Source organism: Ideonella sp., from assembly GCF_041287625.1.
Lineage (GTDB): Bacteria > Pseudomonadota > Gammaproteobacteria > Burkholderiales > Burkholderiaceae_C > Ideonella.
The window spans coordinates 166532-256653 of sequence record NZ_JBGGNH010000031.1; the positions used below are offsets into that span (position 1 = coordinate 166532).

87 protein-coding genes and 1 pseudogene (1 of these 88 cut by a window edge) are annotated in these 90122 nt (G+C 68.1%); 49 read left to right on the forward strand and 39 right to left on the reverse strand.

All coding sequences use genetic code 11. The features are described from left to right. The 12 genes and pseudogenes from ACAH41_RS12735 to ACAH41_RS12790 form a co-directional block, all read right to left on the reverse strand. Positions 1-468: the beginning of a TRAP transporter large permease subunit gene (locus tag ACAH41_RS12735; protein WP_325651238.1), read on the reverse strand. It extends 813 nt beyond the left edge of the window; only the first 468 of its 1281 coding nucleotides appear in the window; the start codon lies at positions 466-468; the stop codon falls past the left edge of the window. 11 nt (positions 469-479) lie between these two features. Then, on the reverse strand, positions 480-1064 hold the full coding sequence (locus ACAH41_RS12740) for a TRAP transporter small permease (RefSeq protein ID WP_325651241.1): 585 nt from the start codon (positions 1062-1064) through the stop codon (positions 480-482). A gap of 447 nt (positions 1065-1511) precedes the next feature. Further along, entirely contained in the window at positions 1512-2159 is a 648-nt protein-coding gene (locus tag ACAH41_RS12745; RefSeq protein ID WP_370538318.1) for a TetR family transcriptional regulator, read from the reverse strand. Positions 2160-2346: 187 nt separating this feature from the next. After that, positions 2347-4557, reverse strand: coding sequence for an S-layer homology domain-containing protein (locus ACAH41_RS12750; RefSeq protein WP_325651245.1), 2211 nt, complete (start codon positions 4555-4557; stop codon positions 2347-2349). 198 nt (positions 4558-4755) lie between these two features. Beyond that, positions 4756-6042 carry an MSMEG_0569 family flavin-dependent oxidoreductase gene (locus ACAH41_RS12755; RefSeq protein ID WP_325651248.1) on the reverse strand — a complete coding sequence of 429 codons (1287 nt, stop codon included), beginning with the start codon at positions 6040-6042 and terminating at the stop codon, positions 4756-4758. Positions 6043-6091: 49 nt separating this feature from the next. Next, entirely contained in the window at positions 6092-6385 is a 294-nt protein-coding gene (locus ACAH41_RS12760) for an MSMEG_0570 family nitrogen starvation response protein (protein WP_325651406.1), read from the reverse strand. A 121-nt stretch (positions 6386-6506) separates the two neighbouring features. Next, positions 6507-7643: pseudogene (locus ACAH41_RS12765) on the reverse strand (MSMEG_0565 family glycosyltransferase); the annotation flags it as partial. After that, positions 7640-8647 (reverse strand): sll0787 family AIR synthase-like protein, encoded by a 1008-nt coding sequence (locus ACAH41_RS12770; protein ID WP_325651250.1) that lies wholly within the window; start codon positions 8645-8647, stop codon positions 7640-7642. The gene ACAH41_RS12770 and the pseudogene ACAH41_RS12765, both read right to left, overlap by 4 nt. After that, entirely contained in the window at positions 8640-9236 is a 597-nt protein-coding gene (locus ACAH41_RS12775; RefSeq protein ID WP_325651252.1) for an MSMEG_0567/Sll0786 family nitrogen starvation N-acetyltransferase, read from the reverse strand. Before ACAH41_RS12775 ends, ACAH41_RS12770 begins: the two co-directional genes overlap by 8 nt. A 10-nt stretch (positions 9237-9246) precedes the next feature. After that, a complete protein-coding gene (locus tag ACAH41_RS12780) occupies positions 9247-10329 on the reverse strand; it encodes an MSMEG_0568 family radical SAM protein (protein WP_325651408.1) in 1083 nt (360 codons plus the stop codon). Between the two features lie 19 nt (positions 10330-10348). Beyond that, entirely contained in the window at positions 10349-11341 is a 993-nt protein-coding gene (locus tag ACAH41_RS12785; protein WP_325651254.1) for a Nit6803 family nitrilase, read from the reverse strand. 9 nt (positions 11342-11350) lie between these two features. After that, positions 11351-11833, reverse strand: coding sequence for an MSMEG_0572/Sll0783 family nitrogen starvation response protein (locus ACAH41_RS12790; protein WP_141290016.1), 483 nt, complete (start codon positions 11831-11833; stop codon positions 11351-11353). Positions 11834-12146: 313 nt separating this feature from the next. On the opposite strand from ACAH41_RS12790, the gene ACAH41_RS12795 reads away from it, so the two are divergent. Genes ACAH41_RS12795 through ACAH41_RS12805 form a run of 3 tightly spaced genes read left to right on the forward strand, consistent with a single transcriptional unit; the run spans position 12147 to position 16844 of the window. Further along, entirely contained in the window at positions 12147-13526 is a 1380-nt protein-coding gene (locus ACAH41_RS12795) for a PLP-dependent aminotransferase family protein (protein ID WP_325651257.1), read from the forward strand. Positions 13527-13578: 52 nt separating this feature from the next. Further along, positions 13579-14676 (forward strand): proline iminopeptidase-family hydrolase, encoded by a 1098-nt coding sequence (locus ACAH41_RS12800; protein ID WP_325651258.1) that lies wholly within the window; start codon positions 13579-13581, stop codon positions 14674-14676. Between the two features lie 47 nt (positions 14677-14723). Beyond that, positions 14724-16844: a beta-galactosidase gene (locus ACAH41_RS12805; protein ID WP_325651259.1), complete on the forward strand. Its 2121-nt coding sequence runs from the start codon at positions 14724-14726 to the stop codon at positions 16842-16844. 350 nt (positions 16845-17194) lie between these two features. On the opposite strand, the gene ACAH41_RS12810 is transcribed toward ACAH41_RS12805, so the two are convergent. The 3 genes from ACAH41_RS12810 to ACAH41_RS12820 are packed head-to-tail and all read right to left on the reverse strand — an operon-like array spanning position 17195 to position 19897. Then, positions 17195-18580 (reverse strand): FUSC family protein, encoded by a 1386-nt coding sequence (locus ACAH41_RS12810; RefSeq protein ID WP_325651260.1) that lies wholly within the window; start codon positions 18578-18580, stop codon positions 17195-17197. Positions 18581-18605: 25 nt separating this feature from the next. Continuing rightward, positions 18606-19253, reverse strand: a complete 648-nt coding sequence (locus ACAH41_RS12815; protein ID WP_325651262.1) for an RES family NAD+ phosphorylase — start codon at positions 19251-19253, stop codon at positions 18606-18608. Further along, positions 19253-19897 carry a hypothetical protein gene (locus ACAH41_RS12820; RefSeq protein ID WP_325651263.1) on the reverse strand — a complete coding sequence of 215 codons (645 nt, stop codon included), beginning with the start codon at positions 19895-19897 and terminating at the stop codon, positions 19253-19255. Before ACAH41_RS12820 ends, ACAH41_RS12815 begins: the two co-directional genes overlap by 1 nt. A 662-nt stretch (positions 19898-20559) precedes the next feature. Here ACAH41_RS12820 and ACAH41_RS12825 point away from each other — a divergent pair. Together ACAH41_RS12825 and ACAH41_RS12830 are read left to right on the forward strand one after the other, a co-directional pair. Further along, the gene (locus ACAH41_RS12825) at positions 20560-22980 is read left to right on the forward strand and encodes an SIR2 family protein (RefSeq protein ID WP_325651264.1); all 2421 of its coding nucleotides are present in this window, start codon (positions 20560-20562) and stop codon (positions 22978-22980) included. Between the two features lie 350 nt (positions 22981-23330). Continuing rightward, entirely contained in the window at positions 23331-23792 is a 462-nt protein-coding gene (locus ACAH41_RS12830; RefSeq protein WP_325651266.1) for a TspO/MBR family protein, read from the forward strand. A gap of 145 nt (positions 23793-23937) precedes the next feature. On the opposite strand, the gene ACAH41_RS12835 is transcribed toward ACAH41_RS12830, so the two are convergent. After that, positions 23938-24825: an AraC family transcriptional regulator gene (locus ACAH41_RS12835; RefSeq protein WP_325651268.1), complete on the reverse strand. Its 888-nt coding sequence runs from the start codon at positions 24823-24825 to the stop codon at positions 23938-23940. A gap of 328 nt (positions 24826-25153) precedes the next feature. On the opposite strand from ACAH41_RS12835, the gene ACAH41_RS12840 reads away from it, so the two are divergent. The 3 genes from ACAH41_RS12840 to ACAH41_RS12850 are packed head-to-tail and all read left to right on the forward strand — an operon-like array spanning position 25154 to position 29008. After that, the gene (locus ACAH41_RS12840) at positions 25154-25627 is read left to right on the forward strand and encodes a (2Fe-2S)-binding protein (RefSeq protein WP_325651270.1); all 474 of its coding nucleotides are present in this window, start codon (positions 25154-25156) and stop codon (positions 25625-25627) included. Between the two features lie 13 nt (positions 25628-25640). Beyond that, positions 25641-27881 carry a xanthine dehydrogenase family protein molybdopterin-binding subunit gene (locus ACAH41_RS12845; protein ID WP_325651272.1) on the forward strand — a complete coding sequence of 747 codons (2241 nt, stop codon included), beginning with the start codon at positions 25641-25643 and terminating at the stop codon, positions 27879-27881. An 8-nt stretch (positions 27882-27889) separates the two neighbouring features. Next, positions 27890-29008 (forward strand): XdhC family protein, encoded by a 1119-nt coding sequence (locus ACAH41_RS12850; protein ID WP_325651274.1) that lies wholly within the window; start codon positions 27890-27892, stop codon positions 29006-29008. 137 nt (positions 29009-29145) lie between these two features. Here the strand turns inward: ACAH41_RS12850 and ACAH41_RS12855 are convergent, their stop codons facing one another. The 10 genes from ACAH41_RS12855 to ACAH41_RS12900 form a co-directional block, all read right to left on the reverse strand. Continuing rightward, positions 29146-30144, reverse strand: coding sequence for a branched-chain amino acid ABC transporter permease (locus ACAH41_RS12855; protein ID WP_370538319.1), 999 nt, complete (start codon positions 30142-30144; stop codon positions 29146-29148). Positions 30145-30155: 11 nt separating this feature from the next. Beyond that, positions 30156-31040 carry a branched-chain amino acid ABC transporter permease gene (locus tag ACAH41_RS12860; RefSeq protein WP_325651278.1) on the reverse strand — a complete coding sequence of 295 codons (885 nt, stop codon included), beginning with the start codon at positions 31038-31040 and terminating at the stop codon, positions 30156-30158. A 114-nt stretch (positions 31041-31154) separates the two neighbouring features. Continuing rightward, positions 31155-32357, reverse strand: a complete 1203-nt coding sequence (locus ACAH41_RS12865; protein WP_325651280.1) for an ABC transporter substrate-binding protein — start codon at positions 32355-32357, stop codon at positions 31155-31157. A 47-nt stretch (positions 32358-32404) separates the two neighbouring features. Then, the gene (locus tag ACAH41_RS12870; RefSeq protein WP_370538320.1) at positions 32405-33112 is read right to left on the reverse strand and encodes an ABC transporter ATP-binding protein; all 708 of its coding nucleotides are present in this window, start codon (positions 33110-33112) and stop codon (positions 32405-32407) included. A gap of 1 nt (position 33113) precedes the next feature. Then, complete coding sequence (locus tag ACAH41_RS12875) at positions 33114-33881, reverse strand: ABC transporter ATP-binding protein (protein ID WP_325651283.1); 768 nt, start codon at positions 33879-33881, stop codon at positions 33114-33116. A 130-nt stretch (positions 33882-34011) separates the two neighbouring features. After that, positions 34012-34341 (reverse strand): type II toxin-antitoxin system RelE/ParE family toxin, encoded by a 330-nt coding sequence (locus tag ACAH41_RS12880; RefSeq protein ID WP_325651285.1) that lies wholly within the window; start codon positions 34339-34341, stop codon positions 34012-34014. Then, positions 34338-34625: a YlcI/YnfO family protein gene (locus tag ACAH41_RS12885; RefSeq protein WP_325651287.1), complete on the reverse strand. Its 288-nt coding sequence runs from the start codon at positions 34623-34625 to the stop codon at positions 34338-34340. The genes ACAH41_RS12880 and ACAH41_RS12885 overlap by 4 nt, the downstream gene beginning before the upstream one ends. A 40-nt stretch (positions 34626-34665) precedes the next feature. Next, on the reverse strand, positions 34666-35106 hold the full coding sequence (locus ACAH41_RS12890) for a YeeE/YedE family protein (protein ID WP_325651289.1): 441 nt from the start codon (positions 35104-35106) through the stop codon (positions 34666-34668). Beyond that, positions 35103-35537 (reverse strand): YeeE/YedE family protein, encoded by a 435-nt coding sequence (locus ACAH41_RS12895; RefSeq protein WP_325651291.1) that lies wholly within the window; start codon positions 35535-35537, stop codon positions 35103-35105. The genes ACAH41_RS12890 and ACAH41_RS12895 overlap by 4 nt, the downstream gene beginning before the upstream one ends. A 5-nt stretch (positions 35538-35542) precedes the next feature. Then, on the reverse strand, positions 35543-35860 hold the full coding sequence (locus ACAH41_RS12900) for a metalloregulator ArsR/SmtB family transcription factor (RefSeq protein WP_325651293.1): 318 nt from the start codon (positions 35858-35860) through the stop codon (positions 35543-35545). A 100-nt stretch (positions 35861-35960) separates the two neighbouring features. On the opposite strand from ACAH41_RS12900, the gene ACAH41_RS12905 reads away from it, so the two are divergent. After that, complete coding sequence (locus ACAH41_RS12905; protein WP_325651295.1) at positions 35961-36839, forward strand: MBL fold metallo-hydrolase; 879 nt, start codon at positions 35961-35963, stop codon at positions 36837-36839. Positions 36840-36855: 16 nt separating this feature from the next. On the opposite strand, the gene ACAH41_RS12910 is transcribed toward ACAH41_RS12905, so the two are convergent. Beyond that, a complete protein-coding gene (locus ACAH41_RS12910) occupies positions 36856-37578 on the reverse strand; it encodes an RES family NAD+ phosphorylase (RefSeq protein WP_325651297.1) in 723 nt (240 codons plus the stop codon). Next, positions 37575-38009: an MbcA/ParS/Xre antitoxin family protein gene (locus ACAH41_RS12915; protein ID WP_325651299.1), complete on the reverse strand. Its 435-nt coding sequence runs from the start codon at positions 38007-38009 to the stop codon at positions 37575-37577. Before ACAH41_RS12915 ends, ACAH41_RS12910 begins: the two co-directional genes overlap by 4 nt. A gap of 263 nt (positions 38010-38272) precedes the next feature. On the opposite strand from ACAH41_RS12915, the gene ACAH41_RS12920 reads away from it, so the two are divergent. Further along, complete coding sequence (locus ACAH41_RS12920; protein WP_325651301.1) at positions 38273-38956, forward strand: hypothetical protein; 684 nt, start codon at positions 38273-38275, stop codon at positions 38954-38956. Positions 38957-38964: 8 nt separating this feature from the next. Here the strand turns inward: ACAH41_RS12920 and ACAH41_RS12925 are convergent, their stop codons facing one another. Then, positions 38965-39312, reverse strand: coding sequence for a darcynin family protein (locus ACAH41_RS12925; RefSeq protein WP_325651303.1), 348 nt, complete (start codon positions 39310-39312; stop codon positions 38965-38967). Between the two features lie 134 nt (positions 39313-39446). On the opposite strand from ACAH41_RS12925, the gene ACAH41_RS12930 reads away from it, so the two are divergent. The 7 genes from ACAH41_RS12930 (at position 39447) to ACAH41_RS12960 (ending at position 47162) form a co-directional block, all read left to right on the forward strand. Then, positions 39447-40079, forward strand: coding sequence for a TetR/AcrR family transcriptional regulator (locus ACAH41_RS12930; protein WP_325651305.1), 633 nt, complete (start codon positions 39447-39449; stop codon positions 40077-40079). A 29-nt stretch (positions 40080-40108) separates the two neighbouring features. Continuing rightward, on the forward strand, positions 40109-41302 hold the full coding sequence (locus ACAH41_RS12935; protein WP_325651307.1) for an ROK family protein: 1194 nt from the start codon (positions 40109-40111) through the stop codon (positions 41300-41302). A 120-nt stretch (positions 41303-41422) separates the two neighbouring features. Next, the gene (locus ACAH41_RS12940) at positions 41423-42910 is read left to right on the forward strand and encodes a sugar ABC transporter ATP-binding protein (RefSeq protein ID WP_325651309.1); all 1488 of its coding nucleotides are present in this window, start codon (positions 41423-41425) and stop codon (positions 42908-42910) included. A gap of 1 nt (position 42911) precedes the next feature. Further along, positions 42912-43904 carry an ABC transporter permease gene (locus ACAH41_RS12945; protein ID WP_325651311.1) on the forward strand — a complete coding sequence of 331 codons (993 nt, stop codon included), beginning with the start codon at positions 42912-42914 and terminating at the stop codon, positions 43902-43904. A gap of 81 nt (positions 43905-43985) precedes the next feature. Continuing rightward, positions 43986-44951: a substrate-binding domain-containing protein gene (locus ACAH41_RS12950; protein ID WP_325651313.1), complete on the forward strand. Its 966-nt coding sequence runs from the start codon at positions 43986-43988 to the stop codon at positions 44949-44951. A gap of 22 nt (positions 44952-44973) precedes the next feature. Next, entirely contained in the window at positions 44974-45996 is a 1023-nt protein-coding gene (locus ACAH41_RS12955; protein ID WP_325651314.1) for a sugar phosphate isomerase/epimerase family protein, read from the forward strand. After that, on the forward strand, positions 45996-47162 hold the full coding sequence (locus ACAH41_RS12960) for a Gfo/Idh/MocA family oxidoreductase (RefSeq protein ID WP_325651316.1): 1167 nt from the start codon (positions 45996-45998) through the stop codon (positions 47160-47162). Before ACAH41_RS12955 ends, ACAH41_RS12960 begins: the two co-directional genes overlap by 1 nt. Before the next feature lie 110 nt (positions 47163-47272). Here ACAH41_RS12960 and ACAH41_RS12965 read toward each other — a convergent pair whose 3' ends face one another. Together ACAH41_RS12965 and ACAH41_RS12970 are read right to left on the reverse strand one after the other, a co-directional pair. Continuing rightward, on the reverse strand, positions 47273-47674 hold the full coding sequence (locus tag ACAH41_RS12965; protein WP_325651318.1) for a hypothetical protein: 402 nt from the start codon (positions 47672-47674) through the stop codon (positions 47273-47275). A 312-nt stretch (positions 47675-47986) separates the two neighbouring features. After that, on the reverse strand, positions 47987-48583 hold the full coding sequence (locus tag ACAH41_RS12970; protein WP_325651320.1) for a helix-turn-helix domain-containing protein: 597 nt from the start codon (positions 48581-48583) through the stop codon (positions 47987-47989). Positions 48584-48630: 47 nt separating this feature from the next. Here ACAH41_RS12970 and ACAH41_RS12975 point away from each other — a divergent pair, with 47 nt between their 5' ends. Both ACAH41_RS12975 and ACAH41_RS12980 read left to right on the forward strand, forming a co-directional pair. Next, complete coding sequence (locus ACAH41_RS12975; RefSeq protein ID WP_325651323.1) at positions 48631-49524, forward strand: SDR family oxidoreductase; 894 nt, start codon at positions 48631-48633, stop codon at positions 49522-49524. Between the two features lie 7 nt (positions 49525-49531). After that, positions 49532-49732 carry an isochorismatase family protein gene (locus tag ACAH41_RS12980; protein ID WP_325651325.1) on the forward strand — a complete coding sequence of 67 codons (201 nt, stop codon included), beginning with the start codon at positions 49532-49534 and terminating at the stop codon, positions 49730-49732. A gap of 19 nt (positions 49733-49751) precedes the next feature. Here the strand turns inward: ACAH41_RS12980 and ACAH41_RS12985 are convergent, their stop codons facing one another. Next, complete coding sequence (locus ACAH41_RS12985) at positions 49752-50543, reverse strand: class I SAM-dependent methyltransferase (RefSeq protein ID WP_325651326.1); 792 nt, start codon at positions 50541-50543, stop codon at positions 49752-49754. Positions 50544-50557: 14 nt separating this feature from the next. After that, positions 50558-51097: a peptide deformylase gene (gene def, locus ACAH41_RS12990; protein WP_325651328.1), complete on the reverse strand. Its 540-nt coding sequence runs from the start codon at positions 51095-51097 to the stop codon at positions 50558-50560. A gap of 145 nt (positions 51098-51242) precedes the next feature. Between def and czcI the strand changes: the two genes are divergently transcribed. The 4 genes from czcI to ACAH41_RS13010 all read left to right on the forward strand — a co-directional run bounded on the left by czcI (position 51243) and on the right by ACAH41_RS13010 (position 57356). Continuing rightward, complete coding sequence (czcI, locus tag ACAH41_RS12995; RefSeq protein ID WP_325651330.1) at positions 51243-51587, forward strand: cation efflux protein, CzcI family; 345 nt, start codon at positions 51243-51245, stop codon at positions 51585-51587. 69 nt (positions 51588-51656) lie between these two features. Further along, on the forward strand, positions 51657-52871 hold the full coding sequence (locus tag ACAH41_RS13000) for a TolC family protein (protein ID WP_325651332.1): 1215 nt from the start codon (positions 51657-51659) through the stop codon (positions 52869-52871). A 17-nt stretch (positions 52872-52888) separates the two neighbouring features. Next, positions 52889-54178: an efflux RND transporter periplasmic adaptor subunit gene (locus ACAH41_RS13005; protein ID WP_325651334.1), complete on the forward strand. Its 1290-nt coding sequence runs from the start codon at positions 52889-52891 to the stop codon at positions 54176-54178. A gap of 13 nt (positions 54179-54191) precedes the next feature. Further along, positions 54192-57356, forward strand: coding sequence for a CusA/CzcA family heavy metal efflux RND transporter (locus ACAH41_RS13010; protein WP_325651336.1), 3165 nt, complete (start codon positions 54192-54194; stop codon positions 57354-57356). 31 nt (positions 57357-57387) lie between these two features. Here ACAH41_RS13010 and arsH read toward each other — a convergent pair whose 3' ends face one another. The 4 genes from arsH to ACAH41_RS13030 are packed head-to-tail and all read right to left on the reverse strand — an operon-like array spanning position 57388 to position 59696. Continuing rightward, positions 57388-58119 carry an arsenical resistance protein ArsH gene (gene arsH / locus ACAH41_RS13015; RefSeq protein ID WP_325651337.1) on the reverse strand — a complete coding sequence of 244 codons (732 nt, stop codon included), beginning with the start codon at positions 58117-58119 and terminating at the stop codon, positions 57388-57390. Beyond that, entirely contained in the window at positions 58112-58807 is a 696-nt protein-coding gene (locus ACAH41_RS13020) for an MIP/aquaporin family protein (RefSeq protein WP_325651338.1), read from the reverse strand. Before ACAH41_RS13020 ends, arsH begins: the two co-directional genes overlap by 8 nt. Positions 58808-58821: 14 nt before the next feature. Then, the gene (locus ACAH41_RS13025; protein WP_325651340.1) at positions 58822-59334 is read right to left on the reverse strand and encodes an arsenate reductase ArsC; all 513 of its coding nucleotides are present in this window, start codon (positions 59332-59334) and stop codon (positions 58822-58824) included. Positions 59335-59357: 23 nt separating this feature from the next. Further along, positions 59358-59696 carry a metalloregulator ArsR/SmtB family transcription factor gene (locus ACAH41_RS13030; RefSeq protein WP_325651341.1) on the reverse strand — a complete coding sequence of 113 codons (339 nt, stop codon included), beginning with the start codon at positions 59694-59696 and terminating at the stop codon, positions 59358-59360. A 161-nt stretch (positions 59697-59857) separates the two neighbouring features. On the opposite strand from ACAH41_RS13030, the gene ACAH41_RS13035 reads away from it, so the two are divergent. The 7 genes from ACAH41_RS13035 to ACAH41_RS13065 all read left to right on the forward strand — a co-directional run bounded on the left by ACAH41_RS13035 (position 59858) and on the right by ACAH41_RS13065 (position 67699). After that, positions 59858-62176, forward strand: coding sequence for a bifunctional salicylyl-CoA 5-hydroxylase/oxidoreductase (locus ACAH41_RS13035; protein WP_325651342.1), 2319 nt, complete (start codon positions 59858-59860; stop codon positions 62174-62176). Further along, on the forward strand, positions 62173-62931 hold the full coding sequence (locus ACAH41_RS13040; RefSeq protein ID WP_325651344.1) for an SDR family NAD(P)-dependent oxidoreductase: 759 nt from the start codon (positions 62173-62175) through the stop codon (positions 62929-62931). Before ACAH41_RS13035 ends, ACAH41_RS13040 begins: the two co-directional genes overlap by 4 nt. Before the next feature lie 4 nt (positions 62932-62935). Then, positions 62936-63493, forward strand: a complete 558-nt coding sequence (locus ACAH41_RS13045) for a MarR family transcriptional regulator (protein WP_325651346.1) — start codon at positions 62936-62938, stop codon at positions 63491-63493. A gap of 6 nt (positions 63494-63499) precedes the next feature. Continuing rightward, positions 63500-64351: an enoyl-CoA hydratase family protein gene (locus tag ACAH41_RS13050; protein ID WP_325651348.1), complete on the forward strand. Its 852-nt coding sequence runs from the start codon at positions 63500-63502 to the stop codon at positions 64349-64351. Positions 64352-64432: 81 nt separating this feature from the next. After that, positions 64433-65635 (forward strand): acyl-CoA dehydrogenase family protein, encoded by a 1203-nt coding sequence (locus ACAH41_RS13055; RefSeq protein ID WP_325651349.1) that lies wholly within the window; start codon positions 64433-64435, stop codon positions 65633-65635. A 19-nt stretch (positions 65636-65654) separates the two neighbouring features. Further along, positions 65655-67298, forward strand: coding sequence for an AMP-binding protein (locus ACAH41_RS13060; protein ID WP_325651351.1), 1644 nt, complete (start codon positions 65655-65657; stop codon positions 67296-67298). After that, on the forward strand, positions 67295-67699 hold the full coding sequence (locus ACAH41_RS13065) for a RidA family protein (RefSeq protein WP_325651353.1): 405 nt from the start codon (positions 67295-67297) through the stop codon (positions 67697-67699). Before ACAH41_RS13060 ends, ACAH41_RS13065 begins: the two co-directional genes overlap by 4 nt. 52 nt (positions 67700-67751) lie before the next feature. On the opposite strand, the gene ACAH41_RS13070 is transcribed toward ACAH41_RS13065, so the two are convergent. Continuing rightward, positions 67752-69167 carry a CapA family protein gene (locus ACAH41_RS13070; protein ID WP_325651354.1) on the reverse strand — a complete coding sequence of 472 codons (1416 nt, stop codon included), beginning with the start codon at positions 69165-69167 and terminating at the stop codon, positions 67752-67754. Positions 69168-69339: 172 nt separating this feature from the next. On the opposite strand from ACAH41_RS13070, the gene ACAH41_RS13075 reads away from it, so the two are divergent. The 8 genes from ACAH41_RS13075 (at position 69340) to ACAH41_RS13110 (ending at position 78268) form a co-directional block, all read left to right on the forward strand. Beyond that, on the forward strand, positions 69340-69603 hold the full coding sequence (locus ACAH41_RS13075; RefSeq protein WP_325651356.1) for a ParD-like family protein: 264 nt from the start codon (positions 69340-69342) through the stop codon (positions 69601-69603). Continuing rightward, the gene (map, locus tag ACAH41_RS13080; protein ID WP_325651358.1) at positions 69600-70406 is read left to right on the forward strand and encodes a type I methionyl aminopeptidase; all 807 of its coding nucleotides are present in this window, start codon (positions 69600-69602) and stop codon (positions 70404-70406) included. The genes ACAH41_RS13075 and map overlap by 4 nt, the downstream gene beginning before the upstream one ends. Positions 70407-70531: 125 nt before the next feature. Next, the gene (locus ACAH41_RS13085; protein ID WP_325651360.1) at positions 70532-72157 is read left to right on the forward strand and encodes a B12-binding domain-containing radical SAM protein; all 1626 of its coding nucleotides are present in this window, start codon (positions 70532-70534) and stop codon (positions 72155-72157) included. Further along, positions 72141-74576: a radical SAM protein gene (locus tag ACAH41_RS13090; protein WP_370538321.1), complete on the forward strand. Its 2436-nt coding sequence runs from the start codon at positions 72141-72143 to the stop codon at positions 74574-74576. The genes ACAH41_RS13085 and ACAH41_RS13090 overlap by 17 nt, the downstream gene beginning before the upstream one ends. Next, on the forward strand, positions 74573-75397 hold the full coding sequence (locus tag ACAH41_RS13095) for a methyltransferase domain-containing protein (protein ID WP_325651363.1): 825 nt from the start codon (positions 74573-74575) through the stop codon (positions 75395-75397). Before ACAH41_RS13090 ends, ACAH41_RS13095 begins: the two co-directional genes overlap by 4 nt. Before the next feature lie 2 nt (positions 75398-75399). Next, positions 75400-76812, forward strand: a complete 1413-nt coding sequence (locus ACAH41_RS13100; RefSeq protein WP_325651365.1) for a B12-binding domain-containing radical SAM protein — start codon at positions 75400-75402, stop codon at positions 76810-76812. A gap of 23 nt (positions 76813-76835) precedes the next feature. Further along, the gene (locus tag ACAH41_RS13105) at positions 76836-77612 is read left to right on the forward strand and encodes a methyltransferase (RefSeq protein WP_370538322.1); all 777 of its coding nucleotides are present in this window, start codon (positions 76836-76838) and stop codon (positions 77610-77612) included. After that, complete coding sequence (locus tag ACAH41_RS13110; protein ID WP_325651369.1) at positions 77609-78268, forward strand: hypothetical protein; 660 nt, start codon at positions 77609-77611, stop codon at positions 78266-78268. The genes ACAH41_RS13105 and ACAH41_RS13110 overlap by 4 nt, the downstream gene beginning before the upstream one ends. Here ACAH41_RS13110 and ACAH41_RS13115 read toward each other — a convergent pair. Then, entirely contained in the window at positions 78240-79391 is a 1152-nt protein-coding gene (locus ACAH41_RS13115) for a glycosyltransferase (protein WP_325651370.1), read from the reverse strand. The two genes, ACAH41_RS13110 and ACAH41_RS13115, sit on opposite strands and share 29 nt — an antisense overlap. Positions 79392-79500: 109 nt before the next feature. Here ACAH41_RS13115 and ACAH41_RS13120 point away from each other — a divergent pair, with 109 nt between their 5' ends. The 11 genes from ACAH41_RS13120 to ACAH41_RS13170 form a co-directional block, all read left to right on the forward strand. After that, positions 79501-81258: an ATP-binding cassette domain-containing protein gene (locus ACAH41_RS13120; protein ID WP_325651372.1), complete on the forward strand. Its 1758-nt coding sequence runs from the start codon at positions 79501-79503 to the stop codon at positions 81256-81258. Between the two features lie 57 nt (positions 81259-81315). After that, positions 81316-82053 carry a hypothetical protein gene (locus tag ACAH41_RS13125; protein ID WP_325651374.1) on the forward strand — a complete coding sequence of 246 codons (738 nt, stop codon included), beginning with the start codon at positions 81316-81318 and terminating at the stop codon, positions 82051-82053. Between the two features lie 85 nt (positions 82054-82138). Next, positions 82139-82768 (forward strand): sigma-70 family RNA polymerase sigma factor, encoded by a 630-nt coding sequence (locus tag ACAH41_RS13130; RefSeq protein WP_325651376.1) that lies wholly within the window; start codon positions 82139-82141, stop codon positions 82766-82768. After that, positions 82755-83459 carry a zf-HC2 domain-containing protein gene (locus ACAH41_RS13135; protein WP_325651378.1) on the forward strand — a complete coding sequence of 235 codons (705 nt, stop codon included), beginning with the start codon at positions 82755-82757 and terminating at the stop codon, positions 83457-83459. Before ACAH41_RS13130 ends, ACAH41_RS13135 begins: the two co-directional genes overlap by 14 nt. A gap of 13 nt (positions 83460-83472) precedes the next feature. Continuing rightward, positions 83473-84825 (forward strand): S8 family serine peptidase, encoded by a 1353-nt coding sequence (locus ACAH41_RS13140; protein ID WP_325651380.1) that lies wholly within the window; start codon positions 83473-83475, stop codon positions 84823-84825. Between the two features lie 162 nt (positions 84826-84987). After that, positions 84988-85536, forward strand: coding sequence for a TlpA disulfide reductase family protein (locus tag ACAH41_RS13145; RefSeq protein ID WP_325651381.1), 549 nt, complete (start codon positions 84988-84990; stop codon positions 85534-85536). Positions 85537-85573: 37 nt separating this feature from the next. Further along, positions 85574-85810: a DUF4266 domain-containing protein gene (locus tag ACAH41_RS13150; protein ID WP_325651382.1), complete on the forward strand. Its 237-nt coding sequence runs from the start codon at positions 85574-85576 to the stop codon at positions 85808-85810. 34 nt (positions 85811-85844) lie between these two features. After that, complete coding sequence (locus tag ACAH41_RS13155; RefSeq protein ID WP_325651384.1) at positions 85845-86957, forward strand: DUF3570 domain-containing protein; 1113 nt, start codon at positions 85845-85847, stop codon at positions 86955-86957. A gap of 21 nt (positions 86958-86978) precedes the next feature. Continuing rightward, entirely contained in the window at positions 86979-87992 is a 1014-nt protein-coding gene (locus tag ACAH41_RS13160) for an FAD:protein FMN transferase (RefSeq protein ID WP_325651385.1), read from the forward strand. Then, positions 87989-89887 carry a protein-disulfide reductase DsbD gene (gene dsbD / locus ACAH41_RS13165; RefSeq protein ID WP_325651387.1) on the forward strand — a complete coding sequence of 633 codons (1899 nt, stop codon included), beginning with the start codon at positions 87989-87991 and terminating at the stop codon, positions 89885-89887. Before ACAH41_RS13160 ends, dsbD begins: the two co-directional genes overlap by 4 nt. 25 nt (positions 89888-89912) lie before the next feature. After that, on the forward strand, positions 89913-90122 hold a 210-nt coding region (locus ACAH41_RS13170; protein ID WP_370538323.1), incomplete at its 3' end, for an NAD(P)/FAD-dependent oxidoreductase.

Consider the following 90122-nt stretch of genomic DNA (forward strand, 5'->3'; position numbering starts at 1 on the left):
GAAGCCGATGGACGGCGGGATCACCGGCGCGATGATGCCGGCCGAGGCGATCAGGCCGCCGGCACGCGCCTTGTCATGGCCGGCGCGCACCATCATCGGCAGCAGCAGTGAGGCCAGCGCCGCGGTGTCGGCCACGGCCGAGCCGGACAGCGCCGCCAGCATGCAGGCCGCGACGATGGCCACGAAGCCCAGCCCGCCGCGGCGGTGGCCCACCAGCGTCAGCGCCAGCTTGACGATGCGGCGCGACAGCCCGCCCACGTTCATCACCTCGCCGGCCAGCATGAAAAACGGCACCGCCAGCAGCGGGAAACTGTCGGCCCCGTTGATCACGTTCTGCGCCAGGATCTGCGCGTCGAACATGTCCAGGTGCCACATCAGCGCCACACCCGATAGCAGCAGTGAATAGGCGATGGGCACGCCCAGCGCCATCACGGCGAGCAGCGAACCGAGGAAGATGAAAACGGTCATGCGAGGCTTCTTTAACGCGGGAAGGTCATCGAGTTCGGGCCCTGCCCGATGGGCGGCGCCTTGCCGTGGCCCAGCGCTTCCATGGCCGCCAGGTCCTCCGACTCCTGCACCATCACCAGCTCGTCGTCGGCCAGCTGGCCGCTGAGCGTGCGCACCAGGTCGCGCAGCAGCAGCACCGCGGAAGACACCGCGAACAGCACGCCCGAGCCATAGAAGATCGCCATCGAAGCCCCGGTCACCGGCGCCTGCACGTCCCAGTTGATGCGGGCCTGCGCCAGGCTGCCGGAGAACAGCAGCCAGGTGGCGTACAGCATCAGCAGCTGGCCCAGCGCCAGGCAGACCTTCTTGCCTGTCGGACCCAGGCGCGAGACCAGCATGTCCGAGCCCAGGTGGCCGTGATCGCGCAGCGCGACGATGGCGCCCAGGAAGGTCATCCACACGAACAGCCAGCGGCTGAGTTCCTCGCTGACGGCAATGCCCGAATTGAAGCCGTAGCGCAGCAGCACATTGCCGAACACCAGCAGCACCATCAGCGCCAGCATCAGCGCAATCGTGTACTCCAGCAGGCGGCAGTAGCCGTCGATCAGTTTCTTCACCGTGTCTCCTTGGGGCGCCGCGCGCCGGCCCTGGCGAGTCGCGCCTGTCCCGGCGCGATCTCCATGACACACAATGTACGAACTAGTTCGTTTTTAACAAACGGGGTTTTCCCCTGCGGCGCAACACACTCCCGGCAAGTTTTGACGTCAACGCCGCACCATCTCCGCAGTGCGACATGCCAGCGTCAGGCCGGCGTTTGCGTCTTCAACCTGGCAAGCATGTCCTTGAGCGTGATGTGTCCGATGACTCGCAGAAGACGACCCTCCAGTGCATAGTGGGCTGCTCGCGCCGGCGGGCACTCCGGGGCGAAGTCCTCGTGCTCGTTGTTGATGACAACAAACTCGCGCTCGACTCAGGTCGCCACATCATTGACGATGCCTTGGGCAACTTTCGTAAGTCGTTGCGAGGTCCAGCCAGCAAAGCGCATGGAAGCCCGCTGTCCTGCGCTACTTCAGCACGTAGCGCACGACCATCTCGGTGACGTTGCTGCGGCGCGCCGCGAGGTTCCCGGCTGCCTGCATGTCGCGCTTGAAGATCAGCCCGAAGGTGTGCTGGTTCGAGACATTGAAGAAGCTCAATGCGGAGATCGACGCATGGATGTCGATCGCGTCCAGCCCGGCGCGGAACACGCCCTCGGCCACACCGCGCTCGTAGAGCTGGCGGATCGCGTCGATGGCCGGCACGTTGAGTTGCTGGATGTTGCTGCTCTGGGCAATGAACTGCCCGCGGTTCATGTTCTCGGACATCACCAGCCGGATGTACTGCGGGTGGCCCTGGTGGTGGTCGAAGGTGAACTCCACCAGCCGGCGCAGCGCCTGCTCCGGCGGCAGGTCTTCGAGCTGCTGCTGCGACTCGATGGCACGCATGCGCCGGTAGGCCTCCTCCAGCACGGCCAGGTACAGCCCGTCCTTGCTGCCGAAGTAGTAGTAGATCATCCGCTTGCTGGTGTGCGTGGCGTCGGCGATCTCATCGATGCGCGCCCCCGCCCAACCCTTCTCGGCGAACTCCCGGTAGGCCACCTCCAGGATGCCGGCCATCGTGCGCTCCGGGTCGTTGGTGCGGCTGGGGGCCTTTGCGCCGGCCGCAGCCGTCACGGGTCTTGCCGGTGCGGGCTTGGCGGCCTTGCTGGCTGCCTTCACCCGCTGCCTGACCGCCCCTTTGGCAGCAGTGCCCGCCCCGCCAGCGTCATGCTCAACCGCGGCCACTGGCATCTTCGCAAGATGTACCCTTTGGTTCATTTGACGAGTATAGGTGGGGGGCCAGGGTCACGCCCCCCCGGCGTCAGGCCAGCATTTGCACCGTGAAGGTGTAGGTGCTGCTGACGCTTGCGTCGGCAGAGACCAGCTCGACGGTAAAGGTGCTGCCGGCGGACACGGCCACCGAGGCACTCGCGCCCACCGCAAGCGCCGCACCGTCGAGCTTCATGGCGCTGACCTTGCTGGACAGTGGTGTGGGCGTGACCACGATGCTGCTGCTGCCGCGAGGCACCAGGACGGTGTAGGCGTAGGTCCAGGGGTCGAACTTGTCGGGCAGCGTGTTGGGTGTCCCGTTGACGGGCGCGGCCCACGAGACATCCACCCCCACCAGCGTGCCGCCAATGAAGGCAATGTGGCTCAACACCGCGTATTGCCGGTAGCCCTGCGCGGTGTTGTAGTCGACCGTCACGTTGCAGGGGTAGGCGGTGGTGGGCTTGCTGAAGTAGTCCACCGGGGCGGCATATTTGCCGATCGGGCCGATCGCGAGCCAGTTCTTGTCCCGCCACATGTCGCCCACGATGCTCATGCGGTCGCCCACCTTGGTCCCGCCGCGAATGGAGGGCAGCGCAACCGCATTGCCACCATCGATCAGTTGCTGAAAGCAGGTCACGAAGTTGTTGATGCAGGCCATGCCGACCGAGACCTCCTGATGCGCATTGGTCACCTCGACGATCTCGCCCGAGGTGCTGCTGCGCCGGTAGTTGGCGATCAACTGCCGGGTGAGCGACAGGAACAAGTCGACCTTGACACTCTGGTACTGCGTCGTGTCTGCGGTGTGCGGGCGGTTGCAACCCCACATGTCCGAGCCGAAGACCCAGCCGGTCTGATTGACGATGAAGGTCAGCGTGCCATTGGTATGGCCCGGCTGAACCCAGGCCGTGCCTTGCACGTTGCCCAGGTCCAGGACCTGCCCGTCGGCAATGGCCACCGCCGCGGTGCCGGCGGCCTGGAAGTCCGGCCGGCTCGATGCCATGAAGGCCGCCTTCTCGATGGCCGAGGCATACAGCGTCACGCCAGCGGAGGTGAAGTTGTAGATCTGCTCGGCGTGGTCCGGGTGGTTGTGGCCCACCATCACGTCGTAGGGCTTGGTGGCAAGGGTGTCGATGAAGGCCTTCAGGTTGGCCTTCTGGTAGCCATACTCGCCGCAATCGAAGACCAGCCCCCGGCTGCTGCCTTCGATGTAGAAGACAAAGGCCTGGTAGTACTCGGCCGGGTTGTTGATCTTCCACACCGTGGGCGTGGTGGCGGTACCGGCATGCATCAGCCGCGCCTGGAAGTTGCCCACCTGCGGGCGCACGATGTTCCACATGAATTCACGCACGGCGCTGGTCGCAAGCCCGTCCTTCTTGGCCACAGCCTTGAGGCGATAGAGCCGGGAATCCGTGGTGGAACTCAGCGGGTTGACGAACTGCAACACGCCATCGACGGTGAAGTCGTACACCGCGCCGGCCGTGAGCGGGTCTGGCGGCTCGCTGCCGTCGTAGGTGAAGGTGTAGTAGATCGTCGCGCCCTCGGTGGGCGTGGAGATGCGCACGTAGCGGCGCGGGGCGGTGGTACCCGCCTTGCACATCACCTGCGGCGGGGACACCTGCTTGGCCTGGATGGCGGCCAGAATGGCTGCAGCCTCAGCAGCCGTGAGCGTGCCCGCGGGCTGGAAGGTGGTGGCAGTTGTACCCGCCATGTAGCCCGCCGCCAGCATCGCATTCACGCTGGCCCGGCGGGAAGCGCTGACGCTGCTGGCGTCGCCGAAAGCGGCCAGCGCGTCGGTGGTGGCCGCGGGAACCTTGAAGGCCAGGGCGTACATCTCCGCTGCGTCCTCGCGGGTCACCGCCGCTTCGGGCCGGAAGTCGCCCTGGGCGTTGCTGACCACGCCCTCCTCCAGCGCCGTCTCGATCTGCCTCGCATACGGCGTCACGCCCAGCAGGACATCGGCAAAGGTCGGCTGAACGGCCTTGTACTGGTCGTTGTACTGGGAGGAGTGCACCCAATCGAAGCTGTCGGCAATCGTGGCCACAAACGCGGCCCGGCTCAGCGCTGCCGGCGCGGGCGGCGGGGCGGGTGCGGGCGCCGGGTCATTGCCGTCGTCGCATGCAGACAGCGTCACCGTCGAGCCCAGGATGGCCGGCGCGCCCAGCAACTTGCCAAAGAAGCGCCGCGTCATGCGCTGGGGAACAGCAGCATCGGGGCTGGGCAGCGTGGCGGTGTCGAGCGGAACAGGAACGCGGCGTTGGGTCATGCGATGTCTCCAAATGTCTGGGATTTGGCAAAAATGAACTATTCAGTTCGTTCATTACAGGCCTCAAAAAAATGCCGGCATTCGGTGCGGGCATTCAAATCAAACGGCAGGGGAGGCATCTTCTGCATCGTCGCGGCGTCCTGCCATAGTGGAATACGCGCACCCGGCTGGAAACCCCGCCGGGCATGCGGGTCCGTCTCAGGCTGGGCACCCGAGCTGTTGCGCAGGCCTGGCCGCGGCGAGCAGCGCGCTGCGCCGCTCAGTGATGCAGGCCGCGAGAAAGGCGGCGTCGCGGTCCACTCCCGAAAATCGCCCAGAGCCCCAGGTGTGCAGCCACGGCAGGCCCAGCACGTAGAGGCCTGGCACGGCGGTCACACCGCGTTCATGCACCGGGTGACCACGGCCGTTGAAGATCGGCGCGTCCAGCCATCGGAAGTCCGGTGAGAAGCCGATGCACCAGATGACCGAGGTGATGCCGGACGCCGCCAGCGAGAGCGTCTCGCGCTCGCCCTCCGGCTGCCACACCGGCGTGTAGACGCTGGGCGGCGGCGCGTCGAGGCCCTGCCGCGCGATGTGCTGGTCGATGCTGGCGTTGATGCTGTTGTAGGTGCGGTCAGCGCCGTCCAGCGCGGCCCGCAGCGTGGGCGCAAAGCGCAGCGTGTCGCCGTCCAGTGCCTGCAGCGAGCCGTAAAGCTGCATGCCTTCAAGGGCGAAACGGCGCAGGTCAATGTCGCGCCCGCCGTCGCGGCCGGTCACGTAGTGGTTGGTGTTGTCGCGCACGCCTTCGCGCAGCGGGTGGGCGGTGACCGGCATGTCGTAGTAACCCATGTCGGCCAGCCAGTCGACCACGTCGCGCCCGCGGTAGAAGCGCGCGCAGCGCGGCGCGTCGCCCACCGCCAGCACCACCTCGCGACCGGCAAGGTGCAGGTCCTCGGCGATCTGCGCGCCGCTCTGCCCGGCGCCGACGACCAGCACCTTGCCCGGCGGCAACTGCGCCGGGTTGCGGTAGTCGGCCGAATGCAGCTGCGTGACCGAGGCCGGCAAGCGCTCGGCCAGGCGCGGCACGATGGGCTGGTGATAGCCGCCGGATGCGACCACAACTTGATCGGCGGTGCATTCGCCATCGCTGCTCTTCACCAGGAAGCGCCCATCCGGCAGCGGCTTCACCGACTCGACCGACACACCCTCGCGCAGCGGCGGCTGCAACTTGGCCCGGAACCCGTCCAGGTAAGCCGCGATCTCGCTTTTGTTCATGAAGCCATGCGGGTCGGGCCCGTCGTACGGGTGCCCTGGCAGCGCGCACTGCCAGTTCGGCGTGACCAGCGTGAAACTGTCCCAGCGCTGCGTGCGCCAGGTGTGCATGGCCTTGTGCTTTTCCAGCACCAGGTGGTCCACGCCGGCCGACTGAAGGTGATGGCTCAGCGACAAGCCCGCCTGCCCTCCGCCGACGATGAGCACACTGTGATGAGCAAGCGAAGCAGACATGGCGTGTTGCCTTTCTCTAAATGGGGTCAGAGTCGATTAAAAAGGCGCCTCAATCGGCCGGGCCGAAAGCCAGCAGTCGAACGCTGGCTTCCGGCGTTTGCGCGAAGGCCGCGGCGCGGCGCTCGGTGGCGCCGAGCTGGTCGCTGGCACGCGAGCAGGTGAAGCCGAACTTGGCCTGCACGCGCTCGTTGGCAATGGCCGTGGCTTCGCGCAGGCGGCGCAGGAACTCGGGCAGCGGGTAGTCCTGCTGCAGCGCAAAGAAGTCCTGGATCACCAGCGAAGGCGAGTAGCAGGTGGTCTCGCTGGCGTCGGGCCAGCGGACGGTGTAGTGCATGGCGGGCATGGTGGCTCCGGTGAGTTCGAGTTCGGGAAGGGATGTCGCAGGACAACGCGTCGCGCTCGGCTTGGTCGGCGCGGCTCACGCCCGTGCGCAACACGCGCCGTTGCAGCACACGCTGGTACCAGCCTTCGTGCAGCGCCGCGCTGCGGGCCCAGCTGTGCGCCACGCAGACTGGCGGCGGTTGGTGCAGGCGTTGTGCCAGGGCGGCCTGCTGCAGGCCACGCGCGATGGAGCTGACATCCTCGGGCTCGCACCAGGCCACGGCAGGTGTGCCGGCCAGGTGCTCGGTGAACGGCGCCCGGCGCGAGACCAGCACCGGCGTGCCGCAGGCCAGCGCTTCGAGCGCCACCAGCCCGAAGCCTTCGACCAGCGAGGGCATGGCCAGCAGGCGCGCGCGCCGCATCAGCGCCGGCAGCGCAGCATCTTCGACGGCCCCCAGGCGCAGCACCGGCGCACCCGGTCCTTCGGTGAGGCCCAGTGCCGCCAAAGCCGCCTGCCAGCCGCGCAACGCGCTGCTGTGGTCCAGCAGGCTGGCGCCGCCGGCAATGACGAGGCGCGCATCGGCCCAGGCCGGATCGTTCGCGCGCAAAGCCCCGAAGGCCTGCAACAGGCGCACGCTGTTCTTGCGCTGCTCCACGCCGCCAACGGCCAGGCAGATGGGTGCGTCGTCCAACAGCCCCAGCGCCGCGAGTTGCCCAGCGTCGCCGGCCACTGCGCCGGACTGGAAGCGCTCAAGGTTCACGCCGTTGAACATGCGGGCCGCGCGTTGTCCGTGTTCGCGCAGCAGGCGCTCGCACCAGGTGTCGCTGACGCAGGCGACCGCGTCGGCCGCCTGCCAGGCGCGCTGCTGCCATTGCGCCAGTTGCGGCTGGGCGAAGCTGTCCAGGTGATGCACCGTGCGCACCCATGCCGGCAGGTCCGGGCAGCGGCGGCGCAGCGTGGCCAGCGCGTTGCCGCTGAGGCTGTCCTGCGCATGCAGCAGATCGAAGCGGCCACGCAACAGCGCCGGCAGGCCGCGTTCCAGGCCGGCAATGCGCTGGCCGACTTGCTGCACCAGGTCGCCCGTGACCTCGGGCAGCGGCAGCAGCGCAACCTCGCAGCTGGTCGTGCGGAACAACTGCTGCCCCGGCTCGGCGGGCGCCAGCACCGTCACCGCATGACCACGCGCATGCAGCGCCTCGGCCAGCTCCAGCGTGTGCACCACGCCACCACGCGGCAGCACGGAATGCGTGAGCAGGGCGATGCGCAGCTTCTCGGTCATTTCGAGCTCCCGCTGCCGATGAACGGCGTTTCGCTCAGGTCCCACAGCGTGGCCGCCGCGTCACCCAGGCTGAGCTGCAGCTGGGTGCCCGCAGTGACTTCGCCCACATCGGCGCAGGCAATGCCATGCGCGGCAAATCGCGCCATGACCTCGGCCACATGCGCCGGCCGCACGCTGAGCACAAAGCCGAAGCTGGGGAACGCGCCCAGCCAGCGAAGCCGTGCGGCCTCTGCAGCGTCGCCCTCCTCCGCCCAATCCGGCGTGCAGGGCGGCAGTGGCAAGCGGTCCAACGCGATGCGCGCGCCGACGCCCGAACTCTCCAGCAGCATCAGCGTGGTGCCCAGCACGCCCGCCATGCTGATGTCCTTGCCGGCATCGCACAGCCCGGCTTCGGCAAGCGCGGGCAACAGCGCGAGGTCGGCGCGCAGCCGCGCCGCAGGCGCCGAGGTGGAGGCGTTCCAGAACGGGTGCGCGCCCTGCCATTCACCACGCAGGTCCACCGCCATCAGCAGCCGGTCGCCCGGCTTTGCGGCGAAGCTGCTGATCAAGCGCTGCGCTCGGCCCAGCACTGCGACCGCCAACTGCGCGCTGCTGCTGCGCAGATTGGTGTGGCCGCCCACCAGCGGCACGCCGTAGCGCTCGCAGGCGGCGCGCATGCCGGCCAGCACTTCGGCCGCGTCCGCCTCGCTGGCACTCCACAGCGCGTCCACCACCGCCAGCGGCCGGCCGCCCATCGCGGCAATGTCGCTGAGGTTGACCATCACGGCGCTGTACCCCGCAAACCAGGGCATCGCCTGCACGAAGTCGGCCATCAGGCCTTCGATGGCGAACAGCAGGTGGCCGTCGCCCGCTGCATCGGGCAGCACCGCGCAGTCGTCGCCGTTCGGCACGGCGGTGTGGCCGGTGGTGGAGTGCAGGCGGCTCAGCACGGCGGCGATGTCGCGCTTGTGCACGAAGCCGCGGCTGGTACGCAGCGATGCAACCAGGCTCGATAGCTCAGTCATGACGGCGCCCCTGAGCAAGCACGTAACCCGCATATGGCGTCTCGCACGGCGGGTAGAACGCCAGGTCCGCGCGCATCAGCGCATGCGGCCTGCCGTGCAGCAGTTGCTCGTCCAGCACCTGCCAGTTCAGGCGCTGGAACAGCGGCACGTTCTGCGCCTGCACCTGGGCCAGGAACTCGCGGCAGCCCAGCGCATGGGCGCTGCTCACGGCCAGGCGGATCAGCGTGCTGCCCAGGCGACCATGCTGGCGCCAGCCGCGCTGCACCGCCAGCCGCGAGCCCCACCACAGGCCGGGCGCCGCCTCGTGGATGCGCACGGTGCCCAGCAGTTCGTCTGGCTGGCCGCCCCAGCAGGACAGCGCGACCAGCAGCCGCGTGCTGGGGTTGTGGCGGTCAATGGCGTCGAGGTCGTCGCCGTCGAACAGGCCTTGCTCTTCGCAGAACACCTGGCGGCGCAAGGCCAGCGCCTGGACCTGCATCCACGGGTTGCTGGCCCACTGGATGCGGAATTCTTGTGGCTCGAAGCTCGTTGGCAGCTCGCACCATTTGGGGAGCGGTGGACGGGCAGCCAGATGGGTCGCGAGGTTCATCGTCGTCTCCTCAGCTGGCGAGCGGAGCTTCGTAGCGGGACAGCGTGGAGCAGGCCGCGCAACGGCCGCAGCCGGCCTTGATGTCGCCCGCCCGCATGCCAGCCGCATCCACCAGCGCGCCCAGCGGCGCCAGCACCTCGCGCATGAACTCGGCAGAAGGCGCGGAATGGTCTTCCAGCGGCGTGCCGCTGATGGGCACAAAGGGCACGACAAAGGGGTAGACGCCCAGGGCCAGCAGGCGTTCGCTGGTGGCCAGCAAGGCCTCTGCGCTGTCGCCCAGGCCGGCCAGCAGATAGGTGCTGACCTGGCCGCGGCCGAAGACCTCGACCGCCGCCTCGAAGGCATCCCAATAACGCGCCATCGGCACCTCGGCCTTGCCGGGCAGCAGGCGCTGGCGCAGGTCTTCGCCGATGACTTCCAGGTGCATGCCCAGCGTGTCCACGCCGCTGTCCTTCAGGCGCTGGAACCAGGTGTTGGTGTCCGGCGGTTCGCACTGGGCCTGCAGCGGCAGGTCCACCGCGGCGCGGATGGCGGCGGCGCTTTCGCAGAGGATGGCCGCACCGCGGTCCGGGGTGGGCGGCGTGCCGGTGGTCATCACCATGTGCTTCACGCCATCCAGCTCCACGGCGGCCTTGGCCACTTCGGCCAGTTGTGCCGGCGTCTTGCGGGCAATGGTGCGGCCTGCCGCCAGCGACTGACCAATCGCGCAGAACTTGCAGGCCTTGCGCCGGCTCTCGTAGCGGATGCAGGTCTGCAGCACCGTGGTGGCCAGCACGTCGCTGCCGTGCAGCGTGGCAATGTGCGAATACGGCACGCCTTCGGCCGTCTGCCGGCTGTAGAACTTCGGCTGGCGCGGGAACTGGATCTGCGCGATGGGGATGGCGCCGCGGCGCAGCGTGCTGATGCCGTCTGCCCCTGGCGCGTCGGCCACAAACGGCGAGCTGAACGCGGTGGCGGTGTGCACCGGCACCATCAGCGTCACGCCGTCCACCGTCACGGCCTTGTGGTCCGACGGGCCGGCGCCGCCACGGCGGCTGGCAGCACCCGCGCTCGGGTCCACCAGACGCAGGCCCTGGGACTGCAGCTCGGTCATCAGGTCGCGGGTGGCGAGTTCAAGCATCGAAGGCTCCCGTCAGAGGTTCAGTGAAAGAGGGAGAAGCGCCGGCCGGCAGCGCCAGCGTGGTGGCGGCCGGTTCGCGGCGGATGGCCAGGCTCAGCAGCTCGGGCCGGGCGTAGTGGCCGACCGAATCCATCATGCGTTTGCGCTTGGCGATCAGCGCCATGTCCAGGTCGGCGATCACCAAGCCTTCGCCTTCGGTCAGCGGCTCGGCCAGGTACTTGCCTTCGGGCGAGACGATGGCCGTGTGGCAGCCGCCGCGCAAAGCGCCCTGCAGCTTCTCGTCCGGCGTGATGCTGCGGATCTGCTCCGGGTGCAGCCAGCCGGTGGCGTTGACCACGAAGCAGCCGGCTTCCAGCGCGTGGTGGCGGATGGTCACGCCCATCTGGTCCGCGAAGATGGGGCCCACCAGCGAACCGGGAAACTGCGCGCAGTGGATCTCTTCATGCTCGGCCATCAGCGCGTAACGGGCCAGCGGGTTGTAGTGCTCCCAGCAGGCCAGCGCACCGACACGGCCCACGCGCGTGTCCACCGCCGTCAGCCCCGCGCCGTCGCCCTGGCCCCAGACCATGCGCTCGTGGTAGGTCGGCGTGATTTTGCGGCGCTTGAGCAGCAAGCGGCCATCGGCGTCGAAGATCAGCTGGGTGTTGTAGAGGCTGCCGTGGTCGCGCTCGTTCAGGCCCAGCACCACGACCATGCCCAGCTCGCGCGCCGCGGCGCTCACCGCGTCCGTCACCGGGCCGGGCACGGTCGGCGCGCGGTCCATCAGCAGCAAATGCGGCGGGCCTTGCAGCACCGGTGGCAGCACGAAGGAGAAGTACGGGTAGTAGGGCAGGAAGGTCTCGGGGAAGACGATCAGCTCCACGCCCTGGCGCGCGGCGTCGCGCATGGTTTCGAGCACGCGGGCCAGCGTGCCGTCGGCGCTGTCCAGGTCCGGCGCGATCTGCGCGGCAGCGGCGCGCACGGTCTTCTGCTTCGTGTCAGCCATGGCGTCAGCTCACAGCGTCCAGGTGTCCAAAATGAACGCGCCGGCCTTGCGGTGAAGGAGCACGATGTCCAGCACATCCAGCGGGTTGATCGGGCGCACGCCTTCGATCAGCGCGCCTTCGCCATGGCCGTACAGCGCCTGCAGCGCAAAACGGCAGGCGTAGACCTTGCCGCCTTCGGCGATGAACTTGGTGATCTGGTTGTTGAAGTTCTGGTGGCCTGGGAAGGCCTCGTCGCCCAGCTTCGGAAAACCACGCTTGACGCCCAGCGTCACGCCCGGGCCGTAGAGCAGCACGGAGGTCTCGAAACCCTTGCGCTGCAGCCGTGTGGCCTGCAGCAGGTTGACCAGCCCGATGGAGCCTTCGAAGGCCACGGTGTGGAAGGTCACCAGGGCCTTCTCGCCCGGCTCGGCCTTCACGTCCTCGAAGACTTTCTCTTCGTAGTCGACCAGGAAATCGCCCTTGTGGGCGACGGGGTGCGTGACTTTCGGCATGACAGTGTTCCTCGTGTGGTGGAAGGTGGCCAGCCAACTGCTGGTCACGCCTTTCCTCTTGCGACGGATGTGCCACGGCACCGCGGCGGCGGCCGATCAAGGTGCGATCAACGGGGCGTCGCTGCGCCGCCCGCGTCGCGGCCGTGCCGGACCAGGTTTGCCGGCCTGCACCAAAGCGCATCGCCGGCCATGCAATCAAGGCACCCGATCAATGGCGCGCATGCACCGCGATGCGACGGGCTTTTCGATGCGCGGCGCATGCAATCAGCCCATGCGGCAGGCACACTTGCAGCAGCTCATCCAGCCAAAGCCGATGTCGTTCACGCACTGGGTCCACCGCCTCAAGGGCAGCGCACTGCCGGCCTATCAGCTCATCCCCGAGCTGATCGCCGAGGACTTGCAGCAAGGCAGGCTCGCCCCGCGCGAACGCCTGCCGCCGCTGCGCGACCTGGCGGGCGTGCTGCAGCTGAACTACACCACCGTCGTGCGCGGCTTCGCGGCGGCGCGCGAGCGCGGGTTGATCGCCTCGCGGCCCGGCCTGGGCTCCTACGTGCGCGGCTCCTTCATCGGCCTGCCGCTGCGCGCGGGCACCGGCGCCGAGATGACGATGAACTTGCCGCCGGAGATCGAGGACCACCCCGCGATGCAGGCGCTGCAGGAGCGCGCCGCAGCGCTGGTGACAGCCACGCCGCTGCACGACCTGATGCGCTACCAGGACTTCGGCGGCACCGCACGCGACCGCGAGCTGGGCGCGCAGTGGCTGGCGCCGATGGTGCCGGACGCGACGGCCGAGCGCGTGCTGGTCGCCCCGGGCATCCACAGCGTGCTGCTGGCGCTGGTCTCGCTGCTGGTCAAGCCGGGGCAAAGCCTGTGCGTGGAGGCCATGGTCTATCCCGGTCTGAAGGCGATTGCCGCGCAGCTGAACATCCAGCTGCACCCGCTGGCGATGGACGCCAACGGCCTGCTGCCGGACGAGTTCGAGGCCGCCTGCAAGAGCACGCACGTGGCCGCGCTGTACCTCTGCCCCAACCTGCACAACCCGACCACCGCGACGCTGCCCATCGCCCGCCGCGAGCGCCTGGCCGACATCGCGCTGCGCTACAGCATTCCCATCATCGAGGACGACGCCTACGGCATGCTGCCGGCCGCAGCGCCGCCCGCGCTGGCGGACTACGCGCCCGGCCTCACCTACTACGTCAGCGGCATGTCCAAGTGGCTGGGCGCCGGCGTGCGCACCGCCTACGTGCTGTCGCCCAGCGCCACCGCCACGCAGCGCCTGGCCGGCGCATTGCGCGCCACCACCGTGATGGCCTCACCCTTCATTGCTGCCATCGTCTCCGGCTGGCTGGAGCAAGGTTTGGGTGCAGACGTGCTGGCCGCCGTGCGCAGCGAATGCGCCTGGCGCAGCACGCTGATCCGCGAGCGCCTGGGCCCGCTGGGCGTGCGCACCCACCCGCATGGCTTCCACGCCTGGCTGCCGCTGCCGGTGCCCGAAGACGGCCGCGCACTGGCGCATGACCTCGCGGTCGACCTGCAGGCACTGGGCGTGGCCGCGGTGGCCGGCAGCGCGTTTTCGACGGACCGCCAGCCGCCGGAAGGGCTGCGGCTGTGCCTGGGTGGCGGCTTGACACGGGACGACTGCGGCCGCGCCCTGCAGGCGGTGGCCGAGGCGGTCAACGCGAGCACGGCGTAAGGCCTGTGCTGGGCTAGCATGCGACGCACCTTGGCCCCCATGTCGTTCCGTCATGCCACAACACCTGCCCACCGCCACCGAACCCTCGTCCGAAACGCAAGCCCCTGATCCGCTCCGCCGCCTGTGTGTGACCGCGCTGCCGGCCGCAGCGCTGGCAGGCCTGAGCTTGCCGATGGCCGCCAGCGCGGCCACCGCATCCAGCAAGCCCGCAGCACCAGCGGTGAAGACCGGCGGCGTGCAGATGGTGCCGATCCAGACGCCCAAGGGCACGTTCCGCGTCTGGACCAAGCGCGTGGGTCCCAGCACGGGCCATGCCCCGCGCATCCGCCTGCTGCTGCTGCACGGCGGCCCGGGCGCCACGCATGAATACTTCGAGGCCTTCGAAAGCTTCCTGCCTCAGGCCGGCGTCGAATTCATCTACTACGACCAGCTCGGCTCGGCCTACAGCGACCAGCCAGACGACCCTTCGCTGGTGGACCTGCCGCGCTATGTGGACGAGGTTGAGCAGGTGCGGCAGGCGCTGGGCCTGGGGCCCAAGGACTTCTACCTGCTGGGCCACTCCTGGGGCGGCCTGCTGGCGGTGGAGTACGCACTGCAGCACCAGCAGCACCTGAAGGGCCTGGTGATCTCCAACATGGTCGCCAGCATCCCCGAGTACAACCGCTACGCCCATGACGTGCTGATGCCCGCGATGGACCAGGGCGCGCTCAAGCAGATCCTGGCGCTGGAAAAGGAAGGCCGCTTCGAAGACCCGCAGTACGAAGCCCTGCTGATGAAGCACTTCTACGTGCAGCACGTGCTGCGCATGCCCGAAGACCAGTGGCCCGAGCCGGTGCTGCGCAGCTTCTCGCGCCTGAACCGCAAGATCTACGTGCCGATGCAAGGCCCCAGCGAAATGGGCGCCAGCGGCAAGCTCGAACGCTGGGACCGCATTGCGGACCTGCCGAAGATCCAGGTGCCCACGCTGGCCATCGGCGCCCAGCACGACACGATGGAGCCCGCGCAGATGCAGCTGATTGCCAAGCGCGTGCGCCGCGGCCACTACCTGCACTGCCCGAACGGCGCGCACATGGCCCTCTACGACGACCAGGCCAACTACATGACCGGGCTGATCCGCTTCCTGAAGGACGTGGACGCGGGACGCGCCTGAGCATCAGCCGTCCAAAACACCGTCACCTCCCGGACCAGGAACGCCCCATGCCGCGACGTGCCGCCGCCAGCCCCCGCTTGTCAAAGATCGCCTGGCTGCTGGCAGCGAGCCTGGCCTTGTCCCTGGCGCCGATCCCGCAAGCGCAGGCCCAGGCGACCCGCTACGCAGAAGCGCCGCCGCTGCTGCTCGGCGCGGCCTGGTACCCGGAGCAATGGCCCGAGGCGCAATGGGAGCATGACCTCGCGCTGATGGAGGCTGCGCACATCCAGCTGGTGCGCATCGGCGAGTTCGCCTGGAGCCGGATGGCGCCGCGCGAGGGCGAATACGACTTCGCCTGGCTGGACCACGCCATCGCCGCCGCCGCGCGCCACCACATGGTCGTGGTGCTGGGCACGCCCACCGCCGCGCCGCCTGCGTGGCTCACCCAGAAATACCCCGACACGCTGCGCATGACCGCAGACGGCGTGCGCGACGAGCACGGCAACCGCCAGCAGTTCTCGTTCGCCAGCCGCCGCTACCGCAGCTTCGCCCATGCCATTGCCGAACAGATGGCGCGGCGCTATGGGCACAACCCGAATGTCGTCGGCTGGCAGCTGGACAACGAATACGCCGAAGACTCGTTCGACCCCGAGGCCAAGCAGCAATTCCACGCCTGGCTGGCACGCAAATACGGCAGCATCGCCGCGCTCAACGAACGCTGGGCGACGGCCTACTGGAGCCAGACCTACAACGACTTCGCGCAGATCCCCGTGCGCGCGGCCGATGAGAACCCTGCCCTGTTGCTGGATTGGAAGCGCTTCGTCAGCCAGACCTGGCAGGACTACTCGATCAACCAGGTCCAGGCGATCCGCCCGCACGCCGACCCGCGCCAGTTCATCACCACCAACACCATGGGCTGGTTCGCCGGCTTCGACGCCTACACCGTGCACCAGGCGCTGGACATGGCCGCCTGGGACGACTACGTGGCCGGCGAGCACTACGACTGGGCGGACAACGCGGCGCGCCACGACCTCACCCGCGGCTACAAGCAGCGCAACTTCTGGGTGATGGAAACCCAGCCCGGCTTCGTCAACTGGCGCGCCACCAACGTGGCGCTGCACAAGGGCGAGGTGCGCGCCATGGCCTGGCAGGCGGTTGGCCACGGCGCGGACGCGGTCGCCTACTGGCAGTGGCGCGCGGCACCGAACGGCCAGGAGGAGTACCACGGCACGCTGGTGGGCGCCGACGGCGAGCCCGTGCCGGTGTACAGCGAGATCCAGCAGGTCGGCGCCGAATTCGCCCAGGCTGGCAAAGCCCTGGCCGGCACCACGCCGCAGGCCGACGTGGCACTGATCAACGACTTCGACAGCCGCTGGGCGCTCGGTTTCCAGAAGCACTCGGCCGAGTTCGATCCGGTGGCCGAGATGAAGGCCTTCTACAGGCCGCTGCGCGCGCAGGCGCAGGTCGTTGACGTGATCTCGGCGCTGGCGCCGCTGGCGGGCTACAAGCTGGTGGTTGCGCCTTCGCTCAACGTCCTCACTGAAGCGCAGGCCGCCGCGCTGAAGGCCTATGTGGCGCAAGGCGGCCACCTGGTGCTCGGCCCGCGCAGCGCGATGAAGAATGCCGACAACGGACTGCACCCGCAGCGCCAGCCAGGCCCCCTGGCCGAGCTGCTGGGCGGCAAGGTGGCGCAGTTCTATGCGCTGGACAAGCCGGTGCCAGTGGTCGGCGGCGAGGGTGCCGGCGACATGGCGGCCGGCAGCGCCAGCATCTGGGCCGAGCAACTCCAGGCCAACGACGCGCAAACCGAAGTGCCGCTGCGCTACGGCAAGTCCAACGGCTGGCTGGACGGCCAGCCCGCCGTCCTGACCCGCCGCGTCGGCCAGGGCCGCATCACCTACGTGGGCGCCTGGCTGGACGAGGCCCTGCTCCACCGCCTCACGGCCGGATGGCTGCGCGAGGCCGCCGTCTCCGCGCCGATGCCCGACGTGCCGGCCGAGGTCGAAGTCTGCGTTCGGGGCGACGCGACGCACCTCGTGGTCGTGCTGATCAACCATGGCCAGCAGCCGCAAAAGGTGAAGCTGCCGGCGGCGATGAGCTCGTTGCTGGACCCACACGAGGACGGCGCCACCACCAGCGAGGTGAACCTGGACGCCGAGGGCGTAGCGGTGCTGCAGGGCCAACGCTGAATCGGGCCATGCGTCCATTGAGGCACCCTTATTCGAGACAGTTCTGAATCAGTTCCCAGTGAGACAGTTTTGAATCCGTTCGCACTGAGCCCGTCGAAGTGCCTCTCGCCAGTTCGCCCTGAGGGCCCCTTGCCCGTTCATCCTGAGTGCCCTTGCCCGTTCATCCTGAGCTTGTCGAAGGACAGCTGGCTTCGACAAGCTCAGCCCGAACGGGAGGGGGCTCAGCCCGAACGGGGCTTGTGCCCCGAATTTTGAAGGCATCAATTGGCGCGGCTGTACGACAACCAGGCCTGCATGGCCGACATGCGTCCGCTGCCTGAAGGACGTGGGCGCGGATCGCGCCTGATGGTTCAGGCCTGTAACTTGACGGCCGAGGCGCTGTCCAGTGCCTGCCGCAGCACCAGCAGCGCCGGGCCGATCTCCGCCGGCTCGCGCATGGCCTTGCGGGCCGCAGCCAGGGCCTTGCGCACCTGGCCGGGCGCCTCGCCCTGGGCCAGCATCCGGCAAGCGGGCGCCTGGCAGGCGGCCAGTGTGTCGACCCAGTCGGCAGGCTGCAGCGGGTGCCAGCGCCGCGTCAGCCGCCTCGCCGCACGGAAGGCCGGCGCCACCTTTTCCGCGTTGGCGAGCTGGGCGAGGAAGGGCTGGGCTGAGCGCTCGGTTGCCGCCGGATCACCGGCCTCGGCCAGCGCGGCCAGGGCATCCGCGATGCGTCGCCTCAGCACATCGGTCGAACGCACCGGCAACACGAACCAGGCCGCCGCCACGCCAATCAACGCGCCGATGATGATCTCCGCCAGCCGCAGCCCCAGCACCTCCTGCGCTGGCAGCCCTTCGAAGCCTTGCAGCAGCGCCAGCGCCAGCGTGACGAACAACGCCCACCACGCATAGCCCAACGGCCGCAGCCACAGGCCGAGGAAAACGGCCAGCAGGATCAGCGCCACCGTGCCGCGGTCATGCCCGCCCAGGCCACCGCTCGCGGCCAGCGCGATGACCGTGCCGGCTGCCGCGCCGAGCACGCGCAGCCCGCTCTTGTGGACCACGTCCAGCCGCCCCTGGTTGCCACTGCCGACGATGAACGCCGTCAACACGACCCAGGCCCAGTGCGGCCCGAAAAACAGATGCCCCACCGCGAAGCCCGCCGCCAGCGCCAGCCCCATCTGGATCGCCATCCTGCTGCTGGCAACCGGCCGCAGCCCGCCTGCCTGTGGTGCTGCAGGCAGCATGGGCTCGGGCGGCATGCCGGGCAGGAAGCGCAGCCGCCGCGCCAGCGCGTGCAGCAGGCTGACCCAGAACAGCGCCAGCAGCGCAACGACCACCGTGAGCAACCAGGCCGGCAGTGAGCCGCCCGGCGATGCGGGCAGGTGCGGCGTGATCAGCAGCACCACGAATGGCAGCGCGATCAGCCTTCCCGCCTTGCGCCCGGCATCGCCGAAGCGACGCAGCCAGATGGACGCAGAGAGGACCAGCACAAAAGCGGCTGCCCCCCACCAGGGCCATTCATGCAGCAGCATGGCCACGCCAAATGCTGCCAGGCTGACCAGCGGCAAGGCAATGGCGGCTTCGATCCGGCCACGCCGGTCGCGGTCCAGTTGGCTGCGCGAGAGCGACAGGCACAGCACCACGCCAAGCACCGCCGTGCCAGCCGCCGGCGCAAGGACCAGCGCACAGCCCAAAGTGGCCAGCGCCGCCAGCATGGTGACGATGGCTTCCTTCAGCGAACGCAAGAGCAGGGTCATGGCGGTTTGCCGGTGTTTTGGCGTTTCACACCTCGTGCAGCTTGAGCGCCCGCACCAGCGCCAGCAATCCGGCGCGGCGCGGTCCCACCGCCAAAGGTTCCTCATTCAGCACCTCGAACGGCGGTTCGGGCAGGCGCTGCTTGAACAGCATCAGGCAACGGCCTGCATCATGCCGGCGCGAGCCGTAGGCAATCGCCTGGGCTTGCGGGCATTGGCTGTAGGCGGCCTGGGCCCAGGCGCGGGTCTCGGGGTATTGCGCGGGCAGGCTGTCCACCAGTTGTGCGCGGCTGAGGCCCAGTGCGGGCAGGAATGGGGTGTGGAACTGCACGCAGGCGACCGAGGGCGGCAGCCGCAGCGTCACCAGGTGCAGGTGGCGCAGTTGGTCCACCTCGAACATGCCGGGCGGCTGCAGCACCACGTCATGCAGCACCGATTCCATGTAGCAGGCCAGCGGGTGGCTGGCCGCGTAGTAGGTGTGCACCGGCTCGCCCGGCGCGTGCGCCAGCGGCGCAAAACGCGTGTCTCCCCAGCCTTCGGCGAAGCTGCGGGCGTGGGTTTGAGGAAAGCGCTGGGTGCTGTAGACGTGGTACCAAAGCGGCACCTCTTGCTGCGTGACCGGCAGCACGGTGAAAGCAGCCTCTGCAGGTGGCGCCGGCAATGGCAGGGCCGGCATCAAGCGTGGTAGGTCGCTTGACGCTTCGCGGCTGCGGCCAGTACCGCCTGGCCATGGTCCAGCGAGTCCTTGGGCGCTTCGGCATTCAGCCAGCCGTTCGGGAAGTGGAACCAGCTGGCCAGCACCCACGGGTCCGCCGCCTCGCCCAGGGCCTTCAGCACTTCCTTGACGATGGGCAGCGGCTGGTAAAGCACGTCGAACTGGTAGCGGGCGAAGTACTCTTTGCCGCCGTAGTTGACGCTGAAGATGCGCCCACGCCGCTTCCAGTCGCTGGCAGGGTGGGCCTTGTTGGCAGGCGGGTCGGGCTGCAGCGCATTGATCTGCTCGGCCGTCAGCCAGTCACCCTGGCCAAACACCTCGTTGACCGTCTTCATGCGATGAACCCGGTCCTCCACCAACTCCAGCTGCGGCTCCAGCAGCCCGGTGGCCAACTCGGCCAGCCGGTCCGCACGGCTGAGCACCGTGATCTGCTGGCCGGTGTCCACCATCAAATGCAAGGCCTTCTCCAGCGCAGTCGTGAGCGAAGCCGCCATGGCCGGGTCCAACTCCGCCGGCAAGGCCAACGGCCAAGTCAGCGCCGGCTGCACGCCCAGGTGCGCGCCCTTGTCGCCCGCCGCCTCAGGGGATGTAGAACCGATCGCCATGTGCCGCACTCCTTGGGTTGCCAACATTGCCAGCATCATAGCCTTCATGAGCAAAATTGGCAAAATCAACCAACCGCAACTCCGCACCGTTGCTGGCCGGGTCTGATGCCCGCAAAGTGCCAACTATTTCACGCTCCACCCTTGCTTGCAGTCCAAAGTGAATTTGTCACAGAACCGAGAGCGTTCAAGGCCAAAGAATGGATCGGAGAACGCTGCAGTTGATGGAAATGAGGCGAGCTGGGCCGAAAGGAGTTGAAATGCAAAACGTAGCCAACCATCCTCAGCGAAGCGACGCATCTCGCAAACAATTTGCGGCGGAAAAAAAGACGATACCAATACTGATTCATTGAGAACCGACAAGGACGCACACCTGTAACCAGGCGCCGGGTTTTTGCAGGGATTTTATTGCCGTATGCGCAAACGGACGACGAGGTGGGAACCATGACACATCAAGGCCTTAGTCGGCAAACGGCATCTCATTTTGGGCGCGGCCCTCGCTGGTAGGAAGCAACATCTGTCTCCCATTACACGTAGACGGCATAATATTTCATATTATATGCGCATCTTAACTGCTGCCACCACAGCGCCACCACAGCGCATACACTAATCTCCTAGGTATCCCACAGGACGAGTTGGGACATCGCCGCAACGCAGGAATAAAAATGATCACACCAGATACGATTCCCGTCCTTCGATTGTCCGATACCAACGGAAAGGACTTTCTGCGGGGACTTCTCTTAACCGGCCGCTGCATTCCATTTATAGGTGCCGGCTTCACGGCGGGCGATAGTTCTCTTCGAGGCACTGTACCTGGAGGGAGCCAGTTCTTGTCGATGATGCGAAAAGCCATTAACGCAACCGTCACAGCGAACAAACCAAGTCCCGAATCGCTTGAGTACTACACATTTCAACAAGTCGCAGACGAATACTTTCGGGAGCCAATAGTACCTCTTGATAAAATAAAGACTACGTTACGAGATAGTTTCACAGGTGTGTCAATTGCCTCCGAAGCGAAGAAGGCATTCCTTCGTTGGGAGTGGGAGTATTTCTATACGCTAAATATTGATGATGCTATCGAACGAGAGCTCGGCGCAATTAAGGTTCTTCCATTTACAGAATTCGCGCAGCACAAGACCACCCAGTTTGTGTACAAACTCCACGGAGACGCTGCGGATGCCATTACTGCTGGAACAGCCGAGGCAATGAGGCTCGTCTTCGGAAGCGCAGATTATGTAGCAAGTCTCATAAAGAATCGCGCCCTAATAAGCACACTGACCAACGATCTTGCTGAACGCCACCTAATCTTCGTCGGTTGCAGCCTTACAGATGAACTCGATATTCTTTTTGCGCTGTCGAATGCGAAGACAAAGGGGGGCCCGCTTCCGAGCACGAATCGCGTCTACGTCACCGCCAACGAGCCGCTTGACTACGAATCCCGCAAGAAACTTCGCCAGTATGGGATAACGAACATTCTTGTGGTCGACTATGCGGACTTCTACGCATTTGTCGCTAGCGTCGGAAGCCCCGCGTCCGCACTCAATTCGCCACTCGATCCATATCGATATGACGCAAGAAAACCACCGAATCAGTCACCCGAAATATTCCTAAAATATCTTCTCCAAATCGCCTGGAACACGCACCAGGACTCCACCGAACTTGCCATAACTCGCGACGGTATAAGGCAAGCGAGTCAACTGCTTTCGGAACCCATGGCAGTTCTCTGGGGTCGAAGGTTCTCGGGTCGTACGACGCTGCTGTTCGCCATCCTCGCTCACCACTCTAATCGAAAGCGATTCTTTGTCCCTACAAGTGCTGCAACATCAGACCGTGTACTAAATGCCATTCTTCGAACCAAGGATGCACTGATTGCTGTTGATGCCGGTGCCGTCTCATATCGGCAGCTTCAACTGATAGTCCGGAAACTCGATCAAATTCAAGAAAACAACACGACAGTCGTAATTTCAACGAATCGCGCCTGGCTCTCAGCACTGGGACCACTGCTCGCTGAATCTGCGTTTGAAGTAAAAGACAAAATGTCTCAACTTGAGAGCAAGCAAATTAACGCCAAACTAGAACCATTTGGACTCAGCAAGTCGTGGAGATCTTCAGTACAACACTTAGAAAATATATTCTCCCTTTCCGAGTCCCCGGTTGTCAGCAGCCTACTTAACCAGAAATCTCGCCTCACCCAAAACATAAGCCGCCTGCACGAGAAATGGTCAATTTCGGAGGTGGGCAAACTGGAGTTCTCTGTTTTATTTTATCTTGGAACTCGTCAACGAATTTACTCAAGGTACTTTAGAGAATTCGCTACCGACGCGGGCCTGTCACATATTTCCAGCACTCACTTTGCCGACTTCGCTCAACAGTGGGAACCATTCATTGAGCTCGAAGATTCCGACCCTAGCTCCCGGCGCGCTGAACGATCGATGCAAGTAATGGTGGCAAACGCAAGCGCCTGGATTCACTACTCAATACAGAAGCTTTCTCTACGACTCGGCGCTAAAGAAGCGGCATCGCAAATTGTGCGTACCTTCGAGGTAATGAATAAGATCGAGGACAAAGCGTTCGAACTTCTGCTATTTGACAATCTAAACGCAATATATGCAGAAGGTCTGTCTGATCTCAGAGCCTCAGTCATTCGAGAAGTCTACGAACGCCTTGCTCCGCTACTATCTGGCGACCCAGACTACTGGTTGCAGCGCGCCAAAAGTTTTTACTATCTATCCAACCAAATACACGATCTGATAGTGGGAGTCGAGTACTGCGAAAAGTCGATCGTAAAGAAGGGCGCGAAGACAAGCACTAACGCAAAACTTACGAAATCAAACCTACTTGGGAAGATATGTAAATTGAAGCGTAACGTGGAGGATTCTGATATTATCAGTGCGGTCGGAGCCTATGTCGAGGCAATCGAGAGTCGTGCTGACAATCCACTCTACATTGATGAACTCTTGCGAAAGAGCAAGACTGGTAAGAGTTACATGAGCCTAGTTTGCCGGCTAGCCAGCAGGCGAGCAACGCTGCTCCCGCATAAGCACGAGATCGAACTAATACAGTCTTACATTTCGGGACGGTTCTAACAGTTTGTCGATGTGGCCTAAAGGCTACAGGGACTTCGACGCGCGTCAATGCCCACATTCTTCCTCAAAAGCGAATTGCGCCCGCGTGGATGACTCACTAAGAGTGGAGGGTCGGGTCTCTCATTTCCCATCCACCTGGATTTGAGGTGCAGAGCCCTCCATCTCGAAAACCGCGCACGTCAGGCAGCCGCTGTCTCCTTTCGGCTCCTGGTCCGCATTGACCAAGCGCCGGTGCGGGGCGAAAGGGGAAATGCACCGGGGACTGAACGAGATCGCCATGTTCAATCGCCGGGGCCTCAGAATGTACGCTGCTCGAACATCCGACACTGAAGCGGAAGTCACTGGGGCTGGTGGGCTGGCTCCTGGCCACTTTCGCCGCTGGCAGCGTAGGCGCTATGGCGTCTGCCCGTGCGGCCGCCTTCTACGGGCAACTTTCCCAGCCGGTCTGGGCGCCACCCGCGTGGTTGTTTGGCCCGGTTTGGTCGGTGCTTTACCTGCTCATGGCGGTGGCCGCCTGGCTGGTCTGGCGACAGCACCGCTTCAGCGGCGCCCGCACCGCGCTTGGCCTGTTCGTCATTCAACTCTTCGCCAACGCGCTTTGGACCTGGTTGTTCTTCGGGATGCATCTCGGCGCAGTCTCGCTGGCCGAGATCGCCGTCCTCTGGCTGCTCATTGCCGCCACCATCTCCGCGTTCTGGCCACTCCATAGGCTCGCGGCACTTTTGCTGGTGCCTTATCTCGCCTGGGTGAGCCTGGCGACCGCGCTGACCTTCGCCTTGTGGCGCTTGAATCCTGCGGCTCTGGGCGGCTGAATGCTGAAGAAGGGCCATCCACGGCCCGCCAACGACCAGCACGCATCCACCGCCCACGCCTTCGCTGCGGGTGACGCCACCCGGACGTGCTGGGCGCGCTGCAGCGGGTGGCACTGCGGGGTGGCGCGGGCTTGCCCGACGCTTCTCACCCCACCGGCTGCTCGCGCATGCGCTTGATGTCGCGCTGCGGTGGGGCGCCAAAAAGGCGGCTGTAGTCGCGGCTGAACTGCGAGGCGCTTTCGTAGCCGACGCGCACTGCCGTGCTGCTGGCGTCCAGATCGTGGTTCAGCATCAGCTGCCGCGCCTCCTGCAGGCGCAACTGTTTCTGGTACTGCACCGGGCTCATGCCGGTCAGGCCGCGAAAGTGCTGGCGGAAGGTTGAGGTGCTCATGTGCGCGCGGGCAGCGAGCTCGTCGACCAGCACGTCGCGGGTGAAGTTCTGCTTGAGCCAGGCCAGTGCGCGGGCGACCTGGTGGCTGGGCGAGCCGGCCGCCACCAGCTGCCGCAACAAGGGGCCATGCGGGCCGCACAGCAAGCGCACCATGATTTCCTGCTGGACCAGCGGCGCCAGCGCTGCCAGCAGCGCGGGCTCGTGCAGCAGCCGCACCAGGCGGATCAAGGCCTCCAGCAGCGGCGCCTCCAGCGCACAGCGAGAGATGGCCAGCGGCGAGTGCTCGCGGGCCACCGGCGGCAGGTCCAGTTCGGCCGCGACCTGCACCAGCGCGCGTGCGTCCAGCGCCAGCCAAAGGCCCAGATAGGGCTCGGCAGCGCCGGCCCGGGTGATGTGCGCCACCACGGGCAAGTCAACCGTGGTCAGCAGCGAATGGCCAGGCCCGTAGGCGATCACTTCCTCGCCCAGCGCCACCTGCTTGGCACCCTGCGCCACCACACCCAGCCCCAGCCCGTAGATGCACGGCATGGGCTCGGAGTGGAGACTGCGTCGGTACAGCGTCAGCCAGGGCAGCTCTGTCGCGCGCTCGCCGTCATTTTGGGCAATCCGCCCGATCTCATGGGCCAGGGTATCGGTGGACATCGATCAATCGGCACGGCGATGTGCCGGGGTAGAACAGAATGACCACGTCGCGAACCTGCCGTTCGGGCAAGGCGGACGACGGGGCGGCCAGCGCGCACTCTAATGCGGGCCAGGCGCGGCCTCCCATTCTTGACGACGATGTGTCGGATCAGGCAACACAAGCGTCGAAAACGGCAATTGCCATCCCGGCCAAACAGCGACACTGTGTTGCGCCGACCCTGGGGCACCACCGTCTTCAGCATGAAGCGGCGGGGATGCTGCGCCCCTCACGCGGCTACGGCCCCTACCGCCCCAGGCCTCGCCCCCTATACCTCTTGGAGAACCGCTCATGAACACGCTCAACGTCAACGGCCGGGAGCACACGGTCGAGGTCGACCCCAGCACCCCCATCCTCTGGACACTGCGTGACACGCTGGGCATGACCGGCACCAAGTTCGGCTGCGGCGCGGCGCTGTGCGGCGCCTGCACGGTGCACCTGGACGGCAACGCCATCCGTTCCTGCATCACGCCGATCTCGGCCGCTGCCAGCGGCAAGATCACCACCATCGAGGCCATCACCGACGGCAGCGACAAGGTCGGCGCCGCCGTGCACGCAGCCTGGGTCAAGCACGACGTGGCCCAGTGCGGCTACTGCCAGAGCGGCCAGATCATGAGCGCCACGGCCTTCCTGAAGTCACTGCCCAAGGGCAAGCAGCCCACGGCCGCCGAAATCGACGCCGCCATGGCCGGCAACATCTGCCGCTGTGGCACCTACGCGCGCATCCGTTCGGCCGTGGCCGATGCGGCCAAGCACATCGCCTGAAAGAGGATTCAACATGCTGACCGAAGCCCATCGCCATGAACTGCCGCGTGCGCTGCAGGCCATCCTCGACCGCCAGCAGGCCGACGCCCCCACCACGCTGCCGCGCCGCAGCTTCCTGAAGCTGGCAGGCGCCAGCGGCTTTGCGCTGGGCGCCTTTCCCACCCTGGGACTGGCGCAGGCCGACGCCGCAGCCGCCAAGCCGCTGTCGCCGACCCAGCAGCCTTCGGCGTTTGTCGAGATCGCCACCGACGGCACCGTCACCGTGATCATCAACCGGCTCGATTTCGGCCAGGGCGTGCAGACGGCGCTGCCGATGATCCTGGCCGAGGAACTGGACGCCGACTGGGCCAAGGTGAGCAGCCGCCACGGCAGCAACAACGGCGCCTACGTCGACCCGGTGATGGGCCTGCACCTGACCGGCGGCTCGAACTCGATCAAGAACAGCTTCACGCAATACCGCGAACTCGGCGCGCGTGCCCGGGCCATGCTGGTGGCCGCGGCCGCCGCGCGCTGGCAGCTGGACCCGGCCAGCCTGCGCACGGCCGCGGGTGAAGTCATTGCGCCGGACGGGCGCAAGCTGGGCTACGGCGAGCTGGCCCAGGTGGCCATGGCGCAGCCGGTGCCCGAGAAGGTCACGCTGAAGGACCCGAAAAATTTCCGCCTGATCGGCCAAGCCACCACCCGCCTGGACGCCAAGGCCAAGAGCAGCGGCCACCAGGACTACGGCATTGACATGCACCTGCCCGGCCAGCTCACGGCCGTGGTGCAGCGCCCGCCGGTGTTCGGCGCCAAGATCGCCACGCTGGACGACAGCGCCGCGCGCGCCATCAAGGGCGTGAAGGCGGTGCTGCGGGTACCGCTGGACCGCGGCGCCGAGGGCGTGGCCATCGTGGCCGACGGCTACTGGCCGGCCAAGCAGGGCCGGGACGCCCTGAAGGTGACCTGGAACACCGATGGCGTGGAGAAGGTCGACAGCACCAAGCTGCTGGCGCAGTACCGCGAGCTGGCAAACCAGCCCGGCCCGCACTTCTACGAAGCGGACATGGCGCCGCTGGCCGGCGCGGCCAGGAAGATCGAGGCCGAGTTCTCGTTTCCGTATCTCGCCCATGCGCCGATGGAACCGCTGAACTGCACCGTGCGCATTGGCGCGGACGGCGCGGAGCTGTGGGTGGGCAGCCAGATGCCCGGCCTGGACGGCATGAAGGCCGCCAGCGTGCTGGGCTTCAAGCCCGAGCAGATCAAAGTCAACGTGCAGATGGCCGGCGGCGGCTTCGGCCGGCGCGCGATTGCGACCAGCGACTACGTCTACGAGGCCTGCGTGATCGCCAAGGCCGCTCGCGGCGCGGGGCTGGACGCACCGGTGCGCACGCTGTGGAGCCGCGAGGACGACATCCGCGGTGGCTACTATCGGCCGGCGCAGTTGCACCGCGCGAGCATCGGCCTGGATGCGCAGGGCAAGGTGCTGGCCTGGGACCATGTGATCGTCGGCCAGTCCATCGTCACCGGCACGCCGTTTGAAGCTTTCATGGTGAAGAACGGCATTGACGCGACCGGCGTGGAGGGCATGCGCGAGCCCTACGACCTGCCCATGCGCCTCACCGCGCACCATCCCAAGGTCAACGTGCCCATCCTCTGGTGGCGCAGCGTGGGTTCAACCCACACGGCGTTCGTGATGGAGACCCTGATCGACGAGATTGCACGCGCGAACAAGCAGGATCCTGTCGCCTACCGCATGCAGCAATTTGGCGACAAGCACCCGCGCTACCGGGCCGCCTTGCAGCTCGCGGTGGACAAGAGCGGCTACGGCAAGAAGAAGCTCGCCGCCGGCCGCGCCTGGGGCGTGGCGGTGCATGAGTCGTTTCAGACCGTGGTGGCCTACGTCGTCGAGGCCTCGGTCAAGGACGGGCAGGCGGTGCTGCACCGGGCCACGGCCGGCGTGCACTGCAACCTGGCGGTGAACCCGCGCACCATCGAAACCCAGGTCCAGGGCGCCGCGCTGATGGGCCTGTCCATGTGCCTGCCCGGTGCGGCCATCACGCTGAAGGACGGCGTGGTCGAGCAAAGCAACTTCGGGGACTATGTCGTCCCGCGCATCACGCAGATGCCCGAGATCGCCGTGCACATCGTGCCCAGCGCCGAGCCGCCCACCGGCATGGGCGAACCCGGCCTGCCGCCGCTGGCCCCGGCGTTTGCCAATGCCGTGGCAAAGCTGACCGGCAAGCCGATTCGCGAACTGCCCTTCAAGCTGGCCTGAGCCCTCCGGTGGAACCACAGCACACAACCGACGACCTCGACACGCTGGTGCTGCGCAGCGCGCTGGGCTGGCAGTCCGCCGGGCTGGCCGTGGTGCTGGTCACCGTGGCCAGGACCTGGGGTTCCTCTCCCAGGCCGCCGGGCTCGCTGATGGCCATCAACGCGCGTGGCGAAACCGTCGGTTCGGTGTCTGGCGGCTGCATCGAGGACGACCTGGTCCAGCGCATTCGCGAGGGCGGCGTGCAGGCCGCATGCGCCAGCGACGTGCCCGCCGTGCTGCGCTACGGCATCTCGGCCGACCAGGCGCACCGCTTCGGCCTGCCCTGCGGCGGCACCGTGGAGCTGGTGCTGGAGCCGGTCACCGCGCGCAGCCGGCTGGCCGAGTTGCTGCTCGCCTGCGAGCAGCGCCAGGGCACAGAGCGCGTGCTGGACCTGCAGACCGGCGAGGTGACGCTGCGCGAAGGCCTGCGCGACAGCCTGCCCCGGCTGGACGCACAGCAGCTCATCACCTGCTTTGGCCCGAAAGCGCGGCTCATCCTGATCGGCGCAGGCGACCTGTCCCGCTACATGAGCCAGATCGCCTTGACCGTGGGCTTCGAGGTCATCGTCTGCGACCCGCGCGAAGAGCAGCGCGCCAGTTGGCACCTGAGTGGCATGACAAGCGGCGTGACCCTCAGCCACGAAATGCCGGACGACCTGGTGCTGCGCCTCAAGCCCGACGCCCGCACCGCCGTCGTCGCCCTCACCCACGACCCCAAGCTCGACGACCTGGCCCTCATCGACGCGCTGCAGTCCGAAGCCTTCTACGTCGGCGCCATCGGCTCCCGCCGCAACAGCACCCAGCGCCGCGATCGCCTGCGCGAACACTTCGACCTGCCAGACACCGCCCTCGCCCACCTGCACGGCCCCGCCGGCCTCTACATCGGCAGCAAAACCCCCGCCGAAATCGCCCTGTCCATCATGGCCGAGGTAGTAGCCGCCAAGAACGGCGTGCTGCTGCCGAAGGCGCCTGTCGAAGAGCAACAGGCAGCGCTGCCGGTGGCCCAGGGCAAGCTGCAGCAGGAAGGCTCGGCGCAGGCCGCACTTCTCGATGAAGCGGCCTCAACCGCAGTTCAGGATCGAGCCTGAAGACCATTGAGGTTTCTCTTATTCGAGACGCTTCTAGGTCCGTTCGCACTGAGCCTGTCGAAGTGCTTGCGTCGAGTGCCGCGCTGGCTTCGACAGGCTCAGCCCGAACGGGGGCGATGTCACGAATTTTGAAAACCTCAATCGCCACCCTTGGCCTTTCGCCGCTGCTGCCACGCCAGCAACTCCCCCACGAAGCCGCGGCGGAAGGCCACGACGCAGACGACGAAGGTGGCGCCGATGATGACGGTGACCCAGGAGCCGACGCGGTCGGCGAGCATGTCCTGCAAGCCGATGACGGTGATGGCGCCGACGACGGGGCCGGCGAAGGTGCCCATGCCGCCGAGCAAGGTCATCAGGATGACTTCGCCGGACAGGCTCCAGTGCACATCGGACAAGGTGGCGAAGCCCAGCACCAGGGTCTTGAGTGAGCCGGCCAGGCCGGCCAGGGTGCTGGACAGCACGAAGGCGAGCAGCTTGTAGCGGTCCACGTCGTAGCCCAGCGAGATGGCGCGGGGTTCGTTCTCGCGGATGGCCTTGAGCACCTGGCCGTAGGGCGAGTGCACCACGCGCAGCACGAACAGGAAGACGGCGATGAAAACGGCCAGCACGAAGAAGTACATCACCAGGTCGTTGCCCAGCGGCAGCAGGCCCAGCAGCTTGCCGCGTGGCACGCCTTGCAGCCCGTCTTCGCCGCCGGTGAACGGGGCCTGCGGGCAGATGTAATACATCATCTGCGCAATGGCCAGCGTGATCATCGCGAAGTAGATGCCTTGGCGGCGGATCGCGATCAGGCCGACCAGCAGGCCGATGCCGGCGCCCACCGCCATGCCGGCGAGGATGCCCAGCTCCGGCGGCCAGCCGGCACTGGTTACCAGCCAGCCGGTGGCATAGGCCGCGCTGCCCAGGTAGGCGGCGTGGCCGAAGGACAGCAGGCCGGTGAAACCCAGCAGCAGGTTGAAGGCGCAGGCAAAGATCGCGAAGCACATGGCCTTCATCATGAAGACCGGGTACAGGCCGATGAACGGGGCGATGGCCAGCAACAGCAGGCCCAGGCCCCAGGCCAGGCGCGCGGGCGTCCAGCGCGAGACCTCGTGCGAGAAGGTCCTGCTGCGGGTCGTAGGAATTTTGGCTTGCATCAGCGGCACACTCACTTCTCTTTCCCGAACAGGCCGGCCGGGCGGATCATCAGCATGATGGCCATGATGACGAACACGACGATGTTCGAGGCCTCGGGATAGAACACCTTGGTCAGGCCTTCCACCAGGCCCAGCATCAGGCCGGTGAGGATGGCGCCCATGATCGAGCCCATGCCGCCAATCACCACCACCGCGAAGACGACGATGATCAGGTTGCTGCCCATCAGCGGCGTGATCTGGATCACCGGCGCGGCCAGCACGCCGGCCACGGCCGCGAGGCCTGCGCCCGCGGCGTAGGTCAGCGCCACCATCATCGGCACGTTGACGCCGAAGGCCTGCACCAGCGCCGGGTTCTCGGTGCCGGCGCGCAGGTAGGCGCCGAGCCGGGTGCGCTCGATGATGAACCAGGTGCCCAGGCAGATGATGAGTGAGGCCAGCACCACGAAGGCGCGGTAGTTCGGCAGCACCATGAAGCCGAGATTGGTCGCGCCGCGCAGCAATTCAGGTACCGCATATTGCTGGCCCGAAACGCCGAACTGGTCGCGGAACACGCCTTCGGCGATCAGTGCCAGGCCGAAGGTGAGCAGCAGGCCGTAGATCGGGTCGATCTTGTAGAGCCGCTTGAGCAGCGTGCGCTCGATCACCAGGCCGATGGCGCCAACGACGATGGGCGCCAGGATCAACGCCCACCAGAAGCCGATCTGGAATTTCTCCATCAACAGCCACGCCATATACGCGCCCATCATGTAGAGCGCGCCATGGGCGAAGTTGACGATGCCCAGCAGGCCGAAGATGACCGCCAGGCCCAGGCTGAGCACGGCGTAGAACGAGCCGTTGACCAGCCCGAGCAGCAACTGCCCTAAAAAGGCCTGAAGAGGAACGCCAAAGATTTCCATCGACTTCTCGTGCGGATCAGACGTCGTTAACCAAGCGGGCGCCGCGGATCCGGCTCTGCCGGTCCGCTGGTGCCGCCCCCTTGAGGGGGAGCGGCGTAGCCGCTCGGGGGTGGGTCACTTCCACAGTGCGCACTTGGATTCGGCCTTGGTGGTGAAGGCCTGGTCGCCCTTGATGGTCTCGACCACGTTGTAGTAGTCCCAGGGCTCGACCGACTTGTCCGGCGTCTTGACCTGCATCAGGTACATGTCGTGCACCATGCGGCCGTCCGGGCGGATGGTGCCGCCCTTGGCAAACATGTCGTTGATGGGGCTCTTGCGCAGCTGGGCCAGCACCTTGTCGCCATCGTCCGAGCCGGTGGCCTTGACGGCAGCCAGGTAGTTGGCCACGACCGAGTAGTCGGCCGCCTGCAGCGACGAAGGCATGCGCTTGATCTTCTCGAAGAACTTGCGGCTCCAGGCCCGGGTTTCGGCGTCCTTGTTCCAGTACCAGCTGTCGGTCAGGTACATGCCCTGGGTCATCTTCAGGCCCAGCGAATGGATGTCGTTGATGAAGACCAGCAGGCCGGCCAGCTTCATCGTGCTGGTGACGCCAAATTCATTCGCCGCCTTGATCGCGTTGATGGTGTCGCCACCGGCATTGGCCAGGCCGAGGATCTGCGCCTTGCTGCCTTGGGCTTGCAGGAGGAAGGATGAGAAGTCACTGGCCGACAGCGGGTGCTTGACGGAGCCGACGACCGAGCCGCCTGCGGCCTTCACGACGTTGCTGGTGTCGTTCTGCAGCGCGGCGCCAAAGGCATAGTCGGCCGTGAGGAAGTACCAGCTCTTGCCGCCGGCGCGCACCACGGCGCCGCCGGTACCCTTGGCCAGCGCCATCGTGTCGTAGGCCCAGTGCACGGTGTAAGGCGTGCACTGTTCGTTGGTCAGCGCCGAGGAGCCAGCGCCCACGGCGATGAACGGCTTCTTCTTCTCGGCCGCGACCTTGGCCATCGCCAGGCTGGTGCCGGAATTGGTGCCACCGATCAGCATGTCCACGCCCTGCTGGTCGAACCACTCGCGGGCCTTGGCGCCGGCCACGTCGGCCTTGTTCTGATGGTCGGCCACCAGCAGCTCAATCTTCTTGCCGGCCACCATGCCGCCCGCGTCGGCGATCGCCATGCGAATGGCTTCCGCACCTGCCGGGCCGTCGATGTCGGAGTACAGGCCCGACATGTCGGTGATGAAGCCGATCTTGATCACGTCGCCCGACACCTGGGCCTGTGCGGCGCCCAGTGCAAAGAGCGAAGCGGCTGCGGCAGTGATGGTTTTGATCTTCTTCATCTTGGTCTCCTGTGACTCCGTGAGAAATGGATGGAACATGTGCTGGGTCAGACGCCCAGGTATTCGTGCAAACGTTCGAGGCGCGAGGGCAGCTCGGCCTGCGTGAAGGACTGGATCACCTGGCCGTGCTCCATGACCATGAAGCGGTCGGCCAGCGGCGCGGCGAAGCGGAAGTTCTGTTCCACCATCACGATGGTGTAGCCCTGGCGGCGCAGCGAGGTGACCATCTCGGCCAGCTTCTGCACGATGACCGGCGCCAGGCCTTCGGAGATCTCGTCGAGCAGCAGCAGCTTGGCGCCGGTGCGCAGGATGCGCGCGACCGCCAGCATCTGCTGTTCGCCGCCCGAGAGCCGCGTGCCCTGGCTGCCGGCGCGCTCCTTCAGGTTCGGGAACATCTCGTAGATCTGCGGCACGCTCATGCCGCCCTCTGCCAATGTGGGCGGCAGCATCAGGTTCTCTTCGGTCGACAGGCTGGAGAAGATGCCGCGCTCCTCCGGGCAATAGCCCACGCCCAGCCGCGCAATGCGGTGCGTGGCCATGCCCATGGTCTCGATGCCCTTGACCTTGATCGAGCCCTTGCGGCTACCCATCAAACCCATGATGGCGCGCAGCGTGCTCGTACGGCCGGCGCCGTTGCGGCCCAGCAAGGTGACGACCTCGCCCTCGTCGACATGGAAGTCCACGCCATGCAGCACATGCGACTCGCCGTACCAGCCCTGCAGGCCGCGAATTTCAAGGAAAGGCGTCGTGCTCATCTCAGTGCGCGCCCACAAGTTCGGTCTGGGTCGAGCCCATGTACGCCTCGATCACGGCCGGATTCTTCGAGACGACCTCGTATGGGCCCTCGGCCAGCGTGGCACCCCGCTGCAGCACCGTGATGGTGTCGGCGATGCTGGAGACCACGCTCATGTTGTGCTCCACCATCAGCACCGTGCGGTCCGCCGCGACCTTCTTGATCAACGCGCGGATGCGGTCCACATCTTCCAGGCCCATGCCCTGCGTGGGCTCGTCCAGCAGCATCAGCTTGGGCGCCATGGCCAGCGTGGTGGCAATCTCCAGCGCCCGCTTGCGGCCGTAGCTCAGTTCCACCGCTTCCAGCGCGGCAAAGCGCTCCAGGTCGACCTCGCGCAGCAGGTGCATCGCGCGGTCATTGAGGTCGGAGAGCGAGCTTTCAGAGCGCCAGAAGTGGTATGAGCTGGACAGCTGGCGCTGCAGCGCCACGCGCACGTTTTCCAGCACGGTGAGGTGCGGGAACACGGCAGAGATCTGGAACGAACGGATCACGCCGCGGCGCGCGATGCGCACCGGGCTCTCCCTGGTGATGTCCTCGCCATCGAACAGGATCGTGCCCGAGGTGGGCGCGAGGAACTTGGTCAGCAGGTTGAAGCAGGTGGTCTTGCCGGCGCCATTGGGGCCGATCAGCGCATGGATGCTGCCGCGGCGGACCTTCAGGTCCACCTTGTTGACGGCGACAAAGCCTTTGAATTCTTTGGTGAGCTGGCGCGTTTCCAGAATGCAATCCACGGATGCCTCTCTCCTGCGGTTGTGTCTCTTGTAGAGCAGCCCGGAGGTTATGCAACTTGGATGCAAGTTGTAAGACGCGAGATTACGCAAGGGTTGCCACGGATCGGGACAACCCGCGCGACCCGTTGGGTCAGTGGTAGTCGTCTTCGAGTTGGTGGCGCACCGCCACCACCACGACGCTCACCGCGTCTTCGATGTCGAAGAGCACCACGTAGCCGGTGTGCGCGAACGAGACCACCAGTTCCCGCAAGAACGGGTCGCGGCCCGCCTTGCGGCAGGTGAACGGAGAGGATTTCAGCGTTTCAATCCCCGCACTGATGGCCGACAGTGCGCGCTCAGCCAGTGCAAGGTCGCCGCCCTCCCCTGCCAGCTCGCGCGCCAGTTCACGCTCAAGCACAAAATCGAACAGGCGCCCGAGGTCCGCCTCGGCCTCGCGCGTCAGGCGGACGGAAAAACTCACTTGCTGGTCTTGGCAGCCTTGGCCTTGGCGCGTGCCGCGTCGAGCTTGCGTTGCAGCCCGTCCAGCACCACCTCGGCGGAGACATAGTCGCCGGTGCGGCGCGCTTCGTCGCGCGAGCGCAGGCCACGGGCGATGAACTCGGATTGCAGGCGGCGGCGCTCCACGCTGGCGCGCAGCGCCGCTTCGACAAACTCGGTCAAGGTCTCACCCTTTCCCAGCACCGCCTCGACTTCGGCGCGGAATTCGGGCTCGACGCGGACAGAGGGAATGGTGGCGGTCTTCATGATTCGCACTGTATCGCAAATGCGCGACACGCCACACACCTCAAGGACGCCGCATTTCCAGCCACTCGAAAAGCCCCATCCCCGCCAGCATCGCCAGCACGAACAGCGCCGCAGGCCCGCTGCCCGCGCCCAGCGCCACCAGTGCCGGCCCCGGGCACAGGCCTGCCAGGCCCCAGCCGACGCCGAACAGCAGGCTGCCCAGCACCAGGCGACGGTCGATCTGGCGCGCCTCGGGCAGGCGCATCGGCTCGCCCAGCAGGCTGGCCTGTTGCCTGCCCTGGCGGCGCCTGGCCCAGGCAAAGGTGGGCAGGCCCACTGCGATGGCACCGCCCATCACCAGCGCCAGCGAAGGGTCCCAGGCGCCCAGCAGGTCCAGGAAACCCAGCACCTTGGCCGGCTGCACCATGCCGGAGAGGATCAGGCCCAGGCCAAAGACCAGGCCGGATGCCAGCGCTGCCAGCAGGATGCGGAGGCGGTTCACAGCACACCCCCGTGCCGCATCAGCGCGACGGTGACGAAACCCGCGGCCATGAAGACCAGCGTGGCCACCAGCGAACGGCCCGAGAGCCGCGACAGCCCGCAGACCCCGTGGCCACTGGTGCAGCCCGCACCGTAGCGCGTGCCCACGCCCACCAGCAGGCCGGCCACGATCAGCAGCCCGCTGGAGGCTTCAATCTTCAGCGCCGGCATTTCGCCAGCCCAGCGCGCCAGCCAGGGCGCAAGCAACAGCCCGATCAGGAAGGCCAGCCGCCAGCGGCTCTCGCCCGGCGCCGGGCGCAGCAGGCCGCCGAGGATGCCGCTGATGCCGGCCACGCGGCCCAGCAGCAAGGCCATGGCAGCAGCGGCCAGGCCGATCAAGGCGCCTCCGGCCAGCGCGGACCAGGGCGTGAAGGCGGACCAGTCGATGTGCATGAGGCTCACTCCTTGGGACAGTAGAGGCGGTACAGCACCGCCAGGATTTCCAGCAGCCGCGCATCGGCCACCTGGTAGTGGATGCGCTTGCCATCGCGCCGCGTGCTGACCACGCCTTCAGCCCGCAGCACGCCCAGTTGCTGCGACAGCGTGGGCTGGCGAATGCCCAGCCGCGCCTCCAGTTCGCTGACGCTGCGCTCGCCCTGCGACAGCTCGCACAGCAGCAGCAGCCGGTCTTCGTTGCCCAGCACCTTCAGGGCGGCCACGGCTTCGGCCGCGGCACCGCGCAGGCGCTGGGGATCGATGCGGGACACGACGGACATCACGAATTCACCCGGGTTTGAGCCAGCGCAAACCACTGCGTCGGCACTCATTATTCTTTTCAATATATCATTTCTTTGTAAATTATTCAGGAGCCGCCGCATGTCCAATTCCGCATCGCCCGTCGTGCAAGCCTTCTTCGATCCGGCCACTGCCACCGTCTCGTACGTGGTGCACGACCCGGCCACCCGCCGCGCGGCCGTGGTGGACCCGGTGCTGGATTTCGACGCCAAGTCCGGCCGCACCGGCACGCGCTCGGCCCAGGCGCTGGTGGACTGGGTGCAGGCGCAGGCGCTGCAGGTGGACTGGGTCTTGGAAACCCACGCCCATGCCGACCATCTATCGGCCGCGCCCTGGGTGCGGGCGCAAGTGGGCGGGCGCATTGCCATTGGCGCGGCCATCCGCCAGGTGCAGGCCGCTTTTGCGCCGCTGTTCAATCTGGGGCCGGACTTCCAGCCCGACGGCCTCGACTTCGACCACCTGTTCGAGGACGACGAAGCTTTCGCGGTGGGCGAGATGGCCGCCCGCGCGCTGGCCGTGCCGGGCCACACGCCGGCTGACATCGCCTTCCAGATCGACGATGCGGTGTTCGTCGGCGACACCTTGTTCATGCCCGACGTCGGCACCGCGCGGGCCGACTTCCCCGGCGGCGATGCGACCCAGCTCTACCGTTCCATCCAGCGCTTGCTCGCGCTGCCGGCCCAGACCCGGCTGTTCGTCTGCCACGATTACCCACCGACCAACCGCGAACCGCGCTGGCAGACCAGCGTCGCCGAGCAGCGGGCGCACAACCTGCACGTGGGCGGCGGCCGCAGCGAGGCGGAGTTCGTTGCGCTGCGCCAGGCCCGGGACGCCACGCTGGAGGTGCCGGTGCTGATCCTGCCGTCCCTGCAAGTCAACATCCGCGCTGGCCAACTGCCCGCACCGGCAGCCAACGGCCTGCGCTACCTGCAACTGCCGCTGGACGCATTGGGCGCTTGACCGGCCCAGTCCTCGCTCAATCCTCCGGCAACACCGGTACCGGCGCCAGGCTGCGCAGCTCGGACTTGCGGTACCAGTTCGCAATGCGCTCGCCGTCCCACTGCAGCGCAATGTGCGGCCCTTGCCGCACCGGCAGCGCCAGCGCCTTGGGACGCAGCAGCGCCACGCAAGCGCCGCCCTCGAAGCGCACGCTGCGGTAGGCGAGGCCCCAGCTGCCTTCGGCGCGCAGCCGCCGCGCCAAGGCCTGCGAAGCGGTGTAGCTGTCGGGGTCGTGCACGGCATCAAAGGCGACGGTGCGCAGGTCGTGCAGCGGCTGCACCACATCGGCCACGTAGCAGCGCAGGTCCAGCTCCACGGCCGGCTCCTGCGTGGCCTGCAGGAAACGCGTGCGGTGGTGGCAGACCTCGGCGACGGCGGCGTCCAGCGAATCGGCCGCGTAGTAGGCGCCCCAGCTGCCGTCGGAGAAGCGGCTGCCTCCCGGGTTCAGGTGGCAGAACGCGGCCATCACCGGCGTGCTGCCGTCGCCGCTCACGCGGTCTTCTGGCGCCACCAGCTGGATGTCGCCCACTTCCTGCCGCAGCCGCGGGTTGGTCAGCGCCTGCACCGCAAACACGGCGTCCAGCTCCTCGGGCCGGGCCACGCGGTCGAACAGGCTGACCGGCGGGAAGCGGCTGGGGATCAGCCGGTAGCAGGGGTTCCAGCCCAGCGCGGCCAGCGCCGGATGGCTGGCGTCGATCACGAGAAGTCTCCGCCGCGTTGCGCGTCCAGGTACTGCGCCACCAGCATCAAGTCCCCCACCTGGCCAGCCAGCAAGCGCTGCAAGGCCGTGCCGCCGCCAAACAGCGGCGCGCTGTTGGGCTTCTTCAGCCAGGCCCTTGCCCGCTCGGGCACCGGCAGCAGGATTTCCAGCGCCGAGTAGATGCGCAGCAGATAGCTCAGCCGCTCCAGCACCACCGCGTCCAGCCCGGCCTTGACGCGGCCGGCCTTCCAGGCGAACAGCGTCGTCTTGCCCACGCCCAGCAGCACCTGCTCCTCGGCCGGGCTCAGGCCCCATTCGGCCGAGATGCGGAAGAACACCGCCAGCACCGCGGCCGCGGTGGCGGGTGAATCGACAGCCGGCAAAGCAGCGGGGGATTGGGCGATCGAAGCGACGGTGTTCTTGGCAGGCATGGGCGCTCAATGCAAAGGCAATGAGCGCAGCATAGTTCATCAATGAACCATAATGCAACTGTGGTTCATTTATGAACCTATTCCCCGCCTCCGTCAGCGGCTGAATCGTCGGAGGTCGGCCAGACACAGGCGGGCATTTGGCCGGAACGCGCAGCGACGCGCCGGATTGTTGACCGGCCGCAGCCGGGGCCACGCCAAGCCAGAGCCGCGCCGTTTTGCTCTGGTACGCTTTTGGCGCCCCCCGCACGCAGGAGACCGCCTCGATGTACCCGACCCGCAGACGCCTGACCCTGGGCGCCGCCGCCTGCCTGGGCACCACCCTCGCCGGCTGCGCAGGCGATCCGCCCAAGCCAGCAGCTGCCACCCCGGCACCACCGCCCGACAGCGGCGCCAGCGTCGTGCGCTACACCGAAACCATCTCCTCGCTGCTGATCTCGCAAGACCGCAGGAACATCGTCGTCATCGGCAGCGGCTACCACTACATCTTCGACGCCCCGCCCGGCCTGCAGGCCCTGCTGGCCTCGCCGCTGCACGCGCGCAGCAAGGGCAATTTGTCCAGCTTCCGCGTGGACGCCAAGGGCAAGATCCGCGGCCACTACACGCTGCAGATCGACAACCTGATCACCCCTGCCGAGCAGGACGCTGCGCGCAACATGGGCTTCATCCGCGGCGTGGACCCGGCGAACCCCGAAGCCCATGTGCTGCGCGGCGAGCTGGTCGGCCAGCGCTACCTGCAAAGCACGCTGGTCAGCGCCCGCGCCACCGCGAAGCTGAACCAGCGCTACGTGATCGAGGTGACGGCCGAGCAATCCACCGGTGACCGCGTGGCCGGCACCCTGTCCACCCCGGTCACCGTGGCGACCGACGGCGTGCTGCTGCTCTACACCGTCGTGCTGTCGCCCATCGTCGTGCCGCTGGTGGTGCTGACGCGCGAGAAGAAGAACTGAGGCGCCGATCAGGCCCAGGCCTGGCCGCCGTCCCACTCGTATTCGCGCCAGTCGTCCGGCACGCTGGGGATCACGTCCAGCACGTCGAAATGCTGTTCGGAAAGAAAAGGATTGGCGCGCAGCGTGTCGGCCGCGGCGCGGTACTCCGGCAGGTCGGTGGTGTGCCAGACCAGCACGTCCGAGCAGCGCCCATGGAAGGCGCCGGCATTGAAGAAGCGCAGCCGCACCGAAGGGAAGCGGTTGTAGATCTCGGCCATCGCGTCGTCGGCCAGGGCATGCCGCTCTTCGGCCTCCAGCGCCAGCCAACGGGCCGAGGCCTTCAGCAGCATGAACAAGGTGTAGGGGCGGGCAGGCATGTCGGGTCCGGGTGCGGGTTGGTTCATGTTCGAGGCCGGCACGGCCGCCAATCGTGTTGACGCCGGCTCGGCCCAGCCCCACACTATGCGAGTTCCTGCTCGCTTTTCCAACTCGCATTTTCCGCCCGCCGTGCATGCCGATGAAAACCGCCGTTTCCCCGCGCAAAGCACCGCGCCAGGCGCGCTCGCAGGCCACCGTCGAAGCCATCCTGGACGCTGCGGCTCGCGTTTTGATCGAGCGCGGTTATGCCGCCGCCAACACCAACCTGGTGGCTGAGCGGGCTGGCGTCAGCGTCGGCTCGCTGTACCAGTACTTCCCGAACAAGGACGCACTGATCACCGCACTGCACGACCGCCATTCGCGCCAGATGGACGAGGTGATGGACCGCGCTTTCGCCGCGTCCGAACACCTGCCGTTCGACGCCGCGCTGCAGCACATCATCGAGGGCGTGGTCGAGGCCCATCGCGTGGAAGCCGGGCTGCACCGCGTGCTGGAAACCCAGCTCGCCGGGCTGGACATGCTCAGCAGCCACGAGGAAACCGAGGCCCGCATCGCCGAGCAGATGGGCCGCCTGCTCGAGCGCTACCCGGACCAGGTGCGCGTGCCGAACCTGCGCCTGGCGGTCTACATGCTGATGCACGCGCTGCACGCGCTGGTGCACGCCGTGGTCGCCACCCGGCCCAGCGGCGTGTCGCTGAAAACCGCGACCCACGAAATCGTGCGCATGACGCGGCTCTACCTCAGCTCGCCACCCACCACCGGCTGAACCGGGCCGCTGGCTATCATCGGCGCCCGATGCAACGCTGGCAGCTCTCCCGCAACGAAACCGCCCTGCTCGACCACATCTTCTGGTCGAGCGGGCTGTCGCGTGACGCGCTGTCCGGCCAGGCGGCGTTCTCGAAAAGCCGCACCAATGCGGCAGTCGCCGGGCTGCTGGCGCAGGGCGTGATCGAGACGACCGAAGAGCAGGTCGCCACCGGTGGCCGGCGCGCCCAGACGCTGCGGCTGAGCCGTCGGCTGGGTGTGTTGATCTCGGTCGCGATGGGCGCCACCGGCGTGGAAGTCGGCGTGCTGGCGCCGGACCTGACGCTGCTGGCACACCACAGCGAACCGGCCAATGTGCGCGACGGCCCGGCACTGCTGCTGGCCCGCATCCGCACGCTGATGAAGCAGCTGCTGCAGCAGTGCGGCGCCAAGGCGGCGGACGTGATCGCCATCGGCATCGGCGTGCCGGGGCCGGTGGACTTCGGGCTGGGGCAGCTGGTCAATGCACCGCTGATGCCCGAGTGGGACGGCTATCCGATCCGCGAGGACCTGAAGGCCGACTTCAGCGCGCCGGTGTTCGTCGACAACGACGTCAACGTGATGGCGCTGGGCGAGCTGTGGCGGCTGGGCCGCTCGCTGCCGAATTTCCTGGTGGTGAAGGTCGGCACCGGCGTGGGCTGCGGCATCGTCTGCCACGGCCAGGTCTACCGCGGCGCCAACGGCTCGGCCGGCGACGTGGGCCACATCTGCGTGGACCCGAACGGCCCGCGCTGCCACTGCGGCAACCTGGGCTGCGTCGAAACCATGGCCGCCGGCCCGGCGATGGTGCGTGCCGCCACCGAAGCGGCGCAAGCCGGCAAGAGTCCAGCGCTCGCCAAGGCCCTGGAAAGCGGCAAGCCGCTGCGGCTGCAGGACGTGGCGCTGGCCAGCCGCGCGGGTGACGCTGCGGCGCACGCCATCGTGCAGCGCTCCGGCGCGCTGATCGGCCAGATGCTGGCTTCGGTGGTCAATTTCTACAACCCATCCCACGTCTTCATCGGCGGCGGCATCCAGCGCATCGGCCCGCTGTTCCTCGCCGCCGTGCGCCAAAGTGTCTACCACCGCTCGCTGGCGCTCTCCACGCGCCACCTGGAGATCCAGTACACGCCACTGGGCGAGCGCGCCGGGCTGATCGGCGCGGCGGCGCTGGCGATGCAGGAACGCCTGCGTCCCCTGCTGGCCTGAACCTGGCTCCGGCCAACTTCGACCCGAATTTGGTCTAACTTCGGTCTTGCTGGGCCGAAGCTGGGCTCCTAGCATCGGCCGCATCAAAAGCGCTGGCTTCAGACCGGTGCGAGGAGACCCATGCTGGCGCTTTCGTTTCAGGACGTCGTGAAGGCGTTTGGCCCGGTGCAGGTGCTGCACGGGGTCAGCTTTTCGCTGGACGCGGGGCGCATCTACGGCCTGCTGGGCGAAAACGGCGCGGGCAAGTCGACGCTGATGAAGATTGCCGCCGGCTACGAGACGGCCACGTCCGGCCAGCTGTGCCTGGACGGGCAGCCGGTGCGCTTTGCCAACTCGCGGGACGCGGAAGCGGCCGGCATCGTGCTGATCCACCAGGAATTCAACCTGGCCGAGGACCTGACGATTGCACAGAACATCTTCCTCGGCCACGAGAAGAAAAAGCGCGGCGGCTGGCTGGACGACGCGGCGATGCGGCGCGAAGCCGCGGCCGTGCTGCAGCGCGTGGGCCTGGACCGCGACCCGGACACCCGGCTGCGCCAGCTGATCGTCGCCGAGAAGCAGCTGGTCGAGATTGCCAAGGCACTGGCGCGCAACGCCCGCCTGCTGATCATGGATGAGCCGACCGCCACGCTGACGCCTGGCGAGACCGAGCGGCTGTTCGCGCTGATGGCCCAGCTCAAGGCTGGCGGGACCACCATTCTCTACATCTCGCACAAGCTCGACGAGGTCGAGCGCATCACCGACGACGTGATCGTGATGCGTGACGGGCGCTTCATCACCCGCGCGGCGACCCACACGCTGAGCCGCGCGCAAATGGCCAACCTGATGGTCGGCCGCGAACTGTCGGACCTGTTCCCGGCCAAGCAGCTGCCGCCGGCCGATGCGCCAGTGCGGCTGCGCGTGCAGGACCTCACGGTGCCCGGCTGGGCAGAGCAGGCCAGCTTCGAGGTACGCGCGGGCGAGATCCTGGGTTTCGCCGGGCTGGTGGGCGCCGGCCGCACCGAGCTGTTCGAAGGACTGCTGGGCCTGCGCAGCAGCAGCACCGGACGCATCGAGATCGACGGCAAAACCGTGACCGTCCGCAATCCACGCGAAGCCGCCGACCTGGGCCTCACCTACCTCAGCGAAGACCGCAAGGGCAAGGGCCTGCACGTGGCCATGGGCTTGGCCGAGAACCTGACGCTGATGAACCTGCGCCAGTACGCCAAACCCTGGCTGCGCAAGGACCAGGAGCGCCAGGCACTGGCCGAGGCAGTGCGCGCCTTTGGCATCCGCACCGGCTCGCTGTCGCTGCGCGCCTCGTCGCTGTCCGGCGGCAACCAGCAGAAGCTGGCACTGGCCAAGGTGCTGCAGCCCGGCCCGAAGGTCGTCGTGCTGGACGAGCCGACGCGCGGCGTGGACGTGGGCGCCAAGCGCGACCTGTACCTGCTGATCCATCAGCTCGCCGCGCAGGGCTGCGGCGTGATCGTCATCTCGTCCGAACTGATCGAGTTGATCGGCCTGTGCCACCGCGTGGCGGTGATGCGCGCCGGCCGGCTCACCACCACCTTGCAGGCCGAGCGCCTGAGCGAAGAGGCCTTGATCGCCCATGCAACCGGCACGCACTGAAATGACCGCAGCCAGCAACCCGGCGAACGACTGGCGCACCCACTGGCACACCTTGCGCAGCATCGGCCCGGTGCTGGGCCTGGTGCTGCTGTGCATTGCCGGCACGCTGTTGAACAGCGATTTCGCCTCGCTGGACAACGCGATGAACGTGCTGACCCGCACCGCCTTCATCGGCATCATCGCGGTGGGCATGTGCTTTGTCATCATCTCGGGCGGCATCGACCTGTCGGTCGGCTCGATGGCCGCGCTGATCGCCGGCTGCATGATCCTGCTGATGAACGCGCTGGCCGCCAGGGGCTGGTCGCCGCTGGCCAGCGTGGGCGCGGGCATGGTGTTCGCGGTCGTGCTGGGCGCGGGCTTCGGGCTGGCGCACGGGCTGCTCATCACGCGCGGCCGCATCGAGCCCTTCATCGTCACGCTGGGCACGCTGGGCATCTTCCGCGCCTACCTCACCTACTTCGCCGACGGCGGCGCCATCACGCTGGACAACGCGCTGTCCGATGTCTACAGCCCCGTCTACTACGCCAGCGTGCTGGGCGTGCCGATTCCGGTCTGGGTCTTCGGCGTGGTCGCGCTCATCGGCAGCCTGATCCTGAACCACAGCGCCTTCGGCCGCTACGTGCAGGCCATCGGCTCGAACGAACAGGTGGCCCGCTACGCCGCGGTGAACGTGGACCGCATCAAGGTGTTGACCTACATGCTGCTGGGCGTGTGTGTGGGCATGGCCACGCTGCTGTACGTGCCGCGCCTGGGTTCGGCCTCGCCCACCACCGGGCTGCTGTGGGAGCTGGAAGCCATTGCCGCGGTCATCGTTGGCGGCACCGCGCTGCGTGGCGGCGCGGGCAGCGTGGCCGGCACCGTGATTGGTGCGGTGCTGCTCTCGGTGATCGGCAACATCCTGAACCTGACCAACATCATCAGTGTGTACCTGAACGCCGCCGTGCAGGGCTTCGTGATCATCGCGGTCGCGTTCACGCAGCGGCGCCGGCCGTAGACACACAGGCACCTCTTTCGTCGTTCCCTTCGGCGGCCACTAGAAGGCCGCCTTGCACCCAACCACAACAGGAGACATGAGATGAAATTCCGCACCCGCCTGCTGGGCCTGGCCGCCGCTGCCAGCCTGGCCTTCGTCGGCCAAGCCGCATTGGCGCAAGCCGCACCGGTGAACCTCGGCGTCGTGATCCCGTCGGCCACGCACAGCTTCACCGCCGGCATCGTGTTCTGGGCCAACCAGGCCAAGAAGGACCTGGAAGCCGCGCACCCGGGCCTGAAGGTCACCGTGAAGACGGCCGGCGGCGCGCCCGAGCAGGCCAACCAGCTGCAGGACCTGGTCACCGTCACCAAGATCAACACGCTGGTGATCTTCCCGTTCGAATCGGCGGCGCTGACCAAGCCTGTCGCCCAGGTCAAGGCCAAGGGTGTTTACGTCACCGTGGTCGACCGCGGGCTGACCGACACCTCGGCGCAGGACGCCTATGTGGCCGGCGACAACACCGCCTTCGGCCGCATCCCCGGTGAATACCTGGGCAAGGCGCTGGGCGGCAAGGGCAACATCGTCGCGCTGCGCGGCATCCCGACCACCATCGACAACGAGCGCATGGACGCCTTCAATGCCGCGCTGAAGGCCTACCCCGGCATCAAGCTGCTGGACGCCAAGCCCGGCAACTGGAACCGCGACGATGCCTTCAAGGTGATGCAGGACTTCCTGACCCGCTTCAAGCAGATCGACGCCGTCTGGGCGGCCGACGACGACATGGCCATCGGCGTGCTGAAAGCCATCGAGCAGGCCAAGCGCAGCGACATCAAGATCGTCTTCGGTGGCGCTGGCGCCAAGGGCATGGTCAAGACGCTGATGGACAACAGCAACCCGCTGATCCAGGCCAACGTCTCGTACTCGCCAAAGTTCATCTACGACGCGATCAAGCTCACCGCCGAAGCGCGGCTGAAGGGCGAGAAGCTGCCGCCCAACACCATCATTCCTTCGGTGCTGATCACCAAGGACAACGCCAAGCAGTTCTATTTTCCGGACTCGCCTTTCTAAGCTGACCCGCAGGAGCGCCCACATGGCCAGACCCATCACCTTGTTCACCGGCCAGTGGGCCGACCTGCCCCTTGCCGAACTCGCCCCTTTGGCCAAGCGCATGGGCTACGACGGCCTGGAGCTGGCCTGCTGGGGCGACCACTTCAACGTGCAGGCCGCCCTGGAGTCGCCGCGCTACGTCGAGCGCAAGCGCGAGCTGCTGGCCGACCACGGCCTGCAGTGCTTCGCCATCGGCAACCACCTGACCGGCCAGGCGGTGTGCGACCGCATCGACGAGCGGCACCAGGCCATCCTGCCCCCGCATGTGTGGGGCGATGGCGACCCCGAAGGCGTGCGCCAGCGCGCCGCGCGGGAGATGCAGGACACCGCGCGCGCGGCGGCCAACTTCGGCGTCAAGACCGTCACCGGCTTCACCGGCTCGGCCATCTGGCATGCGGTGTACGCCTTCCCGCCCACCTCGCAGGCCTACATCGAACGCGGCTTCAGCGACTTCGCCACCCGCTGGACGCCCATCCTCGACGCCTTCGAAAAACACGACGTGGACTTCGCGCTGGAAGTGCATCCAACCGAGATTGCCTTCGACACCGCGTCGGCCCAGCGTGCGCTGGACGCCGTCAAGCAGCACCGCCGCTTCGGCTTCAACTTCGACCCCAGCCACCTGGCCTACCAGGGCGTGGACTACATCGGTTTCATCCGCCGCTTCGGCAAGCGCATCTTCAATGCCCACATGAAAGACGTGTGGTGGGACAAAGGCGATGGCACCGTGGGCACCTTCGGCGGCCACACTGCCTTTGGCGACGCGCGCCGCAACTGGGACTTCCGCAGCGTGGGCCGCGGCATGATCGACTTCGAGTCATTGATCGTCGCGCTCAACGACCTGGGCTACGCCGGCCCGCTCAGCGTTGAGTGGGAAGACAGCCGCATGGACCGCGTGCATGGCGCAACCGAGAGCGCCGCGTTCTGCCGCCGGCTGGACTTCGCGCCTGCCGGTGGCGACTTCGACGCTGCCTTCGCCCGCGACGCCCAAGGCGGAATGGCCGGCTGATGACACAAGCTTCTCCCCGCAAGCTGCGCTACGCCATGGTCGGTGGCGGGCGCGACGCCTTCATTGGCAAAGTACACCGCGCCGCGATGGCGCTGGACGGCCGCTTCGAACTGGTCGCCGGCGCCTTGTCGTCGCAACCGGACAAAGCCATCGCCTCCGGCCGCGACCTGGGCCTGGCGCCCGCACGCAACCACGGCAGCTGGCAGGACCTGCTGGCGCACGAGCTGAGCCTGCCGCCGGAGCAGCGCGTGGACCTGGTCAGCATCGTCACGCCCAACCATGTGCACCACGAGGTCGCCCGGGCGTTTGCCGCCGCCGGCCTGCACGTGGTCTGCGACAAGCCGCTGGTGCACACCAGCGCGCAGGCGGAAGACCTGGTGCGCGTGGTCGCCGAGCGCGGCACCGTCTTTGGCGTGACCTACAACTACACCGGCTACCCGATGGTCCGCCAGGCACGCGAAATGGTGCGCCAGGGCGTGATCGGCGAGGTCCGCAAGGTCGTTGTCGAATACCACCAGGGCTGGCTGGCGAGGCACGTGGAGCAAGCGAGCAACAAGCAGGCCGAATGGCGCACCGACCCCGCGCGCAGCGGCATTGCCGGCGCGATGGGCGACATCGGCTCGCATGCCGAAAACCTGGTCGCCACCGTCACCGGCCTGGCGGTCGACCGCATCTGCGCCGACCTCACCGCGTTTGTGCCCGGCCGCCGGCTGGACGACGACGCCAGCCTGCTGCTGCGCTTCCACGGCGGCGCCCGCGGCGTGCTGCTGGCCTCGCAAATCGCAGCCGGCTTCGAGAACGACCTGCGACTGCGCGTGTTCGGCAGCGAAGGCAGCCTGGACTGGCGGCAGGAAGACCCGAACCAGCTCGCGCACACCCCGCTGGACGCGCCACGCCGCGTGCTGACACGCGGTTCACCGTGGCTTTGCGATGCCGCCCGCCGCGCCGGCCGCCTGCCGACTGGCCACCCCGAGGCTTTCCTCGAAGCGTTCGCCAACGTCTACCTCGGCGTGGCCGAGGACATCCACGCGCGGCTCGGCGGCGCGCCGTTGGACGCGCTGGCTGCGGACTATCCGCGGGTGGAGGATGGCGCGCGCGGGGTGAGGTTCATCGAGACAACCGTGGCCTCGGCCGCCAGCGACACCAAGTGGACGGTGTTCGGCTGACTGCGCCGATCCGGCGCGCGCGCAAGCCCGAGGAAAGCTCAGGCCCAGCACCAGGGCATTGAGCCCGCCCATGGGCTGGCCGGCCCACCGCAAGCGCCCATTTCCCGTCTTCAGTCGCTCCCGAAGCACCGCGCCGCCGCGTCCGCCGTGTCTTGCGGCGTCGTGTTGAAGGCGATGGCTGCACCCGGCGCGGCCCGGTGCACGGCGTTCACCAACTGCTCGAACAGCAGCAGGCTCTTCGGTGGGATGCGAATGCCGCCGCCGATCACGACGCAATCGAAGGCCTTGCCGGCGAGCTGCTTCGTCACCCTCTCGGTTGCCGACGCGTCGGGCGGCACCAGACACAGTTCGGCGGCCCAACCGCGATCGGCCATCAGCTGCATGCCGATGGCGATGCCGGCATGGATCTTCGCGGCGTCGAAGCCGGGCGGCAGCGCGGGGTCCGAAAAGTCGACGGTCTCGGGCTGTTGGCCGATGAAGAGCACGCGCTTGGGGGCGTTGGATGAAGTCATGACGATCTCCAGGGTTCGTGGTGGAAATGAATGTTCCCGTGACTGAAGATTAGGTCGTCTCGCACGCGGCGCATAGACTCCAGATTTGGACTGTCCGTCTCAATTTCGGAACAGTGAGCTTGGGGCACGGCTGACGGTGCGGGGCTCGCGCACACCACCGCCACGACCGAATGCCCCTTCGCGATGGCTCGCTTGACGATCTCGCGACCCGTGCTCCCGGTCGCGCCCAGGAGCAGGAGCTTCATGTGGCAACCTTTTGCTTCGTGATGTCTGAACTGCGAAGCTGGATCACACAGCTCATCGTCGGCTGGCTCAATGGGCCGTCAGCGCTTTCAGTCGCGCGAGGGACCGGGTCAGGATCTCTTCATACCCGCGCACTTCGGATTCGGCGACCCATTGCGCGAACGCAATGCGAAATACCGCGATGCCCGCCTCGGCTGCCAGACTCGCATCCGGCTCTTCGACACCCCGCGTGCGCAACGCCGCCGCAAGCGCGCCGGACAGCCTCGCCAACTTGATCAACTCGCGCTCGTGCAGATCCGGGTGGGCTGCGATGACCACAGCGCGCAGACGCGAAAAAGGGCGGCGCTCATCATCGAAGAAGTCGCCCGCTTTCCTGATGGCCGCAGCAACGGCGTCGAGCGGTGATGCCTCCGCCGGCGCCTGGGAGAGGCTGTCGACCATCAGCTGCTGCAGCCGCTCGGTGCCATCGAAGAGGACTTCGCGCTTGTCGGCGAAGTGGCGGAAAAACGTGCGTGCGGTCAGCCCGGCGCGCTCCGCGATGGCAGAGACAGTGGTCTGCTCGTAGCCAATCTCACTGAACAGTTCCATGGCCGCTGCGCGAAAGCGCCCCGCGGCATCGGCTTCCCAGCGACCCATGTTGATCCAGGTGTTGACACAGAGTGACATCATAGGCCTATACTGATGTCACTCAATGACATCAAAGGTGGACCTTCATGCGAATTCTCGTCACCGGCGCTTCCGGCTGGATCGGCTCGGCCAGCGTCAAGGAACTCCTCTCGGCAGGCCATCACGTGCTCGGCCTGGCTCGCAGCGACGAGTCGGCAGCCCGTCTTGCCAAGCAGGGCGTCCAAGTCGTTCGTGGCAGCCTGGATGACCTCGCCAGCCTGCGCGCCGCGGCGGCGTTGGCGGAAGGCGTGGTGCACCTCGGCTACAACCACGATTTCACGCAGATGGCCGCCGCGGCCCGGACCGATCGTGCGGCGATCGATGCATTCGCGGACGTGCTGCAAGGAACCGGCGGTCCGCTGCTGATCGCCTCGGGCACGCTGGGGCTGGCTCCCGGCCACGTGGGCACAGAAGACAGCATGCCCAGCGCCGATGTGCACCCCAGGATCGCCAACGCGGCCTACACCTTGGGCCTGGCCGAGCGCGGCATCCGATCGATGGTCGTGCGATTTCCACCGACGGTACACGGGGCGGGCGGTGATCACGGGTTCGTGGCAGTGCTTGCGCGCATCGCCCGCGAGAAGGGCGTTTCCGGCTACATCGGCGACGGCCGCAACCGCTGGCCTGCGGTGAACCGCCTCGATGCCGGCAAACTGGTGCAACTGGCCATCGACAGCGCGACGCCTGGCAGCGTGCTGCACGCCGTCGCCGAGGAAGGAATCGCTGCACACGACATTGCAGCCGCGTTGGGCGAGTTCATTGGCGTGCCAGTGGAATCGATTCCGGCGGATCAAGCACGGGCCCACTTCGACTGGCTTGGCATGTTCTTCGCGGCCGACGCTCCGGCTTCCAGCGTGCGAACGCGCGCGCTGCTGGGCTGGGAGCCAACGCACGAAACCCTGATGGAAGACATCGCCGCAGGGGAATATCCCGGTCGTTGATCGCCGCATGCTCGACGCATTGCCACGCCATTTGGCATTTGGCGCGGCAGGCACCGCCCGCGCGGCGTGGGAGCCGGGCTACGAGCCGGTGATCGTTGACGACGCCTGCGGCGCGCCGGTCGAAGCGGCGCACCAGGGTTCCATGGCCCATGTGCTGCCGCGGCTGGGTGAGCTGCGGTCGACAGCCCAGGTGCAGGCAGCCCACTGAGCGGATCGCCCGCCCACGGTCACGCCGCCGGACGCAAGCCCCGAATGGCGTTCGCCGTGGCGCTGCAGCGGATGCGGCCATCTGCGTCCGGACGCAAGCGCTCGTGCAGCCGCGCAGTCAACCGTTCGACATCGGCAGGCATCATCGTCGTCAGCCGAGGCGCCAGCCGCGGCCCGCTTTGGGCCACGCGCCAGAAGCTGTCGAAGTCATCAAAGCTGCGCTGGACCTGGATTTGCATTGTCTCGACCGACACCAGGCCCGCCTCGGTCCACAGCGTGCGCATCGCGTCCATGCGCGAAGCATCCGCGCGCGGTGGCCACAGCGGCGGCACGCCGAGCGCGGCCATTTCCTCCTGCAGCACGGCAAAAGGAAAACCGCCGCCAAGGATGTCCCAGGCATAGGCCGACACGCTGCCGCCCGGCTTGACCACACGCGCCATCTCGGCCACGCCCCTGGCCGGCTCGGGTACGAAGAAGATGACCAGGGCCATCACCGCGGCGTCGAAGGCCGCGTCAGCAAAAGGCAGCGCCATCGCGTTGCCCTGCTGCAGCTGGACTGGCTGGCCGGCGAGCCGGCCGCGGGCATACAGCAGCTGTTCTTCCGATGGATCGAGGCCTTCGACCGCACTCGGCGCGCAGCGCTGCAACAGCAGCTCGGTGAACGCGCCGTTGCCGCAGCCCACATCGAGCCAGCGCCGGCCCGGCACCGGCGCCAGCCACTGCAGGAACTGCTCGCCTGCCAGCCAGCTCCATTTGCCCATGAAGTCCTCGTAGGCGGCGCCGTCGTCAAAGCGGATCTGCTGCTCGTCCATGGGTTGCTCCCGTCTCAGTCGTCCACGTTCGGATCCAGTTCCGGAAACAGCACTTCGGTGAAGCCGAGCTTGCGCAGGTCGGCCATGCGGGTCGGGTACAGCCGGCCGATCAGGTGGTCAACCTCGTGCTGCACCACGCGGGCGTGGAAGCCCTCGGCCTCGCGGTCGATGGGCCGGCCCTGTGGGTCCAGGCCCTGGTAGCGGATGCGGCTGTGGCGAGGCACCAGGCCGCGCAGCCCGGGCACCGACAGGCAGCCCTCCCAGCCTTCCTCCAGTTCGTTGGACAGCGGCGTGATGACCGGATTGATCAGCACCGTTTGCGGTACCACGGGCGCTTCGGGATAGCGCGGGTTGTGCTGGCCGGAGCCGAAGATCACCAGCTGCAGGTCCACGCCGATCTGCGGCGCGGCCAGGCCGGCGCCGTTGGCCGCGGCCATGGTGTCGAACATGTCGGCGATCAGCGCGTGCAGTTCAGGCGTGTCAAATGCGGTGACGGGTTGGGCGACGCGCAGCAGACGCGCGTCGCCCATCTTCAGGATGGGGTGGACAGCCATGGCAGGGATTCGGAAAGAAAGAAGCCGGGGTGCCAAGCTTAAGGCCGAAAATGACGGCAACAGAATCGTTGACCCCTTGACTCTCTACCCGCTTCAGGGTTTCCAATCGCGCCTGCCTTGTTGCCCCGCTGAATCCGCGCCCTTCGTGACCAAGCTCATCGCCTTGCTGCTTGCCTTGCTGGTACCGCTCCAGTTCGCCTGGGGCGCAGCCGCGACCTATTGCGAGCACGAAAGAGCGCCGCAATCGGGTGCGCACTTTGGGCACCATGCGCATGAGCACCAGGGCAGCACCGATTCCTCGGCGCAAGGCAAGCTCAGCGTCGACAACGATTGCAGCTTCTGCCATGCCGGCGCACCCGCGCTGGTGACACCGGCCCTGCATGCGCTGGGCAGCGTGCCCCGCGAACGCCTGCAAGAGGCCCTCGCCACCGCCTGCTCCTCTGCCCTCGCAGAAGGGCCAGACCGGCCACAGTGGCCCCGTCTCGCCTAGCCGGCGGGACGAAAGGACTCACCCCAAGCCATCCGTCTCGCCGAATCCCTGGAACCACCATGAGATTCGATGAGAACACTTCTATTGCCGCTCGGGCTGGCGGCGACTTTGCTCAGCCCCTTCCTGGCGCAGGCCCAGCCTGCGTCGCCCCTGACCCTTGAAAAAGCGCTGCAGCTTGCGAGCACGGGCAGCCCTGTCCTGTCCGCAGCGCGGCGCGAACTCGAAGCCTCGGACGGTGCGCTGCAGCAGGCTGGCACCTTTCCCAACCCCGCGCTGAACGCCTCTGTCGAGGACACCCGGCGCGCCACGCGCACCACCACGGCCACGCTGGACTTTCCCATCGAGCTGGGCGGCAAGCGCCAGGCGCGGGTCACCGCGGCCGAGCGCGGCCAGGACCTGGCGCGGGCCGAACTCGGCAACGCCCAGGCGCAACTGCGCGCCACCGTCGTTGCCAGCTACTTCTCGGTGCTGCTGGCCCAGGCACGCGTGCAGCTGGCCGACGACTCGGCCGCGCTGGCCACCCGGGCCGCGGACGCGATTGCCAAGCGCGTCGCTGCCGGCAAGGTCTCGCCGGTGGACGAAACCCGGGCGCGTGTCGACCAGGCGAATGCGCAGCTGGAAGCCGCGGAGGCGGTTGCCGAACTGCAGGCCGCGCGCCACGGCCTGGCAGCGCTGTGGGGCGACGAGCAGCCCGGTTTTTCCGAAGTGACCGGCGATGCAAGCCAGTTGCCCAGCCCGGCGGCGCTGCCCGAGCTGCGGCAACAGCTCGACGCCTCGCCGGCGCTGCAGGCCAGCCGCATCGAGGCCAGCCGAAGGCAGGCGATGGTGGAAGTCGAGCGCAGCAAGGCCGTGCCCGACATCACGCTCAGCCTGGGCGCCAAGCGCGACAACGAACTCGGCCGCACGCAGGCGGTCATCGGCGTGTCGATTCCGCTGCCGCTGTTCGACCGCAACCAGGGCAGCGTGCTCGAAGCCGGCAGGCGCGCGCTGCAGGCCGAAGATGCGCACCGCGCAACCCGCCTGCGGCTGCTGGGCGAGTTGCAACAAGCCACCGGCCAACTCGCGCTGGCCCGCAGCTCGGTGCAGACGCTGCAGGACACCGTGCTGCCGGCCGCGCAACGCGCCTTCGACGCGGCAAGCCAGGGCTTCGAAGCCGGCAAGTTCGGCTTCATCGACGTGATCGATGCCCAGCGCGCGCTGCTGCAGGCCCGCAGCCGCTACCTGAACACGCTGTCCGGCGCCCACCAGGCCGCCGCGACCATCGACCGCCTGCTCGGTCGCTGAACACATTCATTCCCATCATGGCAATCACTTCCAGACAACGCGTCGCGATGGCGCTCCTCATCGTGCTGGGCCTGCTCGGCACCGGCGCGGTGCTGATGACGGCACGGCACAACGGCGGCGAAGAAGCCGAGCACGCCGCCGAATCGAAAGGCGAGCATGCCGACCCACACGAGGGTCAACAACATGCTCAGCACGAGGACACACACGAAGACAAGCAGGGTGACAAGGACAGCCACGCACCGGGCGCCGAAGCGCACGGCGCGCATGAAACGCACGAGGACTCGCGCATCGCCCTGAGTGCCGAGCAGATCAAGGCCGCAGGCATCACGCTGCAGGCCGCCGGGCCGGGCCAGTTGCAGGCCAGCGCGCAGTTCCAGGGCGAGATCCGCTTCAACGACGACCGCACCTCCCACGTCGTGCCGCGCTTGGCCGGCGTGGTCGAGGCGGTGCATGCGGACCTCGGGCAGCAGGTGAAAAAAGGCGAGCTGCTGGCCACCGTTGCCAGCACCGCGCTGGCCGAGCAGCGCAGCGAATGGCTGACCGCGCAAAAGCGCCGTGACGCCGCACGCGTGAGCTTCGAGCGCGAGAAAAAGCTGTGGGAGGACAGGATCTCCGCCCAGCAGGATTTCCTGCAGGCGCAAAGCGCCTTGCAGGAGGCCGACATCGCCTTGCAGAACGCCGCGCAGAAGCTGGCGGCGGTCGGCGCCACAGGCGCGTCAGCCGTGCTGAACCGCTTCGAGATCCGCGCGCCGTTTGCCGGCACGGTGGTGGAGAAGCACCTGAGCCTGGGCGAGGCCGTCAAGGAAGACGCCAGCATCTTCACCGTGTCCGACCTGAGCACCGTGTGGGCCGACTTCGCGGTGGCGCCCAAGGACTTGGGCACGGTGCGGGTGGGACAGCGGGTCATCGTCTCCTCGACCGCATTCGACAGCAAGACCGAAGGCGTGATCGCCTATGTCGGCGCCCTGCTGGGCGAGCAGACCCGCACCGCCCGCGCCCGCGTGGCGCTGCGCAACCCCGGCGGCGCGTGGCGACCGGGCCTGTTCGTCACCGTGGCGGTGCTGGGTGAGCAGCAGGCGCTGCCGCTGGTGGTGAGCGCCGATGCGGTGCAGTCGGTCGAAGGGCAGAGCATGGTGTTCAAGGCAGTCGATGGCGGCTTCGCGGGCCAGCCGGTGAAGCTGGGCCGGTCGGATGGCCGCAGCGTCGAGGTGCTGGGCGGGCTGAAAGCCGGTGAACAGATCGCCTCGTCCAACACCTTTGTGTTGAAGGCCGAGCTGGGCAAGGGCTCGGCGGAACACGAACACTGAAGGAAGCGCATCCATGTTTGAACGCATCATCCGCTTCTGCATCGAGCAGCGCTGGCTGGTCATGCTGGCCGTGCTGGGCATGGCCGGGCTGGGCCTCTACAACTACACGCGATTGCCGATCGACGCCGTGGTGGACATCTCCAACGTCCAGGTCGTCGTCAACACCGAGGCACCCGGCTACTCGCCGCTGGAGGCCGAGCAGCGCATCACCTATGCCATCGAGACGGTGATGGCCGGCCTGCCCGGGCTGGCGCAGACCCGCTCGCTGTCGCGCTATGGCCTGTCCCAGGTCACGGTGATCTTCCAGGACGGCACCGACATCTACTTCGCCCGCCAGTTGGTCAACCAGCGGCTGCAGGAGGCCCGGGAGCGCCTGCCGGCCGGCATCACGCCCAGCATGGGCCCGATCTCCACCGGCCTGGGCGAGATCTACCTGTGGACCGTCGAAGCAGCACCCGGCGCCAAGAAACCCGACGGCAGCGCCTACACGCCGACCGACCTGCGCGAGATCCAGGACTGGGTGGTCAAGCCGCAGCTGCGCAACGTGCCGGGTGTCACCGAGATCAACTCGATCGGCGGCTTCGAGAAGCAGTATGTGGTGGCACCGAACCTGGAGCGGCTGGGCGCCCATGGCCTGAGCCTGGCCGACGTGGTGACGGCGCTGGAGAAGAACAATGCCAACGAGGGCGCGGGCTACATCGAGCGGCGCGGCGAGCAGTACCTGGTGCGCGCGCCGGGCCAGGTCGCGTCGATGCAGGACATCCGCGACATCATCGTCGGCAGCGCGCAGGGCCAGCCGGTTCGCGTAGGTGACGTGGCCGAGGTCGAAATCGGGCGCGAGCTGCGCACCGGCGCAGCCACCGAGAACGGCCAGGAGGTCGTGCTGGGCACCGTCTTCATGCTGATGGGCGAGAACAGCCGCAGCGTCTCGCGGGCGGTCGACAAGCAGATGACGGCGATCAACCAGTCGCTGCCGGCCGGCGTGCGGGCAGTCACGGTGTATGACCGCACGGTGCTGGTCGACAAGGCCATCGGCACGGTGCAGAAGAACCTGCTCGAAGGCGCGGTGCTGGTGATCGCGGTGCTGTTCGTCTTCCTCGGCAACATGCGCGCCGCGCTGATCACGGCGATGGTGATCCCGCTGTCCATGCTGTTCACCTTCAGCGGCATGGTCTCGTACCGCATCAGCGCCAACCTGATGAGCCTGGGCGCGCTGGACTTCGGCATCATCGTCGACGGGGCCGTGGTCATCATCGAAAACGCGGTGCGCCGGCTGGCCCATGCGCAGGCCCACCGAGGCCGGCCACTGACACGCTCGGAGCGCTTCCACGAGGTGTTCGCCGCGGCCAGGGAGGCCAGGCGGCCGCTGCTGTTCGGGCAGCTCATCATCATGGTGGTCTACGTGCCCATCCTGGCGCTCACCGGCGTGGAGGGCAAGATGTTCCACCCGATGGCCTTCACCGTGCTGCTGGCCTTGCTGGGCGCGATGCTGCTGTCCATCACCTTCGTGCCTGCGGCCATTGCGCTGTTCATCGGCCAGCGCGTGGCGGAGAAGGAGAACCGGCTGATGCTGTGGGCCAGGCGGCGCTACGAGCCTGCCCTGAAGGCGTCGCTGGCCAACGCGCCGGTGGTGGCCACGTTCGCCGCGGTCGCGGTGCTGTTCTCGGTGGCGGTGGGCACCCGGCTGGGCAGCGAGTTCGTGCCCAACCTGAACGAGGGCGACTTCGCGATCCAGGCGCTGCGCATCCCCGGCACCAGCCTGACGCAATCGGTCGCCATGCAGCAGCAGCTGGAGCGCCGCCTGAAAGCGCGCTTCCCGGAGATCGAGCGCATCTTCGCGCGCACCGGCACCGCAGAGATTGCCGCCGACCCGATGCCGCCCAACATCTCCGACGGCTACATCATGCTCAAGCCCATGGACCAGTGGCCCGCACCGCGCAAGACACGCGACGAGCTGCTGGCCGCGATCCGCGACGAAGCGGCGCTGGTGCCGGGCAACGCCTACGAGTTCTCGCAGCCCATCCAGCTGCGCTTCAACGAGCTGATCTCCGGCGTGCGCTCGGACGTGGCAGTGAAGCTGTTCGGCGACGACAACGAGGTGCTGAACACCACCGCCGCCCAGATCGCCGAGCGCCTGGGCCAGGTGCCCGGCGCCACCGAGGTCAAGGTCGAGCAGACCAGTGGCCTGCCGATGCTTTCGGTCAACATCGACCGGGCCAAGGCGACCCGCTACGGGCTGAACATGAACGAGGTGCAGGCCACTGTGGCCACCGCCATCGGCGGCCGCGAGGCCGGCACCTTCTTCCAGGGCGACCGGCGCTTCGACATCCTGGTCCGCCTGCCCGAGGCCGTGCGGCAGGACATCGACGCGCTGCGCCGGCTGCCGATTGCCTTGCCCAGGGGCAGCGGGCCGACGGCCTATGTGCCACTGGGAGAACTCGCCACGCTGGAGCTCACGCCAGGCCCGAACCAGATCTCCCGCGAAGACGGCAAGCGCCGCGTGGTCGTCAGCGCCAACGTCACCGGGCGCGACCTCGGCTCCTTCGTCAGCGACGCGCAGGCCGCCATCGCCACCGTCAAGGTGCCAGCCGGCTACTGGACCGCCTGGGGCGGCACCTTCGAGCAACTGGCCTCTGCCACCCAGCGGCTGCAGCTGGTGGTGCCGCTGGCCTTGCTGATGGTGTTCGTGCTGCTGTTCACGATGTTCGGCAACCTCAAGGACGGCCTGCTGGTGTTCACCGGCATTCCGTTTGCGCTCACCGGCGGCGTGCTGGCGCTGTGGCTGCGCGGCATTCCGCTGTCCATATCGGCCGCGGTGGGCTTCATCGCGCTGTGCGGCGTGGCGGTGCTGAACGGCCTGGTGATGCTGTCCTTCATCCGCGGCCTGCGCGAGGAAGGCCGGACCCTGGACGAGGCGATCTGGGAGGGCGCGTTGACGCGGCTGCGGCCGGTCCTGATGACCGCCATGGTGGCCTCGCTGGGCTTTGTGCCGATGGCGCTGGCCACCGGCACCGGCGCGGAGGTGCAGCGCCCGCTGGCCACGGTGGTCATCGGCGGCATCCTGTCGTCCACCTTGCTGACGCTGCTGGTGCTGCCGGTGCTGTACCGCTGGGCTCACCGGCGCGACGAAGACGAGGTGCCGGCAACCGCCAACGCGACAACCGCAGCGACAGCCTGAACGATGCGCCCGGCCAGGGCGCATCGGCGGATCAGATCGCGCGCTGGTTCACCCGCTTGCTCAGCGCCTCGGCGCTTTCCTTGCGCTCGCTGTAGCGGTCCACGAGGTACGGGCCCAGGTCGCGCGTGAGCAGGGTGAACTTGAACAGCTCTTCCATCACGTCCACCAACCGGTCGTAGAAGGCCGAAGGCTTCATCCGGTCGTGTTCGTCGAACTCGGCGAAGGCCTTGGCCACCGAGGACTGGTTCGGAATGGTCAGCATGCGCATCCAGCGGCCGAGCACACGCATCTGGTTCACGGCGTTGAAGGACTGGCTGCCGCCGGAAACTTCCATCACCGCCAGCGTCTTGCCCTGCGTGGGCCGCACCGCGCCGACCGACAGCGGAATCCAGTCGATCTGCGCCTTCATGATGCCGGTCATCGCGCCATGCCGTTCCGGCGAGGTCCAGACCATGCCTTCGGACCAGGCGGCGAGATTACGCAGCTCCTGCACCTTGGGGTGGCCCTCGGGCGCACCGTCCGGCAGTGGCAAGCCGGCGGGGTCGAAGATGCGCACCTCGCCGCCCATGGCTTCGAGCAGCCGGGCGGCCTCGAAGGTCAGCAAGCGGCTGAACGAGCGCTCGCGCAACGAGCCGTACAGCATCAGGATGCGCGGTCGGTGGCGTGACGGCGACAGCACCGCCAGACGCTCCTGTGTCGGGACCTCGAAAAGGTCCGCAGCAAGCGCCGGAAAAGTGGTCTCGGGGAAAAGCAGCTCAGCCATGACGGGCCTTCGGTGGGTTGCCTGCACAGGCCTTGAGCTCAGGCGCGGAAGGGGCGCCCGACAGCAAGTGGTGAACCGCGACCGCCAGGGCCGCGCCGATCAACTCGGCCACGACAAAGCCCGGCGCGCTGGCCGGCGCGATGCCGGAAAAGCTGTCGCTGAACATGCGGCCGAACACGGCGGCCGGGTTGGCGAAAGAGGTCGACGCTGTGAACCAGTAAGCCGCGCCGATGTAGGCGGCCACCATCGCCGAGGCGCGGCCTGCCGGGGCGCGCAAGATGACCAGCAACAGCCCGAAGGTGGCCACGCCTTCGGCGATCCACTGGCCAGCGCCGCTGCGAACCTTGGTGGAGAACTGCAGGAGGTTCATGTCGAACATCGCATGCGCCAGCCAGGCCCCCAGCATCGCACCCAGCAGTTGCGCGGCCACATACGGCAGCAGCAGGCCACGCGGCAGCTCGCCGCGCGCGGCCATCACCAGCGACACGGCCGGATTGAAGTGCGCACCGCTGATCGGGCCAAAGACCTCGATCAGGACATACAGGCCGCCCACGGTGGCCAGCGTGTTGGCGAGCAGTGCGATGGCGACGTTGCCACCTGACAGGCGCTCGGCCATCACGCCCGAGCCGATCACCACGGCCAGCAGCAGCGCGGTGCCAAGCGCTTCGGACAGCAGCTTCCGAGGCATTCCGGCGTTCATCGTCAAGTTGCCGAAATGGCGTTCAGGGCGGCCCGGAGTTCGGCCTTGCCCAGGGTCTCCAGCGGCAGTTGCAGCAGCTGCAGCATGCGGTAGCCGATGGCCTGGCGGGTCAGCTCGAAGGCCAGGCGCTTGCCGGCGTCGCCGCCCTCGGCGTTCGAAGGGTCGGCATAGCCCCAGTGCACCTTGACCGGCTGGCCACCGTCGGCGTTGGCGCCGAAGAAGACCGGACACTGTTCGGCAGCTGCGCTGTCGCACACGGTGATGACGATGGACAGCGGCGGTGCTTCGGACGAGGTGAACTCGTCCCAGCGCTTGCTGCGGTAGCCGCTCGTGTCCACGCCGGCGTTCGCCAGCGCCTCCAGGGCAAAAGGGTTCAAGCGGCCACTGGGCGCGCTGCCGGCACTGAAGGCCCGTACGTCTTTGCCCAACTTGGCGGCCCAATGGTTGAGCATGCCCTCGCTCAGCACGCTGCGGGCCGAGTTGTGGGTGCAGAGGATCAGGACGTTGACGGTCATGGTCAGCGGGTTCCGAAACGAGGTCAGCAATTGCAGGCGGCTGCGGCATCGGCATCAGCACCGCTGGTGCCACAGGCCTCGCCCTGGCAGCAGTTCTCGGTCAGGAAGGCCAGCAGTGCGTTCATCCGGTCGTAGGCCGCGCGGTAGATCAGGTTGCGGCTGGCGCGCTCCTGGGTCACCAGGCCGGCGTGCAGCAGCTCCTTCAAGTGAAAGGACAGCGTGGCGGCCGGAATCTCCAGCCCTTCCTGCATCGCGCCAGGCGTCATGCCGGCATGGCCGACCACCACCAGCGCACGGAAAATGCGCAGCCGGACCGGCTGGGCCAACGCAGCAAGGGATCTGACGGCGACTTCTTCTTCCATATTTCCACTTTATTGGAATGAAAGAATGAATGCAAGACTGCTGACGAACGAACCAGGGGCTCCGCGGCTTGCGGTGGCTTTTCAAATTCGTTTATATTTGAACTGTTCACTTCTCAACCAATGAGAGGCGAAAGCAGACAGACGAGGACGGCGGAGACGGCATGCGCATTGTTTGCATTGGCGGCGGGCCTGCGGGCCTGGCTTTTGCCCTCATCATGAAGAAGCTCGACGCTCGCCACGAGATCACCGTGGTCGAGCGCAACCACCCCTACGACACCTTTGGCTGGGGCGTGGTGTTCTCCGATGCGACGATGCAGAACCTGCGCCGCTGGGACGCCGAAACCGCCGGCGCCATCGAGGCTTCGTTCTCGCACTGGGACGACATCGTGCTGGAGTTCAAAGGCCGCAGCCTGCGCTCGGGCGGCCACGGCTTTGTCGGCATCGGCCGCAAGCGCCTGCTGAACATCCTGCAGGCCCGCTGCGAGGCGCTGGGCGTGCAACTGCTGTTCGACCGCGAGGTGCGCTCCGACGACGAGTTCGCCGACGCCGACCTGGTCATCGCCAGCGACGGCGTCAACTCCGCGATCCGCACCAGGTACGCCGAAACCTTCAAGCCCGACATCGTCACCCGCCCGAACCGCTTCATCTGGCTTGGCGCGAAAAAGCGCTACGACGCCTTCACCTTCGTCTTCGAGAAGACCGAACACGGCTGGTTCCAGGCCCATGTCTACAAGTTCGACGAAGAGACCTCGACCTTCATCGTCGAATGCACCGAGGCGACCTGGCGCGCGCACGGCCTGGACAAGCTCGACGTCGAAGCCTCCATCGCCTTCTGCGAGCAGGTCTTCGCGCGACACCTGGCGGGCACCGCGCTGTTGAGCAACGCGCGCCACCTGCGCGGCTCGGCCTGGCTGAATTTCCAGCGCATCCGCTGCGAACAATGGTGGCTGGACAACGGCCGCCAGCCGGTGGTGCTGATGGGCGACGCGGTGCACACCGCGCACTTCGCGATCGGCTCTGGCACCAAGCTCGCGCTGGAGGACGCGATCGAGCTGGCGAACCAGTTCAAGCTGAAGGCTGAAGCCGGCGGCACCGTCACGCGCGAGGACTTGCCCGCGCTGCTGGACCGTTACCAGCAGATCCGCGCCGTCGAGGTGCTGCGGCTGCAGAACGCGGCCTGGAACGCGATGGAATGGTTCGAGGTTTGCGGCCAGCGCTACTGCGACCAGCTCGAACCCGAGCAGTTCATGTATTCGCTGCTGACACGCAGCCAGCGCATCAGCCACGAGAACCTGCGCTTGCGTGATGCGGGCTGGCTGGGCGGCTACGAAGCCTGGTTCGCCAAGAAGCCCCAGACACCGCCGATGTTCACACCGTTCACGGTGCGTTCGGTCACGCTGAAGAACCGCGTGATCGTCTCGCCGATGGCGCAGTACTCGGCCGTGGACGGCAGCGTGGGCGACTACCACCTGGTGCACCTGGGCGCACGGGCGATGGGCGGCGCGGCGCTGGTGATGGCCGAGATGACCTGCACCAGCCCGGACGCCCGCATCACGCCCGGATGCCCCGGCCTGTGGAACGACACCCAGCGCGACGCCTGGGCGCGCATCGTCGACTGGGTGCACGACCAGAGCGACGCGAAGATCGGCATGCAGCTGGGCCACGCCGGTGCCAAGGGCGCGACCAACCTGGGCTGGGAAGGCATCGACCAACCGCTGACCTCCGGCGGCTGGCCGCTGATCTCGGCCTCGCCGCAGCAGTACCTGCCGGGCGTGAGCGACTGGTCGCGCCAGATGAAGCGCAGCGACATGGAGCAGGTGCGGAGTGATTTCGTCGCCGCCACGCGCCGCGCGGCCGAGGCCGGTTTCGACTGGCTGGAACTGCACTGCGCGCACGGCTACCTGCTGTCGTCCTTCCTGTCGCCGCTGACCAACCAGCGCGAAGACGAATACGGCGGCTCGCTGGACAACCGGCTGCGTTATCCGCTGCAGGTCTTCGCCGCGGTGCGTGAAGCCTGGCCGCAGCAGCTGCCGATGTCGGTGCGCATCTCGGCGCACGACTGGGTCGAAGGTGGCCTCACGCCGGCCGACGCAGTGGAGATCGCGCGGGCCTTCAAGGCGGCCGGCGCGGACCTGATCGATTGCTCGTCCGGCCAGGTCAGCAAGGCCGAGCGCCCGACCTACGGCCGCATGTGGCAGACGCCGTTTTCGGACCGCATCCGCAACGAGGCCGGCATTGCCACCATCGCAGTCGGCGCGATCAGCGAGGCCGACCACGTCAACGCGATCATTGCCGCTGGCCGTGCGGACCTCTGCGCCGTCGCCCGCCCGCACCTTGCGAACCCGGCCTGGACGTTGACCGAAGCCGCGCGCATCGGCTACACGGCCATCTCATGGCCGGCACCGTACCGCTCCGGCAAGCCGCAGCTGGAGGCGATCTTCCAGCGAGAGAAGGCAATGCAACAAGGGGCCGGACAATGAATGCACCGCACGTGCTTGTCACCGGCGCGAACCGCGGCATTGGCGCTGCGATTGCGCACGCGCTGGCGGCGAACGGTTGGCGCGTGACGCTGGCCGGGCGCTCGATCGAAGCGCTGGAGGCCACACGCGCCGTGCTGCCTGGCGACGGACATGCCGTCGTGCAGATGGACGTGGCCAGCGCCGACAGCATCACGCGCGCCTTCGCCGAGGCGCGCGCCGCGCAAGGTCCGCTGCACGCGCTGGTGAACAACGCCGGCATGGTCGAGACAGGACCCACGCAACGCTTTGCACTGGCTGCCTGGGAGCGCCTGCTGGACGTCAACCTCACCGGCGTTTTCCTCTGCTGCCAGGCCGCGATTGCCGACCTGCGCGGGACGCAGGGCCGCATCGTCAACATCGCCAGCACCGCGGCGCAGAAGGGCTATGCGTTCACCGCCGCCTATGCCGCGGCCAAGCACGGCGTGGTCGGTTTCACGCGTTCGCTGGCGCTGGAGCTGGCACCGGCCGGCATTGCCGTCAACGCCGTGTGCCCGGGCTACACCGACACCGACATCGTGCGCGGCGGCATGGCACAGATCATGGACAAGAAGGGCAAGAGCGAGGCCGAGGCGCTGCAGAGCTTCACGCAGGCCAACCCGATGCAGCGGCTGGTCCGGCCCGACGAAGTGGCCGAGGTTGTGCGCTGGCTGTGCCGCCAGGCGCCTGCGGCGATCACCGGGCAGTCGATCTCGATCAGCGGTGGCGAGGTGATGTGAAACCATGAAAAACGAAACGCGAAGAGACCCTCGCAGCACCGACAGCCTGGACGAGCTGATTGGCGACGACGCCATCGGCCACGAAGGCCGCGCCGGCGCAGGCGACCACGCGGCGGTGCGCACCTGGCTGCGGCTGCTGGCCTGCACCACGCAGATCGAGACGGAGATCCGTCGCCGCCTGCGCACGCACTTCGACATGACGCTGCCGCGTTTCGACTACCTGGCGCAGCTGCACCGCTTCCACGCCGAACAGCCCGAGGGCCTGCGCATGAGCCAGCTTTCGCGCTACCTGATGGTGACCGGCGGCAACGTGACCAGCCTGACAGACGAGCTGGAGAAGCTGGGCCACGTCAAGCGCAACGTCGACCCGGAAGACCGGCGTTCGATCCGCATTGCGCTGACGCTGCGCGGGCGCCGCGCGTTCGACAAGATCGCCGCGGAGCACGAGCGCTGGGTCGTGGAACTGCTGTCCGACCTGGACGACGACGAAGGCCGCCAGCTGCACACGCTGCTCGGTCACCTGCGCCTCTCGCTGACGCGGCGCCTCAACGACAAGGGTTGAAACGACATGAGCAAAAGCCTGGACCCGGCGCTGGCCGCCGGCAACCGTCGACCGCTGGCGGACTACGCCGCGAAGCACTTCCGTTGGGAGTGCCGCGACCGCGTCGCGCACATCACGCTCTCGCGGCCCGAGCGCAAGAACCCACTGAGCTTCGAGAGCTACGCCGAGCTGCGCGACCTGTTCGAGCAGCTCCGCTTTGCGCCAGACGTGCGCGCCATCGTGCTGTCGGGCGAAGGCGGCAACTTCTGCTCGGGCGGCGACGTGCACGAGATCATCGGCCCGCTGATCGACTTGCCCGCGCCGGAGCTGCTGATGTTCACACGCATGACCGGCGACCTGGTGAAGGCGATGCGCCATTGCCCGCAGCCCATCGTGGCCGCGGTGGACGGCGTGTGCGCCGGCGCCGGCGCCATCCTCGCGATGGCCAGCGACCTGCGCTACGGCACAGCGCGCTCGAAGACCGCCTTCCTGTTCGCCCGCGTGGGCCTGGCTGGCTGCGACATGGGCGCCTGCGCGATGCTGCCGCGCATCGTTGGCCAGGGCCGCGCGGCGGAGTGGATCTACTCCGGCCGCGCGCTCGGCGGCGAAGAGGCCGAGCGCTGGGGCTTCTTCAACCGGCTGGTCGAACCCGAGGCGCTGCTGGAAGAAGCCACCGCCTTCGCGCGCACGCTGGCCGACGGCCCGGCGTTTGCGCATTCGCTGACCAAGTCCATGCTGCACCACGAATGGAGCATGGACATCGATTCGGCCATCGACGCCGAAGCGCAGGCGCAGGCGCTGTGCATGCTGACCGAGGATTTCGGCCATGCCTACCGCGCGTTTGCCGCCAAGACGAAACCCGTGTTCGAGGGCCGCTAGAAATGAAACCCCCACGCTCACTTTGTTCACTGCCCCCCGAGGGGGCGTTTCAGCGCCTTCGGGCGGCCGGGCGGCGCTGAGATGGTCGACGCCGTTGCCGAAGCCCTTACCTGGCCCTTCTTCGAACCCCGCCACCGCGAGCTGCATGCGCGGCTTTCGAGTTGGCTGGCCGAAGCCAAGCTGCCCGAACACCTTTCGCCGCACGCCACGCAGGCCGAGTTGGACGCGCATTGCCGCGACTGGGTGCGCGCGCTGGGCGAAGCCGGCTGGCTGCGCCATGCCGTGGCCGGGCGCGAACACGGCGGCGAGTCCGACACGCTGGACACGCGCACGCTGTGCCTGCTGCGCGAGACGTTGGGCGCGCACGACGGCCTGGCCGACTTCGCGTTTGCGATGCAGGGCCTGGGCAGCGGCGCCATCTCTCTCGCCAGCTCGCCCGCACTGAAGGCTCGCTACCTGCCGCGCGTGGCCAGCGGCGAGGCCATCGCGGCCTTTGCGCTGTCGGAACCGGATGCCGGCTCGGACGTGGCCGCGATGGCCACCACCGCGCAGCGCGACGGCGATGCCCGGGTGCTCAACGGCGAAAAGACCTGGATCTCCAACGGCGGCATCGCCGACTTCTACGTCGTCTTCGCGCGCCAGGTCGCACCGGGCGCGACACCCGAGGCGCGTGGCACCGGCAGCATTGCGGCCTTTGTGGTCGACGCCGACACACCGGGCTTCGAGATCGCCGAGCGCATTGATGTGATGGCGCCGCATCCGCTCGCACGGCTGGTCTTCCGCGACTGCCGAGTGCCGGCCGCGAACTGCCTGGCCGAGGGCGAAAACGGCGCTGGTTTCAAGCTCGCGATGCGCACGCTGGACGTGTTCCGCACCTCGGTCGCCGCCGCGGCGCTGGGCTTTGCGCGGCGCGCGCTGGCCGAAGGGCTGGACCGTGCTGTCTCGCGCAGCATGTTCGGCCAGCGCCTGGCGGACCTGCAGCTGACGCAAGCCAAGCTGGCCGACATGGCCCTGGCCGTCGACTCGGCCGCGCTGTTGACCTACCGCGCCGCGTGGCGCCGCGACCAAGGCCACACCGTCACCCGTGAAGCCGCGATGGCCAAGCTGGCCGCGACAGAAAACGCGCAGCGCGTGATCGACGCCGCAGTGCAGCTCTGGGGTGGCGCGGGCGTGCGCTCGGGCGCGGTCGTCGAGCGCTTGTACCGCGACATCCGCGCGCTGCGCATCTACGAAGGCGCCAGCGAAGTGCAGCAGCTCATCATTGCCAGAGAGTTGCTGAAGTAGTTCTCACGAGGAACGCACCATGACCCAAGGCCGATCCGCCCACGTCGACACCTTTGCGCGCGACCACCTGCCGCCGCGCGAGCTGCAGCCCGAGTACCTGTTCGAACTGCCCGAGCTGCAGTTCCCACCGCAGCTCAACTGCGCGGCCGAGCTGCTGGACGGCGCCATTGCGCGCGGCTGGGGCGAGCGGCCCTGCATCCTCGCGCCAGGCCTGCGCTGGACCTATGCCGAGCTGCAGTCGCGGGCCGACGCGATTGCGCATGTGCTGGTCGAAGACATGGGCGTGGTGCCCGGCCAGCGCGTGCTGCTGCGCGCGCCGAACAACGCCATGCTGGCGGCCTGCTGGTTCGGCGTGATGAAGACCGGCGCGATCGCGGTGGCGACGATGCCGCTGTTGCGCGCCAAGGAGCTGAAACAGGTCGTCTCGAAGGCGCAGGCCACGCATGCGCTGTGCGACCTGGCGCTCGCCGAGGAACTGCAGCTGGCGCAACCGGACTGCACTGCGCTGGCGCAGGTCCGTTTCTTCCACGACGCTTCGCCCCAAGGCCTGGAAGCGGCGATGGCCCGCCACCTCGGCAAGCCCTTCACGGCCGTGGACACCGCCGCGGACGATACCTGCCTGCTGGCCTTCACCTCGGGCACCACCGGCGTGCCCAAAGCGACCATGCACTTCCACCAGGATGTGATGGCGATCTGCGCCTGCTGGCCCAAACATGTGCTGCGCGCGGAAGGATCGGACGTCTTCATCGGCAGCCCGCCGCTGGGCTTCACCTTCGGGCTGGGCGGGCTGCTGCTGTTCCCGCTGTCGGTGGGCGCCAGCACCGTGCTGCTGGAAAAGCCGGCGCCACCGGCCCTGCTGGACGCGATCACCGAACATCGCGCCAGCGTGCTGTTCACGGCACCCACGACCTACCGCGCAATTGCTGCGCAAGCCGCTGAGCGCAAGCTCTCGGCCACGCAGGGCGGCCCGCTGCGAAAGTGTGTGGCCGCGGGCGAGGCCCTGCCTGCCGCCACGCGCAAGCTGTGGCAGGAGGCCACCGGCATCGAGATCATCGATGGCATCGGCTCGACCGAGATGCTGCACATCTTCATCTCGGCCGACGAGCAACACGCCCGCGGCGGCGCGACCGGCACCGCGGTGCCCGGCTATGCCGCCTGCGTGCTCGACGAGCAGGGCCGGGAAGCGCCGCGCGGCCAGGTCGGCAGGCTGGCGGTGCGCGGCCCCACCGGCTGCCGCTACCTGGACGACGAGCGGCAGGCCAGCTACGTGCAAAACGGCTGGAACCTCACCGGCGATGCCTACCTCCAGGACGAAGACGGCTACTTCCGCTACCAGGCCCGCACCGACGACATGATCATCTCGGCCGGCTACAACATCGCGGCCCCCGAGGTCGAAGACGTGCTGCTGGAACACCCGGCGGTGGCCGAATGCGCGGTGATCGGCGTGCCGGACGCAGCGCGCGGCGAGATCGTGAAAGCCTACGTCGTGCTGCGCGCCGGCCACGAAGCCGGCGACACCACCGTGCGGGCGCTGCAGGACTTCGTGAAAGCCAGCGTCGCGCCCTACAAGTACCCGCGCGCGGTCGAGTTCCGCAGCGAGCTGCCGCGCACCGCCACCGGCAAGCTGCAGCGCTTCCGCCTCAAGCCCCAGGACTGCCCATGAAAACCGCTCTCCAACCCGCCGACTGGCCGCGCCCGCGTGGCTATGCCAACGGCGTCGCGGCCCAGGGCCGCCAGGTGTTCGTGGCTGGCATGATCGGCTGGAACGCGGCGCAGGCCTTCGAAAGCGACGACCTGGTGGACCAGGTGCGCCAGGCGCTGCGCAATGTGTGCGCGGTGCTGGAAGAGGCTGGCGCCGGCCCGCAGCACATCGTGCGCATGACCTGGTATTTGGTGGACCGCACCGACTACCTGGCACGCAACCGCGAGATCGGCGCGGCCTACCGCGAAGTGATGGGCGCGCACTACGAGATCGCGATGAGCGCGGTGGAAGTGCGCGGGCTGATGGAGGCGCGCGCCAAGGTGGAGATCGAGGTCACGGCCGTGGTGCCGCAGGCGCTGTAGCTCGCCCTCGCGCAGGCACGGCGGCTGGGCGCGGCGTGCCTGGCGTGGAGGCTTACGGATGCGGTGAGCCTGATGGATCGATGTGCACGGCCTGCAGGCGCCAGTCCCTGACACCGGCGGCGGAGACCGTCATCCACAGGATGGAGCCGGTGTTGTTGTCTGCGTCGCTGAAGCCGTCGAAGACAAAGTTGCCCAGGCTGTAGATCACTGGCTTGCCGTCGATGATTTCGGTGTCCTGGCGAACGTGCGGATGGGTGCCGACGACGGCGTCTGCGCCGGCCCGGATCATCAGGCGGGCCAGCGCATGCTGGCGGGCGTGCGAGGTCTCGCTGTGCTCCTGGCCCCAGTGCATAAAGGGGATGACCACGTCGGCCTGCGCCCTGGCCGCTCGGATGTCCGCCACGACCTGCTCTTCGTCCGCCCAGGCAACGCCCGGGCTGTCCGGGCCGGCTTCGAACCTGCGCGGGAACATCTCGTCGTAGCCCAGCAGCGCGATGCGCAGCCCCTGGCGCTCGATGATGGCCGGGCGGTGCGCCGAGCGCAGGTCGGTGCCGCCGCCGAAGTACGGCAGCCCGGCCTGCTGCAGCCGGCCCAGCATCTGCGCGAAGGCCTCGGGGCCAAAGTCGCCCGAATGATTGTTGGCCAGCGAGACGACGTCCACATGGCGGCGAAGCACGTCCAGCACCCGCGGATGCGCCCGGAAGGTCCAGGGCTTGTCGGCGCGCTTGCCGCCAGTGGCGATGACGCATTCCAGGTTGGCGATGCGCAAGTCCGCCCCCTTCATCGCGCCCATCACCGACCCGAACGGGTCCCGCCCGCGCGCAATGAGCCGCCCTGGCCCGTCGGCCAGCATCACGTCCCCCATCCACGCCAGCCGCACCTCGGCGGCACTCGCCCCCGGCCTGGCAACGCTGGCTTGTGGCAAGGCCTGATGCGCGCTGTCGCCGGTCGCGTCCACGCGGTCCCATCCCTCCGGTGCAGCGCCCTGCCGCACCAACGCACACCCCCAGGCCAATTCCCGGCCCAGTCCGGCCGTGTAGGCCCGTTGCCAGCCGGACAAGCTCGGCCGCCATGCGGCGTGCGAGTCCAGGACCTCATGCGCCGCCGCTGGCCACCGGCTTTGCGACAGCACGACCGCGGGCCCGGTGCCTTCCCGGTCGAGCACGGTGACGACCACCTGGCCAACCCGGTCCCCACCCGCCGCATCGCGCAGCGCAACAGCGCGCAGCTCGAAGCCCTCGCCCACTTTGGCGCTCGATGCGGCCAGCGGGTCGCTGCCCGCCGGCACGCGCAGCGTAGCGGTGGCTTCCCCCGTGCGCATGCCACACAGCAGTTCGGTAGCTTCGGCCTGTTGTGCGGACGCGGGCGCGGTGGCGGCGACACCGGCCAGCAAGGCAGCCACGCCGAGCACGGCGCTGACGGCACCCTGACGACCCCGCGCCGCCGCGCGCCAGGCAAGAGAGAACATGACGACTCCGATGTGAAGAGACCAGGCGTGCGGCGCTTGGCGCAGCACGCTGCTACTTCACTGAACGAAGCGCCGGGCGGGCAATGGACATCGGAGCTGAACTTCTTCACGGCGGCCATCCGGATTCGGTTAATATATGTTTCATATACAAACCATATAGAGCGGCCAGACCATGGGCATTGTGAAGATTTCAGACCAGATGCATGACAACCTGCGGGCGGCGAGCGAAGCCTTGAGCCGCTCGATCAACGCGCAGGCCGAACACTGGATGCGCGTGGGCATGCTGGCCGAGCTGAACCCGGCGCTCAGCCATGGCGAGATCTGCCAGCTGATGCTGCAGGCCAGCCAGCGTGGCGATGGCGGTTTTGCTTTTGTGCTGCCCGAGGTGACGGCTGCGAAGAAGCGGGCCGCGAAAGCAGTGCGGGTGGCGGCATGAGCGCCGTGAAGAAGCCGGCGCAGCTGATCAAGTCGCCAGAAGAAATCGCCATGGCGCGGGCCGCGGGCGCACTGGCGGCCGAGGTGCTGCAGATGATCGCCCCGCATGTGAAGCCGGGCGTCAGCACCGAGCAGTTGGACCGGCTGTGCCATGAGCACATCGTCAAGGTGCAGAAGGCGATTCCTGCCAACGTGGGTTACCACGGCTTCCCGAAGACCGTCTGCACCTCGGTCAACCAGGTCGTCTGCCACGGCATTCCGTCCAGCCAGAAGATCCTGAAGAAGGGCGACATCGTCAACATCGACGTGGCGGTGATCAAGGACGGCTGGTTCGGCGACACCAGCCGCATGTACTTCGTCGGCGAGCCCGGGCCGATGGCCAAGCGGCTGGTCAACACGACTTACGAGGCAATGGTCGCCGGCATCCGACAGGTGCGGCCCGGCGCGACGCTGGGCGACGTGGGCCACGCGATCCAGACGGTGGCGCAGCGCGACGGCTTCAGCGTCGTGCGCGAGTACTGCGGCCACGGCATTGGCAAGGTCTACCACGACGAACCCCAGGTGCTGCACTACGGCAAGCCCGGCCAGGGACTGCGGCTGGAGGCCGGCATGGTCTTCACCATCGAGCCGATGATCAACGCCGGCCAGGCAGGCACGCGCGAGTTGTCGGATGGCTGGACCGTCGTGACCAAGGACCATTCGCTGTCGGCCCAGTGGGAGCACATGGTGGCCGTCACGCCCGAGGGCTTCGAGGTGCTGACGCCCTGGCCCGAAGGCACAGGCGGCTACCCGCCGATCAATTGATCCGTGGCGCGCAGGCCTGGCCAAGCCCGTAGCAAGTAGAAACAAGGAAATTTCAACGCCCGTTCAACCCTGACGGCGCTTTGCGGTACTCACCGCACAGCAGCCAGAAGAGAGGATGGGCAACGATGAATGTTTCGCGCGAGCCAGCGGCCGTGCCCATGCGCTTTCCGGTGAGCCGCCGAGCTTCATCGGCGGCCGTCGGCGAAGCGGGCGCCACCGCAGGCCTGCCTCGGCGGCCAAAGCCCGGCATCCTGCTGTTCAACCCCTGGGCCACGCGCACCCCCCGTGTGCCCAACAGCCTGCTGCACATTGCGGCAGCGCTGGGCAACAGCCACGACATCGAGCTGGTCGACGGCAACCTGGAGGCCGACCCCTGGGCCGTGATCGAGCCGCTGCTGGCCTCCGGCAGGTTCGGCTTCTTCGGCTGCACCGTCATGCCCGGGCCGCAGCTGCGCCAGGCCGTGCCGGTCACGCGCCAGGTTCGCGCGAACTTTCCGCGGCTGGTGACGATCTGGGGCGGCTACTTTCCGTCCAACCATCCGCAGGCCGCGCTGCAGTCCGGCTGCGTGGACTATGTCGTGCAATCGGCAGGCGAAGGCTCGCTGCCAGCCTTGCTGGCGGCACTGTGCGAAGGCCGCTCGCCTGAACTGATTCCCGGGCTGATCTTCCTGCGCACTGGCGAGGTGGTGCGCACCGGCAAGGCGCCGCTGCCGGACCTGGACCTTCAGCCATCGCTGCCACTGGACCTGCTGGCGCGGCGCCACCCGATCCGGCGCTACCTGCCACGGACCTTCCTCGGCCGCCGCACGCATGCCATGCACTCCAGCATGGGTTGTCCGTTCATGTGTGCCTTCTGCGCCGTGGTGCCGCTCTACCAGGGGCGCTGGGTGGCGCGCTCGGCCGAGTTGGTCGCCCAGGACGTGCTGCAGATGCGCGACGCGCACGGCGTGGACGCGATCGAGTTCACCGACAACAACTTCTTCGTTTCCGAAAAACGGGTGCGGGCCTTTGCCGAGCGTCTGCGCGGGCAAGGCGTGGCCTGGTGGGGCGAGGGCCGCATCGACACGCTGGACCACTTCAGCGACCAGACCCTGGCGCTGATGCGCGAGGCCGGCTGCCGCATGATCTTCTTCGGCGCCGAGAGTGGCGACGACGAAGTGCTGGCGATGGTGGACAAGGGCGGGCGCCAGTCGGGTGCGCAGATCCTGCGCTTCGCCGCCCGCCTGCTGTCCTTCGGCATCACCCCCGAGTATTCGTTCGTGCTGGGCTTTCCCAGGCCCACCGAAGCCGAAGTCTGGGCGCAGATCCACCGCGACATCGGCTTCATCCGGCAGCTGAAGCATCAGAGCCCGGCGACCGAAGTCATCCTCTACATCTACAGCCCGGTGCCCACCGAGGGCACTGCGCTGCAGCAGCGCAGCCAGGCCGCGGGGTTCCGCTTCCCGACCACGCTGGAGGACTGGGTCAGCCCGGCATGGGAGTCCTTCGACCTGCACCGCAATCCACTGACGCCGTGGCTCACGCCGGCGATGGTGCAACACATCCATGACTTCGAGACGGTGATGAATGCGCGCTACCCGACGCGCACGGATTTCAGCCTCGGCGACTGGGGGCGGCGATTGATGCAGGCGGCCTCGCTGCCGCGCTATTGGAGCGGCATCTACCGGCGGCCGCTGGAGTTGAAGGTGCTGCAGCGCCTGCGCCGCTACACACGTCCTGAAGTGGAGGGCTTCTATGCTGAAAGCAACTGAACCCGTGATGGCCCAGATGCCAGCGCTGGATGTGGCCCAACAAGCAGTGCTGAGGGCGCTGGCCTACCGGCAGGTGTTCGACTGCCCGCTGTCAGCCGACGAGGTCTGGCAGTTTCTCGACGAACCGGGCGTGTCAGACGGCGAAGTGAAAGCCGCCTTGCAGCGATTGCAAACAGCCGGCCTGGTGGCCTGCCGCGACGGCTTGTTCTGGATCGCCGAAATGGACGATCCGATCGCGCGCTGGACTGCCAACCGTGACCGTGCCGACGCTGCCATGCCGGAGGCACTGGCCGTGGGCCACGGCGTGATGCGATTGCCCTTCGTGGAGGGTGTGGCCATTTCCGGTTCGCTGTCCAAGCGCTCGCTCTCCGAAAGTGGGGACTATGACTTCATGATCATCACGCGCCCGGGCCGGCTGTGGGTGGTCTACGTCCTGCTGCGCATTTATCGCAATCAATTGCGGTCCATGGAGCTGCTTTGCTCGAACTACGTGCTGGCCAGCCACAAGCTTGCGCTGGAGCGGCGGGACGCCTTCACGGCGATGGAACTTGCCACGCTGCATCCCGTGGCCGGGCGGGATTGCCTGACGCGCATGCAACAAGCCAATCCGTGGGTCGATGAATACCTGCCAAACCGGCTGCCTCTGCAGAACTTCGTCGAGCCTGCGTCCTCTGTCCGGCGCAAACTCGGCGAGGCCGTCTTGCGGGGACCGCTTGGCGAATTGGCGGACTGGTGCGCATGGAAACTCATCCATCGGCGCCATCGGCGGAACATTCCGCACTTGCCGTCACTGACCGCCAGGCGGAGCCTGGAACTCAGCCGCGATGTCGCCAAGCTTCACACCTCCGAGTGGAAGTACCGCATCCTCGAGCGTTATCAATCGAACCTCGATCGGCTGCAGCAACTTGCCGGCGCGCCCATTGCTCGCCACACCGTGGACAACACCGTGCTGGTGGCCTCGGCCTACTACTACCGGCTCGATCCGAAGCAGTGGCAGGCAGGCAAGCCTTATCCGCCGCTGGGCACACTGTATGCCGCCGGCCTGGTCCGCAGCCTGGGCTTCCAGACCCAGGTCTTCGACGCCGGCCTGGCCGACAGCGAGCTGGCCTTCCTGCGCCGGCTGGAGCAGGAGCGTCCTGCGTTTGTGGTCCTGCAGGAAGACGGCTTCAACTACCTGACCAAGATGTGCCTGGCGCGCATGCGCGATGCCGCCTTGCAGATGGTGAAGCTGGCACGTGCGTTCGGGGCGCGCATCGTGGTGTGCAGCTCCGATGCCACGGACTTCCCCGAGCCTTACCTGCGCGCCGGCGCCACCGCCGTCGTGCGCGGCGAAAGCGAGGCCACGCTGGCCGATCTGCTGCAGGCCTGGCGCGACCACCGGCCCTGGACCACCATTCCCGGGCTGGTGCATCTGGCGCAAGAGCGCCTGGTCCCGTCGCCCCAGCGGGCGCCCATCACCGACCTGGACCTGCTGCCCGCGCCCGCCTGGGACCTGGTGGACCTGGCACCGTACCGCGAGATGTGGCAGCGCCGGCATGGCCACTTCTCGTTGAACATCGCGACCACGCGCGGCTGCCCTTATGCCTGCAACTGGTGCGCCAAGCCCCTGCACGGCAAGCGCTACACCGTTCGCTCGCCCGAGCAGGTGGTAGAGGAGCTGGCGCAACTGGTGCAGCAACAAGGCGCCGAGCACTTCTGGATCACAGACGACCTGTTCGGGCTGAAGCCGGGTTGGACGCAGCGCTTTGCCGACCTGGTGCAGGCGCGCGGCCTGAAGCTGCGCTACACCATTCAGACCCGCGCCGACCTGCTGCTGCGCGACGCAGAGGATCTGCAGGCCATGGCCTCGTCAGGCCTGGAGACTGCCTGGATCGGTGCCGAAAGCGGTTCGCAGCGCATCCTCGACGCGATGGACAAAGGCATCACGCGGGCCCAGATCGACGGCGCGGTGCAGGCGCTGAAGCAGCACGGCGTGAAGCCGGCGCTGTTCCTGCAGTTCGGCTACCTCGGCGAGACGGCCGATGACATCCGGCTCACGCAGCAGATGGTGGACGAGCTGCGGCCCGACCAGATCGGCATCTCGGTGTCCTATCCGCTGCCCGGCACGGTCTTCCACGAGCGCGTCAAGGCGCAGATGGGCCGCAAGACGCACTGGCTGCACAGCAACGACCTGGACCTGATGTTCCCCGGCAACTTCTCGCCGGCGTTCTACCGGCACCTGCATGCCTACACCTCGCGGCGCTTCCAGGTCATGCGCTGCTGGTCAGTGCTGTGCGGGCAACTGCCCGCATCCCGCCGCGGTGGCCGGCTTCGCGAACTGGCCTCGCTGCTGCGTGCCACGCCGCCACTGCTGCGTGCCCGCCTCGGCCTGTGGCGCGAACAGCGCCAGCCCGCCGAAGCACCGGCAGTCGCCGCATGAACACCGCCGCTTTCGACACCCTCGCATCCGGCTACGACCGCGACTTCACCCACAGCCTAGTGGGTGCGGCGCAGCGTCGCACCGTCTGGGACACGCTGGACCGCTGCCTGGCCCGGCAAAGCCGACCCTGCTCGGTGCTGGAGCTGAACTGCGGCACCGGCGAAGACGCCCTGCACATGGCTCGCGCCGGCCACCGTGTGCTGGCCACCGACGTCTCGCATGCCATGCTGCAGGTGGCCAGCGACAAGCTGGCCCGGGCCGGTCTCGGTGGCGCGGCGCAGACGCGGCCGCTGGACCTGCAGGCGCTGGCGTCCGGCCATGTCACCGCGCAGGAACTGGGCGGCCGGTTCGACCTGGTGTTCTCCAACTTCGGCGGCCTGAACTGCCTGTCGCCCTCGGCACTGCAGGCCCTGGCCGCGCCGCTGGCATCGTGCCTGGCGCCCGGGGGGCAGATCATCGCCGTGGTGATGCCACGCCTGTGTCTCTGGGAAAGCGCATGGGCCCTGCTTCAGCTGCGGCCACGCCTGGCGGCCCGGCGCTGGCGAGGCGGACCCGTGCCAGCCCAGCTCAGCCTGGGCCAGCCCCCGCTGCCGGTCTGGTTCCACGGCGTCCAGGAGATGGACGGTGCCTGGCACACCCATTTCGAGCGCACGCTGGTGCGGCCGGTCGGGCTGGCCGTGCCGCCCTCGGCGCGGGAGGCACTGGCCTCCCGCGCGCCCGGCTGGCTGGCGTTGATGGAACGGCTGGACCGGCGCTGGCTGACAGCCGCCTGGGGCGCGCGCCTTTCCGACCATGTGTTGATCCAATACCGCAGGCGCTGACGATGAGCTTGATCCTCACCCACGGCTACTTCATCGCCGACGACGCGATCGAGCAGCGCATCATGCGGCCCTATCCGCCGCTGGGCCTGCTGTCCATCTCGGCCTGGCTGGACAGGGATGGCATCGACCACCAGGTCATCGATGCCACCTTCCTCGACGCCGAGCGCTTCGTGCAACGCGTGCGTGCGCTGCGCCCGCGTTTGATCGCCTTCTATGTGACGCTGATGACGCGGCGTTCGGTGTTGCGGCTGATCGCCGCCATCGGGGGTGAAGGACAAGAGGGCGAGGACGGCCCGACCATCGTGCTGGGCGGCCCGGACGTGCGCCACAACGCGGCCGACTACCTGCAGCATGGCGCGCACCTGCTGGTGGTCGGAGAAGGCGAGCAGACCATGGCCGATGTGGCCCGCCTGCCGGCCGCCGCTTGCCGGGACGCCAGCGCGCTGGCCGCCATCCCCGGCCTGATCCACGCCGACACGCAAGGCCAGCCGGTGTTCACCGGCGAGCGGAAATTCGTGCCCGAGCTGGACGAGCTGCCGGAGCCTGCCCGCCACCGCATCGACCTGCAGCCCTACTTCCAGGCCTGGCGCGGCGCCCACGGGCAGACCTCGCTGAACATCAGCACCCAGCGCGGCTGCCCGTACAAGTGCAGCTGGTGCAGCCGCGCGGTGTACGGCACCAGCTACCGCCGCCGCTCGCCGCAGCAGGTGGTGGCCGAGCTGGCCAAGCTGGTCGACCGGTACGCGCCGGACCAGTTCTGGTTTGTCGACGACGTGTTCACGATCAACCACAACTGGCTGGCCGGCTTTGCCGACGCGCTGGACGCGGCCGGCCTGCGCATCCGCTACGAATGCATCACGCGGGCCGACCGCATGAACGCGCGCGTGGTGCAGCTGTTGGCGCAAACCGGTTGCTCGCGCGTGTGGATCGGCGCCGAGAGCGGCTCGCAGCGCATCCTGGACGCGATGAAGCGGCAGGTGCGCGTGGAACAGGTCACCGCGATGATCCGCGCCGCCTCCGATGCAGGCATCCAGACCGGCACCTTCCTGATGCTGGGCTACCCGGGCGAGACCGAGGCGGACATCGTCGCCACCGAGCGCTACCTGCGCGAGGCTCGGCCGGACCTGTTCACCGTGACGCTGGCCTACCCGATCCGCGGCACCCAGTTCCACGACGAGGTAGCCGACCAGGCCACGGCCCCTCCCTTCGACCAGGGCAGCGACCGTGACCGCCGCTTTCCCCGCACCTATTGCGATGACTACTACCGCCATGCCGTTCGCCTGCTCACCCACACCCATGCCATGACCACCGCGCTGCATCCCTTCGGCCTTCGCGCGCTGGCCCATCGCGCGGCTTGGTGCCTTTCGCGCGTGGGCATGTGGTGGCACCGCCGCGTTGGGGTGCAGCCGGCATGAGCGCGTCAGAAACGCGGTCTGGCTTGCCGCGCGTCGGGCTGATGGCACGTCTGCTGCGTCGGCCCGAAACGCGCTGGGGCCTGCCACGCCACGGCCTGCTGGCGCGTCTGCTGCGCGGGCCGGTGCGGCGCGCTGTGTCACCGTGGCTGCAAGGTCGGCTCGCGCGTGCCGGCCGCGAGGTCCAGCACTGGCGGCTGGGACGATTGCGGCTGCGGATCGACCCAGGCGTCTTTCCACCAGGGCCGACGCTCAGTTCGGCGATGTTCGTGCGGTGGCTTCTTTCGCCCGACGGCCCCGGTCCCTGGCCCGGCCGGCGCGTGCTCGACATGGGCTGCGGCAGCGGGGTCATCGGGCTGGCCCTGGCCCAGGCTGGCGCCCAGGTGCTGGCGTCGGACATCAACCCTGGCGCGGTGGCGAATGCCGCCGCCAATGCGCAAGCGAACGGCCTGCAGCTGACGGTCGTGCTGGCGGACATGCTGGCGGGCATCCAGACCTCTGCGCTGGACTGTGTGCTGATCACGCCGCCCTATTACCCTCGCACGCCGCGCTCGATGCCGGAGCGTGCCTGGTTCTGCGGCCAGGGTTTCGAATATTTCCACGCGCTCTTCCCGCAACTGGCTGCACTGGATCTTGGGCGCACGGAGGTGCTGATGATCGTCTCGGAGGACTGCGACGAGGAGGGCATTCGCCATGTGGCCCGCACCCACGGACTGGACCTGCAGCTCCGCGGCGCCGGCCAGGCCTGGCTGGAATGGAACGCCTTCCTGCGGGTGGTGCCCGCCACGGGCGATGCGCGGTGACTGTGCACAGCCTCATCCTCCAGGCCCACGTGCTGCTCTCCTGCGGCGCGCTGCTGAGCTGGCTGGCGGCGTTGACGGCTCACGTCGCCCCCTGGCGCCGTCGGCATGCGCTGATCGGCAAAAGCTGCATGCTGCTGGTCGTCGCCAGCAGCGTGTTGGCCGTGGGGCTGGCGGCGGATTCGCGCAACCGCTTCGGCATGCTGTTTGCGCTGCAGCCGCTGGTGCTGGCCTTGAGCGGGGCCGCGCAGTTTCTCCGTTCGCAGCGGGTGACGCGCGCACTCGGCGTCATCGGTTTGCTGGTGGCAGCCGCTGTGCTGGAAGGCTTCTTGCGCCTGCTGGCCACCCGCCAACTGGTCGACGTGCTGGCGTTTGCGTGGACCGCGTTGACACTGGCGGTGCTGGCCGCCCAGGACCTGTGGGCGAAGCCTGGACCGGCCTGGCGGGCCCATGGCCATCGCATGCTCGCCGCGGGCTGGTTCTACCTCGCGGAGCTGGGCATCTTTGTGGTGGACCCGCATCCCAGCGTCATCGCCTGGGCAGTCGCGGCGATGCTGCCGGTGGCTGCGGCCTGGTGGATGCACCGTCGGCCTGCACGAACCGGGACCAGGACGGCCTCGCTGCCGTTGCTCAGCGCCTGGCCTGCACGTCGTCAATGAGCTGCACGGCCCGGTGCAGGCTGGTGTGATCGCGATGGACCCGCTCCAGCGCACGGCGAGCCACCCGCTCCCGCCCGGCCTGGTCGTCCACCCAATGTTCGAAGGCCTCGCGCATCGCGTGAGGCTGCCGCGGCACGGCAATGAGTTCGTCCCCATCGAAATGCTGCCGCGTCAACGGGCTGAGTTCGGTGATCTGGAAGGTGGCGCTGGCCGCCGCGGCATAGACGCGCTGCGTCAGGTCCCCGGCGGATTCGAGCAGCGGTGCGACCAGCGGCGCCAGCGACACACGGGCCATCGCCTGGCAGCGGGCGTGGGCGTCGACCGGCAAGCGTGGCATGCCGAAGCCCCAGGTCTCGCGTTCGCCGAACAGGCCGCGGTGACCGGAGAGGATGCCGCGCATCGTGTGCCACACGGCCCGGATGCGCTCCGGATTGGCCACCGACAGGTGGGCATGATCGAACTCACGGGCCACGCCATGCGGCCGGTCGCGAAACGGGCTGGCCGCCTGCGGCAGCCACACAAAAGGCTTGCCCAGCGCCAGCCACGCGCCAACCGAGCGCTGCATGAAGGGCTCGGCATGCAGCGACAGCAGCATGTCCGCACCCGCGCCGTTGGCTGTGCGCTCGATGCGCCGCGTCTCCGCCAAGGTCAGGGGTGCGAGAGACGTGGCCACATCGCGCGCCGGGATCAGCAAACGTGTGCAGCGCGACGGGCGGTCCAGCCCGACCGCCTGCAGCCGCGTGTGCAGGCGGTCGGTGTCCAGGCCCAGCAACAACGTGGGCTGGAAGTCGCGGACCAGCGCTGGCGTCAGGCCCTGTTCATCGTCGACGCGCAGCACGGCCACGCCGATGTGTTGCAGCGCGCAGCGCAGGTCCTCGAACCACACCCACCCGGCGGGGGACGGCGGCGTCACCAGCAGCACACGTTCGCCGCAGGCCGCACGGACCTGGCTGAAGCGGGCCAGCGTTTGCGCGCACAGTTCGGTGCCCCGCAGTTGCAGCGCCGCGTCCGGTTGTTCAGGTGGCCGCCGCCTGCCGCGAAGCCGGCCGGCGACGAGGCAGGCCTGCACATGGCGACGCATGAGGCTGCGCTGCACCCGGTCGCGCTGTTGTTGCCATCCCACCGTCTTGCGTGCCTCTTCTGCCGGTTTACCGCTCGCCACCACTTTCCACTATGCCATTGCCGGTGCAGGTCCGGCCGGTGTTTCGTTCCACGACCGGGGCCAAGATCCAATGTCCGCACCCTTCTCCAGCGCTGATGCAGCCGCCTGCGCGGCAGACTCGGCAGCGCCACTCGACGTCGGCGCACTGGCCCGCAGCACCGGCACGCCGGCGCCGGCACGCGACTGGCATCCATGGCGGGTCGTGCGCAGGCTGTGGCAACTGTTTGCCACCCGGCCGATGGCCTTGCTCGGCGGGCTGACCGCGGCCTTGTTGCGGGCGGGCCTGCTGCTGGGGGTGTCGATCGCGATCGGCAAGGTCGTCGGTGGTGGCCCGGCCGCGGCCTGGGCGGCGATGACCGCTGGCTTGGGCCTTCTTGCCGCAGCAGCGCTCGGCTACCTCGGGCAGCGCTTGGTCATCGATGCCGTGCACGACGGGTTGACGCGCTTGCGCGAGCGACTGGTGGAGCGGCTGCTCGCATTGCCGGTCGACACCGTGCGGCAACAAGGCGCCGAGCACTTCGTGCTCGCGATGACGCGGGATGGCGAGTTGCTCAACCAGATGGCCAGGGCCTGTTTTGGCGCCCTGCTGCCGGGAACCTTGCTGGTGCTGCTGTGCCTGGGCGGCATCGCGGTGATGCTGCCCGCACTGACGGCTCCGCTGCTCATCGCGCTGGGCCTGCTGTGGCTGGTGCGCCGGCGTCTCTCGCATCGCCTGGCAGGCCAGATGGCCTTGGCACACGAGGCCATCGACCAGCTGTACGAGCAGATGGGCGGCACCGTGCTGCGCCATGAAGTCGCCGTCAGCCACGCCAACGAGCTTCACGAGCAGCAGGCGAGCCGCGCGAAGGTTTCACGCACCCACGCATTGACGCGCGGGCTGGCCAGGACCCAGACCTGGGTGGCCGAGCTCGACGCATTGGCCCTGGGCCTGGTGCTGCTGGGCCTGGTGGCCTGGTTGGCCCTGGCCGGCGGACCTGCGGTGTCGGGCCCCAGCCTGGCCTCGGTGCTGTTCCTGTTGCTGGCCCTGCGCGGGGCCCTGCAGGGCGCGCTGCGCGCCTTGCAGGAGATGGCGCAGGGCGTGCCGGCGCTGGCCAGCATCGAGCGCCTGCTGGCCCTGCAGGCGGCACCTGCGCATCATGGGCAGGTGCCGCCGACCCACTGGCGCGTGACGCTGGAAGGCGTGAGTCGCCGTGTCGGTGCTCGCAGCCTCGTGCGGGATCTCGACCTTGCGCTGGAACCGGGCCGCATCACCGTGCTGACGGGTCCGAACGGCGCCGGGAAAACCACCCTGCTGCGCTTGCTGCTGGGCCTGAACGAAGCCGAGCAGGGCACGCTTCGCGTCGACGGCGTGCCCTGGGCGCAGATCGACCGCTCGGCTTTCCGGCGCGGCGTGGGCCACCTGCCGCAGAACCCGGTGCTGTTCGCCGGCAGCGTGTACGACAACCTGGCCTATGCCGTGGCCGATGCCACGCCGCAAACCGTGCAGCGCATGGCAACAGCCGTGGGCCTGGGGCCGCGGCTGGCCGCCTGGCCTGAAGGTCTGCACGCCAGGTTGGGCCCGGGCGGCAGCCCGTTGTCCGGAGGCGAGCGCCAGCGGGTGGCACTGGCCAGGGTGCTGCTGCGCATGCCGCGGCTGCTGGTCCTGGACGAGCCGACCAATCACCTCGACGGCCCGGGTTCCCAAGGCCTCATGGCCCTGCTGCGGCAGCTGCCCGGCCGGCCGGCGGTGCTCGTCATCAGCCATGATCCCGCCGTCATGGCCCAGGCTGACCGGACGCTGGAACTGGTCGATGGCCGGCTGCAGGCGGGACCGGGCGCCCACCCGTGATACCGTGCATCGCCCCACCCGCCAGCGCCACCTTGTTCGTGGCCCGATCGCCGCTTCATGTCCCTCCGCCTGCCCAGCCTCGCGTGGCCTGCCCTGATCGCAGCGGCAGGCGCGCTGGCCTGTACGACGGCGACGGCGCAAAGCGGGACGGCCGGGCTTGAGGCCAGCTGGCGCGTCGGCGCCAGTTCGCGCTGGCTGGTGCGCGGCATTCCGCTGAGCCGCGACGGCACTGCCGTGAGCTTTGCCGGGGCGGACCTCTACGCGCCGCAAGGCTGGTCCCTCGGGGTGCTCTATGGGCGGCTGGAAACCCAGGCCCATGAGTCCGCGGGGGCAGTCGGCCTGCGCGCGGCGAAGGAGTGGACGCTGGAGGGCCGGTGGGCGGTCACCGCCCAGCTGCGCCACTACAGCTATCCCGGCGCGCCGTCGCTGCTGGGTTGGTGCTACAACGAGGCTGGCCTGAGCCTGTCCGACGCCGACCGCTGGGTGCTGAGCTGGTCCGCCGAGACCCGGCGCGGGCCCGGCTGCAACCAGCACCAGGGCCCGGCGGTGACCAGCCGGTCGCTGGAACTCAACGCCGGCTGGCCGCTCGCGGGTGGCTGGCACCTGGGCGGTGGCGCGGGCTGGCGGCTCTACGGCGGCGGGGACGGCTATCTGTTCGGCCAGGCCGGTGCCGGCTGGCAGCAGGACCACTTCGGCCTGCAACTCGACCGCGTGATGGTCGACCGGTCCGCCCGCCCGCTCTACGGTGCCCCGGCAAACGACAGCTGGGTGGCCAGCATGGTCTGGAGTTTCTGACTTTTTTTCGCCGGCATGCAACCATTTGCAGCCGAACCCGGTACAGACGGACGTCCAGCGCTCGTCTTCCGTCCCGGCCTTCTTCATGTTCCTCCTGCCTTCGCTTCGCCGCCGCCCTGCATCGGCCTCTGTCGCCTCGCCCGACCAGGGCTGGCTGCGGCGCATTGCCGAGTCGCAGGACCGCGACGCACTGGCCGCGCTCTACCGCGAATACCAGCCGCGCCTGGTGCGCTTCCTGGGCCGGGTGACCCGCCACGAGGCCTTGATCGAGGAGGTCATCAACGACACGCTGTGGATCGTCTGGCAGAAAGCCGGCGACTACCGCGGCGAAGCCCGTGTGTCCACCTGGATCCTCGGCATTGCCTACCGCGTGGCAATGAAGGCCTTGCGCGACCAGGACGACCCCTGCTGGCACGGCAGCGACGACGATCTCGAAGCCCTGGCCGGCTTGCAGGACCCCCATGCCACCCACGAGGTGCGCGACTGGCTGGCCAAGGGCCTGGCGCGCCTGCCGGCGGACCAGCGCCTGACGGTGGAGCTGGTCTACGGCCAGGGCCACACGCTGGAGGAGACCGCGGCGATCATGACCTGCCCGGTCGGCACCGCCAAGGCGCGGCTCTTCCATGCCCGCGTGAGACTGCGCAACCTGTTGCCCGACCTGGCCGGCGAACCCCGCCTGGCACGCAGCGAAGGAGCCCAAGATGAATCCCGCTGAGATGCAGCGACACCAGGCCACCTGGGCCCTGCTGCCCTGGCTGGCCAACGGCAGCGCCACGCCCGCGCAGCGCCGCCAGGCCGAAGCCCACCTGGCCACCTGCGCCGACTGCCGCGAGGCGCTGCGCCACGAGCAGCAACTGGTCACCGAAATGGCCGAGCCCGCCACGCCCGGCCCCGAGCTGGAGCAGGGCCTGGCCAAGCTGATGCGCCGGCTGGATGGCGCGAACCTGGGGGCCAGGCGCCCGGCCACCGCCCGACACCGTCCCCGGCAAGGCTGGGTGGCGGGCTGGGCGGCGGCGGCCCAGAGCGGCTTGCGCGTGCCACTGGCCACCGTGGCCCTGGTCGGCGGGCTGCAACTGGTGCTGACCGTTGGCGTGGTCGCCTGGTGGTGGCAGGGCCAGGCCGCCACGGCAACGCCGGCCTACCAGACCCTGACCGACGCACCGGCCGGCACCGGCGCATCGCGCGGCGTGCTGCGCGTGGTGTTCCAGGGCGAGCGCCGCGTTGACGAAGTGCAGGCCTTGCTGCTGCAGCACGGACTGGTGGTGTTGGCCGGCCCGACCGAAGCCGGCGTGTTCACGCTGGGCTGGGCCGAAGGCGCAGGCCCGCGCGATGCGGACACCATTGCGGCCGAGCTGCGCCACCAGCCTGCCGTGATGTTCGCCGAATCCATCGGCCCGGCGCGGTGACGGTGATGGCCAGATGACGGACCTCCGCGGCTGGCTGCTCGGCGCCTGGCTGGGCACCGTGCTGGCACTGCAGGCGGGCTGCGCTGCGCCCGGCATGGGCACACCGCCCGCAAGCCCGCCGCTCACCGGCGGCGCCCCGGCGGGTGACGGCAGCCAGGTCATCGTGGTGGCGGTCAACAACCCGCTGGAGGGCTTGCCCACCAGCGCCGGCTCCACGCCCGGCCTGTATGCCCGCAAGCCGCAGTACGCCACTGGCGCCCGGGCCGAGCAGCTGATGGCCGAGGTCGCGCAGGCCCACGGGCTGCAGCCGCTGGCGGCCTGGCCCATCCGCGTGCTGGGCCTGCACTGCGCGACCTTGCGCGTGCCCGATGGTGTCTCGCGCGAGGCCGTGTTGGCTGCCCTGGCCCAGGACCCGCGCGTGGCGCTGGCCCAGCCGCTGCAGCAGTTCGAGACGCTGGCACAGGCCTCGTCTCCGGCAGAACCCGCGCCTGCCACCCCGGCCCCCGCCATCCCCCGCCACGCGCCCCCAACCGCCAGTTCGTACAACGACCCCTACCTGCCGCTGCAGCGCGGCGTGCTCGCGCTGGGCGTGCCGCAAGCCCACCGCTGTTCCCGCGGCGACGGCGTGCGCGTGGCGGTGATCGACACCGGCGTGGACACCGCGCACCAGGACCTGGGCAGCGCCACGCCGGAGGCCGCCAACTTCGTCGACCACGACAGCGTCCAGTTCCGGCGCGACCGCCACGGCACCGAGGTGGCCGGGCTGATCGCCGCGCAGCCGGGCAATGGCATCGGCATCGTCGGCATCGCACCCGGCGCGCGGCTCACGGCGCTCAAGGCCTGCTGGGAGCTGCCCGACGGCCGCGCCACCTGCAATTCCTTCACCCTCTCGCAGGCGCTGGCCGCCGCGCTGGACGGTGGCGCGCAGGTCATCAACCTCAGCCTGGGCGGCCCGCCGGACGGGTTGCTGGCGCGGCTGTTGCGCCAGGCGATCGCACGCGGCGTGGTGGTGGTGGGTGCGCTGCCGCCGGCCGGCACGCGCGCAGGCTTTCCGCTCAACGTGCCCGGCGTGATCGCGGTGCAGGACGCCACGGCCGACCCCTTTGGCACCGCCGCGCTGGCAGCCCCCGGCCGCGAGGTGCTGACGCTCACGCCCGGCGGGCGCTACGACTTCGCCTCCGGCACTTCGATGGCCGCGGCGCATGTCAGCGGCATTGCCGCGCTGCTGCTGCAGCGCCAGCCGCAGCTCGACGGGCCGCACATCGAGAAGCTGCTGCGCGAGCAGGCGCCCTCGGCCACCGAGGTCAACGCCTGCCGCGTGCTGGAAGCGCAAAGCTCCACCTGCCACTGCAGCATGCCGCGTTGAGCGGCGAGGCCTGGCGCGCCGCGAGCGGCATCGGCGCAGACACCTTTTCTCACCAACATCGCACGCGGCCTTCAACCATTTGGCCCGCCAACGGCACCTACGCGCAGACCCGCTGCGCACCAAGCGCAGCAGCCCAGCTTCCTGCGTTTCAAGGAGCCTCCGATGAACTTTGTTCGCCGCTCGCCTTTCCCCGATTCCACACGCCGTGAATGGCTCGCGCACAGTGCCACGGCGGCCCTGGCCTTGGGCGGCCTGGGCTGGTCCAGCCTCGCGGCCGCGCTGGCACCCGGTGACGTGCTGCCGGTGCAGAGCGCGCCCGGTGCCGCCGGCCAGCCCGCCGTGGCGCTGTTCGACGGCAAGGCCCGTGCGACCTACATCGACTTCTGGGCCTCCTGGTGCGGCCCGTGCCGCCAGTCCTTCCCGTGGATGAACCGCATGCAGGCCAAGTTCGGCCCGCAAGGCTTGCGCATCGTCGCGGTGAACCTCGACAAGCAGACCGCCGACGCGCAGCGCTTCCTGGCCGAGCTGCCTGCCCAGTTCACGCTGGCCTTCGACCCCTCGGCGGACACCGCGCGCCGCTTCGGCGTCAAGGCCATGCCCAGCTCGGTATTGCTGGGCGCTGACGGCAAGGTGCTGGCGACGCATGCCGGCTTCCGCGAAGACGACATGGCCCCGCTGGAAGCCCGCCTCGCCGCTGCGCTCTCAGCTTGAGGCATCTCTTTCAAGAACCCCTTCAATCGACAACACGATGAACCCTTCACTTCGCAACGGCCTGCTGGCGAGCCTGCTGCTCGCCACGGCCGCCCTCGGCGGCTGCGCCGGCTGGCAAGCGCCGCAAGCCTGGGAAAAAGGCGCGCTGGCCCGTCCGGAAATGACCATGGCGGGCGACTCGCTGGGTGACCGCTTCGACCAGCACATCTACACCAGCAAGGAAAACGCCTCGGGCGGCTATGGCGTGGGCGGAGGTGGCTGTGGCTGCAACTGACGCAAAACCAGGTCCCGCTGCTTCATCCGGCCCCGTGCTGGGCGGCGTGCTGGCCGCGGCGCTGCTGCTGCCCGGCATCGTGGCACCGGCCAGGGCCGAGACCGCACCCGAGCAGGGCGTCATCGCGATCAAGCAGCTGTCCTACCAGGACTGGCAGCCCGGCCTGCAGCGGGTGCATGTGAGTGCGCCGTCGATCTACGCGCTGGCGCCGCTGGACGCCCACTGGTCGCTGGAAGGCTCGTTCGTGCGCGATGGCGTGTCCGGCGCCTCGCCACGCCACCACAGCGCCATCTCCAGCGCCTCGCACATGGACGACCAGCGCCACGCCGGCGACCTGAAGCTCACGCATTACGACGACCGCCAGGCCTGGGCCATCGGCGGCGCCTGGTCCAACGAGCACGACTACAAGTCGCGCACGCTTTCAGCCGAATGGCGGCTCTCCAGCGAGGACAACAACCGGACCTGGAACATCGGCCTGGCGCGCAGCAACGACAGCATCGGCTCCAGCGACGACGACACCTTGCACGAGCACCGCGGCACCTGGCAGCTGCTCGCCGGCGTGACGCAGGCCGTCTCGGCAGTGGACCTGGTGCAGCTCAACCTCGGTGCCAACTGGGGCCGCGGGTATTTCTCGGACCCGTACAAGTTCCCCGACATCCGGCCGCGCTCGCGCAACCAGTACACCGCGCTGCTGCGCTGGAACCACCACATCGAGCCACTGCAGGCCACGCTGCGCACCAGCTGGCGAATCTACGACGACAGCTTCGGCGTGCGCGCCCACACGCTGGAAGCCGCCTGGGTTCAGCCGCTGGGCGAACGCTGGAGCGTGACGCCCACGCTGCGCTACACCACGCAAAGCGCCGCGAAGTTCTACTTCGACCCGGTGTACGACCCGGTGCAGGGCGAGCCCTTCCCACCCGGCTTCGACGGTCAGCACCCGGCCTCGGCCGACCAGCGGCTCTCGGCCTTCGGTGCCTTGACCGGCGGGCTGCGCGTGGACTGGCGCGTCGACGCACAGTGGAAGATGGACCTCAACTACGAACGATACGAGCAGCGCGCCGGCTGGCGTGCCGGCGGCAACGGCTCGCCCGGCCTGTCCACCTTCTCGGCGCGCTGGTGGCAGTTCGGCCTCTCGCGCAGCTTCTAGGCGGCGGCAGCCATCACGACCATGCTGCAGACCTGGCACGAACCGGCCGACGGCTGGCACCTCGCTTTCGAGGCCATGGCCTCGCGTTGCGAGATCGTGCTGGGCGGCGCCGGCACGTCGGCCGGCCCGACGATGCGCCAGGCCGGCGAGGCGGCGATGGCCGAGGTCCGGCGCATCGAGGCCAAGTATTCGCGCTACCGGGCCGACAGCGTGGTCTCGCGCATCAACGCCGCTGCCGGCAGCGGCCAGCCGGTGCCCATCGACGAAGAAACCGCCGGCCTGCTGGCCTTCGGTGACCAGTTGCACCACCTCAGCGAAGGCCGCTTCGACCTCACCAGCGGCGTGCTGCGTCGGGCCTGGGACTTCCGCGCCGCGCGCGAGCCCAGCGCGGCGCAGCTGGCCGAGGTGCTGCCGCTGATCGGCTGGCCGCGCGTGCAATGGAACCTGCACGAGGTGCTGCTGCCGCAGGCCGGCATGGAACTGGACTTCGGCGGCATCGGCAAGGAATACGCCGCGGACCGGGCGCAGGCCGTGCTCGCGCAGGCCGGGCTGCGGCATGGTTTCGTGAACCTGGGCGGCGACCTGCGCGTGCTGGGCCCACGCGCCGACGGCCGGCCCTGGGCCTTCGGCATCCAGCACCCGCGTGAACCTGGCGCGGTATGCGCCACGCTGCAGCTGCGCGACGGCGCATTGGCCACCAGCGGCGACTACGAACGCTTCTTCGTCACCCCCGATGGCCGCCGCTGCTGCCATGTGCTGGACCCGCGCAGCGGCCGGCCGGTGACGCACTGGCAGTCCATCAGCGTGGCCGCGCCGGTGTGCGCCGCCGCCGGTGCGCTCAGCACGCTGGCCATGCTGATGGGCGCTGAGGGCGCGGACTTCCTGCGCCAGCAAGGCGTGGCCTTCCTGGCCATCGACGCGCAAGGCCAGGCCCACGCACACGAGCCCGCCTGGCCCCCCTCTTCCGACGCGGCGCCCGCGCTTCCGCCAGAACCTCCCTCCCTCTTCCACTTCACCGCACCCCCCACACCATGAGCCTCCTCTCCTCCTTCCGGCCCTGGCGGGCTTTTGCGGCTGCACTGGCTGCAGTGGCCCTGGCCACTGCGGCCGGCCTGCCTGTGGCCCGGGCCGCAGGGGCCGAAGCTGCAGCCTCGGCCGCCCCCGCAGGCGACAGCTTCCTCGACCCCGCCGACGCCTTCCGCCCGCAGGTCGCGGTGGACGGCCAGGCCGTGCAGGTGACCCTGCAGGTCGCCCCTGGCTACCACCTCTACCGCGAGCGTTTCTCGCTGCAGGCAGAGGGCGGCGCGGCCCTGCCCCCGGCCACGCTGCCGCCGGGCCGCTCGTACTTCGACACCAACTTCAACCAGACGATGACGCTGTGGGAAGGCACGGTGCAGGTCCGCCAGGCGCTGCCGGCGGGCGAACTGCCGCCGGCGCTGGCGATGAGCTACCAGGGCTGCGCCGACCGCGGCCTGTGCTACCCGCCGCAGCAGGGCACGGTGCACCTCTCGCGGGACGCCGGCGGCCTGCTGCAGGCCCGCTGGGAGCCCGCGGCCGACCTGTTCGGTGCGCCGCCGGCCGGCGAGGCCGCGAAGGACGCGGCACCGGCCGTGGCCAGCACAGCCCCACCGGCCGCGGACGACGCCGGCAACACGCTGGCGCTGTCCTCGGGCAGCCTGCTGAAGGTCGTGCCGCTGTTCCTGCTGGGTGGGCTGCTGCTGTCCTTCACGCCCTGCGTGCTGCCGATGCTGCCCATCCTCTCGTCCATCATCGTCGGCCAGGGCACGCCGGTCTCGCGCTCACGCGGCTTCACGCTGGCGCTGGCCTATTCGCTGGGCATGGCGCTGGTCTACACCGGTGCGGGCGTGGCCGCGGGCCTGCTCGGCTCGGGCTTTGCAGCGGCGCTGCAGAACCCCTGGGTGCTGGGCAGTTTTGCGCTGATGCTGTCCGGGCTGTCGCTGTCGATGTTCGGCGTGTGGGAACTGCAGATGCCGTCCTTCATCCAGGCCCGCGTGAACAATGCCTCCAACCAGCTCGCTGGCGGCCGCCACCTGGCGGTGTTCGGCATGGGCGGGCTCTCGGCGCTGCTGGTCGGCCCCTGCGTGGCCGCGCCGCTGGCCGGTGCGCTGGTCTACATCAGCCAGACGCGTGACGTGCTGCTGGGCGGTGCCGCGCTGTTTGCGCTGGCCATGGGCATGAGCGTGCCGCTGCTGCTGCTGGGCCTGTCGGCTGGCAGCCTGTTGCCGCGCGCCGGCCGCTGGATGGAACAGGTCAAGACCTTCTTCGGCCTGATGCTGCTGGCCACTGCGCTGTGGCTGGTCTCGCCGGTGCTGCCGGCCGGCGTGACGATGTTCGTGCTGGGCGCAGGCGTGATGGTCGCGCTGATGGCGCTGGGCACCTTCAACGCCGGCCGCTGGCCGCTGTGGCGCGGCATTGGCGGCGTGGCGGCGCTGTGGAGCATTGCGCTGATGGCCGGCGCGCTGTCCGGCGGCGAGAGCGTGCTGCAGCCGCTGCGCCACCTGGCGCGCAACAGCGGTGGCTCGGCCCGAGACACGGCCACCGCCGCAGCAGACGCACCCAGCTTCCGCCGCATCACCTCGCTGCAGCAACTGGACGATGCGCTGCGCACGGCCGGCAAACCGGTGATGGTGGACGTGTACGCGGATTGGTGCGTCTCCTGCAAGGAAATGGAACACCTCACCTTCCGCCACGCCAGCATCCAGCCGCGGCTTTCGCGCGCGCTGCTGCTGCAGGCCGACGTGACCGCCAACACGCCCGAGGCCAAGGCGTTGATGAAGCGCTTCAGCTTGTTCGGCCCGCCGGCGGTGCTGTTCTTCGACCCGCGCGGCACCGAGCTGGCCAGCGCCCGCACCATCGGCTTCGAGCCGGCCGAGGCTTTCGCCCGCCGGCTGGACGCCGCCCAGTTGTGACCCTTGTCCATCTCACCCCCACCCCATGAGCATCACCACCACACACGCCCAGGTCCTGATTCTTGGCTCCGGCCCGGCCGGCTATTCGGCTGCTATCTACGCTGCGCGGGCCAACCTGAAGCCGCTGCTGGTCACCGGCATGGCCCAGGGCGGGCAGCTGATGACGACCACCGAGGTCGACAACTGGCCGGCCGACGTGATGGGCGTGCAAGGCCCGGAGCTGATGCAGCGTTTC

Bases quoted from the DNA above. Each gene is read 5' to 3' on its own strand.
- ACAH41_RS12750 (WP_325651245.1), bottom strand. From the start codon at position 4,557: ATGACCCAACGCCGCGTTCCTGTTCCGCTCGACACCGCCACGCTGCCC.
- ACAH41_RS12755 (WP_325651248.1), bottom strand. From the start codon at position 6,042: ATGTCTGCTTCGCTTGCTCATCACAGTGTGCTCATCGTCGGCGGAGGG.
- ACAH41_RS12760 (WP_325651406.1), bottom strand. From the start codon at position 6,385: ATGCCCGCCATGCACTACACCGTCCGCTGGCCCGACGCCAGCGAGACC.
- ACAH41_RS12770 (WP_325651250.1), bottom strand. From the start codon at position 8,647: ATGACTGAGCTATCGAGCCTGGTTGCATCGCTGCGTACCAGCCGCGGC.
- ACAH41_RS12775 (WP_325651252.1), bottom strand. From the start codon at position 9,236: ATGAACCTCGCGACCCATCTGGCTGCCCGTCCACCGCTCCCCAAATGG.
- ACAH41_RS12780 (WP_325651408.1), bottom strand. From the start codon at position 10,329: ATGACCGAGCTGCAGTCCCAGGGCCTGCGTCTGGTGGACCCGAGCGCG.
- ACAH41_RS12785 (WP_325651254.1), bottom strand. From the start codon at position 11,341: ATGGCTGACACGAAGCAGAAGACCGTGCGCGCCGCTGCCGCGCAGATC.
- ACAH41_RS12790 (WP_141290016.1), bottom strand. From the start codon at position 11,833: ATGCCGAAAGTCACGCACCCCGTCGCCCACAAGGGCGATTTCCTGGTC.
- ACAH41_RS12795 (WP_325651257.1), top strand. From the start codon at position 12,147: ATGTCGTTCACGCACTGGGTCCACCGCCTCAAGGGCAGCGCACTGCCG.
- ACAH41_RS12800 (WP_325651258.1), top strand. From the start codon at position 13,579: ATGCCACAACACCTGCCCACCGCCACCGAACCCTCGTCCGAAACGCAA.
- ACAH41_RS12805 (WP_325651259.1), top strand. From the start codon at position 14,724: ATGCCGCGACGTGCCGCCGCCAGCCCCCGCTTGTCAAAGATCGCCTGG.
- ACAH41_RS12810 (WP_325651260.1), bottom strand. From the start codon at position 18,580: ATGACCCTGCTCTTGCGTTCGCTGAAGGAAGCCATCGTCACCATGCTG.
- ACAH41_RS12815 (WP_325651262.1), bottom strand. From the start codon at position 19,253: ATGCCGGCCCTGCCATTGCCGGCGCCACCTGCAGAGGCTGCTTTCACC.
- ACAH41_RS12820 (WP_325651263.1), bottom strand. From the start codon at position 19,897: ATGGCGATCGGTTCTACATCCCCTGAGGCGGCGGGCGACAAGGGCGCG.
- ACAH41_RS12825 (WP_325651264.1), top strand. From the start codon at position 20,560: ATGATCACACCAGATACGATTCCCGTCCTTCGATTGTCCGATACCAAC.
- ACAH41_RS12835 (WP_325651268.1), bottom strand. From the start codon at position 24,825: ATGTCCACCGATACCCTGGCCCATGAGATCGGGCGGATTGCCCAAAAT.
- ACAH41_RS12840 (WP_325651270.1), top strand. From the start codon at position 25,154: ATGAACACGCTCAACGTCAACGGCCGGGAGCACACGGTCGAGGTCGAC.
- ACAH41_RS12845 (WP_325651272.1), top strand. From the start codon at position 25,641: ATGCTGACCGAAGCCCATCGCCATGAACTGCCGCGTGCGCTGCAGGCC.
- ACAH41_RS12855 (WP_370538319.1), bottom strand. From the start codon at position 30,144: ATGCAAGCCAAAATTCCTACGACCCGCAGCAGGACCTTCTCGCACGAG.
- ACAH41_RS12860 (WP_325651278.1), bottom strand. From the start codon at position 31,040: ATGGAAATCTTTGGCGTTCCTCTTCAGGCCTTTTTAGGGCAGTTGCTG.
- ACAH41_RS12865 (WP_325651280.1), bottom strand. From the start codon at position 32,357: ATGAAGAAGATCAAAACCATCACTGCCGCAGCCGCTTCGCTCTTTGCA.
- ACAH41_RS12870 (WP_370538320.1), bottom strand. From the start codon at position 33,112: ATGAGCACGACGCCTTTCCTTGAAATTCGCGGCCTGCAGGGCTGGTAC.
- ACAH41_RS12885 (WP_325651287.1), bottom strand. From the start codon at position 34,625: ATGAAGACCGCCACCATTCCCTCTGTCCGCGTCGAGCCCGAATTCCGC.
- ACAH41_RS12895 (WP_325651291.1), bottom strand. From the start codon at position 35,537: ATGCACATCGACTGGTCCGCCTTCACGCCCTGGTCCGCGCTGGCCGGA.
- ACAH41_RS12900 (WP_325651293.1), bottom strand. From the start codon at position 35,860: ATGTCCGTCGTGTCCCGCATCGATCCCCAGCGCCTGCGCGGTGCCGCG.
- ACAH41_RS12905 (WP_325651295.1), top strand. From the start codon at position 35,961: ATGTCCAATTCCGCATCGCCCGTCGTGCAAGCCTTCTTCGATCCGGCC.
- ACAH41_RS12915 (WP_325651299.1), bottom strand. From the start codon at position 38,009: ATGCCTGCCAAGAACACCGTCGCTTCGATCGCCCAATCCCCCGCTGCT.
- ACAH41_RS12920 (WP_325651301.1), top strand. From the start codon at position 38,273: ATGTACCCGACCCGCAGACGCCTGACCCTGGGCGCCGCCGCCTGCCTG.
- ACAH41_RS12925 (WP_325651303.1), bottom strand. From the start codon at position 39,312: ATGCCTGCCCGCCCCTACACCTTGTTCATGCTGCTGAAGGCCTCGGCC.
- ACAH41_RS12930 (WP_325651305.1), top strand. From the start codon at position 39,447: ATGCCGATGAAAACCGCCGTTTCCCCGCGCAAAGCACCGCGCCAGGCG.
- ACAH41_RS12935 (WP_325651307.1), top strand. From the start codon at position 40,109: ATGCAACGCTGGCAGCTCTCCCGCAACGAAACCGCCCTGCTCGACCAC.
- ACAH41_RS12940 (WP_325651309.1), top strand. From the start codon at position 41,423: ATGCTGGCGCTTTCGTTTCAGGACGTCGTGAAGGCGTTTGGCCCGGTG.
- ACAH41_RS12945 (WP_325651311.1), top strand. From the start codon at position 42,912: ATGACCGCAGCCAGCAACCCGGCGAACGACTGGCGCACCCACTGGCAC.
- ACAH41_RS12950 (WP_325651313.1), top strand. From the start codon at position 43,986: ATGAAATTCCGCACCCGCCTGCTGGGCCTGGCCGCCGCTGCCAGCCTG.
- ACAH41_RS12955 (WP_325651314.1), top strand. From the start codon at position 44,974: ATGGCCAGACCCATCACCTTGTTCACCGGCCAGTGGGCCGACCTGCCC.
- ACAH41_RS12960 (WP_325651316.1), top strand. From the start codon at position 45,996: ATGACACAAGCTTCTCCCCGCAAGCTGCGCTACGCCATGGTCGGTGGC.
- ACAH41_RS12965 (WP_325651318.1), bottom strand. From the start codon at position 47,674: ATGACTTCATCCAACGCCCCCAAGCGCGTGCTCTTCATCGGCCAACAG.
- ACAH41_RS12970 (WP_325651320.1), bottom strand. From the start codon at position 48,583: ATGTCACTCTGTGTCAACACCTGGATCAACATGGGTCGCTGGGAAGCC.
- ACAH41_RS12975 (WP_325651323.1), top strand. From the start codon at position 48,631: ATGCGAATTCTCGTCACCGGCGCTTCCGGCTGGATCGGCTCGGCCAGC.
- ACAH41_RS12980 (WP_325651325.1), top strand. From the start codon at position 49,532: ATGCTCGACGCATTGCCACGCCATTTGGCATTTGGCGCGGCAGGCACC.
- ACAH41_RS12985 (WP_325651326.1), bottom strand. From the start codon at position 50,543: ATGGACGAGCAGCAGATCCGCTTTGACGACGGCGCCGCCTACGAGGAC.
- def (WP_325651328.1), bottom strand. From the start codon at position 51,097: ATGGCTGTCCACCCCATCCTGAAGATGGGCGACGCGCGTCTGCTGCGC.
- ACAH41_RS13000 (WP_325651332.1), top strand. From the start codon at position 51,657: ATGAGAACACTTCTATTGCCGCTCGGGCTGGCGGCGACTTTGCTCAGC.
- ACAH41_RS13005 (WP_325651334.1), top strand. From the start codon at position 52,889: ATGGCAATCACTTCCAGACAACGCGTCGCGATGGCGCTCCTCATCGTG.
- ACAH41_RS13010 (WP_325651336.1), top strand. From the start codon at position 54,192: ATGTTTGAACGCATCATCCGCTTCTGCATCGAGCAGCGCTGGCTGGTC.
- arsH (WP_325651337.1), bottom strand. From the start codon at position 58,119: ATGGCTGAGCTGCTTTTCCCCGAGACCACTTTTCCGGCGCTTGCTGCG.
- ACAH41_RS13020 (WP_325651338.1), bottom strand. From the start codon at position 58,807: ATGCCTCGGAAGCTGCTGTCCGAAGCGCTTGGCACCGCGCTGCTGCTG.
- ACAH41_RS13025 (WP_325651340.1), bottom strand. From the start codon at position 59,334: ATGACCGTCAACGTCCTGATCCTCTGCACCCACAACTCGGCCCGCAGC.
- ACAH41_RS13030 (WP_325651341.1), bottom strand. From the start codon at position 59,696: ATGGAAGAAGAAGTCGCCGTCAGATCCCTTGCTGCGTTGGCCCAGCCG.
- ACAH41_RS13035 (WP_325651342.1), top strand. From the start codon at position 59,858: ATGCGCATTGTTTGCATTGGCGGCGGGCCTGCGGGCCTGGCTTTTGCC.
- ACAH41_RS13040 (WP_325651344.1), top strand. From the start codon at position 62,173: ATGAATGCACCGCACGTGCTTGTCACCGGCGCGAACCGCGGCATTGGC.
- ACAH41_RS13045 (WP_325651346.1), top strand. From the start codon at position 62,936: ATGAAAAACGAAACGCGAAGAGACCCTCGCAGCACCGACAGCCTGGAC.
- ACAH41_RS13050 (WP_325651348.1), top strand. From the start codon at position 63,500: ATGAGCAAAAGCCTGGACCCGGCGCTGGCCGCCGGCAACCGTCGACCG.
- ACAH41_RS13055 (WP_325651349.1), top strand. From the start codon at position 64,433: ATGGTCGACGCCGTTGCCGAAGCCCTTACCTGGCCCTTCTTCGAACCC.
- ACAH41_RS13060 (WP_325651351.1), top strand. From the start codon at position 65,655: ATGACCCAAGGCCGATCCGCCCACGTCGACACCTTTGCGCGCGACCAC.
- ACAH41_RS13065 (WP_325651353.1), top strand. From the start codon at position 67,295: ATGAAAACCGCTCTCCAACCCGCCGACTGGCCGCGCCCGCGTGGCTAT.
- ACAH41_RS13070 (WP_325651354.1), bottom strand. From the start codon at position 69,167: ATGTTCTCTCTTGCCTGGCGCGCGGCGGCGCGGGGTCGTCAGGGTGCC.
- ACAH41_RS13075 (WP_325651356.1), top strand. From the start codon at position 69,340: ATGGGCATTGTGAAGATTTCAGACCAGATGCATGACAACCTGCGGGCG.
- map (WP_325651358.1), top strand. From the start codon at position 69,600: ATGAGCGCCGTGAAGAAGCCGGCGCAGCTGATCAAGTCGCCAGAAGAA.
- ACAH41_RS13085 (WP_325651360.1), top strand. From the start codon at position 70,532: ATGAATGTTTCGCGCGAGCCAGCGGCCGTGCCCATGCGCTTTCCGGTG.
- ACAH41_RS13090 (WP_370538321.1), top strand. From the start codon at position 72,141: ATGCTGAAAGCAACTGAACCCGTGATGGCCCAGATGCCAGCGCTGGAT.
- ACAH41_RS13095 (WP_325651363.1), top strand. From the start codon at position 74,573: ATGAACACCGCCGCTTTCGACACCCTCGCATCCGGCTACGACCGCGAC.
- ACAH41_RS13100 (WP_325651365.1), top strand. From the start codon at position 75,400: ATGAGCTTGATCCTCACCCACGGCTACTTCATCGCCGACGACGCGATC.
- ACAH41_RS13120 (WP_325651372.1), top strand. From the start codon at position 79,501: ATGTCCGCACCCTTCTCCAGCGCTGATGCAGCCGCCTGCGCGGCAGAC.
- ACAH41_RS13125 (WP_325651374.1), top strand. From the start codon at position 81,316: ATGTCCCTCCGCCTGCCCAGCCTCGCGTGGCCTGCCCTGATCGCAGCG.
- ACAH41_RS13130 (WP_325651376.1), top strand. From the start codon at position 82,139: ATGTTCCTCCTGCCTTCGCTTCGCCGCCGCCCTGCATCGGCCTCTGTC.
- ACAH41_RS13135 (WP_325651378.1), top strand. From the start codon at position 82,755: ATGAATCCCGCTGAGATGCAGCGACACCAGGCCACCTGGGCCCTGCTG.
- ACAH41_RS13140 (WP_325651380.1), top strand. From the start codon at position 83,473: ATGACGGACCTCCGCGGCTGGCTGCTCGGCGCCTGGCTGGGCACCGTG.
- ACAH41_RS13145 (WP_325651381.1), top strand. From the start codon at position 84,988: ATGAACTTTGTTCGCCGCTCGCCTTTCCCCGATTCCACACGCCGTGAA.
- ACAH41_RS13150 (WP_325651382.1), top strand. From the start codon at position 85,574: ATGAACCCTTCACTTCGCAACGGCCTGCTGGCGAGCCTGCTGCTCGCC.
- ACAH41_RS13160 (WP_325651385.1), top strand. From the start codon at position 86,979: ATGCTGCAGACCTGGCACGAACCGGCCGACGGCTGGCACCTCGCTTTC.
- dsbD (WP_325651387.1), top strand. From the start codon at position 87,989: ATGAGCCTCCTCTCCTCCTTCCGGCCCTGGCGGGCTTTTGCGGCTGCA.